The organism is Plantactinospora sp. CNZ320 (assembly GCF_002846275.1).
In genome coordinates this window covers 691103-803140 of sequence record NZ_PJMP01000001.1, presented here as the reverse complement: position 1 = coordinate 803140, position 112038 = coordinate 691103, and the positions used below count along the sequence as shown (strand labels likewise).

Annotated in this window: 113 protein-coding genes and 1 pseudogene (1 of these 114 running past the window's edge); 51 read left to right on the top strand and 63 right to left on the bottom strand. The window is 71.4% G+C overall.

All coding sequences use genetic code 11. The features are described from left to right. Positions 1-282, top strand: the 3' portion of a protein-coding gene (locus CLT71_RS03385) for a histone-like nucleoid-structuring protein Lsr2 (RefSeq protein ID WP_101365804.1). Its footprint begins 66 nt before the window's first position; only the last 282 of its 348 coding nucleotides appear in the window; its start codon lies beyond the left edge, outside the window; it ends in the stop codon at positions 280-282. Positions 283-433: 151 nt separating this feature from the next. Here the strand turns inward: CLT71_RS03385 and CLT71_RS03380 are convergent, their stop codons facing one another. Further along, entirely contained in the window at positions 434-1729 is a 1296-nt protein-coding gene (locus CLT71_RS03380; RefSeq protein WP_101365803.1) for an Ig-like domain-containing protein, read from the bottom strand. Between the two features lie 197 nt (positions 1730-1926). Between CLT71_RS03380 and CLT71_RS03375 the strand changes: the two genes are divergently transcribed. Continuing rightward, complete coding sequence (locus tag CLT71_RS03375; protein ID WP_101365802.1) at positions 1927-2535, top strand: DUF1349 domain-containing protein; 609 nt, start codon at positions 1927-1929, stop codon at positions 2533-2535. An 81-nt stretch (positions 2536-2616) separates the two neighbouring features. On the opposite strand, the gene CLT71_RS03370 is transcribed toward CLT71_RS03375, so the two are convergent. From CLT71_RS03370 to CLT71_RS03340, 7 genes are read right to left on the bottom strand one after another with little or no spacing between them, the layout of a single operon-like run. Then, positions 2617-3402, bottom strand: coding sequence for an IclR family transcriptional regulator (locus CLT71_RS03370; protein ID WP_101365801.1), 786 nt, complete (start codon positions 3400-3402; stop codon positions 2617-2619). Continuing rightward, complete coding sequence (pcaC, locus tag CLT71_RS03365; protein ID WP_101365800.1) at positions 3399-3779, bottom strand: 4-carboxymuconolactone decarboxylase; 381 nt, start codon at positions 3777-3779, stop codon at positions 3399-3401. Before pcaC ends, CLT71_RS03370 begins: the two co-directional genes overlap by 4 nt. After that, positions 3772-4590, bottom strand: coding sequence for a 3-oxoadipate enol-lactonase (gene pcaD / locus CLT71_RS03360; RefSeq protein ID WP_101365799.1), 819 nt, complete (start codon positions 4588-4590; stop codon positions 3772-3774). Before pcaD ends, pcaC begins: the two co-directional genes overlap by 8 nt. Further along, the gene (gene pcaB, locus CLT71_RS03355) at positions 4587-5945 is read right to left on the bottom strand and encodes a class-II fumarase/aspartase family protein (RefSeq protein WP_486483023.1); all 1359 of its coding nucleotides are present in this window, start codon (positions 5943-5945) and stop codon (positions 4587-4589) included. The genes pcaD and pcaB overlap by 4 nt, the downstream gene beginning before the upstream one ends. A 31-nt stretch (positions 5946-5976) precedes the next feature. Further along, positions 5977-6642: a protocatechuate 3,4-dioxygenase subunit alpha gene (gene pcaG, locus CLT71_RS03350; protein ID WP_101365797.1), complete on the bottom strand. Its 666-nt coding sequence runs from the start codon at positions 6640-6642 to the stop codon at positions 5977-5979. Beyond that, positions 6635-7477 carry a protocatechuate 3,4-dioxygenase subunit beta gene (gene pcaH, locus CLT71_RS03345; RefSeq protein WP_486483022.1) on the bottom strand — a complete coding sequence of 281 codons (843 nt, stop codon included), beginning with the start codon at positions 7475-7477 and terminating at the stop codon, positions 6635-6637. The genes pcaG and pcaH overlap by 8 nt, the downstream gene beginning before the upstream one ends. Before the next feature lie 13 nt (positions 7478-7490). Continuing rightward, positions 7491-8672 (bottom strand): thiolase family protein, encoded by a 1182-nt coding sequence (locus tag CLT71_RS03340; RefSeq protein WP_486483021.1) that lies wholly within the window; start codon positions 8670-8672, stop codon positions 7491-7493. 384 nt (positions 8673-9056) lie between these two features. Between CLT71_RS03340 and CLT71_RS03335 the strand changes: the two genes are divergently transcribed. The 8 genes from CLT71_RS03335 to CLT71_RS03300 are packed head-to-tail and all read left to right on the top strand — an operon-like array spanning position 9057 to position 18310. Continuing rightward, on the top strand, positions 9057-10016 hold the full coding sequence (locus CLT71_RS03335) for an ABC transporter substrate-binding protein (protein WP_101365795.1): 960 nt from the start codon (positions 9057-9059) through the stop codon (positions 10014-10016). Next, positions 10013-10864 carry an ABC transporter permease gene (locus CLT71_RS03330; protein ID WP_486483020.1) on the top strand — a complete coding sequence of 284 codons (852 nt, stop codon included), beginning with the start codon at positions 10013-10015 and terminating at the stop codon, positions 10862-10864. The genes CLT71_RS03335 and CLT71_RS03330 overlap by 4 nt, the downstream gene beginning before the upstream one ends. Next, the gene (locus CLT71_RS03325) at positions 10861-11709 is read left to right on the top strand and encodes an ABC transporter permease (RefSeq protein ID WP_486483019.1); all 849 of its coding nucleotides are present in this window, start codon (positions 10861-10863) and stop codon (positions 11707-11709) included. The genes CLT71_RS03330 and CLT71_RS03325 overlap by 4 nt, the downstream gene beginning before the upstream one ends. Next, positions 11706-12626, top strand: coding sequence for an ABC transporter ATP-binding protein (locus CLT71_RS03320; RefSeq protein WP_101365794.1), 921 nt, complete (start codon positions 11706-11708; stop codon positions 12624-12626). The genes CLT71_RS03325 and CLT71_RS03320 overlap by 4 nt, the downstream gene beginning before the upstream one ends. Next, on the top strand, positions 12623-14221 hold the full coding sequence (locus CLT71_RS03315) for a thiamine pyrophosphate-binding protein (protein ID WP_101365793.1): 1599 nt from the start codon (positions 12623-12625) through the stop codon (positions 14219-14221). The genes CLT71_RS03320 and CLT71_RS03315 overlap by 4 nt, the downstream gene beginning before the upstream one ends. A 57-nt stretch (positions 14222-14278) precedes the next feature. After that, positions 14279-15739, top strand: a complete 1461-nt coding sequence (locus CLT71_RS03310; RefSeq protein ID WP_101365792.1) for a benzaldehyde dehydrogenase — start codon at positions 14279-14281, stop codon at positions 15737-15739. Then, on the top strand, positions 15697-17091 hold the full coding sequence (locus tag CLT71_RS03305) for a CynX/NimT family MFS transporter (protein WP_101365791.1): 1395 nt from the start codon (positions 15697-15699) through the stop codon (positions 17089-17091). Before CLT71_RS03310 ends, CLT71_RS03305 begins: the two co-directional genes overlap by 43 nt. Before the next feature lie 46 nt (positions 17092-17137). Next, positions 17138-18310: a 4-hydroxybenzoate 3-monooxygenase gene (locus tag CLT71_RS03300; protein ID WP_101365790.1), complete on the top strand. Its 1173-nt coding sequence runs from the start codon at positions 17138-17140 to the stop codon at positions 18308-18310. 4 nt (positions 18311-18314) lie between these two features. On the opposite strand, the gene CLT71_RS03295 is transcribed toward CLT71_RS03300, so the two are convergent. The 5 genes from CLT71_RS03295 to CLT71_RS03275 form a co-directional block, all read right to left on the bottom strand. Continuing rightward, positions 18315-18761 (bottom strand): DoxX family protein, encoded by a 447-nt coding sequence (locus CLT71_RS03295; protein ID WP_101365789.1) that lies wholly within the window; start codon positions 18759-18761, stop codon positions 18315-18317. A gap of 201 nt (positions 18762-18962) precedes the next feature. Then, on the bottom strand, positions 18963-19331 hold the full coding sequence (locus CLT71_RS03290) for a protease inhibitor I42 family protein (RefSeq protein ID WP_101365788.1): 369 nt from the start codon (positions 19329-19331) through the stop codon (positions 18963-18965). A gap of 42 nt (positions 19332-19373) precedes the next feature. After that, positions 19374-20207 (bottom strand): C1 family peptidase, encoded by an 834-nt coding sequence (locus CLT71_RS03285; protein WP_101365787.1) that lies wholly within the window; start codon positions 20205-20207, stop codon positions 19374-19376. A 167-nt stretch (positions 20208-20374) separates the two neighbouring features. Beyond that, on the bottom strand, positions 20375-21580 hold the full coding sequence (locus tag CLT71_RS03280) for an FUSC family protein (protein WP_486483018.1): 1206 nt from the start codon (positions 21578-21580) through the stop codon (positions 20375-20377). Between the two features lie 99 nt (positions 21581-21679). Then, a complete protein-coding gene (locus CLT71_RS03275; protein ID WP_101365786.1) occupies positions 21680-22015 on the bottom strand; it encodes a cupin domain-containing protein in 336 nt (111 codons plus the stop codon). Between the two features lie 72 nt (positions 22016-22087). On the opposite strand from CLT71_RS03275, the gene CLT71_RS03270 reads away from it, so the two are divergent. Beyond that, entirely contained in the window at positions 22088-23032 is a 945-nt protein-coding gene (locus CLT71_RS03270; protein ID WP_486483017.1) for a GlxA family transcriptional regulator, read from the top strand. 84 nt (positions 23033-23116) lie between these two features. Here the strand turns inward: CLT71_RS03270 and CLT71_RS03265 are convergent, their stop codons facing one another. Beyond that, the gene (locus tag CLT71_RS03265; protein ID WP_101365784.1) at positions 23117-24010 is read right to left on the bottom strand and encodes a hypothetical protein; all 894 of its coding nucleotides are present in this window, start codon (positions 24008-24010) and stop codon (positions 23117-23119) included. Between the two features lie 178 nt (positions 24011-24188). Here CLT71_RS03265 and CLT71_RS03260 point away from each other — a divergent pair, with 178 nt between their 5' ends. Genes CLT71_RS03260 through CLT71_RS36345 form a run of 3 tightly spaced genes read left to right on the top strand, consistent with a single transcriptional unit; the run spans position 24189 to position 26398 of the window. After that, positions 24189-24701 carry a SigE family RNA polymerase sigma factor gene (locus CLT71_RS03260; protein ID WP_101371097.1) on the top strand — a complete coding sequence of 171 codons (513 nt, stop codon included), beginning with the start codon at positions 24189-24191 and terminating at the stop codon, positions 24699-24701. Continuing rightward, positions 24698-26170 carry a hypothetical protein gene (locus CLT71_RS03255; RefSeq protein WP_101365783.1) on the top strand — a complete coding sequence of 491 codons (1473 nt, stop codon included), beginning with the start codon at positions 24698-24700 and terminating at the stop codon, positions 26168-26170. Before CLT71_RS03260 ends, CLT71_RS03255 begins: the two co-directional genes overlap by 4 nt. Before the next feature lie 9 nt (positions 26171-26179). Beyond that, positions 26180-26398: a hypothetical protein gene (locus CLT71_RS36345; RefSeq protein ID WP_143743353.1), complete on the top strand. Its 219-nt coding sequence runs from the start codon at positions 26180-26182 to the stop codon at positions 26396-26398. A gap of 31 nt (positions 26399-26429) precedes the next feature. Here CLT71_RS36345 and CLT71_RS03250 read toward each other — a convergent pair whose 3' ends face one another. Next, complete coding sequence (locus CLT71_RS03250) at positions 26430-27296, bottom strand: hypothetical protein (RefSeq protein ID WP_486483016.1); 867 nt, start codon at positions 27294-27296, stop codon at positions 26430-26432. Between the two features lie 418 nt (positions 27297-27714). Here CLT71_RS03250 and CLT71_RS03245 point away from each other — a divergent pair, with 418 nt between their 5' ends. After that, positions 27715-28866 carry an epoxide hydrolase family protein gene (locus tag CLT71_RS03245; RefSeq protein ID WP_101365781.1) on the top strand — a complete coding sequence of 384 codons (1152 nt, stop codon included), beginning with the start codon at positions 27715-27717 and terminating at the stop codon, positions 28864-28866. A 97-nt stretch (positions 28867-28963) separates the two neighbouring features. On the opposite strand, the gene CLT71_RS03240 is transcribed toward CLT71_RS03245, so the two are convergent. Then, positions 28964-29350, bottom strand: coding sequence for a hypothetical protein (locus CLT71_RS03240; RefSeq protein ID WP_486483015.1), 387 nt, complete (start codon positions 29348-29350; stop codon positions 28964-28966). Between the two features lie 163 nt (positions 29351-29513). On the opposite strand from CLT71_RS03240, the gene CLT71_RS36340 reads away from it, so the two are divergent. Beyond that, on the top strand, positions 29514-29771 hold the full coding sequence (locus tag CLT71_RS36340) for a hypothetical protein (protein WP_143743352.1): 258 nt from the start codon (positions 29514-29516) through the stop codon (positions 29769-29771). Positions 29772-30122: 351 nt separating this feature from the next. Here CLT71_RS36340 and CLT71_RS03225 read toward each other — a convergent pair whose 3' ends face one another. After that, positions 30123-30212: an integrase core domain-containing protein gene (locus CLT71_RS03225; RefSeq protein WP_486483646.1), complete on the bottom strand. Its 90-nt coding sequence runs from the start codon at positions 30210-30212 to the stop codon at positions 30123-30125. A 41-nt stretch (positions 30213-30253) separates the two neighbouring features. Beyond that, positions 30254-30577 (bottom strand): annotated as a pseudogene (locus tag CLT71_RS03220) (transposase); the annotation flags it as partial. A gap of 372 nt (positions 30578-30949) precedes the next feature. Here CLT71_RS03220 and CLT71_RS03215 point away from each other — a divergent pair. From CLT71_RS03215 to CLT71_RS03205, 3 genes are all read left to right on the top strand, one after another. Continuing rightward, positions 30950-31789: an aldo/keto reductase gene (locus CLT71_RS03215; RefSeq protein ID WP_101365779.1), complete on the top strand. Its 840-nt coding sequence runs from the start codon at positions 30950-30952 to the stop codon at positions 31787-31789. A 529-nt stretch (positions 31790-32318) separates the two neighbouring features. Then, entirely contained in the window at positions 32319-34328 is a 2010-nt protein-coding gene (locus CLT71_RS03210; RefSeq protein ID WP_101371095.1) for a hypothetical protein, read from the top strand. A 33-nt stretch (positions 34329-34361) separates the two neighbouring features. Beyond that, positions 34362-34757, top strand: a complete 396-nt coding sequence (locus tag CLT71_RS03205) for a hypothetical protein (protein WP_101365778.1) — start codon at positions 34362-34364, stop codon at positions 34755-34757. A 128-nt stretch (positions 34758-34885) separates the two neighbouring features. Here CLT71_RS03205 and CLT71_RS03200 read toward each other — a convergent pair whose 3' ends face one another. Beyond that, positions 34886-35572, bottom strand: a complete 687-nt coding sequence (locus tag CLT71_RS03200; RefSeq protein WP_101365777.1) for a Type 1 glutamine amidotransferase-like domain-containing protein — start codon at positions 35570-35572, stop codon at positions 34886-34888. Between CLT71_RS03200 and CLT71_RS36335 the strand changes: the two genes are divergently transcribed. Together CLT71_RS36335 and CLT71_RS36330 are read left to right on the top strand one after the other, a co-directional pair. After that, positions 35571-36173 (top strand): alpha/beta hydrolase, encoded by a 603-nt coding sequence (locus tag CLT71_RS36335; RefSeq protein WP_143743351.1) that lies wholly within the window; start codon positions 35571-35573, stop codon positions 36171-36173. The genes CLT71_RS03200 and CLT71_RS36335 overlap by 2 nt on opposite strands. 267 nt (positions 36174-36440) lie before the next feature. Beyond that, positions 36441-36926 (top strand): hypothetical protein, encoded by a 486-nt coding sequence (locus tag CLT71_RS36330; protein WP_143743350.1) that lies wholly within the window; start codon positions 36441-36443, stop codon positions 36924-36926. Positions 36927-37044: 118 nt separating this feature from the next. Here CLT71_RS36330 and CLT71_RS03185 read toward each other — a convergent pair whose 3' ends face one another. After that, complete coding sequence (locus CLT71_RS03185) at positions 37045-37236, bottom strand: DUF397 domain-containing protein (RefSeq protein ID WP_101365774.1); 192 nt, start codon at positions 37234-37236, stop codon at positions 37045-37047. Beyond that, on the bottom strand, positions 37223-38020 hold the full coding sequence (locus tag CLT71_RS03180) for a Scr1 family TA system antitoxin-like transcriptional regulator (protein WP_101365773.1): 798 nt from the start codon (positions 38018-38020) through the stop codon (positions 37223-37225). The genes CLT71_RS03185 and CLT71_RS03180 overlap by 14 nt, the downstream gene beginning before the upstream one ends. Before the next feature lie 237 nt (positions 38021-38257). Here CLT71_RS03180 and CLT71_RS03175 point away from each other — a divergent pair, with 237 nt between their 5' ends. Continuing rightward, complete coding sequence (locus CLT71_RS03175; RefSeq protein ID WP_101365772.1) at positions 38258-38614, top strand: hypothetical protein; 357 nt, start codon at positions 38258-38260, stop codon at positions 38612-38614. Between the two features lie 704 nt (positions 38615-39318). Beyond that, the gene (locus CLT71_RS03165) at positions 39319-40305 is read left to right on the top strand and encodes a hypothetical protein (protein WP_101365770.1); all 987 of its coding nucleotides are present in this window, start codon (positions 39319-39321) and stop codon (positions 40303-40305) included. A 266-nt stretch (positions 40306-40571) separates the two neighbouring features. Here CLT71_RS03165 and CLT71_RS03160 read toward each other — a convergent pair whose 3' ends face one another. The 10 genes from CLT71_RS03160 to CLT71_RS03120 all read right to left on the bottom strand — a co-directional run bounded on the left by CLT71_RS03160 (position 40572) and on the right by CLT71_RS03120 (position 52254). Beyond that, a complete protein-coding gene (locus tag CLT71_RS03160; RefSeq protein ID WP_143743349.1) occupies positions 40572-41381 on the bottom strand; it encodes a class I SAM-dependent methyltransferase in 810 nt (269 codons plus the stop codon). A 136-nt stretch (positions 41382-41517) separates the two neighbouring features. Continuing rightward, a complete protein-coding gene (locus CLT71_RS37770; RefSeq protein WP_101365768.1) occupies positions 41518-42417 on the bottom strand; it encodes a branched-chain amino acid ABC transporter ATP-binding protein in 900 nt (299 codons plus the stop codon). Further along, on the bottom strand, positions 42417-43163 hold the full coding sequence (locus tag CLT71_RS37765; RefSeq protein WP_101365767.1) for an ABC transporter ATP-binding protein: 747 nt from the start codon (positions 43161-43163) through the stop codon (positions 42417-42419). Before CLT71_RS37765 ends, CLT71_RS37770 begins: the two co-directional genes overlap by 1 nt. Beyond that, complete coding sequence (locus CLT71_RS37350) at positions 43160-44230, bottom strand: branched-chain amino acid ABC transporter permease (protein ID WP_199187492.1); 1071 nt, start codon at positions 44228-44230, stop codon at positions 43160-43162. The genes CLT71_RS37765 and CLT71_RS37350 overlap by 4 nt, the downstream gene beginning before the upstream one ends. After that, a complete protein-coding gene (locus tag CLT71_RS37345) occupies positions 44227-45144 on the bottom strand; it encodes a branched-chain amino acid ABC transporter permease (RefSeq protein ID WP_199187491.1) in 918 nt (305 codons plus the stop codon). Before CLT71_RS37345 ends, CLT71_RS37350 begins: the two co-directional genes overlap by 4 nt. Then, positions 45141-46340, bottom strand: coding sequence for an ABC transporter substrate-binding protein (locus tag CLT71_RS03140; RefSeq protein WP_101365766.1), 1200 nt, complete (start codon positions 46338-46340; stop codon positions 45141-45143). Before CLT71_RS03140 ends, CLT71_RS37345 begins: the two co-directional genes overlap by 4 nt. Positions 46341-46437: 97 nt before the next feature. Continuing rightward, positions 46438-46815 carry a roadblock/LC7 domain-containing protein gene (locus tag CLT71_RS03135; protein ID WP_101365765.1) on the bottom strand — a complete coding sequence of 126 codons (378 nt, stop codon included), beginning with the start codon at positions 46813-46815 and terminating at the stop codon, positions 46438-46440. Between the two features lie 20 nt (positions 46816-46835). Continuing rightward, positions 46836-49433: a nitrate- and nitrite sensing domain-containing protein gene (locus CLT71_RS03130; protein WP_101365764.1), complete on the bottom strand. Its 2598-nt coding sequence runs from the start codon at positions 49431-49433 to the stop codon at positions 46836-46838. Positions 49434-49754: 321 nt separating this feature from the next. Then, a complete protein-coding gene (locus CLT71_RS03125) occupies positions 49755-50444 on the bottom strand; it encodes a helix-turn-helix domain-containing protein (protein WP_158242164.1) in 690 nt (229 codons plus the stop codon). Positions 50445-50961: 517 nt separating this feature from the next. After that, the gene (locus tag CLT71_RS03120) at positions 50962-52254 is read right to left on the bottom strand and encodes a cytochrome P450 (protein WP_101365762.1); all 1293 of its coding nucleotides are present in this window, start codon (positions 52252-52254) and stop codon (positions 50962-50964) included. Between the two features lie 644 nt (positions 52255-52898). Here CLT71_RS03120 and CLT71_RS03115 point away from each other — a divergent pair. The 3 genes from CLT71_RS03115 to CLT71_RS03105 all read left to right on the top strand — a co-directional run bounded on the left by CLT71_RS03115 (position 52899) and on the right by CLT71_RS03105 (position 57283). Then, a complete protein-coding gene (locus CLT71_RS03115; protein ID WP_101365761.1) occupies positions 52899-53954 on the top strand; it encodes a zinc-dependent alcohol dehydrogenase family protein in 1056 nt (351 codons plus the stop codon). 166 nt (positions 53955-54120) lie between these two features. Next, the gene (locus tag CLT71_RS03110; RefSeq protein WP_101365760.1) at positions 54121-55779 is read left to right on the top strand and encodes an FAD-dependent oxidoreductase; all 1659 of its coding nucleotides are present in this window, start codon (positions 54121-54123) and stop codon (positions 55777-55779) included. A 49-nt stretch (positions 55780-55828) separates the two neighbouring features. Next, positions 55829-57283 carry an ATP-binding protein gene (locus CLT71_RS03105; RefSeq protein WP_101365759.1) on the top strand — a complete coding sequence of 485 codons (1455 nt, stop codon included), beginning with the start codon at positions 55829-55831 and terminating at the stop codon, positions 57281-57283. Between the two features lie 10 nt (positions 57284-57293). On the opposite strand, the gene CLT71_RS03100 is transcribed toward CLT71_RS03105, so the two are convergent. Then, a complete protein-coding gene (locus CLT71_RS03100; RefSeq protein WP_101365758.1) occupies positions 57294-57875 on the bottom strand; it encodes a sigma-70 family RNA polymerase sigma factor in 582 nt (193 codons plus the stop codon). A gap of 176 nt (positions 57876-58051) precedes the next feature. On the opposite strand from CLT71_RS03100, the gene CLT71_RS03095 reads away from it, so the two are divergent. Continuing rightward, a complete protein-coding gene (locus CLT71_RS03095; protein ID WP_101365757.1) occupies positions 58052-58813 on the top strand; it encodes a zf-HC2 domain-containing protein in 762 nt (253 codons plus the stop codon). A gap of 104 nt (positions 58814-58917) precedes the next feature. Here CLT71_RS03095 and CLT71_RS03090 read toward each other — a convergent pair whose 3' ends face one another. Beyond that, positions 58918-59226 carry a DUF6582 domain-containing protein gene (locus CLT71_RS03090; protein ID WP_101365756.1) on the bottom strand — a complete coding sequence of 103 codons (309 nt, stop codon included), beginning with the start codon at positions 59224-59226 and terminating at the stop codon, positions 58918-58920. Between the two features lie 248 nt (positions 59227-59474). Here CLT71_RS03090 and CLT71_RS03085 point away from each other — a divergent pair, with 248 nt between their 5' ends. Then, on the top strand, positions 59475-60896 hold the full coding sequence (locus CLT71_RS03085) for a glycosyl hydrolase family 18 protein (protein WP_101365755.1): 1422 nt from the start codon (positions 59475-59477) through the stop codon (positions 60894-60896). Positions 60897-60989: 93 nt separating this feature from the next. Here CLT71_RS03085 and CLT71_RS03080 read toward each other — a convergent pair whose 3' ends face one another. The 13 genes from CLT71_RS03080 to CLT71_RS03020 all read right to left on the bottom strand — a co-directional run bounded on the left by CLT71_RS03080 (position 60990) and on the right by CLT71_RS03020 (position 74177). Then, positions 60990-62093, bottom strand: coding sequence for a GDSL-type esterase/lipase family protein (locus CLT71_RS03080; protein ID WP_101365754.1), 1104 nt, complete (start codon positions 62091-62093; stop codon positions 60990-60992). 254 nt (positions 62094-62347) lie between these two features. Continuing rightward, the gene (locus CLT71_RS03075) at positions 62348-63769 is read right to left on the bottom strand and encodes a BNR repeat-containing protein (RefSeq protein WP_101365753.1); all 1422 of its coding nucleotides are present in this window, start codon (positions 63767-63769) and stop codon (positions 62348-62350) included. A 117-nt stretch (positions 63770-63886) separates the two neighbouring features. Continuing rightward, positions 63887-64657 (bottom strand): glucose 1-dehydrogenase, encoded by a 771-nt coding sequence (locus tag CLT71_RS03070; protein WP_101365752.1) that lies wholly within the window; start codon positions 64655-64657, stop codon positions 63887-63889. Positions 64658-64739: 82 nt separating this feature from the next. Further along, positions 64740-65594 (bottom strand): MmyB family transcriptional regulator, encoded by an 855-nt coding sequence (locus tag CLT71_RS03065; protein WP_101365751.1) that lies wholly within the window; start codon positions 65592-65594, stop codon positions 64740-64742. Between the two features lie 3 nt (positions 65595-65597). Then, positions 65598-65927 (bottom strand): antibiotic biosynthesis monooxygenase family protein, encoded by a 330-nt coding sequence (locus CLT71_RS03060; RefSeq protein WP_101365750.1) that lies wholly within the window; start codon positions 65925-65927, stop codon positions 65598-65600. A gap of 30 nt (positions 65928-65957) precedes the next feature. Next, entirely contained in the window at positions 65958-67214 is a 1257-nt protein-coding gene (locus CLT71_RS03055) for a beta-ketoacyl-[acyl-carrier-protein] synthase family protein (RefSeq protein ID WP_486483014.1), read from the bottom strand. Beyond that, positions 67211-68482, bottom strand: coding sequence for a beta-ketoacyl-[acyl-carrier-protein] synthase family protein (locus CLT71_RS03050; RefSeq protein ID WP_101365749.1), 1272 nt, complete (start codon positions 68480-68482; stop codon positions 67211-67213). Before CLT71_RS03050 ends, CLT71_RS03055 begins: the two co-directional genes overlap by 4 nt. Further along, on the bottom strand, positions 68479-68901 hold the full coding sequence (locus CLT71_RS03045) for a cupin domain-containing protein (RefSeq protein ID WP_101365748.1): 423 nt from the start codon (positions 68899-68901) through the stop codon (positions 68479-68481). Before CLT71_RS03045 ends, CLT71_RS03050 begins: the two co-directional genes overlap by 4 nt. Continuing rightward, complete coding sequence (locus CLT71_RS03040; RefSeq protein WP_101365747.1) at positions 68894-69709, bottom strand: SRPBCC family protein; 816 nt, start codon at positions 69707-69709, stop codon at positions 68894-68896. The genes CLT71_RS03045 and CLT71_RS03040 overlap by 8 nt, the downstream gene beginning before the upstream one ends. Next, entirely contained in the window at positions 69706-71199 is a 1494-nt protein-coding gene (locus CLT71_RS03035) for an acetyl-CoA carboxylase biotin carboxylase subunit (protein ID WP_101365746.1), read from the bottom strand. Before CLT71_RS03035 ends, CLT71_RS03040 begins: the two co-directional genes overlap by 4 nt. Positions 71200-71218: 19 nt before the next feature. Continuing rightward, positions 71219-71893 (bottom strand): acetyl-CoA carboxylase biotin carboxyl carrier protein, encoded by a 675-nt coding sequence (accB, locus tag CLT71_RS03030; protein WP_486483013.1) that lies wholly within the window; start codon positions 71891-71893, stop codon positions 71219-71221. Then, positions 71890-73836, bottom strand: coding sequence for an acetyl-CoA carboxylase carboxyltransferase subunit alpha (locus tag CLT71_RS03025; RefSeq protein ID WP_101365745.1), 1947 nt, complete (start codon positions 73834-73836; stop codon positions 71890-71892). The genes accB and CLT71_RS03025 overlap by 4 nt, the downstream gene beginning before the upstream one ends. After that, positions 73833-74177, bottom strand: coding sequence for a TcmI family type II polyketide cyclase (locus CLT71_RS03020; protein ID WP_101365744.1), 345 nt, complete (start codon positions 74175-74177; stop codon positions 73833-73835). The genes CLT71_RS03025 and CLT71_RS03020 overlap by 4 nt, the downstream gene beginning before the upstream one ends. 554 nt (positions 74178-74731) lie before the next feature. On the opposite strand from CLT71_RS03020, the gene CLT71_RS03015 reads away from it, so the two are divergent. The 3 genes from CLT71_RS03015 (at position 74732) to CLT71_RS03005 (ending at position 77482) form a co-directional block, all read left to right on the top strand. After that, positions 74732-75550 carry a BTAD domain-containing putative transcriptional regulator gene (locus CLT71_RS03015; protein ID WP_101365743.1) on the top strand — a complete coding sequence of 273 codons (819 nt, stop codon included), beginning with the start codon at positions 74732-74734 and terminating at the stop codon, positions 75548-75550. A 205-nt stretch (positions 75551-75755) separates the two neighbouring features. Beyond that, positions 75756-76124, top strand: coding sequence for a TcmI family type II polyketide cyclase (locus tag CLT71_RS03010; RefSeq protein WP_101371093.1), 369 nt, complete (start codon positions 75756-75758; stop codon positions 76122-76124). 8 nt (positions 76125-76132) lie between these two features. Further along, positions 76133-77482, top strand: a complete 1350-nt coding sequence (locus CLT71_RS03005) for an FAD-dependent oxidoreductase (RefSeq protein WP_101365742.1) — start codon at positions 76133-76135, stop codon at positions 77480-77482. Here the strand turns inward: CLT71_RS03005 and CLT71_RS03000 are convergent. Beyond that, positions 77409-78032, bottom strand: a complete 624-nt coding sequence (locus tag CLT71_RS03000; protein WP_101365741.1) for a LacI family DNA-binding transcriptional regulator — start codon at positions 78030-78032, stop codon at positions 77409-77411. The genes CLT71_RS03005 and CLT71_RS03000 overlap by 74 nt on opposite strands. Before the next feature lie 188 nt (positions 78033-78220). Between CLT71_RS03000 and CLT71_RS02995 the strand changes: the two genes are divergently transcribed. The 8 genes from CLT71_RS02995 to CLT71_RS02960 all read left to right on the top strand — a co-directional run bounded on the left by CLT71_RS02995 (position 78221) and on the right by CLT71_RS02960 (position 84822). Next, a complete protein-coding gene (locus CLT71_RS02995; RefSeq protein WP_101365740.1) occupies positions 78221-78961 on the top strand; it encodes an SDR family oxidoreductase in 741 nt (246 codons plus the stop codon). Positions 78962-78971: 10 nt separating this feature from the next. Then, on the top strand, positions 78972-79289 hold the full coding sequence (locus CLT71_RS02990) for a DMT family transporter (protein ID WP_101365739.1): 318 nt from the start codon (positions 78972-78974) through the stop codon (positions 79287-79289). Positions 79290-79328: 39 nt separating this feature from the next. Then, positions 79329-79958 (top strand): TetR/AcrR family transcriptional regulator, encoded by a 630-nt coding sequence (locus CLT71_RS02985; protein ID WP_101371092.1) that lies wholly within the window; start codon positions 79329-79331, stop codon positions 79956-79958. A 104-nt stretch (positions 79959-80062) separates the two neighbouring features. Then, positions 80063-80989: a DUF6807 domain-containing protein gene (locus tag CLT71_RS02980; protein WP_101365738.1), complete on the top strand. Its 927-nt coding sequence runs from the start codon at positions 80063-80065 to the stop codon at positions 80987-80989. Continuing rightward, positions 80986-81738, top strand: coding sequence for a cupin domain-containing protein (locus CLT71_RS02975; protein ID WP_101365737.1), 753 nt, complete (start codon positions 80986-80988; stop codon positions 81736-81738). Before CLT71_RS02980 ends, CLT71_RS02975 begins: the two co-directional genes overlap by 4 nt. A 45-nt stretch (positions 81739-81783) precedes the next feature. Continuing rightward, positions 81784-82863 (top strand): Gfo/Idh/MocA family protein, encoded by a 1080-nt coding sequence (locus CLT71_RS02970; protein ID WP_199187490.1) that lies wholly within the window; start codon positions 81784-81786, stop codon positions 82861-82863. A 14-nt stretch (positions 82864-82877) separates the two neighbouring features. Then, complete coding sequence (locus tag CLT71_RS02965; RefSeq protein WP_199187489.1) at positions 82878-83930, top strand: DUF6807 domain-containing protein; 1053 nt, start codon at positions 82878-82880, stop codon at positions 83928-83930. A 220-nt stretch (positions 83931-84150) separates the two neighbouring features. Then, positions 84151-84822: a sulfotransferase gene (locus CLT71_RS02960; RefSeq protein WP_101365734.1), complete on the top strand. Its 672-nt coding sequence runs from the start codon at positions 84151-84153 to the stop codon at positions 84820-84822. 84 nt (positions 84823-84906) lie between these two features. Here the strand turns inward: CLT71_RS02960 and iolC are convergent, their stop codons facing one another. The 12 genes from iolC to CLT71_RS02900 all read right to left on the bottom strand — a co-directional run bounded on the left by iolC (position 84907) and on the right by CLT71_RS02900 (position 96321). After that, positions 84907-85863, bottom strand: a complete 957-nt coding sequence (gene iolC / locus CLT71_RS02955; RefSeq protein ID WP_486483012.1) for a 5-dehydro-2-deoxygluconokinase — start codon at positions 85861-85863, stop codon at positions 84907-84909. Between the two features lie 113 nt (positions 85864-85976). Further along, positions 85977-86723 (bottom strand): methyltransferase domain-containing protein, encoded by a 747-nt coding sequence (locus CLT71_RS02950; RefSeq protein ID WP_101365733.1) that lies wholly within the window; start codon positions 86721-86723, stop codon positions 85977-85979. 217 nt (positions 86724-86940) lie between these two features. Beyond that, positions 86941-87417, bottom strand: coding sequence for a VOC family protein (locus CLT71_RS02945; protein ID WP_486483011.1), 477 nt, complete (start codon positions 87415-87417; stop codon positions 86941-86943). Positions 87418-87520: 103 nt separating this feature from the next. Continuing rightward, a complete protein-coding gene (locus tag CLT71_RS02940; RefSeq protein ID WP_101365731.1) occupies positions 87521-88435 on the bottom strand; it encodes a 5-oxoprolinase subunit C family protein in 915 nt (304 codons plus the stop codon). Continuing rightward, the gene (gene pxpB, locus CLT71_RS02935; RefSeq protein WP_101371090.1) at positions 88432-89106 is read right to left on the bottom strand and encodes a 5-oxoprolinase subunit PxpB; all 675 of its coding nucleotides are present in this window, start codon (positions 89104-89106) and stop codon (positions 88432-88434) included. Before pxpB ends, CLT71_RS02940 begins: the two co-directional genes overlap by 4 nt. Positions 89107-89132: 26 nt before the next feature. Further along, positions 89133-89834, bottom strand: a complete 702-nt coding sequence (locus tag CLT71_RS02930) for an ABC transporter ATP-binding protein (RefSeq protein ID WP_101365730.1) — start codon at positions 89832-89834, stop codon at positions 89133-89135. Further along, the gene (locus CLT71_RS02925; RefSeq protein WP_199187847.1) at positions 89835-90608 is read right to left on the bottom strand and encodes an ABC transporter ATP-binding protein; all 774 of its coding nucleotides are present in this window, start codon (positions 90606-90608) and stop codon (positions 89835-89837) included. Continuing rightward, on the bottom strand, positions 90605-91690 hold the full coding sequence (locus CLT71_RS02920) for a branched-chain amino acid ABC transporter permease (protein ID WP_101365729.1): 1086 nt from the start codon (positions 91688-91690) through the stop codon (positions 90605-90607). The genes CLT71_RS02925 and CLT71_RS02920 overlap by 4 nt, the downstream gene beginning before the upstream one ends. A 22-nt stretch (positions 91691-91712) precedes the next feature. Continuing rightward, positions 91713-92573, bottom strand: a complete 861-nt coding sequence (locus CLT71_RS02915; RefSeq protein WP_101365728.1) for a branched-chain amino acid ABC transporter permease — start codon at positions 92571-92573, stop codon at positions 91713-91715. A 37-nt stretch (positions 92574-92610) separates the two neighbouring features. Beyond that, on the bottom strand, positions 92611-93876 hold the full coding sequence (locus CLT71_RS02910; RefSeq protein ID WP_101365727.1) for an ABC transporter substrate-binding protein: 1266 nt from the start codon (positions 93874-93876) through the stop codon (positions 92611-92613). A gap of 127 nt (positions 93877-94003) precedes the next feature. Beyond that, positions 94004-95335, bottom strand: coding sequence for a hypothetical protein (locus CLT71_RS02905; protein ID WP_143743348.1), 1332 nt, complete (start codon positions 95333-95335; stop codon positions 94004-94006). Between the two features lie 224 nt (positions 95336-95559). Further along, positions 95560-96321 carry a 5-oxoprolinase subunit PxpA gene (locus CLT71_RS02900; protein ID WP_101365725.1) on the bottom strand — a complete coding sequence of 254 codons (762 nt, stop codon included), beginning with the start codon at positions 96319-96321 and terminating at the stop codon, positions 95560-95562. Positions 96322-96469: 148 nt separating this feature from the next. Here CLT71_RS02900 and CLT71_RS02895 point away from each other — a divergent pair, with 148 nt between their 5' ends. Further along, positions 96470-97177 (top strand): GntR family transcriptional regulator, encoded by a 708-nt coding sequence (locus CLT71_RS02895; RefSeq protein ID WP_486483010.1) that lies wholly within the window; start codon positions 96470-96472, stop codon positions 97175-97177. A 25-nt stretch (positions 97178-97202) separates the two neighbouring features. Here CLT71_RS02895 and CLT71_RS02890 read toward each other — a convergent pair whose 3' ends face one another. The 3 genes from CLT71_RS02890 to CLT71_RS02885 form a co-directional block, all read right to left on the bottom strand. Next, positions 97203-98648, bottom strand: coding sequence for a hypothetical protein (locus CLT71_RS02890; protein WP_143743347.1), 1446 nt, complete (start codon positions 98646-98648; stop codon positions 97203-97205). A 147-nt stretch (positions 98649-98795) separates the two neighbouring features. After that, on the bottom strand, positions 98796-98918 hold the full coding sequence (locus tag CLT71_RS36325; protein ID WP_158242163.1) for a VOC family protein: 123 nt from the start codon (positions 98916-98918) through the stop codon (positions 98796-98798). A gap of 47 nt (positions 98919-98965) precedes the next feature. Further along, positions 98966-100153, bottom strand: coding sequence for a metallophosphoesterase (locus CLT71_RS02885; protein ID WP_199187488.1), 1188 nt, complete (start codon positions 100151-100153; stop codon positions 98966-98968). Between the two features lie 201 nt (positions 100154-100354). Between CLT71_RS02885 and CLT71_RS02880 the strand changes: the two genes are divergently transcribed. The 6 genes from CLT71_RS02880 to CLT71_RS02855 all read left to right on the top strand — a co-directional run bounded on the left by CLT71_RS02880 (position 100355) and on the right by CLT71_RS02855 (position 106028). After that, a complete protein-coding gene (locus CLT71_RS02880) occupies positions 100355-100741 on the top strand; it encodes a DnaJ family domain-containing protein (protein ID WP_101365722.1) in 387 nt (128 codons plus the stop codon). Between the two features lie 505 nt (positions 100742-101246). Then, positions 101247-102536 carry an ABC transporter substrate-binding protein gene (locus CLT71_RS02875; protein ID WP_101365721.1) on the top strand — a complete coding sequence of 430 codons (1290 nt, stop codon included), beginning with the start codon at positions 101247-101249 and terminating at the stop codon, positions 102534-102536. 120 nt (positions 102537-102656) lie between these two features. Then, on the top strand, positions 102657-103622 hold the full coding sequence (locus CLT71_RS02870) for a carbohydrate ABC transporter permease (RefSeq protein ID WP_101365720.1): 966 nt from the start codon (positions 102657-102659) through the stop codon (positions 103620-103622). Continuing rightward, a complete protein-coding gene (locus CLT71_RS02865) occupies positions 103619-104509 on the top strand; it encodes a carbohydrate ABC transporter permease (protein WP_486483009.1) in 891 nt (296 codons plus the stop codon). Before CLT71_RS02870 ends, CLT71_RS02865 begins: the two co-directional genes overlap by 4 nt. A gap of 93 nt (positions 104510-104602) precedes the next feature. After that, positions 104603-105424: an RNA methyltransferase gene (locus CLT71_RS02860; RefSeq protein ID WP_101371086.1), complete on the top strand. Its 822-nt coding sequence runs from the start codon at positions 104603-104605 to the stop codon at positions 105422-105424. A 76-nt stretch (positions 105425-105500) separates the two neighbouring features. Then, complete coding sequence (locus CLT71_RS02855; protein WP_101365719.1) at positions 105501-106028, top strand: MauE/DoxX family redox-associated membrane protein; 528 nt, start codon at positions 105501-105503, stop codon at positions 106026-106028. Here CLT71_RS02855 and CLT71_RS02850 read toward each other — a convergent pair. Further along, positions 106012-106860 (bottom strand): AfsR/SARP family transcriptional regulator, encoded by an 849-nt coding sequence (locus tag CLT71_RS02850; protein ID WP_158242162.1) that lies wholly within the window; start codon positions 106858-106860, stop codon positions 106012-106014. The genes CLT71_RS02855 and CLT71_RS02850 overlap by 17 nt on opposite strands. 145 nt (positions 106861-107005) lie before the next feature. Here CLT71_RS02850 and CLT71_RS02845 point away from each other — a divergent pair, with 145 nt between their 5' ends. The 5 genes from CLT71_RS02845 (at position 107006) to CLT71_RS02825 (ending at position 111893) form a co-directional block, all read left to right on the top strand. Beyond that, complete coding sequence (locus CLT71_RS02845) at positions 107006-107239, top strand: hypothetical protein (RefSeq protein ID WP_143743346.1); 234 nt, start codon at positions 107006-107008, stop codon at positions 107237-107239. A gap of 275 nt (positions 107240-107514) precedes the next feature. Then, positions 107515-108057 (top strand): TlpA disulfide reductase family protein, encoded by a 543-nt coding sequence (locus tag CLT71_RS02840; RefSeq protein WP_101365716.1) that lies wholly within the window; start codon positions 107515-107517, stop codon positions 108055-108057. Next, entirely contained in the window at positions 108054-109892 is a 1839-nt protein-coding gene (locus tag CLT71_RS02835; RefSeq protein WP_101365715.1) for an ABC transporter ATP-binding protein, read from the top strand. The genes CLT71_RS02840 and CLT71_RS02835 overlap by 4 nt, the downstream gene beginning before the upstream one ends. 97 nt (positions 109893-109989) lie before the next feature. Beyond that, positions 109990-111297 (top strand): sensor histidine kinase, encoded by a 1308-nt coding sequence (locus CLT71_RS02830; RefSeq protein WP_101365714.1) that lies wholly within the window; start codon positions 109990-109992, stop codon positions 111295-111297. Beyond that, on the top strand, positions 111249-111893 hold the full coding sequence (locus CLT71_RS02825; protein WP_101365713.1) for a response regulator transcription factor: 645 nt from the start codon (positions 111249-111251) through the stop codon (positions 111891-111893). The genes CLT71_RS02830 and CLT71_RS02825 overlap by 49 nt, the downstream gene beginning before the upstream one ends. Positions 111894-112038 lie beyond the last annotated feature (145 nt).

The window sequence follows — 112038 nt, the reverse complement described above, 5'->3', positions numbered from 1 at the left end:
GAGTTCGGCCTGGACGGCGTCAACTACACGATTGACCTGTCGGATAAGAACGCCGGCAAGCTCCGCAAGGCGCTCGATGTTTACATCCACGCGGGGAGCCGGGTCGGGCGCGGCCAGGTGGAAAGCCGTCGGTCGACCCGGCGCGGTGCCACCGCGAGCCCGACGCGTAGTGACCGCGACCTCAACCGCGCCATCCGGGAATGGGCCGTGCAGAACGGCTACGAGGTTTCCGAGCGGGGTCGCATTCCGTCGTCGGTGGTGCAGGCGTACAACAGCCGGTGAGCGGCCGGGCACGGGCGAGGACATGCCGATTCCGGCCCGCGCACCGGCCGGAATGGTCACCGAACCACCAGGTGCCACCGGCGCGATCGCCGGTGGCACCCGTGTGCTGAGCGGCCGGCCTCGGAAAGCGCCGCTGGCACCGGTCGCCGGGTTACCGGCCGCCGCTGCTCGACGACGGGGCTGGCGGGGTGGCCGGCTTGTCGGCCGGCCGCTTCTCGGCTGCCGGCGGCCCGCCGTTCGACCCCCCGCCCGGAGCCGGCGTGGCCGGCTTGATGTCGGCGGGGACCGGCAGGGCGCTGCCCTTGACGAACTCGTCCCAGCTCACGTTCCAGGCGGTCCAGCCGTTGCCCTGGTCGAGGGTGACCTCGGTGCCTTTGATCGTCACCAGGTCGCCAATCCTGGTCTGCTCCATCAGCCACTCCGAGTTCGCGTCCGACACGTTCGTGCAGCCGTGTGAGACGTTCCGCTCCCCCTGGTCTCCGACGGACCACGGCGCCGCGTGGATGAACTCGCCGCCCCAGGTCAGCCGCTGCGCGTTGAAGACGGTCACCACGTAGGGATCCGGAGATCCGGTGGTGTCGAAGACCGTCGACTCGTGCTTCTCCATGATCACCATCTTGCCGCTCGACGTCGGGGTGCTGCTCTTGCCGAGGCTGACCGGGATCTTCTTCACCAGCACGTCGTCCTTGAACACCGACATCTGCTTGGTGGCGTTGTCGATCTCCAGGAAGAGCCGGTTGCCGATCTTCGCGGTACCGGTGCGGTCGGTGTCACCGAAGCTGCCCTCGCCCATCGGTACGCCGTCGAGCGCGGCCCGGACGCTGACCGTGGTACCCGGACGCCAGAAGTCGGGAGCGCGGTAGGAGACCTGGCGGCCGTTCTCGTCCCACGACCAGACGCCCGGCTGCGGCGGGTCCGTGCTGACCAGGAGCCGTCGCTGGATCCCGGCACGGGCATCCTTCGGGATGTCGGAGTCGAATGAAACCGTTATCGGCATCGCCACCCCGTACGTCTGGTCACTGCGCAGATTAAGGTTGCTCACGGTCCGCTTAGCCGGTTTGTCCATGGTGCTGAAGGTCGTCTTCTGGGTGACCGCCTTCCCGGCGTCATTCTTCGCGGTTACCTCGGCGGTATAGGTCTGCTTGTTCGCCAACGCCTTGCTCGGCATCCAGCTCGTACCATCCGCACGCATCGCGCCATCGACCCGAGCACCCTTGGCATCCGTCACGACCACGTCGGCGACCTTCCCGTCCGTCACCGCCGTACCGATCTCGACACTGGTCGGCAGATCCCGGCTATCCGGTGCGGGGGTAATCGCCAGCTTCGGTGGTGGCGGTGCCGGCCGGCCGGCCCGTTCAAGCGGATTGCCCGTGCAACCCGCCAGAACCAGTGGTATGGCGGTCATCACGAGCATCACCAACAACACCGCTCGACGCCTCAGTACCATGCTCCCCCCACCCCATTCCTCCGCTCCGGTCGCAAGGCTTTCGCCTCGGATGGGTCACGCCGCAGCGCGGCGAGAACCGCCATTACCCCCGGAATCGCCGCTCAACCAAGGGGTAAACCCCCGAGGCGCCGACGGTTTTCGCCGGCACCGGGCACGCCGGCACCCCACCGGCGGCGGGTTTCTGGCATCCTTCTCGGATGCAACACATCGACCTCGGCCTGCCGACACCGCTTTCCTGGGATGTCACGCCGGCCGACTGGGCATGCGACGGCACGACCGCGCTCACCGTCAGCGCACCGGCTCAGAGCGACCTCTTCGTGGACCCGGGCGGCGGCGACCCTGCGCTCTCCGCTCCCCGGTTGCTGACCGCGGCCCCCGAGGGCGACTTCCAGTTCTCGGCCCGGGTCAGGGTCGGCTTCGCCGGCACCTACGACGCCGGCAGCCTGATGCTCTACGCCGGCCCCCGGCACTGGGCAAAGCTCGCCTACGAACACTCACCGCAGGGCGCCTCGATGGTGGTCTCGGTGATCACCCGTGATGTCTCCGACGACGCCAACGGTTTCGTGGTCGACGACGCGGCCCCGCTCTGGCTGCGGATCTCCCGGATCGGCCCGGCCTGGGCCTTCCACGCCAGCACCGACGGGGCGTGGTGGGAGTTCGTCCGGTACTTCCGACTCGACCCGGCCGCGCCACCGGTCCAGTTCGGCCTCTCGGCACAGTCGCCGACCGGTGCCGGCTGCCCGGTCTGGTTCGACCAGATCAGCTTCTCCGCCGCCCGCCTGGCGGACCTGCGGGACGGCCGGTAGGCGGCACGCCTCCGTTCCCTGCGACAGGTCGACGACCTCCTCCGGAGACCGGGATGGCTCGACCTCGTCCGGGGCGGACCGCTAACGCAGCTGGCCGCCGCGCAGATCCTCCTCGATCCGCTTCGCGGTGGCGAGCAGTGGCGGCAGCAGTTCCTTGCGGATCACCTCGGAGCTGCCCCGGCTGGCGTGCGCGGAGACGTTCAGCGCGGCGATCACCGCGCCGTCGGCGTCCCGGATCGGTGCCGCCAGCGAGCGCAGCCCCTCCTCCAACTCCTGGTCGACGATCGCGTAGCCCTGGTTGCAGATCCGGTTCAGGATGGTCCGCAACCGCGCCGGGTCGGTGACCGTACGCCGGGTGAGCGGGCGCAACTGCGCGGTGTCGAGGTAGTTGTCGAGCCAGTCGCCCGGCTGGGCGGCCAGCAGTACCCGCCCCATCGAGGTGGCGTACGCCGGGAACCGGGTACCGACGCTTATCGCCACCGTCATGATCCGTTTGGTCGGTACCCGCGCGACGTAGACCACCTCGTCGCCGTCGAGCACCGACATCGAGCAGGACTCGTGTACCTCGGCGACCAGGCTCTCCATGTGCGGCTGGGCGACCTCGGGCAGGCTCAGGCTGGACAGGTAGGCGTAACCGAGTTCGAGGATGCGGGCGCGCAGCGAGAAGAGCCGCCCGTCGGTACGCATGTAGCCCAGCTCGACCAGGGTGAGCAGGAATCGCCGGGCCGCCGCCCGGGTCAGTCCGGTCGCCCGGGCCACCTCGCTGAGTGTCAACTGCGGATGGTCGGCGTCGAAGGCCCGGATGACCGCAAGTCCCCGCTCCAACGACTGGACGAACTCACCGGTCCGGGGCGTCTCCTCGGTCACCCGTCCTCCTGCCGCAGTGTCTCCTGGGCGACCTTGAACGCCCGGTTCGCCGCTGGAACGCCAGCGTAGACGCTCACCTGCAGCAGGACCTCCCGGACCTCCTCGGCGGTGAGTCCGTTGCGCAGTGCCGCCCGGACGTGCATCGCCAGCTCCTCGTCGTGGTGCAGGGTGGCGAGCACCGCGAGGGTGACGCAACTGCGGGTACGCCGGTCCAGTCCCGGCCGGGTCCAGATCTCGCCCCAGGCGTACCTGGTGATCAGGTCCTGGAAGTCCGCCGTGAACTCGTCGGTGCCGCCGACGGCGCGGTCCACGTGCGCGTCGCCGAGCACCTCGCGCCGGACCGCCATGCCGGCAGCGTGCCGCTCCCGGTCATCCATCCGCCGAATCCTTCCACCCGCCCGGCACGGGCCCTCCGCTCCCGACCGGATCGCCGAAGTGTGCGAGAAGCAGCCGGCCGACCCGGTCCGGCTGCTCCACACTGGCCAGGTGGGCGGCGTCGTCGACCACCCGCAGCCCGGCGCCGGGAATCCGCTCGGCCAGCAGCCGGGCGTGTTCGATCGGGATCGCCGGATCGTCCGCGCCCGCGACGACCAGCGTCGGCGCGGTGATCCGGGCCAGGTCGTCGCGCAGGTCCATCCCGGCGATCGCCTCGCAGCAGCCGGCGTACCCCTCCGGGGGTGTGCCGGTCAGCATCGACCGGTGCTCGGCGAGCACCTCCGGCCGGCGCGCCGCGAACCCCCGGGTGAACCACCGTCCGAGCACCGTGTCGGCGACCGCCTCGACCCCGCCGGCCCGGGTGGCGGCGGCCCGGTCCCGCCAGCCCTGGGCCGGCCCGAGCCAGGCCGAGGTGCAGAGCAGCACCAGCCGGTCGATCCGGTCGGGGGCGTTGACGGCCAGCCACATCCCGACCATCCCGCCGAGGGAGAGCCCGGCGTACGAGACCCGGGGCAGGTCGAGATCGTCAAGCAGCCGGAGTACGGCGTACCCGAGATCCGCGATGGTGTACGGGCCGGCCGGCACGTCGGAGTCGCCGTGTCCGAGGTGGTCGTAGCGGACCACCCGCCATCGCCGGGTCAGCACCGGCAACTGCGGCAGCCACATCGCGCCGGAGGTGCCGAGCGAACTGCCGAGCAGCAGCACCGGCGCGTCGGCCGGCCCGTCCACACAGGCGTGCAGTCGGGAGGTCATCTCACCTCCGCCACGTTCCGGTACGCCCCGGACGCCCGGTACTCCGCGAGCGCCCGGTCCACGAAGGTGCCGGCCGAGCCGAGCCAGTTGACCGGATCGAGCACCCGGTCCAGCTCCGGCTCGCCCAGCTGGGCCCGTACCGCCGGGTCGGCCAGCAGCGCGGCCCGGAAGTCCGGTGCGGCGGTCGCCCGGGCCAGCACCTCGTGCGCGTCGGAGCGGCCGAGTGCCGGGGCGAGCCGGGCGGCGACCGCCTCGGCGAGTACCCGACCGCCGAGCGCGTCGAGGTTGTGCCGCATCCGCTCCGGGCGCACCTCGAGCCCGCAGAGCAGCCGGGCGGTGCGGGTGGCCGCCCCGCCGGCCAGCCGGAGCAGGTCGAGCAGCGGTTCCCACTCGGCGTGCCAGCCGCCGGTAGCCCGTTCGTGCTCCTGCACGGCGGCGGCGAAGAGCGTGCCGACCAGATGCGGCCCGCGTCGGGCCGCCGCGCCGAGCAGCACCGAGTCCACCGGGTTGCGCTTGTGCGGCATCGCCGAGGAGCCGCCCCGGCCCGGGCCGCCGCCCTCGGCGACCTCGGCCACCTCGGTCTGGGCGAGCAGTCCGACGTCCAGCCCGACCTTGCCGGCCGCCGCGAGCAGGCTGCCGAGCGCGGCGGCCAGGTCGAGCAGCGGCTGCCGCCGGGTGTGCCAGGGCAGCGCGGGCGCGGCGAGGCCGAGCCGGGCGGCGAACCGGTCGGCCACCTCCGGCCCGGCCGGGCCGAGCGCGGCCAGGGTGCCGACCGCCCCGCCGAGCTGTGCCGGCAGCGCGGCGCGGGCGGCGGCGAACCGGGTCTGGGCGTCCAGCAGGGCGAGCAGCCAGCCGGCGGCCTTCAGCCCGAAGGTGGTGGGTGCGGCGGCCTGACCGAGGGTACGGGCCAGCGTCACGGTGTCCCGGTGCCGCTCGGCGAGCCCGGCGGCGGCGGCGAGTGCGGTGTCGAGTTGGCGCAGCAACGGCTCGCCGGCCCGGACCGCGAGCAGCACCAGCGCGGTGTCCAGCACGTCCTGGCTGGTGGCGCCGTGGTGCACCCAGGGGCGGGCGGCGGCTGGTACCGCCTCGGTGAGCTGGCGGACCAGCGGCACCACCGGGTTGCCTGCGGCGTCGGCCGCCTCGGCGAGCGCGGCGGGGTCGAACCCGTCCGGCCGGCACCGCGCGGCGATCGCCTCGGCGGCCGTCGGCGGCAGCACGCCGCGGTCGGCGCCCGCCTCGGCGAGCGCCCGTTCCACGTCGAGCAGTGCGGTCAGCAGCGCCCGGTCGGTGAGTTCGGCGTCCACCTCGGCAGCACCGGACAACCCGGTGAGCAGCCCGGGGCCGCGCGACGGCACCTGCTCAGACCGCGATCGCGACGGCACCTGCTCAGACCGCGAAGAAGACGGTTTCATCCGGACCCTGCAGGTGGATGTCGAAGCGGAACCCGTCCGGGGCCGGCCGGGCGACCAGGGTGGCGCGGCGGGCCGGGTCGATCGAGCCGAGCACCGGGTCGGCGGCGTTCGACGCCTCCTCGTCCGGGAAGTAGAGCCGGGTGACAAGCCGGTGCAGCAGGCCGCGCGCGAAGATGGACAGGTTCAGGTGCGGTGCCTCGGTCTCGCCGTCCGGGCCGGGCAGGGCGCCGGGCTTGAGAGTACGGATCTCGAATCCGCCGTCGGCGTCGGTGGCGCTGCGACCGAAACCACGGAATCCGGGTACCGCCGGCGGCCGGGCGCCCCGGGGATCGTCCGGATGGTCGAACCGGCCGTCCGGATCCGCCTGCCAGGTCTCCACGAGCGCGTCCGGCACCGCCTCCCCGGCACCGTCGACAACCCGACCACGGATCCAGATCGCCCCGGGGGTCCCGTCCGGCACCACGTCCGGGCCGTCCGGCCAGAGCAGGCCGATGTGCAGGTATGGCCCGACCGTCTGCGCGGGTGTCGAGCCGAGCGGCGGCGCCGGGAGGAGTGCCGCCGTGGCGGCCGGTGGCACGGAGGTGTCGACGGCGGAGCCGGTGCCGAAGGTGGGAGTCAGGTCGGTGTGCTGCTCAGTCATCGTCGTCGCCGTCCTCGAAGGGTGTGGCCTCCCGACCCCGCAGCACCAGGTCGAACTCGAAGCCGAGCGCCCACTCCGGCTCGGTCACCGAGTGGTCGTACCGGGAGATCAGCCGTTCCCGGGCCAGCGGGTCGCGTACGGAGTTGAAGACCGGGTCCTGGAAGAAGAGCGGATCGCCGGGGAAGTACATCTGGGTGACGAGCCGCTGGGTGAACGCCCGACCGAAGAGGGAGAAGTGGATGTGCGCCGGCCGCCAGGCGTTGGGATGGTTCCGCCAGGGATAGGCGCCCGGTTGCACGGTGACGAACCGGTAGTGGCCGGCTGCGTCGGTGAGCGTCCGGCCCACCCCGGTGAAGTTGGGGTCGAGCGGTGCCGGCCAGTTGTCGACCGCGTGCCGGTACCGCCCGGCCGCGTTCGGCTGCCAGATCTCCACCAGGGTGTTCGGTACCGGCCGGCCGTTGCCGTCCAGCACCCGGCCGTGCACGATGATCCGCTGGCCGAGCGGCTCTCCGGCGTGCTGCCGGGTCAGGTCGTGGTCCAGTTCGCCGAGCCGGCCCTCGCCGAGCAGCGGCCCGGTGACCTCGGTCAGCCGCTGCGGCAGCAGGGCCAGCGGCTGCTTCGGGGCGCGCAGGTTGGTGGAGCCGTAGTCGGGAAAGAGCAGCGGCGGATGGGTGTCCGGGTCGTCGTGCCGGTAGCGGGGCAGCACCAGCCGGCCCGGCCCGGCGGCGCCGCCGGTCGCCGGGTCGACGGCCGGCAGGTCCGGGTCGGCGGCCGGCAGGTCCGTTTCGACCATCGACAGGTCCGGGTCGGCGGAACGGGTGCGGTCGGTCGTCATGGCCGTCCTCCGGTCAGGCTTCGAGTACGACGGCCAGGCCCTGGCCGACGCCGATGCAGATGGCGGCGAGGCCGAACCCTCCGCCACGGCGGTGCAGTTGCCAGACGAGCGAGCCGAGGATGCGCGATCCGGACGAGCCGAGCGGGTGACCGAGGGCGATCGCCCCACCCTGCGGGTTCACGATCTCGGGGTCGAGTTCCTTCCACTGCGCCAGGCAGGCCAGCGACTGCGCGGCGAACGCCTCGTTGAGTTCGACCACGGCAAGGTCCGACCAGCCGATACCGGCGCGCCGCAGCGCCTCCTCGGCGGCGCGTACCGGGCCGATCCCGAACAGTTGCGGTTCGATGCCGACCACCGCGCGGGAGACGATCCGGGCCAGCGGGGTCCGGCCGGTCGCCTCGGCACCGGCCCGGTCGGCGAGCAGCAGGGCACTGGCCCCGTCGTTGAGCGGGGAGGAGTTGCCGGCGGTGACGGTGCCGTCGGGCCGGAACACCGGCTTGAGCCGGGCCAGCGCCTCGGTGCTGGTACCCGGTCGCATGCTCTCGTCGGTCTCCAGCTCGGTGCCGGGCAGCACGCTCACCTCGTCGGCGTACGCCCCGGCGGCCCAGGCCTGCGCGGCGAGCCGCTGGCTGCGTACCGCGAAGGCGTCCTGCTCGTCGCGGGAGATCCCGTACCGCTCGGCGAGGATCTCGGTGCACTCGCCGAGCGAGGCGGTCCACTCGGCCGGCATCGCCGGGTTGACCATCCGCCAGCCGAGGGTGGTGGAGTGCAGGGTCTCGTGCCCGCGCGGATAGCCGTTCTCGGGCTTGGGCAGCACCCAGGGTGCCCGGGTCATCGACTCGACGCCACCGGCGACGCAGATCGAGGCGTCGCCGACAGCTATCGCCCGGGCGGCGCCGATCACCGCCTCCAGACCGGAACCGCAGAGCCGGTTCACCGTCGCGCCGGGCACCGTCGGCGGGAGCCCGGCGAGCAGCACCGCCATCCGGGCCACGTCCCGGTTCTCCTCGCCGGCACCGTTGGCGTTGCCGAGCAGCACGTCGTCGATCCGGGCCGGGTCGAGGTCGGGACTGCGCCGGGTCAGCTCGCGCAGTACGTGCGCGGCGAGGTCGTCGGGGCGTACTCCGGCGAGGGCGCCGCCGTACCGGCCGATCGGGGTCCGTACGGCGTCGAGAACGTACACCTCGTTGGTCACCATGTCTCCTTACTGCCGGGGTGGCCGGGTCGGTCCGACGCTACCGGCGGTCGTCGTCATGGTCTCCTCGTGGCGTCCGGTCCACCCGTCGAGGCACGTTCGACATGCGGACTCCCGTGCTTATCACGAACGTAATCCCCGCCCTCGGATCCGTCAACGAGGCCTCGGCACCGCTCGGCGCAGCGCTCCGCGCGGTCGCGGAGAAGTTGCGGAGCGCCGGTTGACGTGAACTCGGTCACTGTGCCAACGTTCCAAATGAGAACATTCGTTCGGCTAGCGACCACACCCACCCCTCACGGCTCCTCCGCCGAGCCGCCCATCCCGGTCCCGACAGGACCGATGCACCCCCGGTCCCGTCAGGGCCGCCGGACGCCGGGAGACCCGATGCGCCGTCTCGCCGCCACCACCACCGTCGTTGCCGCCCTCCTCGCCGTCGCCGCCTGCGGTTCCTCCGACGACTCCGCCGGGACCGGCTCCGGCGAAGTGGACCGGGTGAAGGTCGGCGCCATCCCGATCGTCGACGTCGCCCCGCTGCACCTGGGCATCGCGAAGGGCTTCTTCAAGGAGCAGAACATCGAGGTCGAGGTGATCAACACCACCGGCGGCTCCATCGCGGTGACCGGCGTGGTCAGTGGCCAGTTCGACTTCGCCTTCGGCAACGTCGTCTCGCTGATCACCGCCCGCTCGCAGAAGATCCCGGTCAAGGCGATCACGGTGGGCAACTCCTCCACCGGCAAGCCCGGCGCGGACTTCGGCGGCGTCGTGGTGCCACCGGACAGCCCGATCACCGACGCCGCCGGCCTGGCCGGCAAGAACATCGCGATAAACAACCTGAACAACATCACCGACACCACCACCCGGGCCTCGGTCCGCAAGGCCGGCGGCGACCCGTCGAACATCAGGTGGACCGAGCTGCCCTTCCCGGAGATGCCGGCGGCGGTGCTGGGCAAGCGGGTCGACGCGGCAATGGTCGTCGAACCCTTCTTCACCATCGCGCAGAACCAGGGCGCCCGGGTCGTGGCCTACAACTTCGCCGAGGCCATCCCGAACATGACTGTGGCGGCCTACTTCTCCACCGAGCAGACCATCAACCGGAAGGCCGACCTGACCGGGCGGTTCAAGGCCGCGATGGACACCTCGCTGAAGTACGCCCAGGAGCACCCGGACGAGGCCCGCCAGGTGCTCCAGACGTACACGAAAATCGAGCCGGCGGTGGCCGCGAAGATCACCCTGCCGGCCTGGCCCGCCGAGATCAACCGCGAGTCGGTGCAGACCCTGGCGGACCTGATGCTCACCGACGGGCTGATCAAGGAGAAGGTCGACGTCTCGGAACTGCTCCCGTGACCCGAGCCGCCACCGTGCCACCGCCCGCCGCGACCGCACCGGCCCCGGCCGACCGGTCCGGCGGGACAGGCCGGCCGCGCGGCGACACCGCCCTGCTCGGGCTGCTCGGCTTCGCCGCGTTCCTGCTGGTGCTGGAGCTGGTGCCGAGGCTCGGCCTGGTCTCGGCGGACTACCTCCCACCGACCAGCCGGATCGCTGTCGCCCTCGGCGAACTCCTCGGCGAGGCCACGTTCTGGACGGCGGTCACCGACACGCTGCGCGGCTGGTTCCTCGGCCTGGCCATCGCGGTCGCCCTCGGCGTGCTGGTCGGCTTCGTCCTCGGCACCGTACCGGTGCTGCGCGAGTTCACCGCCTCGACCGTGGAGTTCCTCCGGCCGATCCCCTCGGTCGCGCTGATCCCGCTCGCCGTGCTGCTCTTCGGCACCGACCTGCGCTCCGTACTGCTCCTGGTGGTCTACGCCGCGTTCTGGCAGGTGCTCGTCCAGGTGCTCTACGGGGTACGGGACGTCGACCCGGTGGCCCGGGACACCGCGTACACCTTCGGGCTGGGCCGGTGGGCCCGGATCCGGCACCTGCTCTGGCCGACCGCCCTGCCGTACCTGCTGACCGGGGTACGCCTCGCCGCCGCGGTGGCGCTGATCCTGGCGATCACCGCCGAGCTGATCGTCGGCGCTCCGGGGTTGGGTAACGAGATCAACCAGGCCCAGTCCGGCGGTGCGGTCGAGACGATGTACGCCCTGATCATCGTCACCGGCCTGCTCGGGGTGGCGGTGAACCTACTGGCCCGGCGCCTCGAACGCGCGGTGCTCTCCTGGCACCCCTCGGTACGCGGCGAGGGAGCCCGGTGAGCGCTGACCTGCTCCACCGGCCGGGGTCGAGCCGGGGGCGCCGGATCGGGGCGGCCGTCGGCCGGGCGCTGTGGTGGATCCTCGCCATCTTCGGCCTGCCGTTCGGGTTGCTCGCCCTCTGGTGGGTGCTCTCCGCCGACAGCGAGACCTTCTACCTGCCGCCGCTGTCGGAGATCCTGGCCAGCTTCGACGACGTCTGGCTGCACAGCGACCGGCTCCGCGCCGACGTGCTGCCGAGCCTGCTGCGGCTGGCCGCCGGGTTCCTGCTCGCGGTCGTCGTCGGCGTCGGGCTCGGCGTCCTGATCGGATCCTTCCGGCGGGTCCGCGCGTTCTGTGAACCGGTGCTGGAGTTCCTCCGGGCCATCCCGCCACCGGTGCTGGTGCCGGTGCTGATGCTATTCACCGGCTTCGGCAACACCATGAAGGTTCTCGTGGTGCTCTCCGGCTGCGTCTGGCCGATCCTGCTCAACACGGTCGAGGGGGTACGGGCGGTCGACGAGGTGCTGGCCGAGACCTGCCGCTGCTACGGCATCCGTGGCCCGGCCCGGCTGTGGCACCTGGTGGTCCGGTCCGCCTCCCCGCAGATCGTCACCGGCCTGCGCCAGGCCCTCTCGGTGGGCATCATCCTCATGGTGATCAGCGAGATGTTCGCCGCGAACAACGGGCTGGGTTTCACCATCATCCAGTTCCAGCGGAACTTCGCGGTCACCGACATGTGGACCGGAATCCTGCTGCTCGGTCTGCTCGGCTTCCTGCTCGCCATGCTGCTGCGGCTCTTCGAGCGGTCGGCCCTGCGCTGGTACCTCGGCCTGCGGCACTCACAACGAGACGATGGGCATCGATGACTTCGACAGATCAGCCCCAGGGCGGCACCGCGGCACTGCTCGACGTGCGCGGACTGCGCAAGGTCTACAGCGGACGCGGGCGCTCGGTCGAGGCGGTCCGCGATCTCACCTTCTCGGTCGGTGCCGGCGAACTCGTCTGCGTGGTCGGCCCCTCCGGCGCCGGCAAGACCACACTGCTCAAGTGCATCGCCGGACTGCTCCCACCGACCTCCGGCGAACTGGTCCTGGAGGGCGCGCCGGTGCAGGGTCCGTCGCCGGGCATGGCGGTGGTCTTCCAGGAGTACGGGCGCAGCCTCTTCCCGTGGATGACGGTGCAGCGCAACGTGGAGCTGCCGCTGAAGCAGAAGAAGAACCTGAGCCGGTCCCGCCGCCGGGAACTCGTGCACGACGCGCTCGCCGCCGTCGGCCTCGGCGACGTGCCGGGGGCCTATCCGTGGCAGCTCTCCGGCGGCATGCAGCAGCGGGTGGCGCTGGCCCGCGCGGTCGCGTACGAGCCACACATCCTGCTGATGGACGAGCCGTTCGCGGCGGTCGACGCGCAGACCCGGGCCGACCTGGAGGACCTGGTCCGGTCGCTGTGGCAGCGGCTCGGCGTGACGATCCTCTTCGTCACGCACGACATCGACGAGGCGGTCTACCTCGGCCAGCGGGTGCTGGTGCTCTCCGGGTCGCCGACCGTGGTCCTCGACGACGTGGCGATCGACCTGCCGGCCGAACGGGACCAGCTCGGCACCCGGTCCTCGGCCCGCTTCGCCGAACTGCGGGCCCAGGTGTTCGGCCAGATCCAGCGGGCCAAGAGCGGCCAGCGCACCGGCACCGAACCCGGCGCCGACACCGAACCCGGCACCGGCAACGGGTTCGGGTCCGAGGACGGCGAGGCGCCGGCACGCCAGCCCAGTGACGCGGGAACCCGATGACGGTCCGGGACGCCACGTGGGCGGTGCTGCGCGGGTACGGCGTGGACCGGATCTTCGGCAACCCGGGCTCGACCGAACTGGCGTTCCTCACCGACCTCCCCGACGACCTGGAATTCGTACTCGCCCTGCACGAGGGTTCGGTGGTCGGGATGGCCACCGGATACGCGCTGGCCACCGGGCGGCCGGCGGTGGTGAACCTGCACACCACGGCCGGACTCGGCAACGCGGTCGGGGCACTCGCCACCGCCCGGGTCAACCGGGCCCCGCTGGTGGTGATCGTCGGGCAGCAGGACCGCCGGCACCTCGCCGCCGAGCCGTTCCTGGCCGGCCGGCTCGACCAGCTCGCCGGGCCGTACCCGGTGTGGGTGGAGCAGCCGGTGCTGGCCCAGGACGTGCCGGCGGCGGTACGCCGGGCCTGGCACGAGGCCACCCTGCGCGCCGGCCCGGCCGTGGTGGTGGTGCCGATGGACGACTGGACCGCCGAGGTCGACCCGTCGCTCGGCCGGGCCGCACCGGAGCGGGTCGGCGCGCCGGTGCTCGCACCCGGCCCTGCGCTCGACGAGCTGGCCCGGCTCGTCGACGCGGCCACCGCCCCGGTGCTGGTGGTCGGCGCCGGAGCCGACGACCGGGCCACCTGGGACGCGCTTACCACCCTGGCCGACCGGATCGGCGCACCGGTCTGGCAGGAGGCGTTCGGCGCCCGGGCCGGGTTCCCGCAGCACCATCCCCGGTTCGCCGGTCACCTGCCGGCGGCCCGGTCCCGGCTGCGCGGCACGCTGGGCGGGCACGACCTGGCCCTGGTGGTCGGCACCGCCGCCTTCCGGCAGTACGTCTACGAGCCCGGCCCGCTGCTGCCGGCCGGCCTGACCGTCGCGGTGGTCTCGGCCGACCCGGCGGAGCTGCACCGCAGCGAGGCGGAGTTGGCGGTACTGGCCGACCCGGCCAGCTGCGTCAGCCAGCTCGCCGCCCGGGTGACGCCACGGCACCGTCCCGCCCCGGACCGTCCGACCCCGATCGCGGTGCCGCCACCCGGTCCCGGCGAGCCGCTGCGGGCGACACACGTCTTCGCCGCGCTGGCCGAGCGGTTGCCGGCCGACGTCGTACTCGTCGAGGAGACCCCGTCCACCCGGCCGGACCTGCACCGGATGCTGCCGGTCCGGCAACCGCGCGGCTTCGTCAGCGCGGCGATGGGCGGCCTCGGTTTCGGGCTGCCCGCCGCGGCCGGACTGCGACTCGGCGACCCGACCCGGCCGGTGGTGGCGATTCTCGGCGACGGCTCGGCGCTCTACGCCGTCCAGGGACTGTGGAGCGCCGCCCGGTACGGCTGCGGTGTGCTCTACGTCGTCCTGGCCAACGGCCGGTACGCGGTGCTGGACCGGCTCGCCGAGCAGTACGGCGGCAAGCCACCCTGGCCCGCCTTCGACGAGGTGGACGTGCACGGGCTGGCCCGGTCGTTCGGCTGCCCCGCCCGACGGATCCGGAGCCACCCGGAACTGCACACCACGCTCGACGAGGTGCTCCCGGGCCTCGCCGGGCGGACCGAACCGCTGCTGCTCGACGTCGCCGTCAGCCCGGAGCCGCACTTCGCGCCGTGACCCGCTCCGCATCGGGCGCGGCGGCGCACCGCCACCACCCACCCCAAGGAGGTTTCCGTGACTCTTCTCGACTCGGCCGACTGGCACGGCAGGATATTCAGCGACGGATGGGTCCGGGCCGACGGCGGTGACGCGGCCGTACGGGAACCGGCCACCGGCGAGGAGATCGGCCGTACCGGGATCGCCAACGCCGCCGACGTGGCCCGGGCCGCCGCCCGCGCCGCCCAGGCCCAGCGCGACTGGGCCGCAACCTCCTATCTGGAGCGGGCCGCCGTGCTGCGCCGGGCCGGACGGTTGTTCGAGGAGCACGCCGTCGAGATCGGTGACTGGATCGTCCGGGAGACCGGTTCGGTGCCGCCGAAGGCGACCCTGGAGACGGACACCGCCGCGCAGGAGTGCTACGAGGCGGCAGCGCTCGCCTCGCACCCGCTCGGCGAGATCATCCAGAGTGCACAGCCCCGGCTGAGCCTGGCCCGCCGGCTTCCGGTCGGGGTGGTCGGGGTGATCTCCCCGTTCAACGTGCCGGTGATCCTCGGGGTTCGCTCGGTCGCCCCGGCACTGGCCCTGGGCAACGCGGTGGTGCTCAAGCCCGATCCGCGGACCGCCGTCGCCGGTGGCGTCGCGGTCGCCCGGATCTTCGAGGAGGCCGGGCTGCCGCCGGGGGTGCTGCACGTGCTGCCGGGCGGGCCGGAGGCGGGTGAGGGGCTGGTCGCCGACCCGCACGTACGGCTGATCAGCTTCACCGGCTCCACGTCGGCCGGCCGGCAGGTCGGGCAGGCCGCCGCCCGGCACCTCAAGCGGGTACTGCTGGAACTCGGCGGCAACTCGGCACTCGTGGTCCTCGACGACGCCGACCTGGATCTGGCGGTCTCCGCCGGTGCCTGGGGTTCGTTCCTGCACCAGGGGCAGATCTGCATGACCACCGGCCGGCACCTGGTGCACGAGTCGCTGGCCGACGACTACGTCGCGCGGTTGGCCGAGAAGGCCGCCCACCTGCCGGTCGGCAACCCGGCCCGGGAGCAGGTGGCGCTCGGCCCGATCATCGACGAGCGACAGCGCGACAAGATCCACTCCCTGGTCACCGACAGCGTGGACACCGGGGCGACCCTGGTGACCGGCGGGACCTACGAGAACCTCTTCTACCGGCCGACGGTGCTCGCCGACGTCACCCCGGCCACCCCGGCGTACGCGCACGAGGTCTTCGGCCCGGTCGCCCCGGTACTGCGCTTCGGTGACCTGGACGAGGCCGCCAAGCTCGCCGCCGACAGCGAGTACGGCCTCTCGCTCGGCATCCTGAGCCGGGACGTGATGAAGGCACTGGCCTTCGCCGAGCGGGTGCCGAGCGGCATCGTGCACATCAACGACCAGACGGTCAGCGACGAGGCGGTCGCTCCGTTCGGTGGGGTGGCCGCCTCCGGCAACGGCCCCCGGCTGGGCGGGACGGCGGCCAACCTCGCCGCGTTCACCGAGACGCAGTGGGTGACCGTGCAGGGCGACATCACGAGGTACCCCTTCTGAACCGCGAGCCACCGGTCCCGACCGCCCGGACCGCCGGATCGGGCAGCGACGCCGGCTCGGCTGCCCCGGACGGCGGGCCGGGCAGCGACCAGCGCCCGGCGGCTCCGGGCAGCGACCCGGGTCCGGCTGCTTCGGACGGCGGGCCGGGCGGCGCCCCGGGTCCGGCGGCTCCGGACGGCGGCGGGCGGTTCGGGGTGCCCCGGGGCGGCTGGCTGACCCTGCTCGGGCTGGTGCTGCTGGCCCTGAACCTGCGGGTGGCGATCACGGCGGTTCCGCCGCTGCTGCTCGAGCTACAGGTCGACCTCGACCTGGGCCGGAGCGCCGCCGGGCTGCTCACCGCGCTGCCGGTGCTCTGCTTCGGGCTGCTCTCCCCGTTCGCCGCGCTGCTGGGCCGCCGGATCGGCATCGAGTGGGCGCTGCTCGCCGCGATGCTCGGCATCCTGCTGGGCAGCCTGACCCGGACCCTGCCGCACACGGGTTGGCTGCTGCTCGGCACCGTGATCATCGGCGCCGGGATCACCGTCGGCAACGTGCTGGTGCCGAGCGCCGTCAAACAGCACTTCCCGGGCCGGCCGGGCCTGGCGACCGGGTTGAGTACCGCCGCGCTGGCCACCGGCGCGACGGTGGCGGCGGCGGTGAGCGCACCGCTGGCGTACGCGCTGGGGTTGGGTTGGCGGGGTTCCCTGCTGGCACTCGGCGCGTTCGCCGGGGTCGCGGCGCTCGGCTGGCTCCCCCAGGTGCGCCGCCGACACATCGCACCGGCCACGGAGCCCCGGCAGCCGACCCGCCGCGTCCTGCGCTCGCCGGTCACCTGGCAGGTCGCCGTCTTCATGGGTACCCAGTCGATGCTCTACTACGCGATCCTCACCTGGCTGCCGAGCCTGCTGCGGGACCAGGGCGTCGAGCCGACCCGGGCGGGCGCGGCACTGGCGTTGTTCAACCTGCTCGGGATCGGCACCGCGCTCGTGGTGCCGACGCTGGCGGTCCGCCGGGCCGACCAGCGCGGGCTGGCGCTTGTGGTCTGCGCCGGCTGGGCGGCCGGAGTGCTCGGTCTGCTGGCCCTGCCCTCCTGGTATCTACTGTGGACAGTGTTGGTCGGGCTCGCCCAGGGCGCCGCGCTCAGTCTCACCCTGATCCTGCTGGTGCTCCGGGCCCGCACCCCCGGGTCGGCCCGGCAGCTCTCCGGCGCGGTGCAGTCGATCGGCTATCTGCTCAGCGCCTCCGGGCCGGTGCTGGTCGGTGCACTCCGGGACGCGAGTGCCGGCTGGAGGCTGCCGCTCGCAGCCCTGCTCGGGGTGACGGCGGTGATGACGGTGAGCGCGCTGGGCGCGGGCCGGGACCGGCAGGTGTGACCTGCCACCGGTGGTTCGGGAAGTCACGAGAGGTCAGGAGTGAAGGATGCGTACCCAGGTCGGGATCGTCGGCGCGGGGCCGGCGGGTCTGCTGCTGTCGCACCTGCTGCACCGGGCCGGCATCGAGTCGGTGGTGCTGGAGTGCCGCAGCCGGGAGTACGTCGAGCACCGGGTCCGGGCCGGTGTGCTGGAACAGGGCTCGGTCGACCTGCTCCGCGGCTGTGGGCTCGGTGAACGGCTGGACCGGGAAGGGCTGCGGCACACCGGCATCGAGCTGCGCTTCGGCGGTGCCGCGCACCGGATCCCGATGACCGAGCTGACCGGCCGGGCAATCACTGTCTACGGCCAGCAGGAGGTGGTGAAGGATCTGATCGCGGCCCGTACCGCTGCCGGGGGCGACCTCCGGTTCGAGGTCGCCGACGTACGCCTCGACGGGCTCGACTCCGACTCGCCGGTGATCCGGTTCCGGCACCAGGGCCGGGAGGAGGAACTGCACTGCGACTTCGTCGCCGGCTGCGACGGCTCGCACGGGGTGAGCCGGCCGAGTGTGCCGGCCGGCGAGCTGACCGAGTACGACCGGAGTTATCCGTTCGCCTGGCTCGGGGTACTCGCCGCGGCGGCCCCGGCGACCGACGAGCTGATCTACGCCCACCACGACCGGGGATTCGCCCTGCACAGCATGCGCTCCCCGGAGATCTCCCGGCTCTATCTCCAGGTCGATCCGGAGACCGATCTGGCGGAGTGGCCCGACGAGCGGATCTGGGCCGAACTGCGCACCCGGTTGGAGACGGTTCCAGGGTGGACGCTCAACACCGGGCCGATCCTGGAGAAGAGCGTCACCGGAATGCGGAGCCTTGTGGTGGAGCCGATGCGGTGGCGGCGGCTCTTCCTGGCCGGCGACGCGGTGCACATCGTGCCGCCGACCGGCGCCAAGGGGATGAACCTGGCGCTGGCCGACGTCACGCTGCTCGGCGACGCATTCGCCGCCTGGTACCACGAGGGGCGGGACGACCTGCTGGACGGCTACTCCGACACCGCCCTGCGTCGGGTCTGGCGCGCCCAGCACTTCTCCTGGTGGATGACCTCGCTGCTGCACCGGCTGCGCACCGACGACCCGTACGAGGCGAGGTTGCAGCTCTCGACGCTGCGCTACCTCGCCTCGTCCCGGGCGTACGCGACCAGCCTGGCGGAGAACTACGTTGGTCTTCCCCAGGTCTGATCAATCAGCCGGTGGCGCCCACCGTGGCCGGCTCCTGGGCCACGCCGCGACCCCGGCGCCGGTTAAGCGCGGCGTCCAGCGACCAGCGTCCACCGCCGAGGGCGGCGACCAGCAGGAAGGACCAGCAGAACAGGGCGGCGGTCTCGCCACCGTTGTTCAGCGGAAGCAGCGCCTCGGGCTGGTGCACCACGAAGTACGCGTACGCCATCGAGCCGGAGCAGATGATCGCGGCGGGACGGGTGCTCAGACCGACCAGCACCAGCAGTCCGCCGACGAGCTGGATGAGGGCCGCGTACCATCCGGGCCAGGTGCCGATCGGGATCGCCTCGCCGGTGCCCCGGTTGCCGCCGAAGATCCCGAACAGGGAGGCGGCGCCGTGCAGGGCGAACAGCAGGCCGAGCACGATCCGGAACAGCGTGGTGACGACATCGACGACTCGGACGTTGGGCATGGGACACTCCTTGCGACTAGCAGGAATAGCTGTTGGGTCCCACGGCAGAGTCACGTTATCCATTGACATAGATGCCTGTCAATAGCTTTCCATTACGCCCTTTCGGCGTTCCCTTGCGGCCCATCATGGCTCGCAGGCAAAAGGCGAGTATAACTGGGTCGCCACCGTTCAAATTGGAAAAGTTCCAATTAAGCCGGTCGTCTACGCGTCCGGTTCGGCACCCGCGACTTCCGCATCCGGGACACCGGCATCCGTGACGTGGACGGTCACCTCGAACCGCCGCGCCGGGCGCTCCCCCGGCTCCCAGCCGCGCAGCAGCACCAGCCGCAGTGCGGTCCGGCCGGGCCCGGTCGCGGTGAACCGCAGTAGCCTGCTCCCCACCCCGCCCAGCCCGTCCCGCTCCGGCCGGAACGAGTCCCCGGCCGGAGCGAGCACGTCGCTGTCCACTGCGTCGAGTTGCCACCGGTAACCCGAACTCGGGGTCTCGGCGAGTTCCACCACCACCAGATCCCCGGGCGCCACCGGATATGACCGGCAGCCGTCGGACTCGGTCAGCTCAAGGCGCGCCACGCCGTACCCCGATCTCGGCGCGGCGGGCGGTTTCCCGGCCGACTAGTGCGGCAACTCCACCGCACAGCACGCCTCTCCCTGCTCCTGAAGCAGCCCGGCGAAATCGCCGCGCTTCATCTTGAACCGGCCGCCCCAGCCCCAGGCCGGCCCCCAGGAGTTCTGGAAGAGGTAGGCATCCTCGGACTCGATTCGGTCGAGCATCAGATAACAGTGCCCGCCCGATGCGGCACCCGTCGGCTTGACGAAACCGTCGTCGTCGGGGTTGAACATGTCGGCGGTCCAGGCGGTGCCCACCACGATCGAGCCCTGGTTGTCGATCCACTCGTCGATCTCCGCCGTGTTGCGCGCGAAGGCGAAGGCGGCGAGCCGGCCACGCTCCCGGACGGCGAGCGCCCCGGACCGGACCGTCGAGCCGTTCTCCTTGCCGGGCTCGCCGTCGATCACCTTGGCCTCGTAGTAGAGGGCGTGGCCGTCGGCGTTCTGGTAGGTGCCGGCGACCGGCATCGCGTCCACCCAGCCCGCCCAGCCGAAACCGACGCAGTGCCCCGTCTGCCCCTGGTCGAGCTGGACGGTCAACTCCCAGGCCGGCGCCCTGTCCCGGGCCGGGACCGGCGCCGCCGACGGCTGGCGCTGGGTGCGCAGCCAGCGCCAGAAGACCAGGTACGCCCGCCAGTCCGAGAAGTACGGCGTCTCGGTGAGCACCTGTTCCACGGTCATCTGCCGGATCGACTCGGCCGGCTCGGCGATCTCCATCAGTCGAGGAATGTCCCAGTCCCGGGGATCCGGCCGGTAGAGCCGGCCGAGCAACTGTGGGCCGGGAATGCTGCCCGCGCTCGTCTCCGGCGGGTCCACCGCGAAACGTCTCTGCTGTTCCATCGACTCGCCTCCGGCCGGGCCCTGACGGGCGGTTGGACACCGACGACCTCGGACAGCGCCCGGACATCACCGCAACACCCGTCTGCGTAGCCGCCGCGGCACCCATTGTGCGCCCTCGGCACAATCCCGTGGGTGCGATCCGGCGAGTACGTCGAACTGCCGACAGGTCATCGACTCTCGCCGCGTGCCGGGCCGGCCCGCTCGCCGTCCCGGGCCGCCCGACGGACCGCCTGGGCGGCCTCGCGACTCGGACAGCCGGTGGCCCGGATGACGTCGGCGGCGGAGACCCGCAGCTGCGTGACGAGCGCGTCACCGAAGTTGTGCAGCCCTTCCCGGCGGGCCCGTCCCGCCTGGCGGGCGGCGACCAGCGCCCGGCGCCGGGCGGTCCCGCTGTCCCGCCCCGCACCCGCCTGCCGGCGCAGCTCCCGCACCGCGTTCGCCAGCATCTCGATCGCGTCGGGCAGGCACGCCGGGACCGGCTCCCGGTAGTCGATCACGGTCACCGTACGCCGGGCCAGGTCGCGGGTGCCCTCGATCACCCGGGTCAGTTCGGTCACTCCCCTGGCGTAGCGCTCGAACTCCTGCCGGCGCCCCCACCGCAGCGGCGCCAGCCTGACCACCTCCTCGGCACCGCTTACCGCCTCCTTCAGCCGCAGCAGGTCCGGCTCCATCCCGCGCAGCGCGTGCAGCGCCCGCACTGCCCGCTCCGCATCCCGCTCCCGCAGCCCCACCGCGATGTCCTGGAGCCGTTCGGAGAGAACTGCCAGGACCGGGGCGGCCGCCCGGCTCACCACCCGGGTCGGGTTCAGCGGCAGCAGCAGCGCGACCACGACCAGCCCGACCACACTGCCGGTCACCGCGTCGACGATCCGGGGAAGCTCCAGGTTCTGCTCGCTGGACGAGAGGGTCGCGATAAGCACGGCCGTACCGCCGACCTGGCTGACCACTGTCCCGCCCCGACCGACCAGGCCGAGCGCGACTCCGATGGCCAGGGTGACGACGACGGCGGTCTGCCACGGCCCGGTGCCGATCAGGAAGATCAACGCGTCGCCGATGACGATCCCCAGGCCCACTCCGGCGAGCAGTTCGACGGTGCGCCGGGCGCGCTGGCCGAGCGCCGCGACGATCGTGCCGACCGCCGCGGTGGGCGCGAAGACCGGGTTCGGGTTGCCGAGCAGGTTGTGCGCGATCCACCAGGAGAGCCCCGCCGCCAGTCCGGCCTGCACCGCGATCACAGCGATGATCTCCAGCTGCCGCATCCGCAGCCGGGTGACCTGGCCACCCTTCTGTCGGGCCCGACCGGCCCTCCTCCGAAGCTGGCGGACGAACGCACCCAACGGCGAGCGGTAGCGGGCCTCGGAGCGGGGCGACATGCCGGCGACTACCCGGCCCCGCTCCGCCCAACCACGGGCGCGCCGGGGTGCGGCAGGGAGCGGGCGCCGCGATCAACGGATCTCCGGCGCCCGCGACGGTCACCCCTCGGGATAGAAGAGGAAGAGCGTGCAGCCGGTGCTGGTCGCGGGGATGTGCCACGACCCGGCAGGGGCGTGCAGGAAGGTGCCGGCCGGATAGTCACGTGCGCCGTCGTTGAAGGTACCGGAGAGCACGTAGACCTCCTCCGGGCCGGGCTCGTGCAGATCCCGGCGTGGCCAGGAGGTGCCCGGGTCCATCTCCAGCACGTGGGCGTGCGCGCCGGACGACCCCTGCCACAGCGTCCGGAGCCGGATCCCGGGGAACACCTCGCGGACCGGGGAGTCGTCGACGGCAACGGAGACATAGCCCTCTTGGGCGAGGATCTCGGAATGCATACCTGGCACGGTGCCGTACCCCGTCCGGGGCGGGACAGAGCCTGTGCCGACACCGTGGGGTACTTTCCTGCCATGCACCGCTCTGCCATGCACCGGGTGGTGGCTCTGGTACGCCCGGTGCAGTCGACGTTCGAGGTCGGCTGTGCCGTCGAGGTCTTCGGCACCCAGCGGCCCGGGGTGCCGCAGCACTACGAGTTCGAGGTGTGCACGGAGACACCCGGCCCGGTACCGACCACCGCCGGGTACGCCATGTTCGTCGCCCGGGACCTGTCGGCGCTGGAGTACGCGGACACCGTCATCATCCCGGGCTGGGCGCCGGTGGAGACGCCACTGCCGACCCGGGTACGCGACGCGCTGCTGCGTGCGCACGGTCGCGGGGCGCGGCTGGTCACGATCTGCTCCGGAGTGTTCGCGCTGGCCCGTACCGGACTGTTGGACGGCCGCTCGGCCACCACGCACCTGGGACGGGCCGAGCAGTTGCGGCGGGAGTTCCCCAGGGTGCGGGTGGAGCCGGACCGGCTCTACGTGGACCATGGCGACGTCGCCACCAGTGCCGGCGCGGGTGCGGGGATCGACCTGTGCCTGCACCTGGTCCGCAAGGATCACGGTGCGGCGCACGCCGCACTGCTCGCCCGGCACATGGTGATGCCGCCGCACCGCGAGGACGGCCGGGTCCGGTACGCCCCGTCCGCACCGGCCGGCGACCCGCTCGACAGCCTGCTCGAATGGGCCGACGAGCGCCTCGGCACACCGCTGTCGGTGGACGACCTGGCCGCCCGCCTCGGCGTCTCGCCCCGCACCCTGGCCCGTCGCTTCGCCGACCGGTTCGGCACCAGCCCTGGCAGCTGGCTGCTCTCCCGACGGCTGATCGCGGCACGCACCCTGCTGGCGGAGACGGACCTGCCGGTCGAGGCGATCGCCACCCGCGTCGGTCTCGGTTCCGCCGTCAACCTCCGCCGCCGCTTCCGCGCCCAGGTCGGCACGACCCCGGGCGCATACCGGCGGGCGTTCCGGTAGCTACACCTCGATGTTCCACGACCGTGGCAGCTCACCGCCGCACCCGTAACAGACCACCCGACGTTACCGCTACGGAGCCACTGCCTATCTGGTGGCGAGGTCGGCGCAGCCGGTCTCGTCCGGCAGCAACGGCCGCAGGCCGACCTGCCAGCGGTTGTCGCCGGAGGTCCACGGCGTACGGGCGTTCGCCTTGGCTGCCGCCGCCAGCAGTGCGGTCGCCTCGGCGCCGCGTACGTCGACACAGCCCTGGTCGACGCCGGGTGACGGCGGTGTCCCCGGCAGAGCCGGACCGGGCCAGGCGATCTCCGGCGGGGCGGTCAGCCCGTTCTCGTCCGGACGCCACGGGATCGCCACCGCCGCCACCGCCTGGGCCTGGTACGGCTGCGCCTGCTCGACCTTGTCCTGCCCCAGCGTCCCGGGCAGATCGGTGAGCGCGGAAACCAGCTTCTGCAACTCGGCCCGGGCGCTGCGCTGCGCCTCGGTCAGCCCGGCCGTGCCCTCCCCGCCCTCGGCGAGCGCGTAGACCTCCAGCTCGTCGGTGCCGGCGGCGGACGACACGGTGAACCGGGTCGACGGGACGTCCGCGACCGGCGGTCGGCCGAGATCGGTGACCGTGCCGACACCGGCGTCCCGGGCCTGCTCGACCAACTGGTCGACCTGTTCCGGCGCCAGCCGCTGCTGCTGGAGGTTGGGCAGTGCGGGCGCGGGATAGATCTCGATCTGCGGTCCCTCGCTGATCACCCGCCCGTCCGCGTAGACGGTGACCATCGGCACCCGGGTCAACCAGGCGTCCGAGGGCACGAACCCGCCGACATGCTCCACCCGGAGCACCACCGCGTCCGGATCGGCCGGGCCGGAGTCGCCACCCGATCCTCCCGGTCCGTCACCGCCCGCCCCGGCGCCCTCGCGGGCACAGGCGGCCAACAGCAGAAACAGTGCCCCGACGCAGGTTATCCGGACACCTCGCCACGTTCTCATGCCATTCAGACGGGCGGGTGCCCCGGTCGGTTCCGCCTCATCCGGCCGTCACATGATCGAATTCAACCCGATCGCGGGGCGGTCGCGCCGATCTTCGCTCGCCCGAGACATTCGCCGCTCGGCGTACCCACCCCGATCCGTACCCGGCGGCGTGTGGGCGGTTGGAGGGAAGGTGGAGATGGACGCCGAGGAGGCATTCAACGCGTACCTGGCCGGCACGCTGGCCAGGTGGTCGCGGATCGCGTTCCTGCTGACCGGCGACCGGCACCTGGCCGAGGATCTGGTCCAGATCACCTTCGAGCGGGTCGCCCGGCACTGGGAGCGGATCGTGACCGGCGGCGACCCCGACCCGTACGTGCGGCGGATCATGCACTCCCAGCACGTGTCGCTCTGGCGGCGGCGCTGGCGCGGCGTGGAGCTGTGGTCCCGCCCGCCCGAGACGCCGGTCGACGATCCGACCGCCGCGACCGACCGGGCGGTCGTCGTCCGCCAGGCGTTGGCCCGGCTCGCGCCCCGCCAGCGAGCCGTGCTGGTACTGCGGTACTTCGAGGATCTCACCGAGGCGGAGGCGGCGAAGGTACTCGACTGCTCGGTGAACACGGTGAAGAGCCAGACCCGGGACGGACTCGCCCGGTTGCGGTCACTCGCGCCGGAGCTGGGTGAGCTGGTCGGTGGAGCGGAGCTGAGATGACCGAACAACTGCGTGATGTGCTCGCCGAGGTCGGCGACTCCATGCCACCGGCCCGGCTGACCCCTGACGTGTGGCGACGCGGCCGACGCGCCCGGCGACGGTCCCGGCTGCTCCGCTCCGGCACGGCCGCACTGGTGGTGCTGCTGGTCGCGTTGGGACTGCCGTGGGCGCTGAGTCGGCCGTACCCGCTGCTGTCGACCGCCGGTGACGGTGGCCCGGCCGTGCCGGCGCGGCTGTCGCTGCCGTGGATGTGGCAGGCGACCGTGCAGATGGATCCGCCCGGACCGGCGTCGGTGCTCTTCGGCGGCGACTCGATCGGCCTGCGCGGCACCGACCTGATCGACAGCGAGGGCAAACTGGCCGCGGTCGGCCGGGACGGTGACTACCGGATGCTGCTCTACGGCGGCTGGGACACCATCGCCGCCGGGGAGAGCGCACTGCTGTCCCCGGACGGTACCCGGGTCGCCCAGTCCTTTCTGCTGGATTCCGGCTTCGACAACCTCGACGGCGTCACGGTCGTCGACCTGACCACCGGCCGGAGTACCCAGCACGGCGCCCGGCGCGGCACGGGCTGCTGCGAGCCGCTGGCCTGGGCGCCGGATGGCGGGGCGTTGCTGGTCGCGGTCTCCGGTCTCACCGAGGTCATCGATCAGCAGACCGGGGTGATCCGGCACCCGGAGCGGTTGGCACTGCTCGACCTGGCCACCGACGCTCTGCTGCCGCTGCGCGACTTCACCCCCGTGCAGGAGATCCGGACCGCGTCGCGGGCCGCCTTCGCCCCGGACGGGCAGACGCTCGCGGTCACCGAGGGCAGCACGGTGCATCTGGTCGACCGGACCGGCCGGGTACGGTGGTCGGCCGAGCTGGGCGACCGGACGTACCTGGCCGGGACGGGCGCGTTCACTTCGGACGGTACCCGGATCGCGACGGTCACCCTCGACGGCTGCCTCGACGAGTGCGACGAGACGGCGTTGGCGGCCCGGCGCTGGAGCGTCGGCTTCCTCGACGCCGCGACCGGTCGCCCACTGCCGGGCGCCGGGTTCCCCGTGGTCACCGGGCAGGCGGTCCGGGCGTTGGGCTGGGCGAACGGCCGTGAGCTGGTGGTGCTGCGCTACGAGCCGGAGCGCGGCACACAGAAGACCCGTGACCGGGAATGGAACGACACCGGCTGGTACGAGACCGGTCACGTCACCCTGCTCGGCCTGAACCCGGACGGCTCGACGCGTACCCTGCTCGACCCGCCGGACGACGTGCTCACGATGGACGTCGCCCAGGACCTGCTGACCGCCGGCCGGTTCGGCGGTCCGTCGCCGACCGCCGCCGTGTTTCCGGCCCGCGGCATCATCTGGGTGGCGGCGGTCCCGCTGGGCTGTCTCGCCGTGGTGGTCGGGCTCGTGACGCTGGCCATGGTGGCCGCGATCCGCCGCCGTCGTCGCGGCCGTGGCCGTGGCCGCAGGAAGGCTGCCTAGCGTGGCGGGATGCGCCGACATGTACGGACGCCGGCCCGGGCCCGCGCTCGCCAGGCATTCAAGCAGGTACTGATGCGGCAGACCATCGGCCGACAACCAGTAGCTCAGGTCAGGCTCGTACCTGACCAGGCCTTCGGCCGCCAGCTCCGCAAGCAGGACTGGTTCGACGCGCTCAGCTCTGCGGGGACACAGGACGCTCAACGCCGTTCCAGCCACGACGAGCAGTAGACAGCATCCGAGCACCCAGCGGCCAGACGGGTCATCCGGCCATCCGACGGCATTCGGCCCGGCTGTGTGGCAGCCCGGCCTGTTTGAAGACGAGCCCGCAGCTTCCGTTCTTCGGATCCCAGAGTTGGTCGTTCGCGACCAGAGCCCGAAGCAGCGCACGCTGGTTGTCGGTCAGCGGCCGGCCCTCTCCATACGGCGTGGGAAACGCGAACCGCGCCAACGCGCCCCAGCCATCGTCGAAGCCGGTCCAACTGTCCTGCCTGGCCACTTGGCAGGCCGCCGCAGCGACCGTTTCGAAATCGGCCGCGACGCGGATCGCTGCGGCGACCAGCTCGGATCGGTGCAACCCTGGGGGCGGCGGGTCCGCCAACGCGGCCAGAATCAGTTCCCGGCTTCGCGGATCGTCCTCATGGGCCTGCGCGGCCCGCAGCCGTACCGCAGGGTCCCGGTCGGTGAGCCGATCGCGGACGTCGACGTCGAGCCGGCCGAGGCAGCGAACCCATTCCGCCTGCGGCCCGGCATCACGTCGGGCCCACTCCAGGACGAGGACGGCCAGTTCCTCCCGCCGGTCCGCGAGGCGCGGCGTCCGGACCATTGCCACCAGATTCTCTGCCCGAAACAGGGCTCGGTCCGGCGGGGATGCCACGAGCAGCGGAAGCACCACCGGATACGCCTCCGCGATCGCGTCGGCAAGGTCCGGCAGCACCTCGGCGAAATGACAATCGTCGGCCAGGCCGGTCACGCTCAGGGCCACGTCACCCAGGAACTCCAGAAGCCGTTCGACTGTGTCCGGGTGCGCACGCCCTTGGGCGAGCAGCGTGCTCAGGGCCCGGACGACCGGCGCGGTCGCCGTTCCGGGAAAACCCTGGTGCAGCACAGCGATGTCGAGGTGATCCAACGCCGCCGTGCGGGCCTCGGCGTCGCCGGACTCCAGCGCTTGCAGGTGCTTCGGAGTATCTGTGGCCCGGCCGTACGCGTGTCGGAGCCAACCCCAATCAACCGTCATCGTGAGAGGGCCCCTCGTTCGTCGGCCTCAATGTTCGCATTCCCTATCACCTCGACACCTGACGTACTCGTCCCGGCGCGACCGGACGTCCTCACACCTGGACGTGCCGTCGCGGAAGGCTACCGAGCGTCATATGAACCCTGGCGCTACCGCGCACGGTCGGCGACAGAAGAGGATGTGTATAGTGACTCCGATCAGCGATGAGGGGAGGTGAGCCCGGTGAACACCCAATGTCACGCCTGGGCGCTCCACCCGACCACCCCTGTCCGCTAACTTCGCGTCGGGGAGCGCCCTCCTAACCGGAGGAAGAATGACCTTCACCCCGTTCCGTATCGATGTATCCGACGACGCGCTCGACGACCTGCGGGCCCGGCTGGCCCGTACTCGATTCACCGCCCGCAGCGGCAATCAGCCCTGGCAGGCCGGCGCTGACCCCGACTATCTGCGACACCTGGTGTCCTACTGGCGCGACGGGTTCGACTGGCGCGCTCGGGAAGCCGAACTCAACGTACTGCCGCATTACCAGGCCCAGATCGGCGGCCGGCGCATGCACTTCCTTCGCGTACCCGGGACGCGTCCGGCGGGCACGCCCGCGCCGCTGCCGCTGATCCTGACCCACGGCTGGCCCAGCAGCTTCGTGGAGATGCTGCCGCTGGTCGATCGCCTGACCAACCCCGGCCGCCACGGGGCCGACCCCGCCGACGCGTTCGACGTGGTGGTGCCCTCGTTACCAGGCTTTCTCTACTCCGAGCTGCCGGAGGGTCCGCTCACCCGCGCGGCGATGGCGCAGACGCTGCACCTGTTGATGACCGACGTCCTTGGCTACCAGCGCTACGGCGCCTTCGGTGGCGATGTCGGCGGCGTGGTCACCGGTTGGCTGGGCGCCCTGTACCCCGAGCAGGTAGCGGGCATCCACATGATCCACCCACCGTTTCCGGGCAGCTTCGACTCCCACCCGCTGTCCCCCGCCGAGCAGGCGTTTCTCGATGCCGAAGCGGTGTACGACCAGACCGACGGCGGCTACAGCGCCATCATGTGCACCCGCCCGGACACCATCGCCGCGGCGCTGAGCGACTCCCCAGCCGGCCTGGCCGCCTGGCTAATCGACAAGTACCGAGACTGGAGTGACAATCACGGGGACCTGGAAAGCCGTTTCGACCGCGACACCCTGCTCACGATCATCACCCTGTACTGGACGAGCGGCGCGATCGGTTCCTCGTTCCGGCAGTACTTCGACTACGGCCACAACAGCCCACGACCCGACATCACCGTGCCCGCCGCGTTCACCCTGAGTACCGAACCGTCGCATGTCAACTTCCCGCGCGAGATCACCGAACGCGCCTGCACCGACATTCGGCACTGGAGCGAACCGGGCAGGGGCGGACACTTCATGCCGCTGGAGGAACCGGACCTGCTCGCCCGCGAAATCAGGCAGTTCTTCACGTCGCTTCGCCCGTACTGATCAGGAAGGGAGCCGGGTCACAACGACCCGGCTCCGCTTTCGGGCTTCACACCCATCAATCGAAAGCAAGATCTGGTACTCCAGCAGGAGATCGGTTTTAGGGTTCGGTGAGGGCTTGTCGGGCGTAGTGGCTGGTCTTGGCTTGGTGTTGGTGTCTGCGTCGGTAGATGGACCAGGCGATGACGTCGGGGACGCGTCGGACGGGGTTGATGATCAGGGCGTGGAATAGTCGGCGTAGCTCGTTGACGGTGGTGCGGTTGCGGCGGATCAGCAGCCAGTGGTGCCCGCCGTGCTGGTCGGCGGCGTGGGGCAGGGCGATGAATGCCCAGTCGTAGTAGCGGTGGCCCTTCGCCCCCGCACCGGCGGAGATCCGCTGCCAGGCATGGCGGGGCAGCCCGGCGGCGATGTGATCGGTGCGCAGGTCGAGGGCTGATTCAAGAGCATCGCCGCCAACCCCGACAGCCGCCCTCAGGCGCGTCCCCACGGCGACGGCTGGGTCGTCAGCGGCACCCGCGACGGCATCACCTGCGTCGTTACCCTGGACAAGGACGGCAGCATCTCCGGCGGCTTCCCCGTCAGCCGCGAGGGCGTCACCACCAACCCGCCGACCAACCCGCCGGCCTAACCACCGCACCCACGGGAGACCCATGGAAGTCAACGATTACATCCGGCTCAGCCCCCGGATCATCGACCAGGTCGCACCCAAGATCAGCCCGAAGTACCGGTCGATGGTCCTGATGGCCAGAGGCGCCGGCGCCTGGGACCACGCGATCACGACGCTCGTCGGCGCCCTGTGGGAGGAGGACGTTGTGATCACCACGGCGGAGAAGGACGCGCTGCGGAAGCTCATGGAGTACCTCCGGGAACCTCTGACGCGCCTGGAGCAGATCCGGACCTCGGGCTGACGGCCGAAGCGTAGATCGGGCCCCTCGAACCCTGCACCGTGTCGACCAGCCGGCGTCCCAGACCTGGCCCGATCTCGGCGAGCATGTCGATGGCGACATTCACCGAACGGTAGATCTCGGGATCCGACTGCGGAAGGTGTCAAGATTTTTGAGGCGGGTTGATCAGGAATTCTTTGAGTGAATCTGCTGGTCGTCCTGCTCCTGAGCGTGTGGGTTGATCCATGCCGCTGCGGGCAGGACTGCTGGTTCGGGGTGTTTACGGACGAATCGTTCGGGGTGGCGCTGATAGGCGGCGGTCAGGACCTCGGCGCGGACCGCGTGGACGGTGCCGGCGTGTCCGTGGTGGACGTTTTACGGAGTGTGCCAGGCGATACCGGAGTGCCGATGCTGGGTGTTGTACCAGGTGAAGAAGTCGCGGCAGAAGGTTCGGGCCTGTTCGATGTTGTCGAAGCGGTCGGGGAAGCCGGGCCGGTACTTCAGTATCTTCCAGCGGTACCCGAGTACTGGCGTTGCACCCCGACCGTGTGAGTGCCTTTCTTCAGATCACCGGTCTCGTCCACCAGCAGCACCCCGTCCGGATGTCCGAGCCGAGCGGCGACGAAATCGCGGACGTCGGCCCGTACCAACGTGTCATCCCAGCTGGCCCGGCCGATCAGGTCCTGCATACCGCCCGGACCGTCGTCGCCCGCGTGTTCGGCGATCGTCCAGCAGTTCTTGGTCGGTAGCGGTGCCAGCAGCCCGCTCACGAACTCCCGGACCCGACGCCGTGGCTCGGGCCGGGCGAACCGTGCGCCGATCGTGTCCATCAGCTCGTCGAACACCCCGGCCCATCGCTGAGCGTCTACCCTGTAGGCGGCAGCCGCCGCCGCATCCTGTTTGGTCCACACAACCTCAGGCTCGACGGTGGCTGCTTGCTGCCCAAGGACAAAACCGCACCCTCACCGCAGGCCAGAACGGATCTCCTGCTGGAGTGCTAGCGATGAGTGAGTCCCGTCCAACAGCCGTCAAACGCCCTCAACCCGGCCACGTCCGGACGGCGACCAGGCCAGAGCGATGTAACGCTGAGTAGTGCGCCGATTGCGGCAGATCAGTGCACCCCCGTCGGATCCGCCCGTTGCCGCGGACGACCTTGGCCGTGAACGCGCTGATAGCGTTGTCTCTCCAACAGAGGGAGAACGGTGACATCGGCGATATTCCACATCGACGGAGCCCTGCGGGTGCGGCGGCTCGGGTTCGGTGCCATGCACCTGCCGACCGAGGCAGGCGCCGCTCGCGAGTCGTCAATAGCGGTGGTCCGGCGTGCCGTCGAGCTCGGTGTCACGCTGATCGACACTGCCTACCTGTACGGCGGTGGAGCTAATGAGGAACTCCTCGCCGAGGCCCTGTACCCCTATCCCGATGAGCTGCTCATCACAACCAAGGTCGGCGTCGCGCGATCAGGTCCTGCGGGCGAGTGGAGACTGGACGCGCGGCCAGAGACCCTACGCACGCAAGTTGAGCAGGCGTTGCGCCGGCTGCGCGTCGAACGGATCGAGCTACTTCAGCTCCACCGCATCGACCCGGAAACGCCGCTCGCTGAGCAGCTCGGCACTCTGGAGAACCTGAGGACTGAGGGCAAGATTGGTCGGATCGGATTGTCAGAGGTCACCGTCACCGAGCTCGGCCAGGCACGTCAGATCATTGATGTGGCGAGCGTGCAGAACCGATATAACGTGCTCGACCGCGAGCATGAGCCCGTCCTCAGGGCCTGCGAGCAGGCAGGCATAGCGTTTATGCCGTGGCGGCCTGTCGCGGCAGGTGCATCAGGAACAACGGCGGCCATCGCCGCAGTGGCGTCCGAGCTCGGTGCCACCGCCACCCAGATCGCGATCGCCTGGCTCCTCAGCCATTCGCCGGTGATGCTTCCGATTCCTGGTACCGCCCGATTGCGGCATCTCGAGGAAAACCTCGCCGCCGAAGGGCTACGCCTGACTCCCGCTCAACGTGCTGTTTTGGACGGGCTACACCAACCGGCATAGGGCTCGTAGCGTGCACCGCCAACGCACCAGTTCGACACGCTCTGTGACCCCTGTTCAAGCGCCGTGCGTGCTCTGCGGCATGAGCGAGCACCTGATCAAGCGCGTTCACACGGCTCCTCGGTGCGAGCCTGGTGTGCTTGACAAGTTGTTCGAGACCCGCTCGTCGGGTCAGGTCTGAGGCGACCCTCTCGATCTCGGCACGTAGTTCGAGCGCGAGGACACCGGTCTTCTCGGGAGACTCGGCGGGGTTGTTGGTGACGAGGGATCATCATGCGGAGCATGCCCCGGCCACCCAGGCCTGCCGGTGCCGGGAAGGCAGCCACGGCGTACGCCGGGATCTGCTCGACGGCGCCACCGGCCAACTGGCGGACCTGCTGACCGCAGGCTCGGCACCCGACCGCCGTACGCGAGGCCGGTCGCGTGACCGCCGGCCACCGGGGCCCGTCCGTGACCGTGCGGACAGCCGGAAATGCGTTTCTCCGATTGCAGACACTTCGTAGGATCTCCGATGATCAAGGAGGATGACGCAGTGGGCGACTTCCAGCAGTTCGTGACTGATGTGACCCTACGTCTGTCCGCGATGTCCAAGGGCGAGTTGTACGTCGTCGGCGACGGTCTCGACCGGGACTCACTCTGGCTCACCTTTCTCGAGTCCTTCCCCGCCGGCACCAATCTCAGGTTCCGCGAGCGGTCCGAGTACGACTGCTCGACCTGCCGCGGGTTCATCAAGAACCTCGGTAACATCGTCGAGATCCACGATGGACAGGTCCGCTCCGTCTGGTCCGGGGTGTCCGCATCCGACCCGGTCTTCTCAGTCGTCGCCGCCGCAATGGACGAGTTCGTCGGCACGCTGCCGTTGTCCACCATCTTCCGGTCCACCGAGGCGCAGTACGGGACGAGGACGACCCGGACGCTGCGCGACGGCCAGGTCGAGGTGTGGCACCACCTGCACGGCCGGGTGGAGAAGCGGCATCGCGTCGAAGACGTCGGCGCGGCACGGGGCACCTTCGACGCCGCGGTGCAGGTGTTCCAGCGTGGCCTGGCCGAGCTGACCCAGCACGCTCTGGACACCGTCGTCGACCTCATCGACGACAACGCCCTCTACCGCGGCACGGAGCATCGTCGGGCGGTTACCGAGTTCCGGTCACTGCAGAACCGGTGGACGAAGGCGACCGACGGACGTGCCTTCATTTTCGCCAACGCCATGAACCCGGCGGCCCGGTTCCGCAACACGGTGATCGGCACTCTCGTGCAGGATCTCTCCGCAGGCGTCGACCTGGAGCAGGCGGTCCGGTCGTTCGAGACGAAGGTGGCACCGCAGAATTACCAGCGCCCCAGGGCGTTGATCACCCCGGCCATGGTCAAGGCTGCCATGAAGACCATCGACGAGTTGGGCATCGAGGAGTCGTTGCAGCGACGGTTCGCCCGGCTGTCCGACGTGTCGGTCACCAACGTGCTCTGGGTCGACAACGACACACAGTCGCGGATGAAGGACGGCATCGAAGGGCTGCTCATGCAGGCAGCCACCACGAGGTCGGCAGGTGGCCGCCTTCGTGACGCGAAGCCGGAGGAGATTCCCGTGGTCACCTTCATGAAAGACATCCTGCCCGGCGCCGCGACCATCGACCTGTGGGTCGCCAACAGCCACGAGCCGCACTTCGTCAGTCTCACCACCGGCCGGCACCCGGCCGCCCCGCGGCTGTTCACCTGGGACAACGATTTCGGCTGGTCCTACAACGGCAACGTCACCGACTCGATCAAGGAGAAGGTCAAGCGGGCCGGCGGCAACGTCACCGGCAAGCTGCGGGTGAGCCTGTCCTGGTTCAACCACGACGACCTCGACCTGCACGTGTTCGAACCCAACGGCGACCACATCTGGTACAAGGACAAGCGCAACAAGCTGGACGTCGACATGAACGCGGGCGGGGCGTTCTCGCGCGAGCCGGTGGAGAACGTCACCTGGACCGACAACGTCCCCGACGGCGAGTACCGGATCGAGGTGAACCAGTTCAACAAGCGGGAAAGCACCGAGGTCGGCTTCGTGATCGAGACCGAGAGCAACGGGAAGATCGAGCATTACAGCCACGAGCGGGCGGTCGGTCACAAGGAGACCGTCGAGGTGGGCCGGATGACTGTCGTCAACGAGGTGATCACCGCCTTCCGGCCGGGTAAGGACATGCAGCCGGGCAGCGCAGGCAAGGACCTCTGGGGAATCACCACCGAACAGTTCGTGCCGGTGTCCACCATCATGTACTCGCCGAACTACTTCGACGACAGCGAGGTCGGCAACCGCCACTACTTCTTCATCCTGAAAGGGTGCGTGAACGATCAGCCGACCCGGGGAATCTACAACGAGTTCCTCCGCGGCGACCTGCAACCGCACCGCAAGGTGTTCGAGGTTCTCGGCGATCGCACCAAGTGCGAACCGTCCCCGGACCAGCTGTCTGGCCTCGGCTTCAGCTCCACGGTCCGCAGCTCCGTGGTCGCCAAGGTGACCACGACCGGCGGCCGGCGCCACCTCATCAGTATCCAGTTCTGATTTCCTACCCCAGAAGATCGGAGAGAGGCCATCGTGACCATCTTTGAGAAGGCCACACGGGAGAAATTTCGCTACCCGTCGGCCAAGGGACTGCTGACCACGGAACAGCTGTGGGAGCTTCCGCTGACCGCCAAGTCCGGCTTCAGCCTCGATGACGTGGCCAAGGCGGTCAACGCCGAACTCAAGGCCGTCGACACCGAGTCGTTCGTGGCGACCGAGCCCAATCCAGCCAAGGCGACCTTGGAGAGCAAGTTGGAGGTCGTCAAGCACGTCATCGCCATCCGCCTCGCCGAGGACCAGGCGGCGAAGGCAGCGGCAGCCAAGAAACTCGAGAAGGAGAAGCTGCTGGCAGTCCTGGGCCGCAAGCAGGACGCGGTCCTGGAAAACCTGACCGAGGCAGAGCTGCTGGCCCGAATCAACAACCTGTAGCCCGCCGACGATCAGCGTCTGCCAGCAGGCCCGCACATCGCCGAGAAGTACGGTCGCCATGCAAGACCTGCGCGACCAGGGTCGGCCCCGGCGCCCAGATGCTGACCGGGGCCGAGGGGACGTCTCGGTCAGGGGTTGATGAGTCTCCATTCGCCTTCGGAGATAACGTCAACGGTGCCATCGACCACCTTGATGGCAGTGTTGTCGTCGATGGCGTACGTCGGGACCGGGATTCCGGCCGCCCACTTCTGGATGTTGGGCAGGTCGGTGTCCTCCATCTCGGGATGATTGAGGTGGGGATACAGCGTGAAGTCCACCAGTCCCAGCGCCCGGTCGGCGCCCTGCGCCATGTCGCTGCCATCAGGGACAAATGCAAGGTCGAATTCGGCGTCGCAGTTGTACGGGGTGACCGCGATGCTCCCGGCGCTGACCCCCACATAAACCGTGTCACTCAGCGACGGCAGGAGGTCAGCCAGGCCCGACTGACGCAGCCAGTAGGTCAGGTAGAGCACATCGCCGCCCCAGACGAGGAGGGCATCGGCCGACCGAACCGCCGGGACCCAGTTCTCTTCTCGGATGGTCGGCAGCGCGGTGAGCTCCAACAACCCCAGGGACTTCCAACCCAGCTGGGACAGCGGGATCGAAGCCCGACCATGAATCGCCTTCCACGCCCTCTCACTCCCGCCGGGAAAGGGGTAGACACCGGTTGGGATGAACAGGGCCGTGGCCTCGGCGATCGGCTTGCCCAACAGGTCGACGAGCGCGTCGGAGATGCTCGGGTTACAGATGCCCGACGACGTGAGAAGGAACTTCATGACATCCGCTCTCCTGAAGACATTGCATAAAGGCGATCATGTTGTCCATGAGGACCGGCGTCCCGACTCGCTAACCCGAGCGACACATCGGTGGATCATCCGCTGGCGGCGTCCAACCGTCAACTGCCGCGGTCTGTTCGTACCGGTCATCGTCGACGCATGCCCGCGTCGGGTTGCCGGATGCCTTTTCGTCGACGCCGCGCTGCCGTCACCAGCCGGGCCTACCCCCGTCGCCCCAGCTGAGCTGTTGGATTTTCTTCGGCCGAAGGTTGTCGAGGGTCGGCTGCCGCAGTGGACAGAATGGTGGGACGAGTCCGACGTCGCGCCGATGTTCCCCGACGCGAAGACCCGCTCAGCGGTGTCTGCTGAGCAGCCGCGGCTGCCGCTGAGCTACTACGAGGGGCTGGTACCCACTCCGGCCGGCTGGGACGAGCGTCCGTGTGGTTACCTGCTGTTCGGCCCCCCGTACGAACCGCTGGCGAAGGAGGCGACGGAGCGAGGGTGGGCTGTCGAACATGTTCCTGGTCGGCATCTCCACCAACTGGTGGAGGCGGAGGCGGTAACGGCCAGGATCGTTGCCATGGCTGCCGCGTGGCACTGACTTGTACCGTTCGCTTTCCCTGGAATCGATCGGACCGGAAAGTCACACCCGCTCAACTCCAGTGACGACGCTCTACTCGGCAGATAATCCCGGGCCTTCGCAGACCGAGGCGCACGAAAACGCGCTCCTATTTGTCAGGCTCGACGAGGCCGCCAGCGTCAGGCGCCACCTTCCACAGCCGGGCGGTCCCGTCTCAACTGCCGGTGGCGAGAGCCGGAGGTCGCAGACGACGAGACACCGGCCGATCGGCAGGTCGCGGCCGAGGACGTGGGCGAAGTACGCGGCTGCGGCGACTGGTTCGGCGACGAAGCCGCATCGGTCGAGTTGTGCCGGGTATGGCTCCACCCGGCGGGGTGGGTGAGCACCACCCTGTCTGGTGCTCCGCCACTGACCCGTCGTGCCTCGGTGCTGACCCGAGCCAGCACGGTGGCGATCGCGTCGGTGACGGTGATTTCCCGTTCGGCGAGCCAGATGACGCGGTCGTCGATCCGCCGTTTCGGGTTGGCCTCGAAGCCTGCGGGGCGGGCCGACGCGGCCCGTTCGGCATCCGTACCGGTCAGCAGCGGCCCGGCACCGGGGCCGGCGAACACCCCGGACGACAGCAGCGGAGAGGCGTCGAACAGCATTGGCCTCGCCGGCCCGTCCGGCCCCGCGAACATCGCCACCGTCGACGAGGTACCGAAATCGACTCCGAGACGATATCCACCCAATGCCACGCGATCACCTTATGGCAATGCCTCAAGATTCCATTGAGGAGTCGCCGGGGCCAGGACCAGCGACTCCTCGACCTCCACGGCTACCGACAGCGTCACCCCGTCGGTCGCGCTATCAACCAGCTCGAACGCCACCGAGTCGGGGCCACCAACACGGCCTAGCGGTGCGTGGCGGTGCGGCTGACGAAGGCACGCCACGCCGCCGGCCGGAAGGTCAGCACCGGACCCGCCGGGTCCTTGCTGTCCCGCACGGCGACCACCCCGGGCAGGTTGTCGGCTACCTCGACGCAGTCGCCACCGCTGGTGCCACTGCGGGTCGACTTCCGCCACCGGGCGTCACTGAGGCGCATGCTGGCTCTCCACTTCCTTCAACAGGGCGAGCGACTGGTCCTGCGGCAAGGCTACGCTGCGAACGCCCTCCCATCGGGCGAGGAGTGCGGCGATCGAGTCCTCGTCATCGACGACGAGCCCGGCAAGCTGGTTCTCCATGTGCCCTACCCAGTTGCCGTCGGCGGATCTGGCCAGGGCGAGCGGGCCGGAGAGGCCGACGTGCAGCCCAGTGCTCGCGGGGATGATGTGCAACTGGATGTAGGGCCGCTCGGTCATCCGCAGCAGGTGCGCGAACTGCTCGGCCATGATGGCATCCGTGCGGCGCAGCGCCGCCTCGTCGATGACGGCGATCACCAGCGGCGGATGGTCCCGGGTCAGGATTTCCTGTCGGGCAATCCGGGAGGCGACCAGCTTCTCGACCTCCTCCTCCGGCCGGGTGGCGTCGAAGCCGAGCACCGCGCGGGCGTAGTTCTCGGTCTGGAGCAGCCCGGGAATCAGGGTCGGGTGGTAGTAGCGAAGCTGTGTCGCGGCCCGCTCGGCGTCCAGCCAGGCCCTGAACCAGGACGGCTCACTGTCCCGCTGCGCCGCCTTGAGTAGGGACACGAACAGGCCGCCGGTCTCCAGGATCTCGTCGGCCCGGGTGGCGTACGGCATGTCGACTGCCCGCGTACCGGTCTCCACTGCGGAGACAGTCGAGGCCGAGTAGTTGCTCCGCTTGCCGAACTCCTCCTGCGGCATGCCGCGCAGGGCTCGCTGCCTGCGGAGCTGGTCGCGGAGGAAGGCGAAAGCGTCCTCGTGTTCCATCGGACCTCCAGAGGGTTGTCTCAGATCACCATCAGTTCGCCAGTCGCCGCCGCCGGCTCACCAGAGCTGCGCCGTGACCTGCTCGATCGCCTTCCGAGCCTAGTGCCGTCCACAGCAGAGTGTCACCCAGCGGAACTGCTCGGTGACCGTCAAGCGCCCGGGTGGAACCTGCCTCGGGAGCCGGTCCCGACCTCCCCCCGCCGGGATCGGCTCCCTTCCACTCCGGAGGAGGTTGTGATGAGAAGGCTGCTTCGGCATCTGACCGGACCACGGCCCTGCCACCGCCGGGACTGGCGCCGGCTCTGGCGGTACTGCCGCTGCGGTTGGCGCTGGCGCTGCCCGGATTCGACGGAACTGATCCCCACGCCCTACCAACCGCTGCCCCCGGTGCAGTTGACCGAGGCGGAGCGGGCCGAGATTCGTACCCTCTCGGCCACGCCGCCGTCCGACGCAGCGGAGACGGCCCCACCGGCGCGGGCGGGCAACCGGCGGCCCGGGTGGGACGCGCCCACCCGGTCACATCTGGCGAACGGCCGGGCGGGTGGACTGACACCCGGCCAGGAGTACCGCGCCCGCCGTGGCGCGCGGGCGTGACCGGTGATCGGCCCGCAGGAACGTTGGCGTAAGCACATCCCGACGCATCCGTCGTACCGGTGCCGCAGCTGCACCGACCCCTGGCCCTGCCCACCCGCGCGGCTGGCGCTGGCGACCGCCTATCGGAACGACCGGGTGGGCCTGATGGTGTATCTCGGCGCGCACCTCGCCCGCGCGCTGAGCGAGCAGCCCGACACACATCCCGCACTGCTCGCCGGGCAGATCCTCTACTGGGTACCCCGCCGCCGCTGACCGCGTCGCCAACCGAGCCGGCCACTGCCACGCAAACCCGGGCGCACAGGCGGAGGCAGCTCCACACTCTTCGCTGTCGAACCGAGACATTCGCCACATGCGGCACTCCACCGACGAGGCGCCGCAACCGGTACTAACCCTCCATGACCAGATCCTGGATCTCAAGTTGGGCATCGACAAGCTTGGCTGCCGCAGGTAACCCTCGCAGTCGTTTCCCCAACGGAGTCCGCTCTGTCCACATCAGAATCCGCGGTTGTCCATATAGGATCGGCGCAACGGATTCATGTTCCGGTCCGGTACCGGACGGGCTTGCCCAGCGGGCACTGATCAGCTTTGCTGGGCGAGCCATCTTTCGCAGATGCACGGGGGCTTCTGATCGAATCAAGCGTGGCGGGGACGCCCTGTCCCGCTACCCTCGGTCGCCCCGTGCGGTAGAACCGCAAGGAGCCTGCATGAACAAGCGCGTGGGCGCGGCTGTCGCCGCGCTCAGCCTGGGCCTCGCGACGGTGGCGGCGACCCCGCCCCTGTCCGCGTCAGCCACCCCGCCCGGAACTCCTCCGTCCACCCTGGTGATCCCTGGGGACAACTTCCACCCGGAGAGTGTCACCGCCGCCGGCTCGGACGTCTACGCCGCCAGCATCGTCACCGGTGCCGTCGTGCGGTTCCGGCAGGGTGTCTGGACCGCGGAGGAGTTCGTCCCGGCAGGCGTCAACATCGGCACCGCGGGCATCCTGGCCGACATCGCCCGCAACGTACTGTGGACCTGCGGCATCGATCTGAGCTTCCAGACGCCGACCGTCCTGCGGGCGTTCAGCCTGACCACCAAGTCGATCGTCGCCACCTACACCGTGCCCGACCGGGGCGTCTGCGCCGACATCGCGCTGGTGGGCAGTGACGTGTTCATCACCGACACGGTCGACCCCACCCAGTCGCCGGCGTTGCCCGGCCGGATCCTGAAGCTGACCACGCCGAGCCCCAACTCCGCCGTCGGTGGCACGCTGAGCGTCTGGTCGGCCGACCCGGCTTTCACCCAGCCGACGGGCGGATTGCAGATCAACGGAATCGCGTACGACGGCAAGTCCAGCATCTACACCACCAACTACAGCGGCGGCCGGCTGGTCCGGGTCGACATCGCCGCGGACGGTTCCGCCAAGCCGGCCGTGGTGGTACCGGTGTCGCGTCCGTTGCAGAACCCTGACGGCATCCGCATGCTCGACGCCAACCGGCTGGTCGTCACCGAGAACGCGGGCCCGGTGACCGTGATCGACGTCCGCACCGGCGCGGTAACCGAATACGCCACCGTCGACCAGCCGTCCTCCGTCGTCCGGGTCGGCGACTGGCTGTGGGTCGCCGAGGGACAGATCCTGCGCCTGCAAACCGGCCAGCAGCCGAACATGCCCTTCAAGATCCGCCGTCTGCTGGTCGAACCGACCGCGTAGTCCCAGCCAGCCGCCACCGGTCGCCCGCCGCCCTGACACCAGACCGGCCCGCCCCGGATCGCCGATCCTCCTTCGGCCTCCGGGGCGGGCCACCTGCGGCGAGCACTCCGGAAGGACGACGGGCGCGGTGGTCCGGCGGTCGACCGGAGCGCTCCGGTCGACCGCCGGACCGGCCAGCCGGGTCGGCGGGGTGCTGCGGTCCTGCCACCGGGGAGGAAGCGGCTACCGTCGGCCCCGACCCGCCGCCCGCTGGCGCGGGGAGATGGTCAGAAGACGCTGCGCGGCCGCCGCCCCCGGGTGGAGACGAACTGGTACGACAGCGAGGCGAACGCGGGATCCTTGGCGAGGTCCCGGAACCCCTGCAACTGGTTCGGGGAGAGTCCGGTGGCGAGCAGCCGCGGTTCGAGCTGGCGGGAGTTCGTCTCGTGCAGCGAGGCCCCGGTCGACCCGCCCGGCCAGCTCTGCGAGTGGGTGATGGTGTCCACGTCGACCAGCCCGGCCAGCACCATCTCGGTGTGCACGTCCTGCGCCCAGGCCAGGTCGGCGCCCCGGTCCTGGAGGATGCCGAGGGTCGCCTCCATCACCTGCTGGAAGAGTTTCGCCGCGTCGTCGGTCGGCGCGGCGAGCACCCGCAACCCGGCGGTGCAGTCGAACTCCTCGACGACCAGGGCGCCACCCGGGGCCAGTGCGCCGATCAGCTCGGCAAGCACCCGCCGCCGCTCGGGCAGGTGCAGCAGGACGAGTCGGGCGTGGATGACGTCGAACGGGCCGCCCTCCGGCGCACCGGTCCGGACGTCGTGCTGGCGTACGACGAGATTCTCCTCCGGCTCCAACCTGGACGGTTCGATGTCGGTGGCGACAACCAGGCCGGTGGGGCCGACGACCCGGGCCATGTGCCGGGCGATCGAGCCGCCGCCGGCACCCAGCTCCCAGCATTTCGCACCGGGGGTCAGCACCGGGGCGAGCCGCTCCGCCGTTATCGGATCGAGGAACGACTCCAGCGCACGCATCTGCGCCTCGGCCTCCGGAGAGCGGTTGTCGAACGCGTAGCTGCTCTTCACAGGGGTGGCAGTCACGATCGGTACCTCCTTCGTGATGATCTGTCACGACGACCCGCCCAGGCGTCATCGCGCGTCGGCACCGGAGAAACAGGGAGGGACGGTGCGGACACGCAAGTCAGCGGTACGGCGAGCGTCGGGGATCCGACGGTTCTCAGGGTGCGGGTGAGGAAGAGGAAGAGGATGAGGTCGTGGCGGAACTCGGTTCCGCCGGGGCGGAATCAGGCACGAGCGCGTCCGGGCCTCCCGTTGGCCCGGAACGGGCGGAGTCGGGCCCGGTCGGGGCCGTCGACTCCTGGCCGGGCGGGACCGGTCCGGTCCCTGCCGGCGTGGCCGTGCCCGCCACACTGAGTACCGCCTCCACCGGGGCGGGGTCGGCGCGCACGGCGGCCGTCGAGTCCGTGAAGACCAGCCGGCCGTAGTCCAGCACCGCGATCCGGTCGGCGACCTCGATCGCGTGCTGGAGCTGTTGTTCGACAAGCAGGATGCACAACCCGGCTGCGGCGAGCCGGGTCACGAGTTCCCGGACCCGGGCCGCCAGGTCCGGAGCGAGCCCCTCGCCCGGTTCGTCGAGGAGCAGCACCCGGGGCTGGGTGAGCAGCGCCCGGGCGATGGCGAGCATCTGCTGCTCGCCGCCGGAGAGCTGGTTGCCCCGGTGGTCCAACCGCTCGGCCAGCCGGGGCAGCAACTCCAGCACCCCGGCCACCGTCCAGTTCGGACCGGACCGCGATCCGCCCCGGCGGCGCACCGAGGCGGCCAGGGTCAGGTGCTCGGCCACGGTCAGCCGGGGAAAGACCCGGCGTCCCTGCGGCACCAGGCCGACACCGGCCCGGGCCACCCGGTGCGCCGGCCTGCCGGCCAGATCCACGCCGTCGACCGCGACCACTCCCCGGTACGGCCGCAGCAGCCCGGCGACGGCGTGCACCAGGGTGCTCTTGCCGGCGCCGTTGCGGCCGACAAGCGCCTGCACCGTACCGGCCGGCACCTCGATGTCGATGTCGTGCAGCACCGTACCGCCGTCGTAGCCGGCGTACAGGCCCTGCACCCGGAGCATCACCGCACCGCCTCGGCGTACGCCCGCCGCACGGCGGGAGCGGTGCGGATCTCGTCCGGCTCGCCACTGGCGACCAGCCGTCCGTCGTGCAGCACGGTGACCGTGTCGGCAAGCGCATACACCAGGTCGAGCCGGTGCTCCACGAGGAGCACCGAGACGTGCCGGGGCAGCCCCGCCAGCAGTTCCGCCAACCGGTGCACCTCCACGTTGGACAGCCCGGCGGCCGGCTCGTCGAGCAGCAGCAGGCGCGGCCGGCCGGCCAGTGCCATGGCGATCTCCAACTGGCGCCGCTGGCCGTGCGACAGGTGCGCGGCAGTCGTCGACGCCGTGCCGGCGAGTCCGACCCCGTCCAGCAGGGCCATCGCCGGTTCCCGGAGCAGGCGTTGGTACCGGCTGCGGGTGCGTACCCCCCGGAACCCGCCCGCCTGGTGCCAGCCGGCCACCACCACGTTCTCCACGGCGGTCAGCGACGGCCACACGGCCGGACGCTGGTGGATCCGGCCGATCCCGATCCGCGCCCGGCGTGCCGGGCCGAGCCGGGTGATGTCCCGGCCGTCGAAGTGGATCCGTCCACCGTCGACCCGGGTCGCCCCGCCGATCAGGTCGAGCAGGGTCGTCTTGCCGGCACCGTTCGGCCCGATCAGGGCGTGCCGCTCCCCGTCGGCGACCCGCAGGTCCACCCGGTCCACCGCGACCAGCGAGCCGTACCGGCGGACCACCGCCTCGGCGCTCAGCAGTGCGGTCATTGTTTCTCCCCGCTCGACACCCGTGCGGCGCCGACGGGTTCGCCCCGGGACGGGCGGCCCTGGATTCCCGTCCCGGGGCGATCCCCCGGCCCGGTCCGGCCCCGGGAACGGGACCTGACCAGGTTGGCGAGTTCGGCCGAGGAACCGGCCACCCCACGGGGGAAGAGATAGGCGGTCAGCACGAAGAGACCGCCGAGCAGCAGTGGCGCGTACCCGGGCAGCAGGCCGGAGAGCCAGTCCCGTACCGCGACCACCAGGGCGGTGCCGACTATCGCGCCACCGATCGACGCCGCCCCACCGATCACCACGCCGAGCAGCAGCAGTGCGGAGACGTCGAAGCCGAAGTCGGCAGGCGAGACGTACTGCTGTGCGGTGATCAGCAGCGAACCGGCGACTCCCGCCACCGCACCCGCCCCGACGAAGGTCACCGCCAAATATCCGGTGACCCGGTGTCCGGAGGCGCGGGTCCGCGCCTCGTCGTCCCGGCTGGCCCGCAACAGCAGCCCGGCCGGCGTACGCAGAAGCATCACCATGGCCGCTATCACCACCCCGACCACGACCAGCGTGTACAGATAGCGTGCCCGGTCGCTGGCCAGTGGAGCCATGCCCCAGACGGGCTGGATCGCCGGGATTCCGGCGAGCCCGTCGGTCCCTCCGGTGACCGACGTCCACCGACCGGCGGCGGTCACCGTCAGTTCACCGATGGCCAGGGTAATCATCAGGACGACCACGCCTCGGGCGTACACCACCAGCGGGACGGTGAGCAGGGCGAAGAGTGCCCCGGCCACCGCACCGGTGAGCACCTGCACCACCCCGACCGGCGAGACGTGCATCGCGACCAGGGCACTTGCGTAGGCACCGGCGGCGTACGGCCCGGTCTGGCCGAGCGTGGGCAGCCCGGCCAGCCCGGTCAGCAGCGCCACGCTCACCCCGACGAGTCCCAGCACCAGCGTGCGGGCGAACAGCGAGGTGGTGTAGGCGTCCACCGACCAGGGCACCGCGACCGCCATCAGGAGCAGTCCGGCTCCCCCGGCCCGGATCAGCCAGCGCCGGGCGACCGGGGTCACGTCGTACTCCCGGGGCGCAGCCGCAGGAACCGGCCGGGCAGCCCACGCGCCCGTACGGCCAGCACCAGGGCCATCGCCGCGAAGAGCAGGAACGGCGCGGCCGTCGGCGCCAGCGCGACGCCGAGGCTCTGGATCTCGCCTACCGCGAGGGCGGCCAGCAGGGTGCCCTGGACCGAGCCGAGGCCGCCGAGCACCACCACGACCAGCGAGAGCAGCAGCACCGTGTCGGCGGTGGTCGGTGCCGGGCCGATGATCGGCGCCCCGAGCACCCCGGCGGCCCCGGCCAGCGCCCCGGCCGCACCGAGCACGCCGAGCCGGATCCGGGCCGGGTTCACCCCGAGGCAGGCGACCATGTCGGCGTCGTCGACCGCCGCCCGGACCAGCATCCCGGCCCGGGTCCGGGCCACCGCCAGCCAGAGCAGCACCGCGATCACCGCCGCCACACCGATGAAGACCAGCCGGTACGCCGCGTACCGGTACCCGGCCACCTCCACCGAACGGTCCAGCGCGGCCGGGATGTGCACCGGAAGGCTGTCCGGACCGAACGCGGTGATCAGCAGGGCACCTCCGGCCAGCGCGACCCCGAAGGTCAGCAGCGCCTGGGTCAGGTGGTCCCGCCGGGCGACCGGCGCGAGCAGGCCCGCGAGCAGACCTCCCGCACCGGCCGCCGCCAGCGTTCCCAGGCCCAGGGCGAGCAGCAGGCTCCCCCAGCCGCCGTCCAGCACCGCCGCGGCGAGGTACGCGCCGATCGCGTAGAGCAGGCCGTGCGCCAGGTTGAGGATGTTCGCCACACCGAAGCAGAACACCAGCCCGGAGGCGGCGACGAAGAGCAGCAGCCCGTAGGCGATGCCGTCCAGCGCCGGGATCAGGTACGGGTCGACCGGGCCGAGTACCCGTGCCGCCTGGACCGTCATCCGCCCACTGTCGCCAGGTCGCCGACGACCGTGTTGGAGAGCGCCCGCCCGTCCTGCCGGACCTGCCGCAGATACCACTTCTGCACAGGCGAGTGCGTCGACTTGGAGAACTGCCAGGTCCCGCGCGGACTGTCGATCTGGCCGAGTCCGGCGATCGCCGTGTTGATCTCCTCCGGGGTGGGGTTGTCGCCTGCCGCGCCGATCGCCTTGTCCAGCACCGCCGCCGCGTCGTACGAGGCCATCGCGTAGGTGGTCGGCGAACCGTCGTGGTTCTCCTTCCAGGCGGCCACGAAGGAGCGGTTCTCGGCGTTGTCCAGGTCGGGCGAGTAGTTGAGTACGGAGTAGATGTTCCGGGCCGCCTCGCCCTGTGCGTTGAGCACACCGCCCTCGGTGAGGAAGCCGGCGGCGTAGAGCGGCAGGTCCTTGATCTCCGACTGGGCGTACTGCTTGACGAAGTCGACCGCGGCGGTGCCGGCGTAGAAGGTGTAGACCGCCGCCGCACCGGATTCCTTGATCTTGGCGAAGTACGGCAGGAAGTTCGTCGTCTGCGGGAACGGCGTCCAGAGTGTCTTGCCGTCCGGGTTGGCGAGCTTGCCGCCGACCTCGGTGAACGTCTCGGTGAAGCCGCGCAGCTGGTCGTGCCCGCCCTGGTAGTTCGGGCCGATCGCGAAGACCTCGCCCTTGACGTTGTCCCGCACGTACTCGGCGATCGCCGCGCCGGTCTCGTCGGAGAGGTAGGAGGTGAACCAGGACCGGGAGTTGTCCTTCAGCCCGGGGTTGCCGTTGGAGCCGACGAACGGGATCTTCCCCTCGGCGAGCACCGGGGCGACCCCGGCCACCGAGCCGCCGCCGACGATGCCGGTGAGCACCTGCACCCGGTCCTGTTTGATCAGCTTCGTCGCCGCCGGTACGGCGGTCTGCGCGCCGTTGCCCTCGTCGGCGACGATCAGGTCGACCTTGTGCCCGCCGAGCTTGCCGTCGTGCATCCGCAGGTACAGCTCGAAACCGTCGCGGATCTCGGTGCCGACCGCCTCGTAGGTGCCGGAGAGCGAGGCGAGCAGGCCGATCTTTATCGTGCCCGGCGTGCCGCCGGTGTCGCCGCCGCTGTTGCAGGCGCTGCCGGCCACGGTCAACCCGATGGCGAGCAGCGCACCGGTCAGGGCGCGACGCCGGCTCGTACCGGTGGGGAAAGGCATGACTTCTCCAGTCAGAGGGGTGAGGAAGGTTGTGGGGAAGATGTGCTCGTGGTGCTGGGGCCGCCGGAACTGGCTCCGGACCGGCGTACGCGCCGCGTCAGCGTCCCTGCGCCACAGCGGTACGGGCGGTCGGGGTCAGTACGTCTCCAATCCGGTTCGCCAGTTCTGTCATCTCGTAGGAGACCTTGCCGACGTCGCAGGTGGGCGCCGCGAGTACCAGCAGCGAGGCACCGTCGTTGAACGCCATCGAGAACATGAAGCCGCCCTCGAGCTGGGTGACGTTGGAGATCACCGCGCCCGCCTCGAAGAAGCCCGCCGCGCCCCGGAGCAGGCTGACCAGGCCGCTGCCGGTCGCCGCGAGCTGGTCGGCCCGGTCCGGTGGCAGGTTGCGGGTGGAGGCCACCATCAGCCCGTCGCTGGAGATGGCGATCGCGTGGCTGACCTCCGGGGCCCGCTCGACGAAACTGTCCAGCATCCAGCCGAGATCTCGTTGGTTCACGTAGTACTCCCTGTCGCGTCGCTTGTCGCCGAGGCGTTCACCAGCTTTGGACGGCGGGCGGCCACCCCCCGGGCGTAGGCGGCCATCGCGTTGGCCACCTCGGCCGGGTCGCGGTGCTCCGAGACCGGCTGCTGTTCCGGTGGCAGCGCGACGCCACCCGGCACCAGGTGCCGCTGCGGCTGACGGATCGGGAGCCCGGACGAGGTGGTCGCGGAGATGTCCGGGTTGACCAGCCCGGTGGCCGCCCGCCAGCCCTCGTCACCCCGGGTCTGCCAGCCGGTCGCGGCGTAGCCACCGTTGGACCCGTCGGCCCCGTTCGACGCACCGACCGGCGCGCCGGCCTGCGGAGCGACCGGTGCGGGGCTGCTCGGCACCGGGCCGCCCGACACCTGGCCGCCCGACACCTGGCCGCCCGACACCTGGCCGCCCGCGCCGTTGCCGATGGCCGCCCCGGCCGGCGGGCCGGACCTGTCAGTCCGGAACCAGTTGTTGACCTGCTCGAAGATGACGAGTTCCTGGGTCGGGTCGTCACCCCGGCCCGTCCGCTGGGCCGGCGCCGGCCGGAAGACCGAGGTGGCCGGCAGCGCCCGCTCCGCCACCGGTCGCCGGGGCGGACCGCTCGGGTTGACCGTCGACGAGGCGGCCGGCACGGCGGTACCGCGCGCCCGGCCCTCCGGCATCGCCGACAGCCGGCCGGGCGCCAGCAACTGGGTCTCCGGCGGTACCGGCCGGATCAGCGTCGCCGGCAGCGAGATCTCGGCGATGGTGCCGAGCTTGGGGCCGGGCCGCAGTTCGACAGCCACCCCGAGCCGGCCGGCGAGTTGGCCGACCACGACCAGACCCATCGCCCGGACCGCCGCCACGTCGGTGGCCGGTGGCCGGGCCAGCAGGTCGTTGAGCTGTGCCAGCCGTTGCAGCGAGAGCCCCACACCCTCGTCGCTGACCTGCACGATGACCCGGTCACCGAGGCTGCGCGCGGTGACCCACGCCTCGGTCTCCGGCGGTGAGTAGGTGGTGGCGTTGTCCATCAGCTCGGCGAGCAGGTGCACCACCTCGTCGACCTTGTCGGCCGCGACCGCCACGTCCGGGTCCACGACGCCGATCCGGACCCGGGTGTAGTGCTCGATCTGCGACAGTGCCGCCTGGACGACCTTCTGCATCGGTACGTCCTCGTGGCGTACCCGACCAACGCCGACACCGCCGAGCACCAGGAGGCTGGCGTTGATCCGTCCCATCCGGGTCGCCAGGCTGTCCAGGGTGTAGAGCTGCTGCAACCGCTCCGGGTCGGTCTCGTCCTGCTCGACCTTGTCCACCTGGGCCAGTACCGCGTCCACCAGTCGCTGCTCGCGGCGGCTGAGGTGGACGAAGATGTCTGCGGTGTTGGCCCGCATCACCGCCTGCTCGGCTGCGGTCCGCACAGCCGCCTGGTGTACGGCGGTGAACGCCTGCCCCACCTCGCCGATCTCGTCTCCGCTGGCCGCCTCCAGGTTGGAGGCGGACGCCCTGGCCAGGGCCTCCGGATGGATGCCGGCGCTGTCGAGGCTGCGCAGCTCGGCGACCATCGCCGGCAGTTCGGTGTACGCCACGGAGTGCGCCGCGTCCCGCAACCGGCGCAGCCGTCGGGTGATCTGCCGGGCGACCGCCCAGGTGACGAGTACGGTCAGCAGCAGCGCGACCGCCATCGCGGCGCCCTCGGCGACGGCCCGCCAGCGCTGCTCCACCCGGGCCGCGTCCACCTCGGCCAGCACGGCGGCGTCGACCCGCTGCTGCACCTCGAAGAGCCGGGCGGCCCAGCCCTGGGTGGCGCCGATCCAGGCGTTGGTGCCCACCTCCAGCGGGGCGCCGACCTCGGCCCGGGAGACCTGGTCCTGGAGTCGTTGCAGGGCCAGCGCCTCCTTGCCGCTGCCCGCCTGCTCCCACCACACCTGCCACTGCCCGGGGGCGAGGCCGAGGAAGGCCAGGCTGGATTCGGTGAATCCGGTACGGGCGGCGGTGATGTCCTGCTGCATCGCCGGAGTGAGCTGGCCGGCGGCGATGGCCCGCAGCACCGCCACCTGCTGCTGGCCGAGCGCCTCCGCCGTCTTCGACAGCGCGGCGGCGGCCCGGATTCCGTCCGCTACCTGCGCCGAGACGACGCCCTGGGCGATCGACTCCCGGTAGGCGAGCAGGTCGGCGATGATGATCCGGTAGCTGAACGTGGTGGCCGAGACGGCCGCGTGCGCGGCGGTACGCACCTGGGTGCGCAGCGGCTGGAGGTCGGCCAGCGCCTTGTCGATCCGGGCCAGCACGACGCCCGGTCCGCTGGTCGGCCCGGGGGCGAGCGCGCGTTGACGCTGGTAGCGCGCGACGATCTCGTCGGTGTCGGCGGCCTGCCGGGCGTAGGTGTCCTGTTGCCGGGGGGTGGCGGCGGTCAGCAGGTCGGCCGCGGCCGCGCGTTCCCGCTGGAGCTGGTAGGCCAGCCGGCCCGCCTCGGCGCCCAGTTGGGCAAGTACGCCGAGGTCGCTTGCCTGTCCGGCCTGGCGGGCGCTGTCGGCGAGGGCGAGTCCGGCGAACCCGACGACCGCCACCAGCGGTGCGGCCACGATGATGCGCATCCGAGAGGCGATCTTCCAGCCGCGTCGGGGTACGGGCTGGGGTCGGGCCGCGTGGGATCGGGTGCTCGAGGCCAAAACTGACTCCCACGGCTCGTCATCGAGGGGATCTGCATCTTGCAGTTAGCAAGTCCCATTGCGCCGGACCGGCGGGGCGGGCAACAGGGTTAACCGTGGTACAAACAGCTCGTACCACTATCTGTACCCGCCGATGAACAGGCAGTTACCTTCGCAGGCAGCGGTATCCGCGAGGACCCACCAGGCCACTCCCGGCCAGGCGTCGTCGCTGTTCCGCGACTCAGCGAACCCTCCGGTGTCGAGGGTTCAGTGCCGGCGGCGCAGCGCGCCGACCCGACCCCGCCGGTGGGCCTCGACGAAGGGCCGGCGAGCCTCGCCGACCGGCCGCCGCGACTCGACCGCCGGTTGCCGCGACTCGGCCACCGACTGCCCGGGCTCGGCCACCGGCCGCCCGGCCTCCATCGCCGGCTGCCGGGGTGGCTCCGCCGACGGCGGCGGGTCCGTAGCCGGGCCGGCGTCGCCGCCGTGCAGCCGATGCACCTGCGCCGCCAGGCGGTGCGCCTCCTCGGTGAGCCGATGCGCCTCCGCCGGTGGCGGCTGGTCCGCACCCGCCGGACGGTAGACCCGGAGCATCTGGTCGATCAGGTCCCGCAGCTCGTCGATCGCCTCCACCACGGACTGCCGCTCCTCCACCGGGGCCATGGGCTCGGCTCCGGCCCCGTCCGGCCGCCCGGCCGCGCCCGGGCGCGGCCCACGACGCCCGTCGGCGGCGATCTGTTCGACCGCCACCCGTGGCCAGAGCGCGGTGAGCAGACCCCCGGTTCCGAGTACGTCGTCACAGCGCACGGCCAGCTCCTGGCTGCCGTACCGGCGACCCGCCTCGACCGCCGCCACCGTCTCCCGGCTGAACCGCACGCGGTCGGCGAGGGCGCGCTGGGTCAACCCCTTGCGGGTACGCCAGCGGCGCAGTTCGCGCTGGAACTGTCGGGTGGCCATCGATTCCGCGGTACCTGACGACGCAGCGTCCATTTGCTCACCTTCGTTGGTCAGCGATCCGATCAGTCGCACCAGCTCATGAGACGCCGGGACAGATCATGACCCGGCATTTGCCGGGGCCAATTCTTACCCTCGCAGCGACGGGTGTGAAGCCTTACGCGCCACCTATCGTTGACGGTAAGTGAAAAACCTCGCGCGCCGAGCTACTTGACGGTACGAAAATGATCTCGGAAGGAACCCGCGGCCACCGGCTGCCCGGATTCACCCCTTCCGCCGTGAGCGACGAATGGCGACAGCCGGCAATCACCGGCCCGCGAGCGGGAGCTCGGGTGACCCGTCAAGGTGACGACGTCCATCGATGCCTTGACGTTCATTCACAGACCGTGATCCGGGCCGGGTGGATCCCACCCGCCGGTGGGCGTACCTGTCGACACCGGGGCGGACCCGTGGTCGGGCGACGGTCGAGCGCGACGCGCGGCGGGACCGTCGACAGATCAACCGGCCGGTACGGGATCGGCTAGGCGGCGTAACCGGCGAGCGTGTCCGGCGGATCTTCGGTCCGTTCCCTCGGCGTACCGGCGATATCGACGACGGCGGGCAGCATCCGGTGCGCCCGGAACGCGACATTGGGCTTGTAGACGGTCACGTGACCCGGCACCAGACGCAGCCCGGGAATTGCCTCCGCGAGCCGTACGAGTGCGATCCTGGCCTCCAGACGGGCGAGTGCCGCGCCGATGCAGAAATGCGGACCGTAACCAAAGGAGAGATGATCCTTGACGTCTTCCCGGCCCGGATCGAACCGATCCGGACCGGTGAACACCGCAGGGTCGCGGTTCGCGGCGCCGACCAGGAGCAGGCATCGTTGCCCGGCGGGGATGGCGACGCCGCCGATGGTGACCGGTCGCAGGGTGACCCGCAGCCAGCCGTCGATGGCCGGGCCGAACCGGAGCGCCTCTTCCAGGAAGGCCGGCACCTCGCCCGGGTCGTCGGCGATCCGCTGCCAGCGGCCGGGCGTCGACAGGGCCAGTTCCAACCCGTGCGCGAGAAGCCCGGCGGTGGTCTCGTGGCCGGCGACCAGCAGGTTGAACGCCATGCTGGCGACCTCGGCCACGGTGAGGACCTCGTCGTCGCCGTCGCGGTAACGCAGCGCCCGGGAGACGAAGTCGTCGCCGTCGAGGTCGCCCCGGGCCCGCTCGTCGACCAGACCCTGGCAGTAGTGCCAGAAGTCGAGCAGCCCCTGAGCCAGGCGTACCTGCTCGGCGGGGTCGGGTCGGCCCCAGACGAGGGCGATCTGGTCGTCGGCCCACTGCCGGATCCGGGCGGTGTCCCGGTCGGGTACGCCGAGGATGTCCAGCACCACCAGCAGCGGCAGCAGGGCGGTGAACTCGCCGATCAGGTCCACCACCTCGCCCCGGCGGGCGGCGACCTCGTCGACGAGTTCGTCGACCCGGCGCCGCACGATCGGCCCGTACTGGGCGGCGACCCGGGGGGCGGTGTTGGCGAAGGTGGCCCGCAGTGCCCGGCGGGTGCGGGTGTGCACCGGGGAGTCGGCCGCGGCAGTGGTCGGCGGGGCGTCGAGCCGCATCACGATCGCCAGGGCCTCGGGACACATCTCGTAGACCGGAGCCAACGTGAGGGCGTTACCGAAACTGTCGGCGTCTCCGAACGCCTGCCGGACGTGCTCGTGCCGGCTGAGCAACCACATGCCGAGATCCTCGGCGTAGTGCACGTCCTCGGGACGGTCCAGCAGATCCCGCCACACCGTTGCCGGGTCGGTCAGATAGCTACCAGCAAACGGGCTGAGTTCCATGGCCGCCTCCTGACCCGCGCTCAGCGCGCTGACGTGGGAGTTCCGATGGCGCCCGACGGCAATACTCCACCCATCGGGAATCAGTTGCCCCGGAACTCTCGACGACATCTGGGAATCTCACGATGCGCTGCGACAGTCGGTAAGTCAAGGCATTCGTTTGTGCCATTGTATTGGCGCCGGGGCGACGCGCCGGCCATCCGGGGTCGGGGTGTCGCGCCGGCGCCGGGGACGCAAGTTGCCCCCTGCACCTTGCCTCCTGGTCACAGTGGCTGGTCAGAGGTCACACCGAGTCACCGGATCCGGGGGCGGCCGGGTCGTGAGACCATCTCGGGACGACCGGCTCGCCGATCGGCACACTGTCCTCAAGGGAGCGGATAATTGCGGCCGATCGGCGCAGACTGAGCGATGGTTAGGGTAGATCGACGCCAATACTAATGAGTTGTGAAGAGACACGTACGACGTTCTGCGGAAACGCGTACGCCACGATGCGGTCACCAGATCGCCGCCCCCCGGCAACGCAACCACCGCGCCGCCCCGGCCCACCCGCCCGCCTGAGGTGTAAGGAAGGGCCCCCGCATAGCGTTTTCTGTTGTAGCGGGGGCCCTTCCTTACAGCCTGGCGGGCGCGTGTGAGGATGGCCCACCATGCGGGCGGTGGTGTTCGAGGAGTTCGGTGGGCGACCGGAGCTGCGTACGGTGCCGGATCCGGTACCGAGTCCGGACGGCGTGGTGATCGAGGTCGGTGCGACCGGGCTGTGCCGCAGCGACTGGCACGGCTGGCAGGGGCACGATCCGGACATCCGGCTGCCGCACGTACCGGGGCACGAGTTCGCCGGTGTCGTGGTGGCGGTCGGTACGGCGGTACGCGGCTGGCGCCCCGGTGACCGGGTCACCGCCCCGTTCGTCTGCGCCTGCGGCACCTGCCCGGCCTGCCTCGCCGGGGACCAGCAGGTCTGCGAGCGGCAGACGCAGCCCGGCTTCACCCACTGGGGCTCGTACGCCGATCTGGTCGCGGTCGAGCACGCCGACGTCAACCTGGTCCGGCTCCCCGACGAGCTGAGCTTCGCCGGTGCCGCCGCGCTCGGCTGCCGGTTCGGCACCGCGTTCCGGGCCGTGGTCGCGCAGGGCCGGGTGACCGCCGGGGAGTGGGTGGCGGTGCACGGCTGTGGCGGGGTGGGACTCTCCGCGGTGATGATCGCGGTGGCCTGCGGCGCCCGGGTGGTGGCGGTCGACGTCAGCCCGGACGCGCTGGATCTGGCCCGCCGGTTCGGTGCCGCCGTCTGCCTGGACGCCGACACGCTGCCCGGCCCGCAGGCGGTGGCCGAGGCGATCCGCGAACTCACCTCCGGCGGTGCGCACCTCTCGCTGGACGCGCTGGGCAGCGCGCCGACCTGTGTCGGGTCGATCGAGAGCCTGCGGCGGCGGGGCCGGCACGTGCAGGTCGGGCTGCTGCCGGCCGCGAACGGGCACCCGGCGGTGCCGATGGACCGGGTCATCGGGTACGAGTTGGAGCTGCGTGGCAGCCACGGGATGGCCGCGCACGCGTACCCGGAACTGCTGGCCCTGGTCGGCGCCGGGGTGCTCCGACCGGCCGAACTGGTGACCCGGACGATCGGGCTGGCCGAGGCACCGGCGGCGCTGGCCACGCTGGACCGGCCCCCGGTCGGCGGCATCCGGCTGATCGAGCCCGGTCGGGGCTGACCGATCGAGCCCGGCCGGGGCTGACTGATCGAGCCCGGTCGAGCCTGACTGATAGAGCGCGGTCAGACCTAACTGATCGAGTCCGGTCGGGGCTGACCGCCCGACGCTGCCGGCGGGTCGGCATCGGTGTTCGTCAAGGCCCGTTCCGAATGCTTTCATTGGTGCCATGGCGAACCCGGTGATCTTGACGGTCGACGACGACCCGGCGGTGTCGCGCGCGGTGGCCCGGGACGTGCGGCGGCGCTACGGCGACCGGTACCGGGTGGTCCGCGCCTCCTCCGGCGAGGAGGCGCTCACCGCGCTGCGGGAGATCAAACTTCGTGGTGACCAGGTCGCGGTGCTGCTGGCCGACTACCGGATGCCGCAGATGAACGGCATCGAGTTCCTCGAAGCGGCGATGGACCTCTTCCCGACCGCCCGCCGGGTGCTGCTCACCGCCTACGCCGACACCAACGCGGCGATCGACGCGATAAACGTCGTTGACCTGGACCACTACCTGCTCAAGCCCTGGCATCCACCGGAGGAGAAGCTCTATCCGGTCCTCGACAGCCAACTGGAGGCCTGGGCGGCGACCCCCGAGGCCGCCTCCGACGAGGTACGCGTGATCGGCCACCGCTGGTCCGCGCCGTCGTTCGAGGTCCGCGACTTCCTCGCCCGCAACCTGGTGCCGTACCGCTGGCTGCTCGCCGACGAGCCGGAGGGCGGCCGGCTGCTCTCCGCCGCCGGAGCCGACCCGGCCGACGTACCGGTGGTGATCACCGCGGACGGCAGCGCGCTGGTCAAGCCGACCGAGGCCGAACTGGCGGACCGGTGCGGGCTCTCCACCACCCCGGCCGCCGACTTCTACGACCTGGTGGTGGTCGGCGGCGGGCCGGCCGGGCTCGGCGCCGCCGTCTACGGCGCGTCCGAGGGGCTCCGGACGGTACTCGTCGAGCGGCAGGCGACCGGCGGCCAGGCCGGACAGAGCAGCCGGATCGAGAACTACCTCGGCTTCCCGGACGGGGTCTCCGGGTCACAGCTCGCCGACCGGGCCCGCCGGCAGGCACTGAAGTTCGGTGCCGAGCTGCTCACCGCCCGGGACGTGGTCGGGCTGGAGGCGGCCGGCGCGACCCGGCTGCTCCGGTTCAGCGACGGCTCGTCCATCGCCGCGCACACCGTGGTGCTCGCCACCGGGGTCGCCTACCGGCAGCTCACCGCGCCCGGCCTGGCCGACCTGACCGGCCGGGGTGTCTTCTACGGCTCGGCGTCGACCGAGGCGTCCAACTGCGTCGGCCAGGACGTCTACATCGTCGGCGGGGCGAACTCGGCCGGGCAGGCGGCGGTCTACTTCGCCCGGCACGCCCGCCGGGTGCACCTGCTGGTACGCGGCCCCGACCTGCGCCGCTCCATGTCGCACTACCTGATCGAGCAGATCGAACGGATCGACAACATCGAGGTGCACCCGCACTCCGAGGTGGTCGGCGGCGAGGGCACAGACCACCTGGAGCAGCTTGCCATCTGCGACAACCGCAACGGGCAGCGGCGTACCGTGAAGGCGTCCTGGCTCTTCGTCTTCATCGGCGCGGAACCGCGTACCGAGTGGCTGGCCGACGTGGTGGCCCGGGACACCCGGGGCTACGTACTGACCGGGCTGGACCTGAGCAGCGACGGTCGGCGGCCGGCCGGCTGGGCACTGCCGCGTGACCCGTACCCGCTGGAGTCGAGCCTGCCCGGGGTCTTCGCGGCCGGGGACGTCCGGGCCGACTCGATCAAGCGGGTCGCCTCGGCCGTCGGCGAGGGTGCCATGGTGGTCTCCCTGGCCCACCAGTACCTCGCCGCGCAGTGAGGCGGTTTCCGGGTGGGAGACCAGCCACGAACCCGGATACGGTGACCAGATGACCGGATCGGACGAGCGGCTGCCGATCGAGGAACTGCGCACACTGTTCCTCTTCGAGTCGCTGGACGACGAGAAGCTCGGCCACATCCACGAGCACGGCTGGGTGCAGCGGCTGCCGGCCGGTTCCGACGTCTTCGTCGAGGGTGCCGAGGCGAAGTGCTTCTTCGTGTTGCTCGACGGCACCGTCTCGCTGGCCCGGCTGGTGCAGGGTGACCGGGTCGAGATCATCCGCACCGCCCAGCGTGGCGTGTACGGCGGGGCGACCCAGGCCTACCTCGACGAGCAGCGAGCGCAGACGTACCAGAACGGGATGCGGGCGGTCACCGACGTCACGCTCTTCGTGCTGCCGGCCGAGGTGATCGGCACCGCGATGCGCCGCTGGTTCCCGATGGCGATGCACCTGCTCGACGGGCTCTTCATCGGCATGCGGACCACCCAGACCGTGGTCGGCGAGCGGGAGCGGCTGCTGGCCCTCGGCGCGCTCTCGGCCGGGCTGACCCACGAGCTGAACAATCCCGCCGCGGCGGCCGTCCGGGCCACCTCGGTGCTCCGGGACCGGGTCGCCGGGATGCGGCACAAGCTGGCGATGATCGCCGACGGTCGGCTGGACGGGGAGCGGCTGCACCGCCTGGTCGAACTCCAGGAGGCCGCCGTCAAGCAGGCCGCCACCGCACCGGCGCTCTCCCCACTGGAGACCAGCGACGCCGAGGACGCCCTGGCCGACTGGCTGGACGAGCACGAGGTGACCGGAGGCTGGGACCTCGCCCCGACGCTCACCGCCGGTGGCATCGACGTGGCCTGGCTGGAGCAGGTCGGCACGGCGGTACGCCCCGACGACCTGGAGCCGGCGATCCGGTGGCTGACCTACACAGTCGAGACTGAACTGCTGCTCGGCGAGATCGACGACGCGCTGAGCCGGATCACCGGGCTGGTCGGGGCGGCGAAGCAGTACTCGCAACTGGATCGGGCACCGCACCGGACGGTGGACGTGCACGACCTGCTCGACGCCACCCTGGCGATGTTCAACGCCAAGTTGAAGCCGGGTGTCCGGGTCGTCCGCGAGTATGACCGCAGCCTGCCGCCGATCCCGGTCTACGCCGCCGAGCTGAACCAGGTCTGGACGAACCTGGTCGACAACGCGCTCTACGCGATAGGTGCCGAGGGCGTGTTGACGGTACGCACCGGGCGGAGCGACGAGTCGATCGTGGTGGAGATCGTCGACACCGGGCCGGGCATTCCGGCCGACGTCCGGTCCCGGATCTTCGAGCCGTTCTTCACCACCAAGCCGATCGGGGACGGCACCGGGCTGGGACTCGACATCTCGTACCGGATCGTGGTCAACAAGCACCACGGGGACATCCGGGTCGACTCCGAGCCGGGGCGTACCGTCTTCCGGGTCTGCCTGCCGATCTCCGGACCCGAGCCCGGCGCGGTCGAGTCCGCCCTCGCCTGATCGGGAGCTGTCAGCTCGTCGAGCGGAGCCGGCCGCCGGAGCCCTCCGCCCGCATCGCCGCGACCAGGTCCTCGCGGGCCCGGGCCACCCGGGACCGGATGGTGCCGATCGGGCAGTCGCAGACCTCGGCCGCCTCGGCGTAGCTCAGCCCGGCCACCTGGGTGGCGACGAACGCCTCCCGGCGGTCCGCCGGCAGGTCCGCCAGCAGCCGGTCGAGTTCCACGGCGCTCTCGAAACCGGTGCTTTCCCGGGCCAGTTCGGCGTCGGCGGCGAGTTGCCAGTCCGGCAGGGACGCGACCCGGGGACGGCGCATTGCCGCCCGGACGTGGTCGACACAGGCCCGCCGGGCGATCGAGAGCAGCCACGTCTTCGCCGACGACCTGGCCGCGAAGCGGGGCAGTGCGCGCATCGCCCGCAGGTAGGTCTCCTGGGCGAGATCCTCCGCCTCACCGGCACCGACCAGGTGGGAGACGAAGCGCTGCACGTCGTGCTGGGTCGCCCGGATGAAGGCGGCCGCCGCCGTGCGGTCGCCGGCCTTGGCGGCCAGCGCCAGCCTGGTGATCTCGTCGCTGTCGACGCCGGGGGGAGGCATACCCCAAAACTACCCGTACCGGTGCGCGGTTCGAATACCCCCGGTGGGCATCCGATCGCTGCCCGGGGCGATCTTGAAGTACCGGGACGGCTCTCAACCGCTGGTCACGGCAGGGTCGGCGGCGGAATGCTTACCCCCGAGGGAACCGACGGGCGGTCGGGTCCGACTATGAGTGTGTGCGGTGCGAAGAGTATCGAGAAGCCCTGTCCGCCCGGCTGGACGGCGAGGAGCACCCGGCCGAGCGGGCCGGGGTGGACCGCCACCTCGCCGCCTGCCCGGAGTGCCAGGGCTGGCTGGAGAGCGCGACGGCACTGAACAGGCTGGCCAGGACCAGCGTCGTGCCGCCGCCGACGGAGATCGACGAGAGCATTCTCGCCGCCGCTCCCGGTCCGAGCCGGTTCGCCCGGCTGGCCGGTACGCTCCGGATCGCGCTCGGGGTGGTGGGCGTCGCCCAGTTCCTGCTCGGCGCGGCCCAGATCGCCGGCATCGGCTCGACCGGGCATCCGCACGGTGTCCAGGTCGTCTTCGGTGGTGGCCCCGACCACCTGTGGCACGAGTCGGCCGCCTGGAACGTCGCGCTCGGTGCCGGATTCGCCTGGATCGCGCTTCGCCGTACCCGGCCGGTGGGTCTGGTACCCACGCTCACCGCCTTCGTCGCCGTGCTGACCCTGCTCTCGGTGAACGACGCGATCGCCGGCCGGGTCGACCCGAGCCGGATTCTCAGCCACGGCCTGATCCTGGCCGGCTATCTGATCATTCTCGGTCTGTCCCGCCCGACGATCGAGTCGGGCGATCCGCCGACCCGGCACGGCCGGCGTCCCGGGTCGGGCTGGCGGGCGAGGTTCGAGGAGGAGCCGTCACCCGCCCCGCCGCGGCTGCGGCTGGTCCGGGCCCGGCCTGGCACCGCGCAGGTACAGACCCACCACCGGGCGGCCTGAGGCCACCGGACCGCCCCAGCGGGCTCGTCCCGGGCCGCCCCGGCGGGCACGTCCCGGACCGCCCCAGCGGGCTCGTCCCCCGCGAGGGCGGCTGGTGGACCCGCTCAGCGGCGTCCGCCGTGTGCCGGGTTCGGCGTGTGCGGGAGCTTGCCGAGCTGCCGCCAGTCGGACTCGGCGACCTGGATGTCGTAGTGCTTCGCCGCCGCGAGGATGTTCGCGAACGCCTGGTCCCGCTCGGCGTCGGTGACGCCCTGTGTCTGGTCGAACCGGGCGATGGCGTTGCGCACGTGCGACGCGTCGGTGAGTGGTTCCTTGCGCTTGCCCGGGAAGGCGAACGCACTGTCCGGCAGTTCACGGGACTGCTTGCTGCTGATCACCCCGTGCTGGTCGACGGGCTTCCAGGTGGTCTTCACGGTTTCCTCCCGACGAGGGTCGTCCCACCCGGTTCCCGTACCCGTGGCTCGGCGCGATAACCGACCTGCGCGACTCATTGACATTATTAGTTAACTTTCCTAATGTTTCAGCAACTCAGCGACATCGATTCCCCTCCGCTTCCGCCCGGGTGTCGGCGCCGGACCCCGCCGCCGCCGTCCCGGTGCCGCGGCGTCCCCACCCTCAGGTCGGATCGAGCGGCTGAGTCCCGCGACAGAAGGGAACGTCGATGTCACAGACCACGAGCGCCGAGCGGGTCCGCCCGCCGGGACGCCGCCCCGGCCGGCGGTCCAGGTTGTGCACCGGAGCGCTCGCGCTCGCCACCGTCGCGACCGGCACGGCCTTCGCGCTCGCACCGCTCTCCCCCGCCGACGCCGTCGTGCTGCCGGACAACTTCAAGAGCGTCGGGTACCTGCCGAGCTGGTCCGGCGACGTCAACGCCGTCCAGTACAACAAGCTGACCCACATCAACTACGCGTTCGTACTGCCGAACGCGAACGGCACGCTGCGGGCGGTGGAGAACCCGAGCAAGCTCTCCGCGCTGGTGTCGCGGGCACACGGCAGCAACGTCAAGGTGTCGATCGCGATCGGCGGGTGGAACGACGGCGACGACTCGGCCTTCGAAGCCCTGGCCGCCAACGCCACCAGCCGGACCACCTTCGTCAACAGCGTGGTCAGCTTCGTGACGCAGTACAACCTGGACGGTGTCGACATGGACTGGGAGTACCCGGACCCGGGCACCTCGGCGAACAACTTCACCGCCCTGATGCAGCAGCTCAGCGGCCAGCTCCGCAGCCGGGGCAAGCTGCTCACCGCCGCAGTCGTCTCCGAGGGCGGCAGCGTCGACGGGGTGCAGCCGGCCGTCTTCGGCTACGTCGACTGGCTGAACATCATGGCGTACGACGGTGGCAGCCCGCATGCCAACTACGACTGGTCGACAAACGCCGTCAACGGCTGGAAGGCGCGCGGCCTGCCGGCCAACAAGGCGGTGCTCGGCGTACCCTTCTACAGCCGCCCCGGCTACTTCACCTACGCCGCGCTCGTCGCGATGGACCCGGCCAACGCCAACCGGGACTGCACCACTGCCGGCGGCGCCCAGCAGTGCTACAACGGCATCCCGACGGTGAAGCGCAAGACCCAGTGGGCGATGGCCAACGCCGGCGGCATGATGAACTGGGAACTGTCGCAGGACACCAACAACTCGACCTCGCTGGTCAGTGCCATCTACGACACGGTGATGGGCGGTGGCGACCCGCCGCCGAGCGGCCGTACCGGTCAGATCACCGGGATCGGCGGAAAGTGCGTCGACGTCGCGGCGGCCGCGAGCGCGAACGGCACCCCGATCCAGCTCTACGCCTGCAACGGCACAAACGCCCAGCGCTGGACGGTCGGCACCGACGGCACGCTGCGGGCGCTCGGCAAGTGCGCCGACGTCACCGCCGCCGCGACCGCCAACGGCGCCAAGGTGCAGCTCTACGACTGCAACGGCACCGGCGCGCAGGTCTGGCAGGCGCAGAGCAACGGTACGCTGCGCAACCCCGCCTCGAACCGATGCCTGGACGCCACCGACAACAGCTCGGCAGACGGCACCCGGCTACAGATCTGGGACTGCTTCGGCGGCGCCAACCAGGTCTGGCGACTTCCGGCCTGATCCCGGCACCGCAGCCGGCCCGGTCGCCACAAGCGGCCGGGCCGGACGCCGTCTCCGGCCGGGTTGTCCCGGGCGGCCGACAGCAGGCGGTGGTCAGCGGGCGGTGCAGCTCGGTGTGAGGCCGGCTCCGCTGCCGGTGCCCTGGAAACCGAACTCCGTCGACTGCCCGGCGGCGATCCGTCCGTTGTAGCTCACGTTGCTGAACTCGACGGCGCCGCTGCTGCCGCTGCGCTGGGTGTTCCAGGCGTTGGTGATCGTGGTACCGGACGGCAGGGCGGCGCTTACCGTCCAACCGGTGGTACCCGCCGAGCCGGCGGTGACGCGTACGGTCGCGACGAAACCACCGGTCCAGGAGTTGAGCGAGACCGTGGCGGTGCAGCCGGCCGGCGGGTTGGTCGGCGGGTTCGTCGGCGGATTCGTGGGCGGGTTCGTCGGACCGCCGGTCGGCGGTGTGCTGGGGGTTGCGGTGGGCGTCGGAGTGGTACCCCCGTCGGTGAGGCTGCCGGGCACCGCCAGCAGGGCGTTGTACCAGGTGGTCGCCATCTTGCTGTAGCCGGTCGCGTTCGGGTGTACGCCGTCGGCCAGGTCGGCGGCGGTGAGCGCGGCGTACATGTTGACCAGGTACACCTGTCGACCGGCGTTCGCCCGGGTCTGCACGATCTGCGGTATCGCCGCGTTGAAGCTGCGCACCTGGGCGTCGGTGCTCGCGGAGCCGGCCGGAACGATTGTGGCGACGAAGAGCTTCGCCTCGGGCGCGGTGCTGGTGATCCGGTCGATGAGCGCGGCCAGCCGGTTCGGTGCGTTGGGCAGGTCACGGTTCTGGAATATGTCGTTGGTGCCGATGTGCAGCAGGATGGTGCGCGGCTGGTACGTGTTGAGCCAGTTGACGATGTTGGCGTCGATCTGGTCGATCCGCCAGCCGGAGTGTCCCTCGTGGTCGCGGTCGCCGAGACTTGCCGGGCCGTTCGCCTGGGAACCGACGAAGTCGACGGTGTAGCCGCCGGCCACCACCTTCTGCCAGAGGTCGATCCGGTAACCGCCCGGCACGTTGAAGCCGTCGGTGATCGAGTCGCCCAGCGGCAGCACCCGGACCCCGGCCGCCGCCTCCACCCGCTGGCCGGTGTGCAACACGATCGCTACGGTCGCCAGCACGACCGCCAGCAGTGCGCCGGCACACCGACGCGTCGTGGTCGACATGGGCAGTCACCTTCCAATGCATTCATGGATTTCGATTCGTACCCCATTGAATGCCCCGAGCCACACACCGAGCCGCCGGACGCGGCACCGAGCGGCGAACGCGCCCCCGGCTGCGCCGAACGGCCGAACGGCCGAACGGGTGAACGGGTGAACGGGTGAACGGGTGAACGACCCAAGCGGGCGAACGGGCGAACGCCGGCGCGGGCGGATGACGCCCAGCCAACCGGGCCGACCGGGCGGTGCGGCGGTGACCGTCAGCCGAGCCGGAAGTCGACCACCCGGATCGGGGAGGGCGTGCTGCCGCTGGAGGCCCGCTGATAGAGGACGGAGAGCACGCCGTCGCTCTCCACCCGGGTCCGGTCCACGATCACCTCGCCGAAGGCGTTCAGCCCGGCGCCGTCGAAGCGTACGGTCCAGTCGGTGTAGCCGCCGGCCCGGCTGGCCGTGACGATCCGGCCGTACGGCAGCACCACGTAGGCGTTGTCGGCAGCGTCGAGCACGATCTGGGACCGGCCGGTCGCGTTCAACGGCACCGGGATCTCGATCTTGCGCCAGACTCCGGAGGAGTTGCGGAACAGATGGAAGGCCCGGCCGTTGGCCCGGCGCGCCGAGGCGTACGAGGTGACGCAGGAGGTGAACCGGCCGGGTACGTAACTGATCACCACGTGCGGGTTGCCGGTCGAGTCGACGTCCTGGCTCTCCTGGTTGATCAGCCCGTAATTCGGCGGCAACGGGTCGACCACCAGCCCGGGGCTGGCGATCGACACCAGGTTGCCCGAGTTGGTGGTGCCGACCAGCGCACCGGCGTTGTTGCGCCAACTGCGCCCCTGGTCGTCGCTGTAGACGTAGCCGGTGTCGTGGTTGGTCAGACCACCGCTGTTGCAGGTGACCGCGGAGTTGCCCTCCCGCCAGGTGAAGGCGGCGTGCAGCCGGCCACCGGGGCCGTAGGTCAGGCCGTGCAGGTACATGTTCCGGGTGGTGCTGGTGGCACCGTTCGCGCTGTACGAGCCGGACGCCGACTGCCAGCGGCCGAGCCGGCGCCAGGTGGAGCCGTCGTACTCGGCGAACTCGTTGGTGCCGTTGCCGGAGCGTCCGGTCCGGTAACTCAACTGGAGCCGGTTGCCGGGCGCCACCCGGAACTGCGGGTACGTCATCGCGCCCGGTCCCACCCCGCCCAGGCTGCGCTGCACGGCGCCGAACCGGCCAACCACCCAGCTCCGCGAGCCCGGCGCGGAAACCAGCCCGGCCTCGGACTTGAGGTAGTAGATCTCGCTGTCGTGGGTGTCCATCGCGACGTGCAGCCGGCCGTCGCCGGGCGAGATGCCGAGCGCGATGGAGTTGTGCGAGTCGTTGGTGCTCAACCGGTGCGGCAACTGGAGGGTCTGCCACGCCCCGGACGGCAACTGCCGGCGGGCCAGCACGGCGTTGCGGGTCGAGGTGTACCAGGCCGCGTACTGGTAGCCGGCGTGGCTGACGATGCCGTCGCCGTACGAGTTGTTGTTGACCAGGCCGTCGTAGGAGACGAAGTAGAGCGCGGCGGGATCGAGCTGGGTGTCGCCGAGCCGGGTGATGCCCGGGGCCGCCGCGATCGCCGGGGCCGGCGGTACCAGCGCCGCGACGACCCCGACGACGAGTGACGCCACCAACGCGGCCCGACGGGAGGACGGGGCGGGCATGGCTTCTCCCTCGCGCCGGGCGCCACCGGGCGCTCCCAGATGAACGGATTCAATTTACATCCATGCTGATCGATCTGGAAGTCGTGGCGACTCGACTCCCCACCCCCGCAGCCGTGACTACGCCGCCGCCTCGCGGACGGCGGCGACGAGGCCGCCGTCGATGACCAGGTCCTGCCCGTTGATGTAGGACGCCTCGGCCGAGGCGAGGAAGGCGACCGCGTCGGCGACGTCCTCGGCGGTACCGAACCGGCCGGCGGCGATCCCGGCGAGTACGCCGGCATGCGCCTGCACCGGAATGGCGTCGTGGAACATCGGCGTCGCGATGTAACCGGGGCTCACCGAGTTGATCCGGATCCCCCGAGGCCCCAACTCGGCGGCGAGGGTATGCGTCAGGTTCTGCACCGCCGCCTTGGTCGCCGCGTAGAGCGAGCCACCGGGCAGACCCCGGTACACCGTCCAGGACGCGTTGATCACGATCGCCGCCCGCTCGGAGAGCAGCGGGACGGTCCGCTGGATGGTGAAGAAGACGCCCTTGAAGTTGATGTCCACCAGCCGCGCGAACTCGGCCTCGGTGAAGTCGCCGTTCGGCCGGAACAGCGCGACACCGGCGTTCGCGAAGACCACGTCCAACCGGCCGTACCGGTCCCGGATCGCGGCCGTCAGCGCGTCGAGGTCGGCCAACTTCGCGACGTCGCCGCGCAGGGCGAGTACCCGGTCCCCGCCGCCCAACTCGTCGGCGGCGGCCGCCAGCCGGGCGCTGTCGCGGCCGGTGATGACCACCTGGGCACCCTCGGCGAGCAGCCGCCGTGCGGTGGCCAGCCCCATCCCGCTGGTGCCGCCGGTGATGAGCGCGATCCTGTCGTCGAACCGGGAGAAGTTGTGCGTCATGGAGTGAGCGTGGCAACCGGCACGCGTACCGAACAGGGCGCGGTTATCCGGGTAGTGGCACCACCACCCTCGACCGGGCCGGTCAGGCCGGCACGGCGGACCCGATCCGCAGCAGCCGTTCGAGCCTGTCCCCGGTCCCGGTACCGGAACGCGGGTTGGACAACTCCAGGTACCAGTCCGGGCGGTCGACCACCGCCAGGGTCGTCGTGTCGAAGAAGAGGTCACCGGCCTCGGGGTGGCGCACCGCCTTCACCGCCTGGCCGGGGACGCCCACCTCGTGCCGGGACCACAACCGCGCGAACTCCGGGCTCACGGCGTGCAGATCGTCGATCAGCCGGCCGAACTCCGGGTCACCGGGATCGTGCGCCGCGTCCGCCCGGAACGCGGCGACGACGGCCGGCGCCACCGAGTCCCACTGCGGGCACATGTCGCGGTACCGGGCACTGGTGAAGAACGTGATCAGGCAGTTGTGGTCGGTGTCGCGGTAACCGAAGACCGTCCGCGCCGCCTCGTTGACGGCGAGCAGGTTCCAGTACCGGTCCCGCAGCACCGCGGGCCGGGGCGTCCACGCGTCGAGGAGCTGCCGCAGCTCCGGTGGGACCGGCGCACCGCCCGCACCACCGGGCCGGGGCGGGTGCAGGCCGGCGAGCAGGTAGAGGTGCACCCGCTCCGGCCCGGTCAGCCGCAGCACCCGGGCGATCGCGTCGAGCACCTCCACCGAGACGTTGATGTCGCGGCCCTGCTCCAGCCAGGTGTACCAGGAGACCCCGACGCCGGCCAGCACCGCGACCTCCTCGCGGCGCAGCCCCGGCGTCCGCCGCCGACCGCCCGCCGCCATGCCGACGTCACCGGGCGTCAACCGCGCCCGCCGGGTACGCAGGAAGTCACGGAGCTGCTCGCGACGACGCCGCGCCACGACCGGGGATTCGCTGGTCATATGTCACCGTAGCAACGCCTTCGACGGCCCGGCCGAGGTCTCCTCCCGGACCACGAACCGGATCGACCTGGCCTCGGTGATGCAGGCGCGCAGCGGCGCCGCCAGTTCCCGGTGCCCCGGGCTGCGCTCCCACGCCTCGAAGTCGGCGAGCGACGCCCACTCGCTGGTGATCAGCCACTGCTCGGAATCACCCGCCGCCTCGCAGACCTGGTCCACCAGGTGCCCCGGCACCCCCTCGGCGACCTGGTAACGGATCTGCTCGTACGCCTTCAGGAAGTCCTCGGTGCGCTCGCGCGGCACCCGGATCAGGAACAGCACCCTGGCCTTGGACATCGCTCGTCGTCCTCTCCGCTCTGCGCCGGCCTACGCCGGCTCGCGCCGGACCACCACGGCGCTGTTGAAACCGTCGAACCCACGCGCCCCGACCAGCGCCACGTCCACCGGCCGGGAGACCGACTCCCAGACGAAGTCCAGTTCGCAGCCGGGCGCCGGCCGGTCCAACCCGGCCGTCGGCGGCAGCACCCCGTGCCTGAGGCTGAGCAGCGCGGTCGCCACGTCCAGCGCCGCCCCGCCCTGATGCGCCCGGCCGATCAGCGGCTTCTGGGTGGTGACCGGCGGTGTGCGGGTGCCGAAGACCGCCCGCAGCGCCTCGGCCTCGCTGCGGTCGTACCGGGACACGCCCAGGGCGTCCGGGAAGACCACGTCCACCTCGACCGGCGCCACCCCGGCCCGGTCGAGGGCGAGCTGCATCGCCCGGGCGTACTGCACCGGGTCCCCGGCTGCCTGCCGGTCGGTGTGCCGGGCGTCGTGGCTGGCACCCCAGCCGACGATCTCGGCATAGCCGCGCACCCCCCGGGCCCGGGCGTGTTCCAGGTCCTCCACCACGAAGACCGCCCCGCCCTCCCCCGGCACGTAGCCGCTGGCCGCCATGTCGAACGGGCGGTACGCCAACGCCGGCTCCGGACAGGTGCTCAGCAGTCCGCCCCGCAACTGGCAGGTGAGCGCGTACGGGCTCAGTGGGCACTCCGTGCCGCCGGCCAGCACCACCGGGGTGCCCCGGCGGACCATCCGTACCGCGTGGGCGAGACTGTCCAGCCCACCCGCGGACTCGGCGGCCAACACCCCGCACGGGCCCTTGAACTGGTGCCTGATCGAGAGCTGCCCGACGCTCGCCGCGTAGAACCAGGCGATCGACTGGTACGCCCCGACGGTACGCGCCGGGCCACGCCAGAGCCGTTGCAGTTCCCGCTGCCCGAACAGGTTGCCGCCGGAGGAGCTGGCCAGCGTCACCCCGTACCCGTAGGGGTCGTCGGCCGTCTCCGGCAACCCGGCGTCGGCCAGCGCGAGCCGGGCCGCCGCGAAGCCGAGGTGTGTCCACCTGTCGGTCTGCACCAGCTGCCGGCTGTCGGCGTAGTGCGGCGCGTCGAAGTCGGAGACCTCACCGGCGAGCCGGCTGGGATAGCGTCCCGGGTCGAAGAGGGTGATCGGGCCGATCCGGTTCTGCCCGGCCATTACGCACTTCCAGTGCGCGTCCGCACCGATCCCGCTCGGCGCCACCACACCGAGCCCGGTGATCACGGCCCGGCGCCGCGACCCGTCCCCGCCCGCCCGGCCGGTCACCGGTCCGGCCCGTCGTACTGGGTGAAGACCATCGCCGACTGGAAGCCGCCGAAGCCGCTGCCGACGGAGAGGGCTATCCGCACCGGCAACTCCCGGGCGGTGTTCGGGGTGTAGTCGAGGTCGCACTCGTCGTCCCGGTTGGCCCAGTTCGCCGTCGGCGGCACCACCCCGTGCTCGATGGCAAGTGCGCAGGCCGCCATCTCGATCGCACCGATCGCCCCGAGCGAGTGCCCGACCATCGACTTGATCGAACTGATCGGCACCCCGTACGCGGCCGCGCCGAGGGCGCGCTTGAAGGCAGCCGTCTCGTGCCTGTCGTTCTGCCGGGTACCCGAGCCGTGCGCGCTGACGTACGACACGTCGGTCGGGTCGCACCGGGCCTGACCCATCGCGTCCTCGATGGCCAGTGCCATCTCGACACCGTCGGGACGCAGCCCGGTCATGTGGTAGCCGTTGCTCCGGTTGGCGTAACCGGCCGCCTCGCAGTAGACCCGCGCCCCGCGCCGCCGGGCGTGCTCCGCCTCCTCCAGGACCAGCACTGCGGCGCCCTCGGCGAGGACGAACCCGTGCCGGTCCCGGTCGAAGGGGCGGGAGGCGTGCGCCGGGTCGTCGTTGTCCGGGGTGGTCGCCTTGATCGCGTCGAACGAGGCGACGGTGACAGGTGAGATCGGACTGTCCGAGGCGCCGGCCAGCACCACGTCCGCCTCGTCGTCGCAGATCAGCTGCTGGCCGTAGCCGATCGCGTCGATCCCGGAGGTGCAACCGGTGGAGACCACCTGGGCCGGGCCGTGCACCCCGTGCCGGCAGGCGACGTCGGCGGCGAGACTAGACGGCATCAGTGCCTGGTAGAGGAACGGGCCCGCCCGGGTCGGATCCACCAACCAGTCCGCGCCGGAGTCGCTGACCTGGACGTACTCCCGTTCCAGCAGCATGGTGCCGCCCACCGCCGAGCCGAGCACCACTCCGGTGCGCTCCCGCGTCGCGTCGGTCAGCTCCAGTCCGCTGTCCGCCAGCGCCTCGATCGAGGCGGCTAGCGCGAACTGGACGTACCGGTCGGCGCGCTGCCGCTCGACGACGCCGAGCCCGGCACGGACCGGGTCGAAGTCGCATTCGGCGGCCACCTGTGAGCGGAACGGCGACGGATCGAAGAAGCTGATCCGCCTGGTCGCCGTCCGGCCGGCGGTGATGGTCGCCCAGAACTCGTCCCGGGTCGCCCCACCCGGCGCGACCACTCCGATCCCGGTCACCACGGCGCGGCGCCGGGTCACGGCCCGGCCTCCGGCCCAGCGGCCAGCACGGCCGCCGCAGGTTCGGTGTCGACGTGCCCGAGTTCCGGGCGCGGGGCCAGCGGGCCGAGCTGGAAGACCACCTCGGCCGGCTCGTCGGCCACGTTGCGCAGCCGGTGCCGGACGTTCACCGCGATGTAGAGCGCCTCCCCGGTGCCGACCGGCACCGGCTCGTCGTCCAGGTCCACCACGATCGCACCCCGGGCGACATAGAGGAACTCCTCGCTGTACGGGTGGTAGTGCTCGGCGATCCGCTCACCCGGGGCGAGGTTCGCCACCCCGAGGAAGCCCGAACCGCTGCCCACGGTGCGGGGACCGAGCAGTACCCGGATCTCGCCACCCCGGCGGCGGTCCGGCGCGATGTCCCGGGCGGCCACCAGGCGGCGGCCCGGCTCACTCATCGCCGACCCCGGCCGGTGCCGGCGCGGCCGATTCCAGCTCGGCGGCGATCCGCTCGATCTTGTCCCGGATGATGTCCAGCTGGATCCGGCTGTTCGCGTTGATCCGGTCGGTCATCTGCTCGGTGCTCACCGGTGCCGTCGGACGCATCTCGAAGTCCTGCGTCCAGGTCATCCGGGTACCGCCCGGCGCCTCGGCGTAGCGCCAGTGGATCCGCATGTACTCGAACGGCCCGGGCTCCACCCGGTGCGCGTGCACCTCCCGGCGGACCGGATCGGCGGTACGCTCGCTGACCCAGCTCCAGGTGACCCCGTTCTCGTCCGGATACATGGTCAGCCGGAACCGTACGGTGTCGCCGCGCCGCTCGATGATCTCCACCGACTGGTACTCGGTGAAGAGCCCCGGCCAGCCCGCAACGTCGTTGGTCAGGTCCCACACCAGCGGCAACGGTGCGGCGATCAGCACACTGTTCTCGGTGTGCCCCGGCCGTCCCGCCGCGGCGGGGGCGCCACCGGTCGGCTGGCTCTGCCCGGCCACCAGCTCGGCCACCTCCGCGATGCTGAACCGCCCGGCCTCCTCGGGAAGCTGGACCCGGTAGCGGTCCGCGACCACCGCCTGTAGTTCGAGCAGCGCGAGCGAGTCCATGCCGAGTTCCTCCAGCGAGGCGCCGGGGGCGGCGGTGGTCGCGTCGGCGTTCAACCCGCAGTGCCGGACCAGGATCGCGGTGATCTCCGCCGCCGTCACCTGCGACGGCACCGGCTCCCGCTGGGTCGGCCCGGTCAACGCCGGTTCCTCGTGCCTGACACTCATCTGGTCCTCCTCGAAAGATTGGCGGTGGTGGACGGGGCGGCACACGGGACCCGGTCCCGGTCGCCCGGCGGGTCGGCGGTGTCGAGCAGTCGATCGCCCGGCGGGTCGGCGCTGCCCGGCAGCCGGTCGGCCGATGGGTCGGCGGTGCCGAGCAGCCGGTCGACCAGCCCGGTGGAATACCGACCCTTGCGGAATCCCGGGTCGTCGAGTACCCGGCGCAGGAACGGGATGGTGGTGCGTACGCCGGGGCCGTCGACGTCGAACTCGTACAGCGCCCGCTCCATCCGGCCGAGCGCCAGATCCCGGTCGGGCGCCCAGACCACCACCTTGGCGAGCAGCGAGTCGTAGTACGGGCCGACGAGATAGCCGGGATAGCCGTGCGTGTCGACCCGGGTGAACGGCCCGCTCGGCGGGACGAACCTGGCCAGCCGGCCGGGAGTGGGTGCGAACCCCCGGTCGGGATCCTCCACGTTGACCCGGCACTCCAACGCGACGCCGGAGATCCGGACGTCGGACTGGCGGAGCCGCAGCGGTACCCCGGCGGCGATGTGCAACTGCTCGTGCACCAGGTCGACCCCGGTGATCATCTCGGTGACCGGATGCTCGACCTGAATCCGGCAGTTGACCTCGATGAACGAGAACCGTTCACTCTCGTCGACCAGGAACTCGAAGGTCCCGGCCCCGGTGTAACCGGCCCGCAGCGCACCGCGCAGCGCCGAGTCGGCGAGCGCGTCGAGGGTACCGGCCGACAGGGCGGGCGCCGGACCCTCCTCGATCAGTTTCTGGTGCCGCCGCTGCACCGAGCAGTCCCGGGTGCCGAGGTGCACGCCGTTGCCGTACCCGTCGCAGAGCACCTGCACCTCGACGTGGCGGGCCTGCACGAGGTACCGCTCGACGTAGACCCGGTCGTCACCGAAGACCGCCTGCGCGGTGATCCTGGTCCGCTCGTAGGCCGCGTCGAACTCGTCGGCGGATCGGACCACTGTCATCCCGCGCCCACCGCCCCCGGCGGCACACTTGATGATCACCGGATAGCCGATCTCGTCGGCTACCGCCCGTGCCCGCGCCGCCGTGCCGACCGTGGCCATGCTGCCCGCGGGCAGCGGCAGACCGGCGTCCCGCATCAGCGCCCGGGCCCGGGCCTTGTCCCCGAGCGCGTGCATCACCTCCGGCGGGGGTCCGATGAAGACGAGCCCGTTGTCGGCGCAGATCTCGGCGAAGTCGGCATCCTCGGAGAGGAACCCGTAACCCGGGTGCACGGCCTGCGCCCCGGTCCGGCGGGCCGCCTCGACGATGGCGGCGGCGTTGCGGTAGCTCTGCCGACCCTCCGGCGGTCCGATGCAGACCGCCTCGTCGGCCAACCGGACGACGGCCGAGTCCCGGTCCGCGACCGAGTACACCGCCACGGTACGCACACCCAGCTCACGGCAGGCCCGGGCGACCCGGAGCGCGATCTCGCCACGATTGGCGATCAAAATCTTCTCGAACATCGCCGCACCGTCCTGGAAGTCACGCGGGTAGCAGAGCGATAAGTGGTTGCCCGAATTCGACCGGCTCGCCGTCCCGGACGAGTACCTCGGCGACCCGGCCGGCCTGGTCGGCAACCACCTCGTTCATCAGCTTCATCGCTTCGACGATGCCGACCACCTGACCGGGCTCCACCTTGTCGCCGACCTCGACGAACGGGGTGCCACCGGGCTCGGCGGCCTGGTAGTAGGTGCCGACCATCGGCGCGACAACCGTCCGCCGGCCGGCGTCGCCGTCGCCCTCGACGGGTCGGCCGGCACGATCGGCGACATCGGTGGGAGCGGCGGTGGTGAGGACGGCCGGAGCGTGCCCGGCGGGGCCGCCCGGATCCGCCGAACCGGTCGGGCCGTGCCACTCGATCTCCAGCACGGTGTCACCGCTGCGCAGGTGGATCCGGCGTACCGGGCCGGCCGTCGAGGTGAGCAGCCGGTCCGCCTGCCGGCACAGCTCGGCGAGTTCGCCCGTCGGCCGTTCTGCCGGTTCGCCCGTCGGCCGCTGTGCCGATTCGTCTCTCAGCCGCTCTGCCGATTCGCCTGGCTGCCGCTGTGCCGGTTCGCCCGTCGACCGTTCTGCGGGTTCGCCTGGCTGCCGCTCTGCCGATTCCGGCCGTAGCGGTCCGGTCGGGGCCGGCTGGCCGGGAACGGTCCCGGCGGTCACGCCGGACCCGCTTCCGGGCGCAGCACGCTGGCCGCCGCGCCGTACCCACGGAACCGCTGGCGGCGCCGCCGGATCAGCTCCCCGGCGGGTACGTCGAGCAGTGGCGCGAGGTTGGCCAGCAGCGCCCGGCGGAGTGACCGGGCCGCCCCGACGGGATCACGGTGTGCGCCTCCGGGCGGCTCGGCGACGATCTCGTCGGCGACCCCGAGCCGCAGCAGGTCGGGTGCGGTGAGCCGGAGCGCCTCGGCGGCTCTCGGCACGGCGGCCCGGTCGTGCCAGAGGATCGCGGCACAGCCTTCCGGACTGATCACCGAATAGACGGCGTTGCGCAGCATGAGCACCCGGTCCGCCACCGCCAACGCGAGGGCCCCGCCGCTGCCCCCCTCGCCGATGATGATCGCGACGACCGGGGTCGGCAGCCCGGTCATCGCGAGGATGCTCTCGGCGATCGCGGCGGCCTGGCCCTGCTGCTCCGCCTCGACCCCCGGGTACGCCCCCGGGGTGTCGATCAGGGTCACCACCGGCAGGCCCAGGTTGGCGGCGAGCCGCATGACCCGGATCGCCTTGCGGTAGCCGGCCGGGCTGGCCATCCCGAAGTTGCGGGCCCGCAGCTCGCGCGGCTGGTGTCCCTTCTGGTGCCCGACCACCGCGACGTACCGGTCGCCGAGCCGGGCCAGTCCGGCGACGACCGCCGCACAGTCGACGCCGAGCCGGTCACCGTGCAGCTCGACGAACCCGTCGAAGGCGGTGGCCAGGTAGTCGAGTGTGGTCGGCCGGCCGGCGTGCCGGGCGGCCCTGACGATCCGCCAGGCGTCGGTCGGCTCGTCCAGGCCGGTCACCTCGCCCGTCGGGCCGTGCCCCAACAGCGGCGTGCCGATCACCTCGCCCGTCCGGCCGAGCTGCGGCGGCAGCGTTTCGGTCGGACCGGCCACCTCGCCCGTCGGGCCGGGCCCCGGCGGCGGCGTGCCGATCACCTCGCCCGGTGGGCCGGGCTCCGGCGGCACGGTTCCGGTCGGACGTCCCGGATCCGGTGTGGCCGCCGTGCCGGACGGGCCGGCAGCCGCCGGCCGGTCGGCTCCGCGCCGGTGGAGGTCGGCCGGCTCGTCGCGGCTGGCGGCGGCGAGCAACCAGCGCAGTCTGGCCCGCAGCGCCGGACGCTGCACCACCATGTCGACCTGGCCGTGCCGGAGCAGGAAGTCGGTGGTCTGGAAGTCGGGCGGCAGCGTCTGCCGGATGGTCTCGCGGATCACCCGGGGACCGGCGAAGCCCAGCCGGGAACCGGTCTCGGCGAGCACGATGTCCGTGCAGGTGGCGAAGGACGCCGCCACCCCGCCGTAGGTGGGGTCGGTCACCAGGCTGACCGTCAGCAGCCCCGCCTCGCGCAGCGCGGCGATCGCCTGGCTGATGGTCGCCATCTGCATCAGCGCCAGCACGCCCTCCTGCATCCGCGCGCCACCGGAGGCGGTGACCAGCAGCAGCGGCAGGCGGTTGGCCAGGGCGCGCTCGGCCGCCCGGGTGATCAGCTCACCGGTCACCGAGCCCAGGCTGCCCCCGAGGAAGCGGAAGTCCATCACGGCGAGCACCAGGCCGTACCCGCCGAGCGTCGCCGTACCGCAGAGCACCGCCTCGGCCAGGCCGGTCTCCGCGCGGGCGGCGGCGAGCCGCTGCGGGTACGGCACCGAGTCGACGAAACCGATCGGATCGACCTGGGTGGCCGGGCCGGGCAGCGGCCGGAACGTGTCCGGGTCGACGAGCTGGGCGATCCGCTCGGGCGCGTCCAGCCGACGGTGGTCCCCACACTCCGGGCACACGTCGAGGTTGCGCCGCAGCCGCTTGCGATAGAGCAGCGCCGGGCAGGAACGGCAGCGGATCCACGGCTGCTGGTCGAGTTCGGCGTACCCGCCGCGGCGCGGGATCGTGCCGGCCCGCGTACCCCCGGTCATCGCCGTACTCCGGCGGGATCGGTCGGGGCGTCCCAGTGGTAGAAGCAGCGGGCCATCGCGTCCGCCGGCACCCGCCAGTTCGCCAGGTACGGCGTGATGTGCGGGGCGAGCCGTTCGCTGACCCGGACGAACTCGGGGTGCCGGCGGGCGTTCTCCACCGCGGCGGAACCCGGGCTCTCGGTCTCGATCAGGTGCACGTACAGGTCGTGCAGCCGGTAGAGCGAGCGGTGCCGTACGCCCACCAGCCGGGGCAGCTCGGTCCGGTCCGACTCGGCGAAGATCTGCGCGACCTGCCCCTCGGCGGCCGGTACGACCTTGGCGACGATCAGTGAGCGATCCATGGTGCAGCCTCCCTGGGCGATTCCCGCGCTCCGGATGGATGACACCGTCGCCCGGTCGCGACGAAGAGCCTCTCCCCGGCTTCTCCCCCGACTGCGACCTCGTCCGAACGGCTGGTGACCACCCTGCCGAGCGGGTGTCAACGGAATGTCACCTGATCGTGTACTGCCACCCACCGGCGCGGTGACGCTCCGGTGACGGCGTACCGGCAGAATGCCCGGTCTCGGAGCGCTGGAACAGCCCGAAAGCGGCGCCGAGGCGCTCGATCAGGGTGGCTTATGCGCAGGTCAGAGCCGTTGTGGAGCGGCCGAACAATCAAGGTCGGATTGCCGACCGGCGGATTGACCGAGCGTAACGGCGATTGATAACCTTCGTCACGCTTTGCGATGTCGGTCGCCCCGGTCAGGGCCGGCGTGCGGAGCGGCATCGGCATACCGGAGAGCTGGGACGGGGCGGTCCGAGCAGAGCGGACTTCGGGACACGGGTTCCGGGTGCAGGAGGGTGGGCCGTGACTCCTCGGGAGAGCGCGCCACACGACGGGACGGACCAGGCACCGGTGCACCCGCCCGAGCACCACTCCGGCCGGGCGATCCACCTCTTCCTGCTGGACGGGTTCAGCCTGCTGCACGACGGGACGCCTGTCGTCGTACCGCGTGGACTGCAACGGATCATCGCGCTCGTCGGGTTGCGACCGGGCGCGACCCGGGCGCACCTGGCCGGTCTGCTCTGGCCGGACACTCCGGAGGAACGGGCGATGTCCTCGCTGCGTACGGCGCTGTGGCGGTTGCGCCAGGAGGGCAGTTGCCCGGTGCTCACCGCTGGCGACACCGTCCGGCTCGACCCGGCGGTACGGCTGGACATCGACGACCTCGTCCGCGCCGCCGACCGGGTACGCGACGGCGGCGACCCGCGCTGGGCGGAGCGGATCCGTGGCGCCGGGCGACACGACCTGCTGCCCGGCTGGTACGACGAGTGGGTCCTGCTGGAACGGGAGCGGCTGCGCCAACTCCGGCTGCACATGCTGGAGGACATCGCCCGGGGTCACCTGCACGCGGGGCAGCACGGCGAGGCGTTGCAGGCCGCGCTCGAGGCGGTCCGCGCCGAGCCGCTGCGGGAGACACCGCACCGCCTGATCGTCGAGATCCACCTGGACGAGGGGAACGCCTACGAGGCGCTCCAGGCCTTCTACGTCTACCGCGACCTGCTGCTGCGCGAGCTGCAACTGGAACCGTCCGAGACGATGTGCGACCTGCTCAGCGACCTGCTCGCGCCGATCTCCAGGCCGGCGGAGCCGCGCCGGTCGGGTTCCCGGCCGCCGGCGGGGCGCGCCTATCCGGACCGGCCGGCGCTGCCGGCGATGCCGGTACGGCGCTGAGAACCCGAGGCGTAGTCACGTTGGTCCGGGCGTCACCACGGCGTCACCAGCGGGCCACATCCACCGGCGACGGCGGTGACGGTCCGGTGACGCGGCCGTCGGCATGGTGATCGGGCCCGACCGGACGGCCGGCAGGTCGTCCTCCCGAGCCGTACCGGGCCGTACCGGGCAGCCAGCCGGGCCCTAGCAGCGAGTGGGAGACGAGATGAATCGCGTACTGATCGTGGGCAGGATCGTCCCGGGGACCGAGGAGGAGATCGCCAAGATCTTCGCGGAGTCCGACGACACCGACCTGCACACCGTCACCGGGGTGCGGCACCGCTCGCTCTACCACCTCGACGACCTCTGCCTGCACCTGATGGAGACCGACGACTCCGCACCGTCCCGGCTGGAACAGGCGAACCGGCATCCGCTCTTCGTCAGCGTGACGCAGCGGCTGGGGTCGTACATCTCGCCGTACTCGCCGAACTGGCGGTCGCCGCGCGACGCGATGGCCCGGTGCTTCTACCGCTGGGACGGCCCGGGTGCCACGGTCACGATGCCGCCGGCCAGCCCGGCCGGCCGCCCCAGCTAGGGGGTTCGATGCCCGCCAGCCCGATACACGTGATCGTCATTGGTGCCGGTACCGGCGGCATGTGCCTGGCGCACGGCCTCCGACGGGCCGGCATCAGCGTCGCGGTCTACGAGCGGTACCGCGACCGTGGCGACGGCCTGCTCGGCTACCGGGTCGGGATCAACCCGACCGGCTGCCGGGCGCTGCGCGAGTGCCTGCCGCCGGAACTGTTCAGCACGTTCCTCGCCACCTGTGCCCAGCCGCCCCGGTACTTCAACGTGCTCACCGAGCAACTGCACCGGACGGCCTCGTTCGCGCTGCGTCCGGACGCCGACCCGACGAGCATCGACCAGTCGGTCTCCCGGATGACGCTGCGCCAGGTGCTGCTGACCGGTATGGACGACGTGGTGCACTTCGGCAAGACGTTCACGCACTACGCGCAGCACGACGACGGCCGGGTCACCGCGTACTTCGCCGACGGCACCTCGGCCACCGGGGACCTGCTGGTCGCCGCCGACGGCACGCACTCCGCGGTACGCCGGCAGTACCTGCCGCACGCCGAGGTCCGGGACGCCGGGAGCATCAACATCGCCAGCAAGATCCCGCTGACCGAGCAGACCCGTGCCCTGCTCACCGAGGAGATGCACCGGGGCATCTCGCTGATCTTCGGAGCCGGCGGGGTGATGGGCGTACTGCACGTGATGGAGTTCAACTGGGACCAGCGAGGTTCGGTCAAGCCCGGGGTGGGGGTCACCGATGCCCGGCTGATCGGGCAGTGGCCCGGACTGCTCTTCGACAACACCCGGGACTGCATCAACCTGATCATCTGGAGCGCGGCCAGTCGCTTCCCGTCCGACGTGATGGAGTTGCGCGGTGAGCGCCTCGCCGAGGTCGCCCGGGACCTGACCCGGAACTGGCACCCGAACCTGCGCGAGCTGCTGCGGCGCAGCGACACCGGCAGCGTCATCCCGATCAAGGTCGCCACCTCGGTGCCCGTGCAGCCCTGGCCGAGCAGCAACGTGACCCTGCTCGGCGACGCGATCCACACCATGACGCCGGGCCGGGGGGTGGGGGCCAACACGGCGCTGCGGGACGCCGCGCTGCTGCACCGGCAACTTGTCGCGGCGGCGGCCGGCGCCAAGCCGCTGCTCGACAGCGTCGCGGACTACGAGACGGAGATGATCCGGTACGGCTTCGCCCGGGTCGCCGACTCGCTGCGCACGAACGGCACCAACGGGGACGACCCGATCTACAAGCCGGTGATCGGCCGGCTCGCCATGCTGGCCGCGCGCGGCTACTTCAGCGTCACCAGCCGGCTTCCGCCGCTGCGCCGCCGGTTCGTCGACGAGTTGTACAACTACCGCGGCGCCGAGACCTGAGCAGCGGCCGCTCGGCCGACCGCCCGGCGCCCACCGGCAGGTGGTCGCGCAGCACGTGCTGGCTGATCAGCGCGACCCGGGCGCCCGCCTCCTCGAGGCTGCGCAGTCGGCCGCCGAGCCGCGCCCGCAGCGCCCGGTCGACGGTCCGGCTGCCGGCCAGGATCACCGCCTGGGGCCGCTGGCCGCGCAGCGTCGCCAGGTAGTCGAGATCCCGCTCCGCCCACCGGTGGTGCTGCTGTACATCATCACGATGTTTCCGTGCCGCTCGGCGGCGCGGATCACGCCGGCCGCGATGGCCGAGAAGAACGGGTCGGCGATGTCGTGCACCAGCAGCCCGACCAGGTTCGTCCGACCCCGGGCCGTCGCCTGCGCGGGTGCGTCGGCCGAGTAGTTCAACCTCGGTGGCGGCGGCGTGCACCCGGTCCGTCAGGTCCGCCCGCACCCGGCGGATGCCGTCGCCGTTGAGCACCCGCGAGGCGGTCGCCACCGACACCCCCGCCCTGTTGGCCACATCCATCAGCGTGACGGTTCCGGACGGGCGCTTGGTCATGTGGCGATCCCCGGGCAGTTGTCGGCGGTGGTGTCCGGGCCGGCGACCCCGCCCGGCATCGGCACCCTACCGCCGGTCCGGTGTGTTCTGTCCACAGTGGGCAGAGCAGCACCGCGCTCCTTGCCCCGGCCGGTCCGGTGCGGCTACACTCCGATTATTGTAACGATCGACACAGAAACGGGGAAGCCGTGGAACCACTGTCCGGAAAGGTCGCGTTGGTGACCGGAGGAAGTCGCGGGATCGGTGCCGCGATCGCCCGTCACCTGGCTCGGGACGGCGCCGACGTGGCGTTGACGTACCAGCGGGCGGCGCAGCGGGCCGAGGCCGTCGTCCGGGACGTCACCGCCCTGGGGCGGCGCGGGTTGGCGCTGGCCGCCGACAGCGCCGACGCGGAGGCGGTGACCGCCGCCGTGCAGCGCACCGCGGCCGAGTTCGGCCGGCTCGACATCCTGGTCAACAACGCAGGCGTCTTCCCGTACGGGCCGGTCGAGGAGACCTCGGTGGAGGAGATCGACCACACTCTCGCGGTACACGTCCGGGGCGTGTACCTGGCGATCAGGGCGGCGGTGCCACACATGACCGACGGTGGACGGGTGATCAGCATCGGCAGCTGCTTCGCCGAGCGGGTGCCGTACCCCGGGGTCGCCCTCTACGCGATGAGCAAGAGCGCGCTGGTCGGCCTGACCCGGGGACTCGCCCGAGACCTCGGCGAGCGGGGCATCACGGTCAACGTGGTGCACCCCGGGTCGACCGACACCGAGATGAACCCGGCCGACGGTGAGAACGCGGCGACCGAACGCGGCTACATCGCCCTCGGCCGGTACGCGGACCCGACCGAGATCGCCGCCACCGTGAGCCACCTCGCCGGGCCGGGTGGCCGCTACATCAGCGGCACCTCGATAAGCGTCGACGGCGGTTTCGCGGCATGAGGGGGGCGGCATGGCCTGGCTACTGCTGATCGTCGCGGGTCTGCTGGAGGTCGTCTGGGCACTGGCGCTCAAGCAGACCCAGGGCTTCACCCGGCTCTGGCCCTCCGTGCTGGCCGGCTCCACCGCGCTACTGAGCTTCATACTGCTCTCGCTGGCGCTGCGCAGCCTGCCGGTCGGCACCGCGTACGCGATCTGGGTGGGTGTCGGCGCGGTCGGGGTGACCCTGGCCGGTATCGTCGCCCTCGGCGAGAGTCTCAGCCCGGCCCGACTGGCCTTCGTGGCCCTGATCGCGATCGGCATCGTCGGGCTGAAGGCATCCGGACCCTGACGCCCGGCCCGGCGGGCGGTGGCGGAGAGGTGGTGGTCGGTGACCAGGCGGGGCCGACCACGCGGGTTCGACCGCACCGAGGCGCTGGAACGGGCCATGGAGGTGTTCTGGCAGCACGGCTACGAGGGCGCCTCGATGACCGACCTGACCGCCGCGATGGGCATCAACTCACCCAGCCTGTACGCGGCGTTCGGCGGCAAGGAGGCACTGTTCCGGGAGGCCGTGACCCGGTACGACGAGGTGGCGGGGCAGGTACCGCGACAGGCGTTGCGGGACCTGCCCACCGCCCGGGAGGCGATCGCGGCGCTGCTGCGGCACTACGCGGACAGCTACGTCGCCCCGGGCCGCCCGACCGGTTGCATGGTGGTCCTGGCGGCGACCACGATCAGCGCCGGTAACGACGCGGTGCGGGCCTTCCTCGCCGAGTTCCGGCAGGCCGACATCGCCACCCTCCGGGCGCGACTCGACCGGGGGGTGCGGGACGGCGACGTACCGCCGGCCGCCGACACCGGCGCGGCGGCCGAGTTCTTCTACGCGGTCTCGCTCGGCATGGCCCTGCGGGCACGGGACGGCGCGACCCAGGAGACCCTGCTCGCCATCGCCGAGGCGGCGGTCGCCGCCTGGGACGAGGTCCTGGCCCCGACGGCACCGACTCCCCGGCGGCAATGAGCTCAGGCGGCTCGGTGGGGATTGGATCTTGACGTTGCCGGTGGAAGGGAGTTAGCTCAGGAAAGCGGTTACCGTCACGCTGTCGAAAGGGCGCCGTCGCTTCCATGACCTCCGCGGAGAACACCACCGGCCGGATCACCGTCACCCACGAACACGGCCGCCAGATCGTCGTCGACGCGGGTGGCGTGGAGATCGCGACCTATGTGTACGACCCTCCGGTGCCGGCCTTCGAGGGCCCCAAGCCGTACCTGCACCCCTTGCGTACGCTCGACGGAGCGCTCGTCTCGGCGTACCGGCCGAACGACCACCGGTGGCACAAGGGCCTCCAGATGACGATCTCGCACCTGTCCGGACAGAACTTCTGGGGCGGCAACTCGTACGTGCACGGCGAGGGTTACCGCGCCCGGGACAACGTGGGCCGGATGCGGCACGACGCCTTCGACCTCGTCGACGTCACCCCGACCGAGCTGACCCTGCGGGAGTCGCTGACCTGGATCACCTCGACCCACGAACACTGGGTCGCCGAGCAGCGGGAACTGCGGATCCACGGCGTGGATGCCGGACGTGGCAGCTGGATGCTCGACTTCCGCACCGAACTGCGCAACATCCGGGGAGCGGAGTTGCGGGTCGGCAGCCCGACCACGCACGGCCGGCCGAACGCCGGCTACACGGGATTCTTCTGGCGGGGACCGCGCGGCTGGACCGGTGGCGAGATCCTCACCGCCGACGGTGCGGGCGGGCCGGAGAGCATGGGCCGGCGGTCACCCTGGCTGGCGTACACCGCAGAGCACGACGAGGTCGACGGTGGCGGCACCGTACTCGTCTTTGCCGGCACCTCCAGCGCGGCCGTACCGATCAGGTGGTTCGTCCGCAACACCCCGTTCCCGGCCGTCAACCCCTCCCCCGCCTTCGACGAGGAGGTGGTGCTCGCGCCCGACGACAGCCTCCGGCTCGCCCACCGGGTGGTCTTCGCCGACCGGGCCTGGGATCGGGCCGAGATCGAGGCGTTCGTCGCGGAACACGCGCCGTGACCGGCGAGGACAGCGCGCCGCCGCCGTTTCCCGGCGCCGTCGGCATCACCAACCTGCGGGTCTATCCCTGGCAGACCGACGACGGCCTGCACGGCGGCACCCCGCACGTGCACCTGTGCTGCACCGAGTGCTACGTGGTGGTCGGCGGCCGGGGGCGGCTACAGACCCTGACCCGGCGCGGCTTCGAGGAATCCCCGCTGGTCCCGGGCGACGTGCTCTGGTTCACCCCGGGCACCATCCACCGGGCGGTCAACGACGACGGAGCCCTCCAGGTCGTCGTGATCATGCAGAACAGCGGGCTGCCGGAGGCCGGCGACGCCGTACTCACGCTGCCGCCGGACCGGCTCGCCGACCCGGAGACGTACCGGCGGGCGGTCTCGCTGACCGGGCCGGACGGCTCCGGGCCGCCCACCGCCGAACGGGCCCGCGCCCGCCGCGACCTCGCAATCGGGGGGTTCGCCGAACTCCGTCGCCGGTGCGCGGCCGGGGACACCGCCGCGCTCGACGACTTCTACTCGGCCGCCGCCGCCCTGGTGCGCCCGCAGCTGCCCGCCTGGCGGGAACGCTGGGAGCAGGGGCCGGCGGCGGCGAGCCGGCAGACCGGAGAACAGCTCGACGCGCTGCGGCGCGGCGACCACAGCCACCTCGCCGACGCCACGGTCAGCCGGATCGTCCAGCCCGAGCAGACCACGCTGGGGATGTGCGGCTTCCTCTCCCCGTACGACCCGCTCCGGGCCCGGCGCGACTGAACAGCGCTGGCAGCACCTCGCATCACCACGCTAAGGAGCACCCCTGTGGAACCCATCCGCGCCGCCGTGGTCGGGACCGGAAACATCGCCCGCCTGCACGCCGAGGCGCTGCGGCAGCTCGGCGACGAGGTACGTCTCGTCGGCGCCGTCGACACCGACGCCGGCCGGCTGTCGGCGTTCTGCGACCAATACGACGTACCGGCCCGGCATCCCGACCTGGCCAGCCTGCTGGAGAAGGAACGACCGGAGCTGGTGCACCTCTGCACCCCGCCCGGCGTACACCACGAGCTGGCCCTGGCCTGCCTGCGGGTCGGTGCCAACGTGCTGGTGGAGAAGCCACCGACGCTCAACCTCGGCGAGCTGGACGAGCTGGCCGAGGCGGAGCAGCGACACGGGACGGCGCTGGCCACCGTCTTCCAGCACCGGTTCGGCACCGGCGCGCTGCGGCTGCGCGCCCTGCTCGACGCCGGAGTGCTGGGCCGGCCGCTGGTAGCGGTCTGCCACACCACCTGGTTCCGCCCGCAGTCCTACTTCGACGTGGCATGGCGGGGGCGCTGGGACACCGAGGGTGGCGGGCCGACGATGGGGCACGGCATCCACCAGATGGATCTGCTCTGCGCGATCCTCGGCGACTGGACCGAGGTCTCCGCCCTGGCCCGGCAGCAGGCCCGGCGATCCGAGACCGAGGATCTGAGCATGGCCCACGTCAGCTTCGCCAACGGGGCGGTGGCGAGCGTGGTGAACAGCCTGCTGTCGATCCGCGAGGAGAGCTACCTGCGGTTCGACTTCGAGCGGGCCACGGTCGAGCTGACCCACCTGTACGGGTACGGCGACGACGACTGGCGGATCACCCCGGCACCGGAGTACGCCGAGGAGGTGCTCGCCGCCTGGCGGACCGGTGCGGCCGGGGTACGCAGCAGCCACCGGGCACAGTTCGCGCAGGTGCTCCGGTGCCTGCGCGCCGGTACCCCTCCCCCGGTCACCTCCGCGGAGACCCGGCGGACGATGCGACTGGTCGCCGGGGTGTACGCGTCGGCGTTCACCCGCAGACCGGTACGCCCGGACGAGCTGGACGAGAACTCGCCGTTCTACCGGCGGATGCAGGGGGACGGTCCGCGATGGTGAACGGTGGTCCACTGGTGCCCGCGCCGGCAACGCCTCCGGCGCCCGTACCCGTTCCGTCGGCCCGTCCGCCGCTGCCCGCCGGGGCCGGTCCGGAGCACGGCGCGGCGGCCGGCCCGGCCGGGAACGGGCTGACCGTCAACCACGATGTCGGCCGGTCGGTGCGGGTCGGCTGGCGCGGCGCGGAGCTGTTCGACTACGTCTACCGCCCGCAGGAGCCCCGGGAGGAGGCGCCGCGCCCCTACCTCCACCCGCTGCGCACCCTCGCCGGCAACATCGTCAGCCTGTACCGGCCGCACGACCACCTCTGGCACAAGGGACTCTGCTTCGGCGTCTCCAACTTCGGCCCGGACAACTTCTGGGGCGGGTCGACCTATCTGCGCGGCCAGGGATACCGCAGGCTGGACAACATCGGGGTGGTCGAACACGTCGACTTCCCGGCGCTGCGCCGCGACCCGGACGCCGTCCGGCTGGTCGAGCGGCTGCGCTGGGTGGCCCGGGACGGCCGCCGGGTCGTCTCCGAACGGCGCCGGCTGGCGGTGGCGGTCTGGGCCAACCAGAGCGCGTGGCGACTGCGGTTCGAGACCGTACTGCGCAACGACGGCGACACGGTGATCCCGATCGGCAGCCCGACCACCCAGGGGCGGGAGAACGCCGGCTACGGCGGCCTGCTCTGGCAGGGGCCGCGTTCGTTCCGGGGCGGCCGGGTGGTGAGCCCGGCCGGGGTCGGCGCCGACGAACTGATGGGCTGGCGGGGTCCGTGGCTCGGCTTCGCCGGCCGGCACGACGGCATGGGGCCGGCCGAGACCCTCGCCTCGACGCTCGTCTTCCGGGACGACCCGACGAATCCCGGCGCGCCGACCCGGTGGTTCGTCCGCACCGAACCGTACGGCTGCCTCGGCCCGGCCCCGTTCTTCGACCGGGAGTACCCCTTCGCGCCCGGCACGGAACTGCGGCTCCGCTACGACGTCGTGGTCGCCGACGGCGAGCGCGACCCGGCCGGCTGTGCCCGGCTGGCCGACCGGGCCGGCGCGACAGAGCTGCTGACCGATCCGGACGGGGAGCTCTGATCCGGCCGGGACCGGTGATCCCCGACCGTTGTCAACGACATCCAGGACGTCAGCTCCCCGACATCCGGGACGTCAGCTCCTCGACATCCGGGACGCGGAAATCGCGTTCATCCGGTTGTTCCGCTCGGCCCGCCGACCCGGTTGACTGGGACCCGGCCGGGCCGGGCCAGCAGACGGAACGGCATGAAACAGGCGGCGACCAGGGCAGGGAGGCGGCAAGTTGCGGGTCATCGGGGTGGGTTTCGGGCGTACCGGCACCAGGTCGACGAAGGAGGCGCTGGAACTGCTCGGCTTCGGCCCATGCCACCACATGGCGGAGTTGTTCGAGCACCCGGAGACGATCGGTGACTGGCTGCGGGCCGCCCGGGGCGAGTCGGTGGACTGGTCACGGCTGCTCGCCGGCTACCAGTGCACAGTGGACTGGCCGAGCGTGTACTTCTGGCGGGAGCTGATCGACGCCTATCCCGAGGCGAAGGTGCTGCTGACCGTACGCGACCCGGAGAGCTGGTACGAAAGCGTCCGCAGCACCATCTACCAGGGCCGGAGCATCGACGTCGAGTCGGCGCCGCCAGGGCTGCGGCAGGCGTTCGAGACCCACCCGGAGTTGCTGGACCAGCCGAGGCTGACCGAGGCACTGATCTGGCAGGGTACCTTCGGCGGCCGGTTCGAGGACCGGGAACACGCCCTGAAGGTCTACGCGGACCACCTCGCGGAGGTGCGCGCCACCGTACCCGCCGACCGGCTCGGCGAGTTCGACGTGGCACAGGGCTGGGCGCCGCTCTGCGAGTTTCTCGGCGTCGACGTACCGGCCGAACCCTTTCCGCTGCTGAACACGACGGCCTCGTTCCGGGAGCGGCTCGCGGATCCGGCCGGGCTGCGCAGCGAGCCCTGACCGGTCGGCCGACCGGGCGCCGGAGCGCGGCGAGCCCTGCGCCGTCAGCCGATTGGGCGCCGGGGCTCGGCGATCCCTGAACCGTCAGCCGACCGGGTGGCGGGGCTCGGCGAGCAACTCGTCGACCTCGGCGCTGGTCGGCATCGCGGTCGAGCGGGCGAGCCGGGACGCGGCGAGCGCACCGGCCGCGTTGGCGAACCGGACGGTCCGGTCGAGCGGCCATCCGGCGAGCAGCCCGTGGCAGAGCGCCCCGCCGAAGGCCGCCCCGGTGCCGAGGCCGTTTCGCACCTCGATCGGCACCGGTGGCACCTCCACGATCTCGTCGGCGGTCCGGGCGAGCACTCCGGCCGGCCCCCGTCTCACCACCGCCAGCCGTACGCCCCTGGCGAGCAGCGCCTCGGCCGCCGCGTACGCCTCCCGCTCCCCCACGGCGGTGGCGCACTCGTCGAGGTTGCCGACGGCGACGGTGGCGTACCGCAGCGCCGACTCGAACGCCGCCCGGGCCTCCGCCGGTGAGGACCAGAAGCCCGGCCGGTAGTCCAGGTCGAAGACGGTGTTCGCGGCACGACCCCGGGCGCCGAGCGCGGCGAAGTGGGCGTCCCGGCTCGGCAGCTCGCAGAGCCCGGTGCCGGTGAACCAGAAGACGCCGGCCGCGCGGATCGCGGGCAGGTCCAGCTCCTCCGGACGGATCTCCAGGTCCGGCGCCTTCGGGTAGCGGTAGTAGTAGATCGGGAAGTCGTCGGGCGGAAAGATCTCGCAGAAGCTGACCGGGGTCGGCAGCCCGACGACCGGGCTCACCCAGCGGTCGTCCACCCCGACGTCGCGCAGCACGCGGTGCACGTACTCGCCGAACGGGTCCGCGCCGGTCCGGGTCACCAGGGCGACCCGCCGGCCGTGCCGGGCCGCCGCCACCGCGACGTTCGCGGCGCTGCCGCCGAGGAATTTTCCGAACGTCTCGACGTCGGGCAGCCGGGTGCCGGTCTGGAGTGGATAGATGTCCACCCCCACCCGCCCCATGCTGACCACCTCGAACGAGGTCACCGAATCATGTAACCCCGGTGCGTACCGCACGGTCAATATCCCGGCGGCGGCCGGGCGCGCCGCTCCGCCCGACGGGCCGTGCCCCGCCGGGCGGAGCACGGCCCGTCCCGGAGTCAGCGGTCCATCAGCACGAAGACGCCCCAGCCGAGGTACTCCCGCTGGTACCTGACGTGCTGGACCGGCGCCGAGTCGAGTTCGGCACGCAGTTGCGCGTGCAACTCGTCGTCGGGGTTCTCGTCGAGCCACCGCCGGAGGTTGAGCCACTGCGCCGCGACGTAGCGGTCCCAGCTGTCCTGGTCGGCGAGGACCATCTCCACCACGTCGGCACCGAGCGCGCCGAACCGTTCGACGGTCTCCGGCAGTGGCAGGAAGTCGTCCCGACTGGTCGCGTGGCACGCCTCGACACAGGCCTGGTCGACCGGCTCACGTCGCCAGTACGGCTCGCCGATCAGCATCATCCCGCCGGGGCGGAGGCTGCGCCGCAGCAGCGCTACGGTGCCGGGGACCCCGCCGCCGATCCAGGTGGCGCCGACGCAGGCGGCGACGTCGACCGGGGTGTCGGCAACGTACCCGGAGGCGTCGCCGTGCACGAACTCGACCCGGTCGGCGACGCCAAGTTCGACGGCCCGGGCCTCGGCCCGGCCGAGGAACACGGTGCTGATGTCCACCCCGGTGCCGACGACGCCGTGGTCGCGGGCCCAGGCGCAGAGCAACTCGCCCGAGCCGCAGGCGAGGTCGAGCAGTCGGGTGCCGGGCGGCAGCCGCAGCGCCTCGCCGAGGGTGGCCAGCTTGCGGCTGTCGAACGGGTTGTGGATACGGTGGCTGCTCTCCCGGATGGTGAAGCTACGTGGTAGGTCCACTTCTGATGTTCCTAACGTGTGAGGAGGTCATGGGGGTTGGCGCGGTCGTCCCCGGGTTGTCGGTCGGGGCGGGCTGGACCCTCATGAAATGCACCTCTTCACACGTCGGTTTCACACGTCGGTTTCACACGTCCGTGTCCGCACGGACGTGGCCGACGCTAGGCCGGCCGCAGCAGTCCGTCCAGCCGTTTTCGGCTCCCGTTCCGCCGTTTTCGGCTCACTTGGCGAAGATCTGGGACTCGTCCCGGAACGCCTTGAACTCCAGCGCGTTGCCGGCCGGGTCGCGGAAGAACATCGTCCACTGTTCACCCGGCTCGCCCGCGAACCGCAGGTACGGCTCGATCACGAACTCGGCTCCGCCGGCCCGGATCCGGTCGGCGAGGGCGTGGAACTCGTCGATCGGGAGGATGAGCCCGAAGTGCGGCACGGGTACGTCGTGCCCGTCCACCGGGTTGCGTCCGGCGTCCGCCTGCCGGGCCGCCGGTACGACGTGGGTCACCACCTGGTGGCCGTAGAAGTCCCAGTCGACCCACGCCTCCGCCGACCGCCCCTCGGCGAGGCCGAGCACCCCGCCGTAGAAGGCGCGGGCCCGCGCCAGGTCGTCGACCGGGATCGCCAGGTGGAAACCGGGACGGGTGGCCACGGTCATCGTCTGCTCCTCTCCGCCGGGGTGCGCCCCGGCCTCTCCTTTCATCCAAGCATGATCTTGACTGCACGCCCGCCACGCCCGGTCAGTCCCGCAGCTTGTGACGGGACGTGCCCGGTCAGTTCCACAGCTTGTGGCGGGACGCGCCCGGTCAGTTCCACAGCTTGTGGCGGGAGACGCCCGGACGCCGTCGTGGCGGATCCGGCACGATCCGGAACCGGACCGGCTTTCCCGGGGCGGCTTGGGCGACCTGCGGAAGGTCGTCCGGATGCAGCACACCGATCACCGGGTAGCCGCCCATTGTCGGATGGTCGGCCAGGAAGATCACCGGCGAGCCGGCCGCCGGTACCTGCACCGCGCCGAGCACCACCCCCTCGCTGCGCAGCTCCCCGCCGATCCGCCGGGGTAGCGCCGGCCCCTCCAGGCGTACGCCTATCCGGTTGCTGAGGGTCGAGACCCGGTAGCACTCGCTGCCCAGCAGGCGTACCGCCTCGTCGGTGAACCAGTCGGCGCGGGGGCCGAGCAGCACCCGCAGGGTCACCTCCTCGGCCAGGATGCCGGTCGGGGCGACGTCGACCGGGGCGGGTGGCCCGAGCGGCTCGCCCAGCGGCAGCCGGTCCCCGGTGCGCAGCGGTGCGGGGCCGAGTCCGGAGAGCAGGTCGGTCGAGCGGCTGCCGAGGACCGGCGGTACCGCGATCCCGCCGGCGAAGGCGAGATAGCTGCGCAGCCCGCGCCGGGCCGCGCACACCTCGACCCGGGCTCCGGCCGGCACCGGGACCGGGGCCGCCCAGCTCGCCGGCCGGCCGTCCACTGTGACCGGTGCCCAGGCTCCGGTCACCGCGACGGTGCCGGCCCGACCGAACCGCACCGAGACGCCGGTGACCGTCGTCTCGATCGTCGCGGCGCCGGGTGGGTTGCCGACCAGCCGGTTCGCCAGCAGGTGCGCCGGCAGGTCGAGGGCGCCGGAGCGGGGCACCCCGAGGTGCGCGTGCCCGGGCCGGCCGAGGTCCTGCACGGTGCTGAGCGCGCCGGCCCGGACCACCTCGACGAATCGTCCGCCGGTCATCCCGACGACTCGCCACGCCGGGTCCGCAGGTCCGGGCGGCCGGCCCGCCCGCCGACCGCGTCGACGTCCCGGAAGCGGACCCGGGCGCCCGGGGTGAGCAGGGCGACCGGCTCCCGGTCCGGGTCGAACAGGACAACGTCGGTGCTGCCGAGCAGTTGCCAGCCGCCGGGCGAGTCCCGGGGATAGATCCCGGCGTAGCCGCCGGCCAGCGCGACCGAGCCGGCCGGCACCCGGGTCCGGGGTACCGAGCGCCGGGGCAGGTGGTAGCGCTCCGGCAGGCCGGTCAGGTAGCCGAAGCCGGGGGCGAAGCCGCAGAACGCGACCCGATATTCGGGGGCGCTGTGGATCCGCCCCACCTCCTGCTCGGCGACCCCCCAGTGCCGGGCGACCTCGGCCAGGTCGGCGCCGTCGTACCGGACCGGTATCTCGACGAGCGGACCGTCCGGCGGGCGGGCCTCGGTCGGCCGCCAACCGGCGAGCCGTCCGGCCAGCTCCGCCGGATCGTCCAGCCCGTCGACGAGCACCGTGAGTTCACCGGGTACGACGTCCTGCACGCCGGCCAGTTCGCCCCGGTCCCGCCACCGGTGCAACTGTGCGACAAGCGCGGCGGTCTGCGCCGGCTCGGCCACCTCGACCAGCAGCGCGTGCAGCCCCACCGGAATGATCCGCACCGTCGCATCCGTCCCGTCGTACCGGCTCACAGCCCGAGGTACGAGCGGCGTACCTCGTCGGAGGCGGCCAGTTCGTCGGCCGGGCCGGCCATCACCACCTCGCCGGTCTGCAACACGTACGCCCGGTCGGCCAGTTCCAGCGCGGCCCGCAGGTTCTGCTCCACCAGCAGCATCGTGGTGCCGGTACGGCGGATCTCGGCGAGCACCTCGAAGATCATCTTGGTGAACTTCGGTGAGATGCCGAGCGAGGGCTCGTCCAGCATCAGCAGTTTCGGCCGGCTCATCAGCGCCCGGCCGAGCGCCACCATCTGCTGCTCGCCGCCGGAGAGCGTGCCGGCGCGCTGCCCGGACCGCTCGGCGAGGACCGGGAAGAGTTCGTAGACCCGGGTCAGTTCGGCCTCCCGCTCCTCGGCGCTGCGATGGTAGCCACCGAGCAGCAGGTTCTGCAGCACCGTCTGGTGGCCGAAGAGCCGCCGCCCCTCCGGCACCAGCACCGCACCCCGGCGCGCGATCCGGTACGCCGGCAGCCCGCTGACGTCCTCGTCGAGGAAGGTCACGCTGCCGCGTACCGGCCGGTGCAGTCCGGAGACCGCCGCCAGCAGGGTGCTCTTGCCGGCCCCGTTGGCGCCGACGAGTGCCACCAGTTCGCCCGCCTCGACCCGCAGGTCGACACCGCGGAGCGCGACGACCCCGGCATAGTCCACGTGCAGATCCCGTACGGTGAGCATCTACAACGCCTTCCCCAGGTACGCCTCGACCACCGTCGGGTCGTGCGCCACCTGCTCCGGCGTACCCTCGCTGATCTTCTGCCCGTAGTGCAGCACCACCACCCGGTGGCAGAGCGGCATAATGACCTCCATTACGTGTTCCACCATCAGGATGGTGACGCCGCCCCGGTTGATGCCGCGGACGATCTCGACCGCCTCACGCGCCTCGGTCGGGGTCAGCCCGGAGAGCACCTCGTCGAGCAGGAGCAGCTTCGGCTCGGTGGCCAGCGCCCGCCCCATCTCCAGGCGCTTCTTCCAGGCGGCGGTGAGCGACGCGGCCGGCGCGTCGAGCACCGGGCCGAGCCCGGTCAGCTCGGCGACCTCGCCGGCCCGGCGCCGGGCGTCGCGCAGCCGGGGATGCCGGGCGAAGGCCGCCGTGGTGAGGTTGTCCAGCACGCTCATCGAGCCGAAGACCCGCATCAGCTGGAAGGTCCGCCCCACCCCGGCCCGGGCCGCGCGGTGCGGCGGCCAGCCGGTGACGTCCCGGCCGTCGAACTCCAGCCGGCCGGAGGTGGGCCGCTGCGCGCCGGCCACCATCGAGAAGAGCGTGCTCTTGCCGGCGCCGTTCGGCCCGATCAGCCCGACGATCGCTCCCTGCGCCACTTCGAAGCTGATGTCGCGGTTGGCCCAGAGGCCGCCGAACCGGCAGGAGAGATTGTCGATCCTCAGCAGCGTCGCCGAGCCGTTCGGGAAGCCCGGCGGCGTCCCGGTCCTGGCCTCCTCGCGCGCGGTCATGCCTTCACCTCAGCAGATCCGGCCGGTTCCGAACCGGCTTTCCCGACAGGCTTGCGGGACAGCCGCCGGGCGACCGGCGCCCAGAGCCGCTGCCCGATGGCGAGCAGGCCGCCCGGCTCGGTGATCGAGACCAGCACGATCAGCGCGCCGTAGAGCAGCAGGTCGATCGAGCGACCGCTGCCGGAGAACTCCTGCCGGGTGACGTCCTGGACGAAGACCAGCACCCAGGCACCGAGCAGCGGCCCCCAGAACCGGCCGACCCCGCCGAGTACCGCCATCAGGGTGAACGACACCGACAGGTCCAGGCCGAGGCCGGAGGGCGGGTCGACGAAGAGCACGTACATCACGTAGTAACCGCCGGCCAGCGCGGTGATCGCACCGGAGAGCGCCGCGGCGGCCAGCTTGTAGCGGTGTACGTCGATCCCGACCGCCGCCGCGGCCTCCTGGTCGTCCCGGATGGCGCGTACGTAGTTGCCGGCCCGCCCGCGCAGGAAGAGCCAGACCGCCAGCGCGGCGAGGCAGAAGAAGCCGAGCGCCACGTAGTAGTACGGCCGCTTGTCCAGCAACGAGAACTGGAGGTTGGCCAGCGACTGCTCGACGACCGGCAGTTCCCAGCCGTTCGCCTGGCCGAGCCCCGGCACGTTGGTGACCAGGATGAAGACGATCTCGGCGACCGCGATGGTGGCGATCGAGTAGTAGTGGTGCCGCAGCCGGAAGCACGGCCAGCCGACAGCGGCGGCGAGCAGCGCGGCCAGCGGCAGCGACAGCCCGATCGCCAGCCACGGTGACCAGCCCTGCCGGACCAGCAGCGCGGTGGTGTAGGCGCCGGTGCCGAAGTAGAGCGCGTGCCCGAAGGAGATCTGCCCGGTGTAGCCGCCGAGCAGGTTCCAGCCGGTGGCCGCGATCCCGAAGGTCAGCGCCAGGATGCCGATGTTGTGTGCCGCCGAGTCCGCGAAGACCAGCGGGTAGCCGGCCAGTACCGCCAGGATCAGCGCGGCGGTGGCCCAGGACGGCAGTCGACGGGCCGGCTGGGTACCGGGCCGGGTCGGCGTCGGCCGGCGCAGTACGGTGAGGGCGCTCATCGTCCCCCCTCGATCGGATCGGTCATCGGGTCCCCAGCAGTCCCTGCGGTCGTACCAGCACGACCACCAGATAGAGGGCGAGCGCGGCGGCGAGGGTGTAGCTCGGGGCGTACAGCCCGACGATGCCCTGGGCGACGCCGACCAGCAGGCCGGCCAGGGCCGCCCCGGTGATGCTGCCGAAGCCGCCGAACGCGACCACCACGAAGGCCATCAGGACGAAGCTCACCCCGGCGGTCGGCGAGGCGGAGTAGGAGTTCATCAGCAGCGCTCCGGCGACACCTGTGGCCAGTCCGGCGATCACCCAGCAGAGCGCGTACATCCTGCGGGGGTCGATGCCCATCAGCGAGGCCGCCGCCGGGTCCTCCCCGGCGGCCCGTACGGCGCCGCCGAGCCGGGTCCGGTTCATGAAGTACGCGACCGCGCCGGTGGCGAGCAGCGCGCCGACGGCCATGATGACCTGCGGCCCGCCGATCACCACCGGGCCGATCTCCCAACGCAGCCCGGCGGCCCAGGGCCGGGGTACGGTCCGGGTGTTCGGGGTCCAGAGGAACTGGGCCAGCCCGCGCAGGAAGACCTGTAGTCCGAAGGTGACGATCACCTGGGCGAGTGGTGACCTGCCGAGCACCCGGCCGACCGCGCCGAAGTACATCAGCGCGCCGGTGAGCGCGATCGACACCCCGGCGAGCGGGATGGAGAGCAGCGGGTCGAGGCCGAGCAGCGACCAGGCGAAGAACGACGTGTACATGCCGAGCATGACCATCTCGCCGTGGGCAAAGTTGATCACGTCCATCACGCCGTAGATCAGGGTCAGCCCGACCGCCACCAGCGCGAAGACCGCGCCGATCAGCAGCCCGTTGACCACCGACTGGAGCAGGTCGGTCATGGTGCCGACCCCCTCGGCCGCCCGCCGGTCCGCCGGCTCACCGCTGGGCCTGGTTCATCGGCCAGATCGGCTGGACCGAGGAGAGGTCGGCCGGGAAGACCACCCGGTACTTCCCCTCGATCATCTGCTCGACCACCCCGGCGGCACCGGTGTTCTGTCCCTTGTCGTCGAACCTGATCCCGGTCCACGGCATGATCGTCTGCTCGCCGGGGACGTCCAGCCCGCGCAGCGCGTCCCGGATCTTCGCCGGCTCGACCGACTTCGCGGTGTCGATCGCCTGGGCCAGGGTCAGCACCGCGGTGAAGGCCCGCGCCGAGTTCTCGGTCATCGGGGCGCCGTACCGCTGCTGGAAGAGGTCCGCCACGGTCTTGGCCGCCGGCCGCTTCGCGGCGATCTCGCCGGACCAGGCGGCCCGGGTGGAGGCGCCGTCGGCCAGCGGGCCGAGCCCGGTGGCGAAGGCCGGGTCGGCGAAGCCGGTGCCGTAGGCGAGCAGCGCCGGCGGGTAGTAGTCCAACTGGTCCAGCGTCTTCATCAGCTTGATCGCCGCGTCGGTGTAGGCGAGCACGAAGAGCACGTCCGGGTTCCTGCCGCGCACCTGCGCCACCTGGGAGCCGAGGTCGGCCGCGGTCGGGTCGAAGCCGACGTTGACGCTGACCGGCAGGCCGGCCTCGGCGGCGACCTTCTCGGTCACCCCGGCACCGTCGTTGCCGAACTGGTCGTTGCTGTGGAAGATGCCGACCGAGCGGACCTGGGCGCCGGCCGCCTGCCGGGCCTTGAGGTAGTCGAACATCGAGCGGGCGAAGGTCTCGTCGGTCGGCCCGGTCCGGAAGAACCACTTCAGGCCCCGCTCGGTGAGCGCCACCGACGAGGAAGCCTCGTTGACGAAGGGTACGCCGAGCCGCTCGGCCCGCTGGCTGGCGGTGAGCGTCACCCCGGACTGGTACGAGCCGATCACCGCGGCGACCTTCTCGCCGGTGACCAGCCGGTCGACCTCGCCGGCACCGACCTCGGGCTTGCCCTGGGTGTCACCGGTGATCAGCTTCACCGGTGCGCCGCCCAGCCCGGGCAGCCCCTTGCCGGGCCCGAGCGGCAGGTCCAGCCCGGGATGGTCGTTGTTGACGATGTCCACGGCGAGTTCGGCACCGTGCAGCACGTCGGTGCCCTGGGTGGCGTTGGGGCCGCTGAGCGGCCAGAGCCCGGCGAGTTTGACCTCGTCGGTGGCGCCGGCGCCGTCGGATCCGCCACAGCCGGCGAGCGCGGCGGCGAGGACGAGCGCGGCCGCGCCGCTGGTGATCCTGCGCATGGTCAGGCCTTTCTGGAGACGATGGCGAAGGCCCGGCGCCGTCCCGATCGGGGCGCAACGGGGTCTTCGGGAGGCAGGTGCGCGGCCGGGCCCGGGGGTTGCCGGCCCCCCGGGCCCGGCCGACGACTCAGGAGACGGCCGCGCCCGCGGCCTTCACCAGGGCGACGGTCTGCTCGATGGTCTGCGCCCGGTCGGACGCGAACGGCGGGTCGATGATGTCCAGCGGGTTCTGCGGGTAGACGAGCGAGGAGATGTGCAGGTGTCCGCCGGGGACGTCGGTCGCGCCGAGGGCGAGCCGGAGCCGGTTCGACCGGTACATGCTCTCGTTGGAGAGGTAGTTCCCGCCGCCGCCGGCCTGGGCCTGCGCGTCCGGCGAGGGGCCGTTGTCGTGGCAGGAGACCTTGGTCGGATCCGGCCGGGTGTTACCGGTCCACTCGCAGATCCGCGGGTTGAGCGCCGTCGGCCAGGGCGTGGTGCCGGCGTCGATCATCTGCTGGTACGGCAGGGTCGTCTCGATGAACTCCGGGTTGGTGGCCGGCTGCGGCCAGTTGCTCACCTGCGGGACGAGTTCCGGGGTGCCCTCGTTGTTGTTGTCCGGGCTGCCGCCGCGCCAAGCGCCGGCCCACTGCTCGATGGCCATCCGGGCCCGGCCGCCCTGGCTGATCGTCATGATCAGATCGGCGCGTTCCCGGCTGTTCCGGGTCAGGTGCGGGCCGAAGGCGTCCTCGACGTAACCGAGGTCGAAACCGCTCCAGGTCACCGGCAGCGAGACCGCCTGGATCTGCACCAGCCGGTCACCGACCCGGTACTCCTGCCCGTCCAGTTGCAGCGCCGAGGCGCCGGACGGGTTGGATCGGCGGATCTCCCCGTTGAGCTGGTACGGGTCGAAGCCGCTGACCAGCACCCGGGTCACCGAACGGCTGGTGGAGAAGTCGGTCGACGAGATGCCCCGGGAGGCGTACTCGAAGGTCTTCAGCAGATCCGCCCGGGCGCTGTCGGTGAGCCGGAACCTGGGTGTCCACTGTCGAAGGTCACGGGTGCCGGTCAGCCGCGACCAGTAGAGCGGGCGGTCGTCGTACCGCTCGATGCTGCCCATCCAGCGCTTGCCCTGGGCCCGCTCGACGGCGGTACGCCACAGTTCGGCGCCCCGCGACCGGAGCAGCCTGTCGGCCTCCTTGACCGACCGCAGCGCGCACAGTTCGGCGGTGAACCGGGTGACGAACGGGGTGAAGCCGCCAACCTCGATCAGGGTGTTCGGCACCTGCACCCCGCCCGGCTGGGCCGGGGTGTCGATCCGGGTCTCCTCGTAGGTCGTCGGGCGGTCACGGTCGTAGCACTCCCCCGCCGGGCCGGACTGCCCGGCCGGCTGTGCCACGGCGGTGCCCGGCATCAGCAGCAGGGCGGCGCCGATACCGGTGGCGGCGAGCAGCTTGAGCCGGCCACGTACACTCTCGGTCAACTTCTGCACATCCAAGGTGATCTTCGACCTTTCCTCGATAGCGTGCCGCTTCCGCGTCTTCTGGCCAACGGGAGGGCGGAGTCGGCACATCACTGGGGGTTGAAGGGCGGCCGCCCGCGGCATCGGGCGGCAGCCGTCCGGTGCGGGAGCCGGTGGTCGTCGGCCGGGTGGCAGCCCGGCCGACGGTCACCGGTCCAGCGGTGTTGCCGGCGGTGCTCGGCGGATCAGACGAACGAGGCGAGACTGACGCCCGCCTCCTGCAGGGCGGTGCGCACCTGGCGGGCCAGTTGCACCGCCCCCGGGGTGTCGCTGTGTACGCAGATCGACCGGGCGCGTACCGACACCGGGGCGCCGTCGACGGCGGCCACCTGCCCGGTGGTGGCCATCTTCACGCAGCGCCGGGCGACCGCGTCCGGATCGGTGACCAGCGCACCGGGGCTGCCGCGTTTCGCCAGGCTGCCGTCGGACCGGTAACCCCGGTCGGCGAACGCCTCCCGGACGGTCTTGAGTCCCACCTCGGCGGCCTGGCGCAGCAGTTGTGAGCCGGGCAGGCCGAGGATCGGCAGACTCGGGTCGTACGCGGAGACGGCGGTGACGACCGCCGCCGCCTGCGCCTGGTCGGTGACGGTGCGGTTGTAGAGCGCACCGTGCGGTTTGACGTAGCGGACCCGACCACCCTCGCTGCGGGCGATCCCGTCCAGCGCGGCGAGCTGGTAGAGCACGTCGTCGGAGAGCCGGTCGGGTTCCATGTCGATGGCGCGGCGACCGAAGCCGGCGAGGTCGCGGTAGCCGACGTGGGCGCCGATGGAGACGTCCCGGCTGATCGCCTCGGCGCAGACCCGCCGCATGATCGTCGGATCGCCGCCGTGGAAGCCGCAGGCGACGTTCGCACTTGTCACGACGGAGAGCAGTGCCATGTCGTCGCCCAGCTCCCAGACGCCGAAGCCCTCACCGAGGTCACTGTTGAGATCGAAGATGACCGACATCGCACCTCCTGGAGGACGTGGGGTACGCCGTGGGTTCAGGTTGGCAGACTGTTGAACAATCCGTCAATGGTCATGTTGACTTGTAACCTCGTCGAAGCATGGACCTTCTCTCGATTGTGGGCCCGACGGTATGAAGGACAATGACCGCGTGACGTGGCTGGCGAAGCTGCAGGACGACCGTTCGTTGATCACCCGGGCGAGCACCGCGCAGCGGGTGGCGGAGATTCTGCGCGCGCGGATCACCGAAGGAGCCCTGCTACCGGGCACCCGGCTCTCCGAGGAGATGATCGGAGCGGCGCTCGGGGTCTCCCGCAACACCCTGCGGGAGTCGTTCCGGCTGCTGATGCACGAGCGGCTCGTCGTGCACGAACTCAACCGGGGGGTCTTCGTCCGGGTGCTGGACGTGCAGGACGTGGTGGACATCTACCGGGTCCGCCGGGTGCTGGAGTGCGCCGCCGTCAGCAACGCCCGCAACAGCCCGGCCGGGGCGACGGACGCGATCGAGGCCGCGCTGGTCGAGGGCGAGCAGGCGGCGGCAGAGCAGCGGTGGTCCGACGTCGGCACCGCCAACATGCAGTTCCACCAGGCGATCGCCGGCCTGGCCGGCAGCCCCCGGATCGAGGAGATCATGCGGCAAACGCTGGCCGAGATCCGACTCGCCTTCCACGTGATGGCCGCGCCGCAGACCTTCCACCAGCCCTATCTGGACCGGCACCGGGAGCTGCTGGAGCTGATCCGCGGCGGCGAGGTGGAACGGGCGCACACGGTACTCGACGACTACCTGCGCACCGCCGAGCGGCAACTCGTCGACGCGTACGTCGACGGGGTGCCGGAGAGCGTGGCCGCACGCCGCTGACGGAAGACGGATTCCCGACCGGCGCTCAGATGGCGTGCAGTGCGTACACCCCGGCGTCGGTGCCGACTCCGGCCGCGCCACCCAGGGCGGCCCAGGCGCTGCCGTTCCAGGCCGCGACGTGGTTCACGGTCGTTCCGCCGGCCCGGGTGAAGAAGCCACCGGCGACGAGTCGGCCGTCGTGCACGGCCAGCGCGAGCACGATGTCGTCGGTACCCGCGCCCAACGCGGACCACCGGGACCCGTCCCACCGGGCGACGTAGTTCGCCGCGGCCCCGCCCGCCTGGGTGAACGTGCCACCGACGACCAGTTCCGTGCCGAAGACGGACAGCGCCCGCCCCTCGGCGTCGAGCCCGGCGCCGAGGGCGGCCCAGGCACTGCCGGTCCACTCGGCCACGTAGCTGGCGGCGGTGCCGCCGGCCTGGGTGAAGCCGCCGGTGGCCACCAGTGCGCCGTCGTGCACGGCCAGCGCCAGCACGTCCCCGTTGAAGCCGGTGCCGAGGGTCGACCACACGCTGCCGCTCCACCGGGCGATCCCGTTCGCCGCCGCGCCACCGGCCTGGCTGAATCCACCGCCGACGATCAGCGCGCCGTCGTGCACGGCCAGGTCCCAGACCGAGGGTACGTCCACACCGGTGCCGCCGGGCCCGGCCAGCGCCCGCCATTCGGCGCCGTCCCACCGGGCGATGTGGTTGACGGTGATCCCGCCGGCCCGGAGGAACTGCCCGCCGACGATCAGCTCACCGTCGAAGACCGTGAGCGCGTCGACGAAGTCGAGCGAGTTGGTAAGCACGCCGGTACCGGACGAGCCGGTCAACGGGCCCCAGGCGGTGCCGTCCCAGCGGGCGATGCCGTTCACCCGTACCCCACCGGCGGTGAGGAAACTGCCGCCGGCGATCAGGTCGCCCTCGTAGACGGCAAGTGCGGTGACCGAACCGTCCGGTCCGGCGCCTGATCCCCCGCCTGGGCGGGACCAGGCGGAGCCGTTCCAGGTGGCGAGGTGGTCGACGGCGGTGCCACCGGCCCGGGTGAAGGTGCCTCCGGCGTACAGGCCGGGAGCGGCGGTCGCCCGGGTGTCGCCGGTCGACCAGCCGAACCCGGAGGAGTGCCGGAGCGCGTCGAGGTCCCGGGTCGACGCGTGCAGCAGGGTTCCGGCGCTGTCCCGGACCCGCAACCGCAGGGCGCCGACGGCCTCGGCGGGCAGCGGCAGCGCGACCAGGTTCGCCCCGGTGTCGAGCGGGCGGTCGGCCACGAGTGGGGTGTCCCGCCCGGCGCCGTGCAGGGAGACGCTCAACGCCACCGCCGGACGGCCCGGCCAGCGTACGGCGAGCTGCGGGGTCTCGACCTCTGGGACGGCGGGCAGCAGGGTCGCGTACAGCGTGTCAGCGGAACTGGCTGGCGCCGACCGTCCGGCGGCGGAGGCCGACTGGTGCGGCGCGACGCTCCAGGCGCAGACGGCCGCCAGTGCGAACACGGAGAGTCTCCGCCGTAGGGTGGACGTGCCGAGTGCGGACATGAGCGCTCCCTCCGCCAGACCCGCGCAAACCGGTCGGATCCTGTCAGGAAAAATACACCAGCATCAATGTCTCGGCAATTCGACGACCGTTCGGCGACCCCGGGATCAGGCCCGTCGGGTGGGACGGTCCAGCAGGCAGAATCCGTTCCCCTCCGGATCGGCGAGTACGACGAACGGTTCCGTTCCCCGCTGCCCCACGTCGAGCCGACGCGCACCGAGAGTAATCAACCGGCTTCACTTCCTCGGCCACCCCAGCCGGAGGGTTCCGCGGCGGCTCAGCCGCGGCGCAGTGTCAGCAGGGTGATCTCGCTCGGTGCGAAGATCCGCAGCGGCGGCCCCCAGAAGCCGGTGCCGCGGCTGGTGTAGAGCCGGGTCCGGTCGCCGTGCCGGGTCAGCCCCTGCACGGTCGGCTGGTCGAGCCGGACCAGGAAGTTGAACGGCCAGATCTGCCCGCCGTGGGTGTGCCCGGACAGTTGCAGGTCGACACCGTGCGCCACCGCCGCCCCGACCTGCTTCGGCTGGTGGGCGAGGAGCACCACCGGCAGGTCCGGGTCGGCGCCGGCCAGCGCGGCGGCGTGGTCGGGTCGGTGCCCGGGACGTCCCGACGATCCGGCGGTCGCGTCGTCGACCCCGGCCACCACCAACCGGGAGCCGTTCCGCTCGACGACGACGTGCCGGTTGTGCAGCGGCTCCCACCCGAGGTCCCGCATGTGGTCGAGCCAGCCCTGCGCCTCGCCGAAGTACTCGTGGTTGCCTGTCACGTACGTCCGGGCGAGCCGGGCGCGCACCTCGCCGAGCGGCGCGGCCTGGGCCCGGCGTTGTGCGACGCTGCCGTCGGCGATGTCACCGGTGTGGCAGACGATGTCCGGATCGAGTTCGTTGACCGCCGCCACGACCCGGGCCGACCAACCGGCCCGGTCGATCGGACCGTAGTGGGTGTCGGTCAGCAGGACGATCCGCAGACCGTCCAGCCCCGGGCCGAGTCGACCGATCGGCACCTCGACGCGGCGGATCCGGGGCAACCGCATCGCCTCGACGTACCCCCAGGCGAGCAGCACCACCGAGACCGCCGCGACCGCACCGGCGGTGATCCGGGACCGGGTGGGGTCGGCGACGCCGCCGACCGCGAGCCCGGCCCGCAGCAGGTTGCCGAGCACCGCCCAGACGAAGAGCACCCAGACCACGCCGAGCAGGGTGTCACCGGTCCGGGCCGCCCAGTCCCGCCCACGGCCGTGCCCGAGGAACATCAGCACCGGCAACCCGGCGAGGGCCACCGCGAAGAGCACCGTGCCGGCGGCGAAGACTCCGCCGGGCCAGTGCGCACCGGCGGCGACAAGCGTCCACCAGGGCACACCGAACAGCAGCCCCAGCACGGTGGTCAGGGTCAGGCCGAACAGCAGGGGTCGCAGCAACCGACGGGCCGGCGCCACCGGCACCGCGGGTGTCGCTTCGCTGGCTGACACAGCGGGAACTCCTCAACTCGCTCGGCCCGGCCGGTGCACCGGGCGCCGACGGCGCGGCCGGTCCGTGCAGCATGACACGGGCGTCGCCGCCTCGACCACGTTGCTGAGCGCCGGCACAGCGAAGGGGCCGCACGCCCGACCTAGACTCGGTACCGGCGACATCCACGCAGGCCGGCGGGGGCGGGACGAGGAGGGCGATCGATGCCGAGCGGGTACGAGTCCCGGGTCGAACGCCAGATCCGCGAGGCCCAGGAGCGCGGCGAGTTCGACAACCTCCCCGGGGCCGGCAAGCCGCTGCCGGGACACGGCGGCACGTACGACGAGAACTGGTGGATCCGGGACTGGGTACGCCGGGAGAACCTCACCGACATCGGGCCGGCCTCGCTGATGATCCGCAAGGAGGCCGAGGAGCTGCCTCGGCGGCTGGCCCGGGAGTCCTCGGAGTCGACGGTCCGGGCCGTCGTGACCGCGCTCAACGAACGGATCGTGCTGGCCCGGCGGGGCCTGGTCGACGGGCCACCGGTGGTGCTGCCGACCTTCGACGTCGAACAGGTCGTCGAGACCTGGCGCCAGCGGCGGGGGCGGTAGCGGCGCCCGGCCTGCTCGGCACTCCGTCCACCTCGTAGCCCTCGCGGACGATTCGACGAACCATTCGACACCACTTCCGGGTCGAGTACGCGACGCCGGCGCGGCACATTAGCCAGCCGAACGGTCGTCTTGTCATCGCCGCCGTACCGGCAAACACATAGCGTCGACCGTCGCTGAGTAGGGGTATGACGTCTGCGCGCTCTACGTGCCCGTCGGAGGAGGCGACCATCCGGGTCGACCTAAACCGGTTCACAGGCTGCGCTGCGGCGCACACCGGACCAGTCTCCCGGGGTTCCGCCGCTGGTCATCGGGTACACATCCGACGTTCTGCCTGAACCGGTTTACCGACTTAACAGTTCAGTTGCCGCAAGGGGTTGTGACGTCGTTGACACCGCTGTAACCCGCGTGTACCTTCCCTGCAAGTCGCGACGCCTATCCCACCCTCCGAGGCGCGCCACTACGCATCGCCAATGTCAATGTGGACACCGAAAGGTGGAACGCGCATATGAGAAAACACGGATTGGCCGGCGCCCTCCTCGTGCTGGCGCTGGCCGTGGCGACGGGCTGCGGCGGTGGCGACGACGGGAGCGGCACCGACGGCGCCGTCACCGGCGAGATCACGGTGCTGACCCAACGCACCGACATCGTCGACACGGTCTTCCAGGACTACAAGAAGAAGTTCGAGGCGAAGTACCCCGGCACCACCGTCAAGTTCGAGGCGATCACGGACTACGAGGGCGAGGTCCGGATCCGGATGAACACCAAGGAGTACGGTGACGTGCTCCTCATCCCCAACTCGGTCACCACCGACCTGCTGCCGACCTTCTTCGAGCCGCTCGGCACGGTCGCCGAGCTGGAGAAGAAGTACCGCTTCGTCCGCACCGAGCAGCGCCTCGACGACAAGGTCTACGGCCTCACCATCACCGGCAACGCCCAGGGCTTCGTCTACAACAAGAAGGTGTGGCAGGCGGCCGGAGTCACCGCGCCGCCTAAGACGCCCGAGGAGTTCCTCGGCGCGCTCGCCGCGATCAAGGAGAAGACCGAGGCGATCCCGCTCTACACCAACTACAAGGACAAGTGGCCGCTCGGCCAGTGGGAGGGCAACCGGGGCGGGATCAGCGGCGACCCGGACTCGGCGATCAAGCTGGCCAGGGACGACGCCCCGTGGGCGCCCGGCAAGGAACACCACGTCATGGACTCGCTGCTCTTCGACGCCGTGCAGCGCGGGCTGACCGAGCCGGACCCGACGACCACCAACTGGGAGCAGTCCAAGGGCATGCTCGGCACCGGCAAGATCGCCACGATGATGCTCGGCTCCTGGTCGATCGTGCAGATGCAGGCCGCAGCCACGGACAAGGCGGACATCGGGTACCTGCCGTTCCCGACCCAGGTCGACGGCAAGTTCCACAGCGTCATCAGCGGCGACTACGACAACGGCATCAACATCAACTCCAAGAACAAGGCGACCGCCCGGGCCTGGATCGACTGGTTCGCCGAGGAGTCCAACTACGCCGTCGACCAGGGTGGCATCTCACCTGTGATCAGCCAGGCGATGCCGAGCACCCTGGCCGACCTGACCGCCGCGGGTACCGAGTTCATCGAGTACAACCCGGCGCCGAAGGGCGAGGAGGGGCTGGCCGACAAGATCGGCAATGCCGCCGAGATCGCGCTCTGGGACGGCACGTACCGGCAGCGGATCGTGGACGCGGCCCGGGGCGCGAAGAAGGAGACCAAGGAGCAGATCTTCGCCGACCTGAACAAGAAGTGGGCGGAGACGAGGTCGAAGGTCCGGTAGGCGCTGCCCCGGTTCCGCGTACCCACGCGGGGCGGGCGGGTGCCAGTGTCGCCCGACCGCCCCGCGCCACCGGCACGACGACGTGACGGTCCGGCTCGACCCGGAAGGTCTGCGTTCCCCATGGCAACTCCGACGAACACCGCGAGTCGGTTCTCCGGATCGGCCCGCCCGCCGCTTCGGCAGCGGCTCGGACCCACCGGCCCGCGCCGGCCGGTGCCGCGCCGCCGGAAGACCCTCACCCCGTACCTCTTCCTGCTGGTGCCGGTGGCGCTGCTCGTGGTCTTCACCTACGTCCCGGTCGTCAACATGTTCGGCTACAGCGTCACCTCCTGGAACGGACTGAGTCCGACCAAGGAGTTCGTGGGTGCCGGCAACTACGTCGAGATCGCGACCCGCCCGGAACTCTTCGAGGTGCTCCGGGTCAGCCTCTACTACATCGGCGCGTCGGTGCTGCAGATCGCGCTGGCCCTCTACTTCGCCACCGTGCTGAGCTTCAACGTCAGGTTCCGCAACCTCTTCAAGGGGATCATCTTCTTCCCGTACCTGATCAACGGCGTCGCCATCGCGATGGTCTTCCTCTACTTCTTCCAGCCCGGCGGCACCCTCGACTCCGCGCTGCGGGTCTTCGGCCTCGGCAACCTTTCACAGCAGTGGCTCGGCGACCCAGAGGTGATCAACTATTCGCTCGCCGGTACGTCGGTCTGGCGCTACCTCGGGCTCAACTTCGTACTCTTCCTCGGCGCCATCGGGTCCATCCCGGCCCAGCTCTACGAGGCGGCCGAAATCGACGGGGCGAACCGGTGGCACCAGTTCCGCTTCCTGATCCTGCCCGGCATCCGGCCGATCGTCGGACTCTCGTTCATCCTGGCGATCTCCGGGTCGCTGTCGGTCTTCGAGATCCCCTACATCATGACCGGCGGCGCGAACGGCAGCGAGACGTTCGTGATCCAGACCGTCGACATGGCGTTCAAGTACTACAAGGTCGGGCTGGCCTCGGCGATGGCGGTCGTACTCCTCGCGATCATCCTGCTGCTCACCTGGATCCAGCGCCGGGTCGTACCCGAGGAGAAGGTGAACCTGACGTGAGCCTGACCGCCCACCGCTCCCCCGGTACGCCGTCCCGACGGCAGGTCCGGGCCGGCACCCCGCTCGGCGCCCGGGTCGCGGTGACCCTCAAGTACGCCTCGCTGGTCGTCGCCTCGGTGGTGGTCCTGGCACCGCTGCTGGTGCTCCTGATGGCCTCGCTGAAGACCAACGACGAGTTCATCAACGGGGCGCCGTTCGACCCGCCCGGCAACTGGTTCAACCTCGACAACTACGTCACGGCGTTCACCCAGGGCGGCATGCTGCGGGCCTTCGTCAACACGTCGGTCATCCTGGCCGTGTCGCTGGCCGGTACGGTGCTGATCGGCTCGATGGCGGCGTACGCCCTGGACCGGTTCGAGTTCCGGTTCCGCAAGACCATCATCATGCTGTTCCTGCTGGCCACCCTGGTGCCCGGGGTGACCACCCAGGTGGCGACCTTCCAGGTGGTGAACGGTCTGGGCCTGTTCAACACCAGGTGGTCGGCGATCCTGCTCTTCCTCGGCACCGACATCATCTCGATCTACATCTTCCAGCAGTTCCTCCGGGGCATCCCCCGGGAGCTGGACGAGTCGGCAGCGCTGGAGGGCGCCAACCATCTCACGATCTATTTCCGGATCATCCTTCCCCTGCTGAAGCCGGCGATCGCCACCGTCGTGATCATCAAGGGGATCACCATGTACAACGAGTTCTACATCCCGTTCCTCTACATGCCGGACCGCGACCTCGGGGTCATCTCCACCTCGCTGTTCCGCTTCAAGGGGCCGTTCGGAGCGCAGTGGGAGGTGATCTCGGCCGGGGTCATCCTGGTGATCATCCCGACGCTCGTCGTCTTCCTGCTGCTGCAACGCTTCATCTACAACGGGTTCACCAGCGGCGCCACGAAGTAGCGGCCACCCTCCCCGGCGGTGGGCGACGGCACCCCATCCGGCCGGCGGTATCGTCGTGCGGTGCGTACGGACCGTGTCGGCAACTCCGCCCGGGTGTCCCGGACGTTGCGGGTCACCACCCGCAACGCGAGCTTCCAGCAGTGGTCGGCACTGCTGACCAACCGCACCAAGCGGCAGCGGGCCGGTGAGTTCGTGGTGCAGGGGGTCCGGCCGATCAGCGTGGCGGTGCGGCAGGGCTGGCCGGTGCGGGCGCTGCTGCACCCGGACGGCGTACCGCTGTCCCGGTGGGCCCGGGAGCTGCTCGACCAGACCACCGGCAGCCGGGTCGCGGTCGCCCCCGACCTGCTGCACGAGCTCGGCGGCAAGGACGAGGAACTGCCCGAGCTGGTAGCCGTGCTGGAACTGCCGCCGGACCGGCTGGACCGGATCCCGGTCGGACCCGACGCGCTGGTGGTGATCTTCGACCGGCCGACCGCGCCGGGCAACATCGGCACCCTGATCCGCTCCGCCGACGCGTTCGGCGCCGCCGGGCTGGTGGTGGTCGGGCACGCCGCCGACCCGTACGACCCGAGAGCGGTCCGGGCCAGCACCGGTTCGCTCTTCGCGCTGCCGGTGGTCCGCACCGGTTCGCACCGGGACGTACTCGACTGGGTGGCGGCGCTGCGTGACCGGGGCCTGCCGGTGCAGGTCGTCGGCACCGACGAGACCGGCGAGGTCGAGATCGCCGAGCACGACCTGACCGGTCCCACCGTGTTGCTGGTCGGCAACGAGACCTCCGGGCTCAGCGCGGCATGGCGGCAGTCCTGCGACCGGATGCTCCGGATCCCGATCAGCGGATCGGCGAGTTCGCTGAACGCCGCTACCGCGGGCACGGTCGCCCTCTACGAGGCGTCCCGGCAGCGCCGCCGACGCTGAGCCTCCAGAGAGGATCACTCCGATGTGGGTGGCGACGGCGGTTGGCGTACGACGGCGGAGCCGATAGGTTCCGGTTGTGCGCTATCTGGAGGTGGCCTGCCGAGTGCTCCTCTCGGCGGTGTTCGTCGTGGCCGTCGTCAACAAGGTCGCCACCAAGGCCGCCTGGCGGGACTTCGTCCAGTCACTACGCGAGTTGCGGCAACTGCCGGCGCCCTTGGTGCGGCCGGCGGCGACCGCGACGGTGACCGTGGAGGCGCTCGCCGCCATCCTGTTGCTCGTGCCGCTGCGTCTGGTGGGTCTGCTCGGTTTCGCACTCGCGATCGGCCTGCTCAGCGCCTTCACCGTCGCGATCGGGCTGGCGGTGGCACGCGGCAACCGCGCTCCGTGCCGGTGCTTCGGCGCCTCCAGCACCCCGCTGGGCGTGCCGCACCTGGTGCGGAACCTGTCCCTGATCTGCGTGGCGGTGCTGGGCGTGCTCGGACTGTCGACCGGAGCCGCCCTCGATCTGCCGTACGCGGTGGTCGCCGGCATCACCGGCCTGGTCCTGGGCATGTTGACCACGGCGGCCGAGGACATCGTCGCGCTGGTCAAGCCGGTCCGCTAGCCCGTCGGGGCGCCGGCCGGCGCCGGACCTGGTCGGGGTCGTCACCGCCGGCCGGCCTGGCGGCCGTCGACCTGGCTCGTCGCATCAGGGTGGAGGGTGCACCGGCAACCCGGGTCGAGATCAGCAACTCCTGTTGGGCCTCGGTGAGCGCCGAGCCCGGCTCCACACCCAGCTCGGCCACCAGCCGCCGCCGGGCGGCGTCGAAGACGGCGAAGGCCTCCGCCCGCCAGCCGAGTGCGACGTAACACCGCATGAGGTGGGCCTGGGCCTCCTCGTCCAGCGGCCGGCTCTGGGCCCGCTCGCGCGCCAGGGGTAGCACCTCCTCGGCCCGGCCCTGCCGGATCGCGGCGGCGACCCACCAGGAGAGCGCCAACTGCGCCTCCAGGGCCAGCGACGCCGTCCACGGATGACCGGCGAGCACGGGTACGTCGGCCAGCGGCGGCTGCCAGAGCCGCAACGCCTCCCCACTCAACTCCCAGGCCCGCGCCTGGTCGTCGCCACCGCGCGCCGCGCGGGCCTCGGCCACCAGTCGCCGGAACCGGAGCGCGTCGACGGTGGCAGGATCCACCGCCAGCCGGTATCCGGTGCCCACCGTCGGCAGCAGCCGGCTCGCCATCCGGGACGGCCGGCCAGGTTCGAGTACCCGCCGCAGGTGTTTCACGTGGGTCTGGATGACGTTCGCGCCGCTGCTCGGCGCTCCGTCGGGCCAGAGGGCGTCCACCAAATCGTCCCGGCCGACGGGCTGGCCCTCGGCCAGGGCGAGCAGGCCCAGCACCGCCCGCCGCTGTGGTGGACCGACCGGCAGTTCAGCCCTGCCCCGCCACAGCCGCACGCGTCCCAGCAGACATACCCGAAGTTCCGCCGATCCGCCCGCAGACTCCGACATTGTTCCCCCCGTTTTTTACGCACGGCAACGTGATCGTGACGCTCAGGTCATCCATTGCGCGTCCAGTCAGTATCCAACAGGTTGATCCACCATGACAGCCACAGTGATCGATAAAGAGGAGGTGATCGGAATGTTCCGATTCATCAACGCGGTTGGCGACCGGATGCTCGCCCGTCTCGTCCCGCAGACCACCGCCTCGGCGGCCGACTGCGGCTCGGTCGTTCAGCGGCTGATCTGCCGGAACGGCTGGTGGCAGGATTGCGACTGCTTCTCCAACAGCAACTGCGCCTGCCTGCGCTGCCGGCCGACGACCTCGAGGTGCTGAGCACGGGCGCCAGCCCGTACCTGTGCCACAACGACCACTGACGGCATCCGTCGTCGTGCCCTCCGGGTACGGCGACGGGACGGCCCCGGTGGTTCAGCGTTGACGTTCCGGCGCAACCTCTTGCGCCGGGACGTGCTGACGAGCACGTGGCCCGGTCGCGGGCATTCCCCGGCGCGCGACCGGGCCGCGTGCACCGCCCTGCCGGCACCGCGCCGACCGCATGAATCGGGCCGGGCGCGTGAATCAGGCCGGGGACAGTAAGGAGAGAGAGCACAATGCCATATCTCGTCACCGCCGTGGTCCTGGCGTGCGCGTTGGGCACGCTGAACCTGGTGCTCACCCTGGCCGTGATCCGTCGGCTCCGGGAACACACCGACCTGCTGGCCGGCCACCGTGCGGCGCGGGCCGACCCCGGCATCATCGAGGCCGGGCAGACCCCCGGCGACTTCACCGCGACCGACACCGACGGCAACACCGTGCGCCGGGAGGATCTGCGCGGCGAGGTGCTCGTCGCATTCTTCACCCCGGACTGTCCAGCGTGCACAGAGGCGCTGCCCCGGTTCGTCGCGCAGGCGAGCGCTTTCCCCGGTGGGCGCGGCCAGGTGCTCGCCGTGGTCAGCGACGGCGGCCCGGACGGCCCGGAGACGGCGAGCCGGCTCGTCGGCGTGGCACGGGTGGTCGTCGAGGAGACCCATGGCGAACTGGCCAGGGCGTTCCAGGTGAGCGCGTTTCCGGGCTGGTGCCTGCTGGACGCGACCGGCACAGTCTCGCGCAGCAGCAGCGGGTGGAGCGACCTGCCCACCCCGGTTGCCGCGTGACGTCTGGACAGACCCACCGCAGGGTGGAGCTCCGGCTGGTCGTCGCCGCCGTCAGCCTGGCCTACCGGGCCGCCCCGGGAGCGGCCGTGGCGCAGGCGCTGATCGCGATCGCCGCCGGGGTGACCCCGGTCCTGGTGGGCGTACTCACCAAGCTGGTGGTGGACCGGCTCACCGGGACCGGAGACAGCCCGGTGGCGACGGTGATCGGGCTGGCGGTCGGGTTGGCCCTGGCCGGTGTCGCCATCGCCACGCTGCCACACCTGCACGGGTACGTGGCGGCCGAGTGGCGCCGCGCGGTCGCGGTACGGGCACAGGCCGACCTGTACGCCGCGGTGGACCGGCTGCCCGGCCTGGTCCGGCTGGAGGACCCCGCCTTCCGCAACCACCTAAACGTCGCCGACGACGCCGGCCGGAACAGCCCGATAGCCGTCACCGGCAGTGGGCTGGAGTTGCTGCGCACCGTCATCACCATCGCCGGTTTCGCCGGAACACTTGCCCTGCTCAACCCGTGGATGGTCGCGCTGCTCGCCCTGGCCGCCGTGCCGACCGCGCACGCCGAACTGCGGCTGTCCAGGCAGCGGGCCGGGCTGGTCTGGCAGCTCAGCCCGATCGAGCGACGCCAGTTCTTCTACGCCGACCTGCTGACCGGCCTCACCTCGGCCAAGGAGATCCGGCTGTTCAACCTCGGCGGCCTCTTCGGTCAACGGATGATCGCAGAACTCCGTGCGCTCAACGCCGCGAACCGGAAGATGGACCGCCGGGAGGTCCTCGTGCAGGCCGGGCTGGCAGTGGCCGGTGCAGTGGTAGCCGGGGTCGGCCTGGTCTGGGCGGTCGTGGCCGCGCGCGGCGGTCGACTGAGCATCGGCGACGTGACGATCTTCATCGCGGCCCTGGCCGGGATACAGGGTGCGATCGCGACCGGTATCAGCCGGGTGGCCGAAGCGCACGAGGGCCTGCTGCGGTTCATCCACTACCGGGAGGTACTGACCAGCACCCCCGACCTGCCCCTGCCGGCCAACCCGGAGCCGGTGCCGCCGTTGCGCGGCGGCATCGAACTGCGCGACGTCTGGTTCCGGTACGGCGACGGGCATCCGTGGGTGTTGCGCGGCGTCGACCTGACCATCCCGCACGGCCGGACGGTGGCCCTGGTCGGCCTCAACGGTGCCGGCAAGAGCACCGTGGTGAAGCTGTTGACCCGGTTCTACGACCCCACCGGGGGCAGCCTGCGCTGGGACGGTGTCGACTACCGCGAGCTGGACATCGTCCAGCTGCGGGAGCGGATCGGAGCGACCTTCCAGGACTTCGTCTGCTATGACCTCTCCGCCGCCGAGAACATCGGCGTCGGCGACACCAGCGCGCTCGACGACACCGGACGGATCGTCACGGCCGCCGAGCGGGCCGGAGTGCACGACGCGCTGGTCGCGCTCCGGCACGGGTACGAGACCCAGTTGAGCAGGGCGTTCGCCGACCCGGCCGACCCCGACGACATGAACTCCGGCGTGCTGCTCTCCGGCGGGCAGTGGCAACGGGTCGCGCTCGCCCGGTCCTTCCTGCGCGCCGGCCGGGACCTGCTGATCCTCGACGAGCCGAGCGCCGGGCTGGACGCCGAGGCGGAGGCGGACCTGCACCAGCGGCTGCGCGGGCTGCGGGAGGGCCGGACCACGCTGCTCATCTCGCACCGGCTGGGCACAATCCGGGACGCCGACCACATCGTCGTACTCCGCGACGGTGTGATCGCCGAGCAGGGCAGCCACGACGAACTGCTGGCGGCGCAGGGGGCGTACGCCCGGCTGTTCAACCTCCAGGCCGCCGGCTACCAGCCGGCGCCGCGCTGAGCGGGGGCCGCCCGGCAGCTGTGGTGGAGGCAGCCTCCGCACGGTGGTGGTCGTAGCACCACAGATCCAGGTCGGGCGGGTCGACCAGAATGGCCGGATGGACCTCGCGACCACCACCCGGCCACCGCCGTGGCCCCGGCTCCGGCGCCGGCTCGTGCAGGGCGCCGAAGGGCTGCTGCTGGCCGTACTCTCGGTGATCGCCAACATTCCCCTGCTGGTGCTCTCGGTGCTCTCCCTCGTCTTCACGGTGCTGGGCGTGGGCCTCCTCGCCTTCCCGGTGGTGACCGCCGGGGTACGCCACCTCGCCAGGCTCAACCGCGGCATCGCTGGGCGGTGGACCGGCCGGGAGGTGCCGAGTCCCTACCGGCCGGCACCGCAGCGGTCGACCATCTGGGGCCGGTACCAATGGATCGTGACCGACCCGGCCACCTGGCGGGACCTGCTCTGGTTGCTCGCGTCGATACCGGTCGGGCTGGTGCTCGGGCTGCTGCCGGTCTGCCTGGTGGTCTACGGCCTGGAAGGGCTGTTCGGAGTGCCGGTGCTGCTCTGGGCCCTCGACGTCTGGTACGGCTACGGTGCGGTTTGGCCGGCCGACACCCTCGAAAAGGCCCTGCTGGCGCTGCCGCAGGGCGCCCTGATCCTGTTCTTCGCCGGTGTCGTCGGTGACCTGCTGCACCGGATGCACGCCGGCTTCATCCGGGCGCTGCTGGCACCGACCAGCAGGGCGGCGCTGCACCGGCGGGTCCGGCAGCTCACCGAGAGCCGGTCGCAGGCCGTCGACGCGCAGGCCGCCGAGCTGCGCCGGATCGAGCGGGACCTGCACGACGGCGCCCAGGCCCGGCTGGTGGCGCTGAGCATGAGCATCGGGCTGGCCGAGGAACTGATGAGCCGTGACCCGGCGGCGGCCCGGCGGCTGATGGCCGAGGCCCGCCAGGCCAGCGGCCAGGCGCTGAGCGAGCTGCGAAACCTGGTCCGGGGCATCCACCCACCGGTGCTGGCCGAGCGCGGGCTGGCCGGCGCGATCCGGGCGCTCGCGCTGAAACTGCCGCTACCGGTCGAGGTCGACTCCGAACTGTCGGGCCGGCCGCCGGCCCCGGTCGAGTCGGCGGTCTACTTCACCGCCGCCGAACTGCTGGCCAACGTCGCCAAGCACAGCGCGGCGCGCAGTGCCCGGGTACGGCTGCGGTACGGCGAGGGCCGGCTGATCATGGTGGTCGGGGACGACGGGGTCGGCGGGGCCGACCCGGCCGGCGGAACCGGTCTGCGGGGGATCGAACGCCGGCTCGCCGCCTTTGATGGCACCATGTCCGTGGCCAGCCCATCCGGCGGGCCCACCACAGTGACCATGGAGCTGCCGTGCGAGTTGTCATCGCCGAAGACCTCGCCCTACTCAGGGACGGCTTGACCCGGCTGCTCCAGGCGTTCGACTTCGAGGTCGTCGCCGCGGTCGACAACGGGCCGGCGCTGCTGCCGGCGCTTGTGGAGCACCGCCCGGACGTGGCGGTGGTGGACGTACGGCTACCGCCGACCTTCACCGACGAGGGGCTCAAGGCGGCGATCGAGGCGCGTACCCGGATTCCGACACTTCCCGTGCTCGTGCTCTCGCAGCACGTCGAGCAGCTCTACGCCCGGGAACTCCTGGCCGACCGCCGCGGTGCCATCGGCTACCTGCTCAAGGACCGGGTCTCCAACGTGGGCCAGTTCGTCGACGCGGTGCGCCGGGTGGCGACCGGCGGCACGGTGATGGACCCGGAGGTGATCGCCGAACTGCTGGCGAACCGTCCCGGCGCCGATCCGCTCGACCCGCTCACCGCCCGGGAGCGGGAGGTGCTCGGCCTGATGGCGGAGGGCCGGTCGAACGCGGCGATCGCGGGTCGGCTCTTCGTCACCGAGAAGGCGGTCAGCAAGCACATCAACAGCATCTTCAGCAAGCTGGGCATGCCGCCGTCGGAGGACGACAACCGGCGGGTACTCGCCGTACTGGCGTACCTGAACGCCTGAGCGCGGCCGGCGCGACCGGATACCGCTGACCCTCCAATGTGAGCAATGGAATTGATCAGTGTAATTCGCTACTATCCGCCATCAGTGCCTTACCCCGCGCCGATGGCCCGATCGCACTGATCACCACACGGTGAAGCCGATCGTC

Excerpts from the sequence above, each read along its gene's own strand:
- CLT71_RS03380 (WP_101365803.1), bottom strand. The coding sequence starts at position 1,729 with ATGGTACTGAGGCGTCGAGCGGTGTTGTTGGTGATGCTCGTGATGACC.
- CLT71_RS03375 (WP_101365802.1), top strand. The coding sequence starts at position 1,927 with ATGCAACACATCGACCTCGGCCTGCCGACACCGCTTTCCTGGGATGTC.
- pcaC (WP_101365800.1), bottom strand. The coding sequence starts at position 3,779 with ATGGATGACCGGGAGCGGCACGCTGCCGGCATGGCGGTCCGGCGCGAG.
- pcaD (WP_101365799.1), bottom strand. The coding sequence starts at position 4,590 with ATGACCTCCCGACTGCACGCCTGTGTGGACGGGCCGGCCGACGCGCCG.
- pcaG (WP_101365797.1), bottom strand. The coding sequence starts at position 6,642 with ATGACTGAGCAGCACACCGACCTGACTCCCACCTTCGGCACCGGCTCC.
- pcaH (WP_486483022.1), bottom strand. The coding sequence starts at position 7,477 with ATGACGACCGACCGCACCCGTTCCGCCGACCCGGACCTGTCGATGGTC.
- CLT71_RS03335 (WP_101365795.1), top strand. The coding sequence starts at position 9,057 with ATGCGCCGTCTCGCCGCCACCACCACCGTCGTTGCCGCCCTCCTCGCC.
- CLT71_RS03320 (WP_101365794.1), top strand. The coding sequence starts at position 11,706 with ATGACTTCGACAGATCAGCCCCAGGGCGGCACCGCGGCACTGCTCGAC.
- CLT71_RS03315 (WP_101365793.1), top strand. The coding sequence starts at position 12,623 with ATGACGGTCCGGGACGCCACGTGGGCGGTGCTGCGCGGGTACGGCGTG.
- CLT71_RS03300 (WP_101365790.1), top strand. The coding sequence starts at position 17,138 with ATGCGTACCCAGGTCGGGATCGTCGGCGCGGGGCCGGCGGGTCTGCTG.
- CLT71_RS03295 (WP_101365789.1), bottom strand. The coding sequence starts at position 18,761 with ATGCCCAACGTCCGAGTCGTCGATGTCGTCACCACGCTGTTCCGGATC.
- CLT71_RS03285 (WP_101365787.1), bottom strand. The coding sequence starts at position 20,207 with ATGGAACAGCAGAGACGTTTCGCGGTGGACCCGCCGGAGACGAGCGCG.
- CLT71_RS03280 (WP_486483018.1), bottom strand. The coding sequence starts at position 21,580 with ATGTCGCCCCGCTCCGAGGCCCGCTACCGCTCGCCGTTGGGTGCGTTC.
- CLT71_RS03275 (WP_101365786.1), bottom strand. The coding sequence starts at position 22,015 with ATGCATTCCGAGATCCTCGCCCAAGAGGGCTATGTCTCCGTTGCCGTC.
- CLT71_RS03270 (WP_486483017.1), top strand. The coding sequence starts at position 22,088 with ATGCACCGCTCTGCCATGCACCGGGTGGTGGCTCTGGTACGCCCGGTG.
- CLT71_RS03265 (WP_101365784.1), bottom strand. The coding sequence starts at position 24,010 with ATGAGAACGTGGCGAGGTGTCCGGATAACCTGCGTCGGGGCACTGTTT.
- CLT71_RS03260 (WP_101371097.1), top strand. The coding sequence starts at position 24,189 with ATGGACGCCGAGGAGGCATTCAACGCGTACCTGGCCGGCACGCTGGCC.
- CLT71_RS03255 (WP_101365783.1), top strand. The coding sequence starts at position 24,698 with ATGACCGAACAACTGCGTGATGTGCTCGCCGAGGTCGGCGACTCCATG.
- CLT71_RS36345 (WP_143743353.1), top strand. The coding sequence starts at position 26,180 with ATGCGCCGACATGTACGGACGCCGGCCCGGGCCCGCGCTCGCCAGGCA.
- CLT71_RS03245 (WP_101365781.1), top strand. The coding sequence starts at position 27,715 with ATGACCTTCACCCCGTTCCGTATCGATGTATCCGACGACGCGCTCGAC.
- CLT71_RS36340 (WP_143743352.1), top strand. The coding sequence starts at position 29,514 with ATGGAAGTCAACGATTACATCCGGCTCAGCCCCCGGATCATCGACCAG.
- CLT71_RS36335 (WP_143743351.1), top strand. The coding sequence starts at position 35,571 with ATGACATCCGCTCTCCTGAAGACATTGCATAAAGGCGATCATGTTGTC.
- CLT71_RS03200 (WP_101365777.1), bottom strand. The coding sequence starts at position 35,572 with ATGAAGTTCCTTCTCACGTCGTCGGGCATCTGTAACCCGAGCATCTCC.
- CLT71_RS03185 (WP_101365774.1), bottom strand. The coding sequence starts at position 37,236 with ATGCGCCTCAGTGACGCCCGGTGGCGGAAGTCGACCCGCAGTGGCACC.
- CLT71_RS03180 (WP_101365773.1), bottom strand. The coding sequence starts at position 38,020 with ATGGAACACGAGGACGCTTTCGCCTTCCTCCGCGACCAGCTCCGCAGG.
- CLT71_RS03175 (WP_101365772.1), top strand. The coding sequence starts at position 38,258 with ATGAGAAGGCTGCTTCGGCATCTGACCGGACCACGGCCCTGCCACCGC.
- CLT71_RS03165 (WP_101365770.1), top strand. The coding sequence starts at position 39,319 with ATGAACAAGCGCGTGGGCGCGGCTGTCGCCGCGCTCAGCCTGGGCCTC.
- CLT71_RS37770 (WP_101365768.1), bottom strand. The coding sequence starts at position 42,417 with ATGCTCCGGGTGCAGGGCCTGTACGCCGGCTACGACGGCGGTACGGTG.
- CLT71_RS37765 (WP_101365767.1), bottom strand. The coding sequence starts at position 43,163 with ATGACCGCACTGCTGAGCGCCGAGGCGGTGGTCCGCCGGTACGGCTCG.
- CLT71_RS37345 (WP_199187491.1), bottom strand. The coding sequence starts at position 45,144 with ATGACGGTCCAGGCGGCACGGGTACTCGGCCCGGTCGACCCGTACCTG.
- CLT71_RS03140 (WP_101365766.1), bottom strand. The coding sequence starts at position 46,340 with ATGCCTTTCCCCACCGGTACGAGCCGGCGTCGCGCCCTGACCGGTGCG.
- CLT71_RS03135 (WP_101365765.1), bottom strand. The coding sequence starts at position 46,815 with ATGCTGGACAGTTTCGTCGAGCGGGCCCCGGAGGTCAGCCACGCGATC.
- CLT71_RS03130 (WP_101365764.1), bottom strand. The coding sequence starts at position 49,433 with ATGCGCATCATCGTGGCCGCACCGCTGGTGGCGGTCGTCGGGTTCGCC.
- CLT71_RS03125 (WP_158242164.1), bottom strand. The coding sequence starts at position 50,444 with ATGGCCACCCGACAGTTCCAGCGCGAACTGCGCCGCTGGCGTACCCGC.
- CLT71_RS03120 (WP_101365762.1), bottom strand. The coding sequence starts at position 52,254 with ATGGAACTCAGCCCGTTTGCTGGTAGCTATCTGACCGACCCGGCAACG.
- CLT71_RS03115 (WP_101365761.1), top strand. The coding sequence starts at position 52,899 with ATGCGGGCGGTGGTGTTCGAGGAGTTCGGTGGGCGACCGGAGCTGCGT.
- CLT71_RS03110 (WP_101365760.1), top strand. The coding sequence starts at position 54,121 with ATGGCGAACCCGGTGATCTTGACGGTCGACGACGACCCGGCGGTGTCG.
- CLT71_RS03105 (WP_101365759.1), top strand. The coding sequence starts at position 55,829 with ATGACCGGATCGGACGAGCGGCTGCCGATCGAGGAACTGCGCACACTG.
- CLT71_RS03100 (WP_101365758.1), bottom strand. The coding sequence starts at position 57,875 with ATGCCTCCCCCCGGCGTCGACAGCGACGAGATCACCAGGCTGGCGCTG.
- CLT71_RS03085 (WP_101365755.1), top strand. The coding sequence starts at position 59,475 with ATGTCACAGACCACGAGCGCCGAGCGGGTCCGCCCGCCGGGACGCCGC.
- CLT71_RS03080 (WP_101365754.1), bottom strand. The coding sequence starts at position 62,093 with ATGTCGACCACGACGCGTCGGTGTGCCGGCGCACTGCTGGCGGTCGTG.
- CLT71_RS03075 (WP_101365753.1), bottom strand. The coding sequence starts at position 63,769 with ATGCCCGCCCCGTCCTCCCGTCGGGCCGCGTTGGTGGCGTCACTCGTC.
- CLT71_RS03070 (WP_101365752.1), bottom strand. The coding sequence starts at position 64,657 with ATGACGCACAACTTCTCCCGGTTCGACGACAGGATCGCGCTCATCACC.
- CLT71_RS03065 (WP_101365751.1), bottom strand. The coding sequence starts at position 65,594 with ATGACCAGCGAATCCCCGGTCGTGGCGCGGCGTCGTCGCGAGCAGCTC.
- CLT71_RS03060 (WP_101365750.1), bottom strand. The coding sequence starts at position 65,927 with ATGTCCAAGGCCAGGGTGCTGTTCCTGATCCGGGTGCCGCGCGAGCGC.
- CLT71_RS03045 (WP_101365748.1), bottom strand. The coding sequence starts at position 68,901 with ATGAGTGAGCCGGGCCGCCGCCTGGTGGCCGCCCGGGACATCGCGCCG.
- CLT71_RS03040 (WP_101365747.1), bottom strand. The coding sequence starts at position 69,709 with ATGAGTGTCAGGCACGAGGAACCGGCGTTGACCGGGCCGACCCAGCGG.
- CLT71_RS03035 (WP_101365746.1), bottom strand. The coding sequence starts at position 71,199 with ATGTTCGAGAAGATTTTGATCGCCAATCGTGGCGAGATCGCGCTCCGG.
- CLT71_RS03025 (WP_101365745.1), bottom strand. The coding sequence starts at position 73,836 with ATGACCGGGGGTACGCGGGCCGGCACGATCCCGCGCCGCGGCGGGTAC.
- CLT71_RS03020 (WP_101365744.1), bottom strand. The coding sequence starts at position 74,177 with ATGGATCGCTCACTGATCGTCGCCAAGGTCGTACCGGCCGCCGAGGGG.
- CLT71_RS03010 (WP_101371093.1), top strand. The coding sequence starts at position 75,756 with ATGAATCGCGTACTGATCGTGGGCAGGATCGTCCCGGGGACCGAGGAG.
- CLT71_RS03005 (WP_101365742.1), top strand. The coding sequence starts at position 76,133 with ATGCCCGCCAGCCCGATACACGTGATCGTCATTGGTGCCGGTACCGGC.
- CLT71_RS03000 (WP_101365741.1), bottom strand. The coding sequence starts at position 78,032 with ATGACCAAGCGCCCGTCCGGAACCGTCACGCTGATGGATGTGGCCAAC.
- CLT71_RS02990 (WP_101365739.1), top strand. The coding sequence starts at position 78,972 with ATGGCCTGGCTACTGCTGATCGTCGCGGGTCTGCTGGAGGTCGTCTGG.
- CLT71_RS02980 (WP_101365738.1), top strand. The coding sequence starts at position 80,063 with ATGACCTCCGCGGAGAACACCACCGGCCGGATCACCGTCACCCACGAA.
- CLT71_RS02945 (WP_486483011.1), bottom strand. The coding sequence starts at position 87,417 with ATGAAAGGAGAGGCCGGGGCGCACCCCGGCGGAGAGGAGCAGACGATG.
- CLT71_RS02940 (WP_101365731.1), bottom strand. The coding sequence starts at position 88,435 with ATGACCGGCGGACGATTCGTCGAGGTGGTCCGGGCCGGCGCGCTCAGC.
- CLT71_RS02930 (WP_101365730.1), bottom strand. The coding sequence starts at position 89,834 with ATGCTCACCGTACGGGATCTGCACGTGGACTATGCCGGGGTCGTCGCG.
- CLT71_RS02925 (WP_199187847.1), bottom strand. The coding sequence starts at position 90,608 with ATGACCGCGCGCGAGGAGGCCAGGACCGGGACGCCGCCGGGCTTCCCG.
- CLT71_RS02920 (WP_101365729.1), bottom strand. The coding sequence starts at position 91,690 with ATGAGCGCCCTCACCGTACTGCGCCGGCCGACGCCGACCCGGCCCGGT.
- CLT71_RS02915 (WP_101365728.1), bottom strand. The coding sequence starts at position 92,573 with ATGACCGACCTGCTCCAGTCGGTGGTCAACGGGCTGCTGATCGGCGCG.
- CLT71_RS02910 (WP_101365727.1), bottom strand. The coding sequence starts at position 93,876 with ATGCGCAGGATCACCAGCGGCGCGGCCGCGCTCGTCCTCGCCGCCGCG.
- CLT71_RS02900 (WP_101365725.1), bottom strand. The coding sequence starts at position 96,321 with ATGTCGGTCATCTTCGATCTCAACAGTGACCTCGGTGAGGGCTTCGGC.
- CLT71_RS02880 (WP_101365722.1), top strand. The coding sequence starts at position 100,355 with ATGCCGAGCGGGTACGAGTCCCGGGTCGAACGCCAGATCCGCGAGGCC.
- CLT71_RS02875 (WP_101365721.1), top strand. The coding sequence starts at position 101,247 with ATGAGAAAACACGGATTGGCCGGCGCCCTCCTCGTGCTGGCGCTGGCC.
- CLT71_RS02870 (WP_101365720.1), top strand. The coding sequence starts at position 102,657 with ATGGCAACTCCGACGAACACCGCGAGTCGGTTCTCCGGATCGGCCCGC.
- CLT71_RS02845 (WP_143743346.1), top strand. The coding sequence starts at position 107,006 with ATGACAGCCACAGTGATCGATAAAGAGGAGGTGATCGGAATGTTCCGA.
- CLT71_RS02840 (WP_101365716.1), top strand. The coding sequence starts at position 107,515 with ATGCCATATCTCGTCACCGCCGTGGTCCTGGCGTGCGCGTTGGGCACG.
- CLT71_RS02830 (WP_101365714.1), top strand. The coding sequence starts at position 109,990 with ATGGACCTCGCGACCACCACCCGGCCACCGCCGTGGCCCCGGCTCCGG.